The following is a 113,358-nucleotide window of genomic DNA, read 5'->3' as shown; positions in this document are numbered from 1 at the left end:
GCAGCCCAAGAGGGCGGATTCCCGCGTTGCAGCAATAACTTAGCGCGCCAGCCGGTTGCCTGCGAAGCCGCTTCGTGGGTAGCATCGTCAAAACGCCCGGACGACAGGGGCGGATCATGACAGAATGGGGAAGGACCATGGCCGCGCCAACGACGCTGAAGGGCACATCCCGCGCAAGCGCGACGCCGAAAGGCGCCTGGAAGATCACCTTCCTGCTGTTCCTGTTCATGCTGGTGAACTTCGCCGACAAGATCGTGGTCGGGCTCGCCGGCGTGCCGATCATGACCGAGCTCAATCTGAACGCCGAGCAGTTCGGCCTGCTTGGATCATCCTTCTTCTTCCTGTTCTCGATCTCGGCGATCGTCGTCGGCTTCGTCGTCAACAAGGTGCCGACGCGCTGGGTGCTGCTGGTGCTGGCGCTGATCTGGGCGCTCGCGCAATTCCCGATGGTGGGCACCGTCGGCTTCACCACGCTGCTGATCTGCCGCATCATTCTCGGCGCCGGCGAAGGTCCCGCGGCGTCCGTCGCCGTTCACGCGGTCTACAAATGGTTCCCCGATGAGAAGCGGGCGATGCCGACCGCGATCCTGTCACAGGGATCCGCCTTCGGCGTCATCCTCGCCGTGCCCGCGCTGAACTGGATCATCGTGAATCACGGCTGGCACTATGCCTTCGGCGCACTCGGCGTGGTCGGGCTGATGTGGAGCGTGGCGTGGCTGTGGCTGGGCAAGGAAGGGCCGCTGGCGGAGGTCGAGCTCGCCGGCTTGCGCGAGCGGCGCGTTCCCTATCTGCAACTGCTGACGTCGCGGACCTTCGTCGGCTGCGTCGCCGCGACCTTCGGCGCCTATTGGGCGCTGTCGCTCGGGCTGACCTGGTTCACGCCGTTCCTGGTGAAAGGCCTCGGCTTCTCGCAGCAGCAGGCCGGCTTCATCTCGATCCTGCCCTGGATCTTCGGCGCGTGCGTGGTGCTGACCACGGGCTTTGTGTCGCAGACGCTGATGGCGCGTGGCGTCTCCACGCGCATGGCCCGTGGCGTGGTCGGCGCGACGCCGCTCGTGATCGGCGGCGGGCTGATGGCGATGATGCCGCATGTCGACGCCGCTTCGGCAAAGATCGCACTGCTCGTGGTCGGATCGGGATTGTGCGGCTCGATCTACGTCGTCTGCCCGCCGATGATCGGCGAGTTCACCCCGGTCACGCAGCGCGGCGCCGCCATGGCGATCTACGGCGCGCTCTATACGCTCGCCGGCATCGTTGCGCCCCTCGTGATGGGCAAGATGATCCAGGCCTCTGGCAGCCTGCTCGAAGGCTACATGTCCGGCTTCACCATCAATGCTGTCATCATGGTGATCTCCGGCCTGCTGGGTCTGGCGCTGCTCTGGCCCAACAGCGAGCGTGCCCGCCTGCAGGCGCAGCAGGGTGTGGCGCCGGAATTTGCGTGATACAACCCCCGCCCGGGGTCATCAGGAGGCGGCCTCGCATTCACCCGCGTGAGGTCCCGCATGATGCGCCTGTTCTCTCATATGCTGCAGTACTGGCGCGGCGTGCGATGCCTGACGATCGAGGACTTCTCGGGCGCCATCTTCCACTTCAGCAAGGTGGTCCAGCTCAACCCGCGCAACCATTACGCTTACCACAATTGCGGCGTGGCGCTCCAGGGCATGGGCAGCTACGCCAGCTCGATCGAGGATTTTGGTCTCGCGCTCAAGCTCAAGCCCAACGCGCAGACCTACGGCGCCCGCGGCGTGTCACGCAAATTCCTCGGCGACTTCGACGGCGCCATTGACGATCAGACGCGTGCTCTCGCGCTCGAGCCCAGGCTCGCGGCGGCTCATGGCGAGCTCGCGTACCTTCATCATGTGAAGGGCGATCTGGATCGCGCGATCGCCCAGAGCACGACAGCAGTCGGCCTCGCGCCCAAAGACCCGGTCATGCATCGGGGACGTGGCTATATTCAGTTCTGCCGCGGCAGGTTCGAAGCCGCGGCAGCTGACATGGAACGATCGCTCGCGCTCGAGTTCGAGCCCTATGCGGCCCTGTTTCGTTACCTGTCGCTGGCTCGGTTGCCGGGGCGCGCCAGGCCAGATCTCGCTTCTTTCGCGGCGTACTGGGCGGCGGGGCAGTGGCCCTGGCCTGTGTTCGATCTTCTCATGGAGCGTTCGACGGCGCAGCAGCTGTTGAACGCGGCGGCAACGGCTCCAGAACAGGCTGAAGCCTATTTCTACATCGGTGAGTGGCATCTCCTGCACGGCCGCAAAGACGAGGCCGGCAGGGCACTCGAGATCGCGCTGCGCTCGTTGCCACCCTGGTTCAACGAGCATCCCGCCGCGCAAGCCGAGCTTGCAAGGCTTGCCGAGACGGTCGCCGCGGCCAGTTGACGTCTCAGCTCAGCTGGCGCGCCCCCCTGACCAGCCGTCCCGGGCGTGCGCCGGTGGCCTCGCCGTGGCGGCGCGTCACCACGCCCGACACGATCGTCGCATCATAGCCGTCGACCTCCTGCATCAGCCTGCGCCCTCCGACCGGCAGGTCGTAATGTACCTTGGGCGGATGCAGGTGCAGCCGTCCGTAGTCGATCACGTTGACGTCCGCCTTGTAGCCCGGTGCGAGCAGGCCGCGATCGTCGAGGCCGACCGAGAGCGCGGTCTTGCGCGACTGCGCGGCGACGACGAAGGGAATCGACAGTCTGTCGCCACGCTTGCGGTCGCGGGTCCAGTGCGTCAGCAGATAGGTCGGGAAGCTGGCATCGCAGATGATGCCGCAATGCGCGCCGCCGTCGCTGAGGCCGGGCACGCTGCGCGGGTCGCGCAGCATCTCGTAGGTGGCATCGAGATTGCCGTCGGAATAGTTGAGGAACGGCACGTAGAGCATGCCGCGGCCGCTGTCCGTGAGCATCGCGTCATAGGCCAGTTCCTCGGGACGACAGCCGCGCGCGCGGGCCTGGGCGCCGAGTGACCGCTCCGGCGGCTGCTCATAGTCCGGCGGATCGCCGAGCAGATACATCTTGTCGTAGTTCGGCTTGAAGAACAGCGGGTCGTCGGTCGCGCTGGCCTGCTCGCCCAGGATGGCCGCGCGCAGCTCCGGATCGCGCATCCGCGCGACGCGCTCATCCAGCGGCAGATGCGCGATCGCCTGGTAGCTCGGATGCGTCTGCAGCGGGTTGCGCGACAACTCCAGCCCAAGCAGCAGCCCAACCGGGCGCGCCGCGATCTGCGCCGTCACCGACAGGCCGCGCGCGGCGGCGGCGTTGATTTCGGCCAGCGTCTGCCGCCAGCGTTGCGGCGCGCGGTCGTTCTGCGTCACCGAGAACGAGATCGGGCATTTCGTCGTGTCGGCGATGCGCAGCATCATCGGCAGGTCTTCGTGGATGGTGGAGATGTCGAGCACGAATTGCAGCACGCTGCGGCCGGCGCCGTGCATGGCCTGCGCGATCGTCGTCAACTCGTCCTCGCCCGCCTTGAGCGTCGGCGTGTAGTCACCGGTCGATGTCCGATGGTTGAGCGTGCGCGAGGTCGAGAAGCCGAGCGCGCCGGCCTTGACCGCATCGCGTGCCAGCGCCGCCATGGCGCGGTTGTCGTCGGCGGTGGCCGGATCGCGGCGCGCGCCGCGCTCGCCCATGACATAGACGCGCAGCGCTGCATGCGGCAGCTGCGCGCCGATGTCGAGATCGAATTCACGCTTGCCGAGCCACTCCATGTAATCCGGAAAGCTCTCCCATTCCCAGGGAATGCCGGCTTCGAGCACCGGTTCGGGGATGTCCTCGACGCCCTCCATCAACTGGATCAGGCGCTGATGATCGGCCGGCCGGCACGGCGCGAAGCCGACGCCGCAATTGCCCATGATCGCGGTGGTGACGCCGTTCTGCGACGACGGCGAGATGTCATGGCTCCAGGTCACCTGGCCGTCGTAATGGGTGTGGACGTCGACGAAGCCTGGTGTCACGAGTTTGCCGCGTGCGTCGATCTCCTCGCGGCCGGATGCGTTGACCTTGCCGACCTCGACGATGCGGCCGTCCGCAATCGCCACATCAGCTTCGTAGAGTTCGCCGCCCGAGCCATCGGCAACGGTTCCGCCGCGGATCAGGAGATCTGGCTGCGTCATGGCGTGTCTTCCCCGGGTGTTGTTGTTGGCCGCATCATCGGCCAGGGAACGGTGATGTCAACACGCCGGAAGTGGGGGCAGCGTTGCGAGAGAAGCCGCCGCCGCAGTCATGGGGACTGCGCTCATCTCCTGTGTCCGGGCGCTTTGACGATAAGCTTGATAGTTGCGACTAACAGCTACGCCTTGGCCTTCTTCGGCTCGGTGAAGAACGCGAGCACGATCGTCAGCAGCATGAACACGACGGAGGCGCCGAACACCCAGCGCGGCGCGTTCATGTCCATGATCCAGCCGAACAGCAGCGGGCTGACCACGCCGGCGAAGTTGAAGCCGGTCGACACGATGCCGAAGGCGCGGCCGGCGGCACCCGGAGGGGCGGCGTTGCGCACCAGCATGTCGCGCGACGGCGCGATCACGCCGCTCATGAAGCCCGCGACCAGCATGATCGCCGTGAGCAGCACGGTCGGCAGGTAGATGAAAGTGATCATCAGCACCAGCACGGCGTTGATCGCATAGGCGACGGCCGCGACCAGGTTGTGATGGCGGATGCGGTCGGCGAGCTGGCCGCCGGCGAGCACGCCGACGGCGCTGGCGCCGAGGAATGCGGTCAGCGCGATATTGGCGGTCGAGAACGAGATGCCGTAGCCGTTCATGAGCGCGACAACGCCGAAGCTGGCGATGCCGGCGTTGGACAGGCTGAGCAGCATGAAGAACACGGTCAGCAGCATCAGCATCGGCGTCAGCAGGCTGGGCTGTTTCACCTTGCTGCCGTCGGCGCTGGCGTGATGCGGATGCACCTCGGGCACGTTGCCGACGAGCAGCAGCAGCGCGGCGAGCGGTCCGACCAGGCCGGCCGCGATCAGCGCGCCGGAGCCGCCGACGGTGGTGACCAGCGCCGCCATCACGGCGGGCGCGACGGCGCCGCCGAGATAGCCGGCGAAGGTATGCACACCGAACGCGCGGCCCATGCGCTTCTCGTCCATGTGTGCGGCCAGCAGCGCGTAGTCGGAAGGATGGTAGACCGCGTTGGCGAGGCCGAGCAGCACCGCCGAGACGACAAGGCTGGCATAGCTCAGGTAGACGCCGAGCATCGCCAGCGACAGGCCACCGAGCGTCAGGCCGATCAGCAGGATGCGGCGGGCACCGGCGCGGTCGACCAGATAGCCCACGGGCGCCTGGGTCAGGGCCGAGACGACCGCGAACACGGTGAGCGGAAAGCCGAGCTCGATGTAGCCGACGCCGAGCTTCTCCTTCAGGTAGGGAAACAGCATCGGCAGCACCAGCATGTGCAGATGGCTGACCCAGTGCGCCAGCGAGATCAGCGCCAATGTGCACAGCGGCGAGGCGGTCCGGACCGGAGCATGTTGCGGTGCGGCGAGAACGTCAGCCATGGTCGATCCGTTGGCCCCCGGCGTCAGCGATGGAAAGGAGGGCGCGTTGCCGGCAAACCGCCGATGCTCCCGAAATCAGGGGCCGCGCGCGACACAACACCACACTATCGGAATGCGGTTCATTGTCCATGAACGCCCGCGCATGGCACCTGCGCGCCGCGACCGGCGTTTGCGGGCTGGGGTAGAGGAAACACGGCAAGGGTGTCGGCTTTGCATGCATCCGCGCTGAGGGAGCCGCTCCGCATCGTCAACCTCGGTGTCATCCCCGCACACGCGGATCCATAACCAGCGGCGGATGTTTGTTGCAATGCAGGTTCAACGTGAAGCCTGCCTCAAGACAGATCACGCGGTATCGGTCCCGGGTCGGCGTCCGCCGACGCTTCGCGTCCGCGGGCTTGCCCCGGACGACAGCGGAGTGTGAGGGCGCCGTCAAGGGCTGCCGAAAGGTGGGAGAGCGTTATCTCCTACGGCACCACCGGCCCGCCGGCCTTTTTCCACGCGTCCAACCCGCCTTCAATATGCGCCGTATTCGCCAGCCCCGCCGCCTGTGCCGTCTGCACGGCCATCGCCGAGCGCTCGCCATAGGCGCAGAAGAACACAATGCGGCGGCCGGTGGCGGCGGCGACCTCGCGCAGCATGCCGCCCGGCTTGAGATTGTCCTCGATCGCAGGATAGGGCGCGTGCAGTGCGCCGGACAGCGTGCCATGCTTGGCGCGCTCCGCGGCCTCGCGCAAATCGACCAGCAGCACGTCGGGGCGTCCCAGGCACTCGATCGCCTCGCGTGCCGACAGCGACAGGCCCCGCTTCGCCAACTCCTCCTGATGCAGCCCGACGCGCATGTTGGCGGGCACCGCGACATCCATCATCTTCGGGTTCGGCAACTTCAGATTCGCCATCAGCGCGACGTAGTCGTCGACCGACTTGACCTGCAGGCGCGGATTGTAGCGGCGCTCCTCGCCGATCGTGGAGACGGTGTCGCCCTTGTAGTCGTGTGCGGGATAGACCAGCGTGTCGTCGGGCAGCCGCAGCAGCTTGTTGAAGATGGAGTCGTACTGCTGCCGCGCATCACCGTTCTGGAAATCGGTGCGGCCGGTCCCTCGGATCAGCAGCGTGTCGCCGGTGAAGACGCGGTCGCCCAGCGAGAAACTATAGGAATCGTCGGTGTGCCCGGGCGTGTACATCACGTCCAGGCTGATGCCCTCGATGGCGATCCGGTCGCCCTCGCTGACGCGCATCGCCACCACGTCGGCCTTGGTCTGCTCGCCCATGATGGTGACGCAATGGGTTCGGTCGCGCAAAGCGCCGAGGCCGGTGACGTGATCCGCATGCAGGTGGGTGTCGACGGCCTTCACCAGGCGCAAATCGAGCTCGCGCAAAAGCTGGCAGTAGCGCTCGACCTTCTCCAGCACCGGATCGATGATGACGGCCTCGCCGCCGCTGCGGCTGGCGAGGATGTAGCTGTAGGTGCCGGAGACGCTGTCGAACAATTGGCGGAAGATCATCAGCGCCTCCTTCCGATCTGGATCATCGTGGCATTAGCACGACCGGCCCGATGTCACCAATGCGGCGAACGCTCGGTAGGTCGGATTGCATCGCGCAATCCGCTGTCACGACTGCGATGCAAATCCGGGATTGCCGTCGACACCCGAGAGCGTGACCTTGTTCGTTCCGACCAGCACCAGTTGGCCGTTGCGCAGGTGGTTGGCCACCACGTCCCACACCGGCTTGCCGTCCTGCGCGTTCATCGAGGCCCAGCCGGCGACCTTGTAGCTCTTGCGGGCGTCCAGCGGCCGGCCATCGTCGAGCGTGAGATCGGAGATGCGGCGGCCGATCGGCTCGGCGGGCGCGCAGCGGTAGGATAGCCCTCCGGTTCGCACCATGTCGCCGCCCTGCTGCAGATAGGGGTCGGCGTTGAACAGGTTGTCGCAGACGTCCTCGAGCACGTCCTTGATCTCTGCGCCGGACATCCGCTGCACATAGGTCTCGGGATAGGTGATGGCGGTCTGCGCCAGCACGTCCTCGAGCAGGATGGATTGGTTCGCGAGCAAGGTCGGGCCCCAGCGGAATCCCGGCGACAGCGCGATCTCGGCATCGAGCTCGCGGCGCAGCGCCGCGCAGATCAGGTCGTCGGTCGCGCCTTCGAAATTGCCGCGCCGGTAAAGCAGCCGGTCGGACGTCGCGAGCTTCTCGCTCCAGGCCGCGACCTGCGGCTGCTGCGTCTGATCGATCAGCGCCTGCATCGCCGGGTCCGGCTTCAGCAGCTCCGAGTAGACGGGCAGCAGCCGGTAGCGCGCATCGGCGACGCGGCCCTTGCCGACGTCGAGATCGAGCACGGCGAGGAATTTGCCGTTGGAGCCGGCATTGGTGACGAGCGTTGCGCCCTTGGAATTGCTGACCGCGACCGGCTGCGGAACCGCGTCATGGGTATGGCCGCCCAGGATGACGTCGATGCCGGTGACGCGGCTCGCCAGCTTGAGGTCGACATCCATGCCGTTATGCGACAGCAGGATCACGGCATCGACCTTGTCGGCGCCGCGGAGGCCATCGACCAGCTTCTGCAGTTCCTCCTCGCGGATGCCGAACGTCCAGTCCGACGTGAAGCGGCGCGGATGCGCGATCGGCACGTAGGGAAAGGCCTGGCCGATCACGGCAATGCGGGCGCCGCCGATCTCCTTGATGGTGGCCGGCTTGAACACGCGGCCGGAGCCGGGATCGAATGCCTTGGCGTCGTTGAACGCCGCCTCCTCCGTCAGGAACACGTTCTGCGCCAGGAATTCGCCCTTGAAGCGGGCGAGGTTGGTGCGCAGCGCCTCCTCGCCATAGGTGAACTCCCAATGCCCGGTCATGGCGTCGATGCCGAGCAGGTTGGCGGCGCTCACCATGTCGGCGCCGCGCATCGCATTGGCGAGCCCGGTGCCCTGCCAGAGGTCGCCGCCATCGAGCAGCACCGAGCGATGGTCGCCGGCATCGGCGCGCAGCTTGTCGACCAGGGTCTTCAGATGCGCGAATCCACCCATCCGGCCGAAGCGGACGGCGTACTTCTCGAACTCGAACGAGGTGAACGCATAGGCTTCGGCGCTGTCGGGCCGGATGCCGTAGCGGTCGAGGAAGGCGCGCTCGACCAGATGCGGCGGCCGTCCCCACATCTCGCCGATGCCGAGATTGACGCTGGGCTCGCGGAACAACAGCGGCCGCAACTGCGCGTGCGTGTCCGTGATGTGCAGGATGCGCGCGTTGCCGAATTTTTCGATGTCGTAGAGGCTGACGGTGTCGGCGGCGCAGGCGCTGCGCAGCAACGCCGGCGCGGCGAGCGTGGCGACAACTGATGCCTTCAGAAAGTCCCGGCGCCGAATCATGGCTCGCGTCCTAGATCATGATGCGATTCCACGGAATCGCATCATGATCCATCCCTTTGTTTGAGCATGATCTCCGCACAAACGCCTTCGGCGTTCATCGCGAGGGAAAACCGGTTGCCACTTCTCCGGATCATGCTCTAGCGGATCTCCATGTCCTTCCAGCGCTGCTTCTCGCTGGTGGCCTGGACGATCGAGGCCTTGGCGAGCGCCTCGGCCTCCTGCGCCGACTTCAGCGCAGAATCGAAATTGCCGGAATCCGCTGCCTTCTTCGCAGCGGTGAGTGCGGCCTGGGTCACGGTCCATTGGTTGCGCAGACGTCCGGCTTCCTTGTTGGCGCTCTCGGCCGCCGCGACCGCCGAGAGATAGTCGGCCTCCGACGCGGCCCGCGCGGAGCCGGCGCCGACCGCCGACACCATCATGGCGAACAGGATCTTTTTCATGACGCTTGCTGCCGTGACATTTTTCATGGTCGCGCTCCCGGACCTGAAACCGGCAGGCCGTTCGACACGTAGGACAGGTAATATTCGAGGTTGCGGTATTCGTCCGATTGCGGCTCCAGCGGCACGGCGCGCGTCTGGCTGTTGCAGGTGACGAAGCGCCGGCTGATCGTGCCCATGCCGCTCCATTCCGAGCGGTAGATCGGCATCGCGTTGAGGATGCCGAGCGCCGGCGCCAGGATCTCGGCGCGGATCCGCTCCCCCGGGCTCTGCACGTGGCAGCTCGCGCAGGAGAAGTTCAACTGGCCGCGGCGGGTGTAGAAATACTCCTTGCCCTTTTCGAAGGCCTCGAGCGCACGCGGGTCGTCGGGGATCTTGATGTCGAAGCGCTTGCCGCGCGACGTGTACGCCATGTAGGCGGTCAGCGATGCCATCTCGTCCTTGACGTAGGAGTAGGGCTGCTCGCCATTGGCCTCGCGGCAGCGGTTCAGCGCCAGCTCGAGGGTGATGACCTTGCCTTCCTTGTCGTCGAAATAGGGATAGTTCTGGCGGATGCCGATGCCGCCGTTCGGGAAGCAGTCGGCATAGGTCTTGCCGTTCTTGAACGGCTTGGCGAACATCTCCTTGCCGGCATCGAGCGCGAACTCGTAGGGCGGAAACTGCTCCTTCTCCTCCCATTGCTTGCGCATGTCGGCGTTCATCGAATACGGCCCGTTGACGAAATCGTCGAACGCCACCTTCGGAAACTTCTTGACGAAATAATCCTGGAACGCCTTGGCGTCGGCGGCCGGGTTCGGCTTGTCCGCGGCCGCGACGCCGGAGGCGCCGAGAGCGAGCGCGGCCGCCACGGTCAGCGCGAGGCGCGGCGCCCTCATTGGATCGTCGCCGTCAGGCTGTCGGTCGCGCCCTTGCTGTCGACCCAGCTCACCTTGAGCTCGTCGCCCTTGGCCGCGCCCTTGAAGGCGAACTTGACATAGGGGTCCTTCGACACCGCGGTGCCCCAATCGGCCAGGAACACCGTCTTGTCCTTGTGCACGAAGGTGACCTGCTGGATGTAGTGCGCCGGGATCACTTCGCCCTTGGCGTCCTTGACCAGGCCCGTATCCATCGGGTGCTGAATCAGTGTCTGGACCTCGGCGACGTCGCCATTCAGGACGGCGCGGACGCGGATGCTCGATGCCATGATGATCTCCTGATCTTAGCCGCCGCAGCCGCCGACGGTGACCTTGACCTCCTTGGTCGCGCTGTAGAGCTTGCCGCCGGATTCGACGAGCGCGATCACGTTGGAGGTCTTGGCCATCTTGAGCCGGTTCGCCACCGCGGGCACGGTGCCCTCGGGGATGTGGTACGACGCCGCCAGCGCGAACGGATTCTCGCTGACGATGAAGGCGATCGAGGTGACGTTCGGCAGCGACGTCGTCACCGCGATCGGCACCACGCCGCCGTTCTCGGCGATCTCCGGCGCGTCGAGCTTGATCTTGTCGGACGCTTCGTGGTCACGGCCGTACAGCGCCTTGACCGCGTCGCCCGCATTCTTCTGCTTGAAGGCGTCTTCCGGATATTTGTTGTCATTGGTCGCGGCAAACACGGGGGTCGCGTGCAGCACGGCGTTGCCGAGGCCGATCAGCGCGACGAGGCCGGCGCCCTTCAGGAACAGGCGGCGGTGGGCCAACGGGCCGAACGAGGCAGTCATGGCGGTCTCCAAACGGAATCAGAGGGTCTGCAGGAAGTCGACGATGGCGCTGATTTCCTGCTCGGTCAGGATGCGGTTGCGGCCGAACGGCGGCATCACCGTCAGCGGATTGCGCCTGGTCTCGTCGTTGAGAATCGCGATCAGCTCGGCGCGGTCGTATCTCGCCTTGAGGTTCTCCAGCTTCGGGCCGATCGAGCCCGGCAGGTCGCCGCCCTTGATCTCGTGGCAGGTCAGGCAGTTGCCCTTGCCGCGGTCGAAGGCGAGCTTCTGGCCGTCGACGGCACCGGACTGGGCGTGAGCGGCCATGGACATGGCGAGCGAGAGCCCCATCGCCAGGGCGGTACGCAGGACAGGTGTGATCAAGGTGGAGTTCCGACGTCTCGGTGATCTCGGCAATATAGGCGCTGCAAAGCATAAAGACCATCGGCTGACAATGCAGCTATGGTGGCCGCCGCAACGCGGTTAACGAGGGCCGTCCATGGGGCGGCCGGGAGAATGGTCATGGCGGAATATGTCGTGGAGTTCGGCCGGGACGGTCGGCCGGTGGAACCGGACGGACGGCTGGACGCGGCCGCGTTCCACCGCAACCACCAGCCGATCTGGGCGGTGCTGGAACGGCTGCTGGCGGGCAAGACCGGCGACGTGCTGGAGGCCGGCAGCGGCACCGGCCAGCACGTCGTGCATTTCGCCTCGCAGCGCCCGGACCTGACGTGGTGGCCGAGCGATCTCAACGCCAACCACCTCGCCAGCATTGCGGCTTGGCGCAGCCATGCCGGGTTGTCCAACATCCGTGATGCCCAGCGCATCGACCTGTCAGATCCCGGCTGGCCGGCGGCGTTCCGCGCCGCGGGCGGGCCGTCGCAGCTCGCCGCGATCTTCTGCGCCAACGTGATTCACATCGCGCCGTGGTCGGTGGCGGAGGGATTGTTCGCCGGCGCCGGGCAGGCGCTGTCGGCGGACGGCGCACTGGTGCTCTACGGCCCGTTCAAGCGCGACGGCAAGCACACGGCGGTCAGCAATGCCGTGTTCGATACGTCGCTGCGCGAGCGCAATCCGGACTGGGGCGTGCGCGACATCACCGACCTCGAGGCGCTCGCCGCGCGCCACGGGCTCGCCTTGCGCGAGACGATGGAAATGCCCGCCAACAACATGATCCTGGTGTTCGCGCGGCTCGCCTGACGAGCCTCTCCGTCATTGCGAGCGAAGCGAAGCAATCCAGACTTCCGTCTTGGCCCTGGATTGCTTCGTCGCCTTCGGCTCCTCGCAATGACGGTAGAGAGTACTGCTCAATCCATCGCCAACCCCACATGCCGCGCCAGAAACCGCGTGCCCAGCGTGATGAAGCTGGCGCGCTCGCGGTTGTCGGTGCCATAGCCATGGCCGCCGGCGGCGGGTTCGTAGAACCAGGCGTCGTAGCCCATGGCCTGCAGCTTGGCGGTCATCTTGCGGGCGTGGCCGGGATGGACGCGGTCGTCGCGCCGCGTGGTCGCGATCAGGATCGGCGGATAGGGCTGGCCGGGCGTTGCGGTGTGATAGGCCGAGTAGGTCGACAACCAGCTCCAATCCTGGTCGCTGTCGGGATCGCCATATTCGGCGATCCAGCTCGCGCCGGCGAGCAGCTTGGTGTAGCGGCGCATGTCGATCAGCGGGATGGTGCAGAACAAGGCGCCGAAGCGCTCGGGGTAGCGCACCAGCATGTTGGTGATCAGGATGCCGCCATTGGAGCCGCCTTGCGCCGCGATGCGCTTCGGCACCGTCACGCCGCGGCGGACGAGGTCGGCGGCGACCGCGGCGAAATCATCATGCGCGAGCCGCTTGCCCGCATAGCGGCCGGCGTCGTGCCAGGCGGTGCCGAACTCGCCGCCGCCGCGGATGTTGGCCTCCACGAGCGTGCCGCCACGCTCGAGCCACAGCTTGCCCAGCGCCGCATTGTAGGCCGGACGGAGCGTGTGACCGAAGCCGCCATAGGCGCTCATGTGCACCGGCGCGTCGCCTGTGAGCTCGGCCGGCCCGGTCTGGGTGTAGGGAATACGCTCGCCATCCACCGAGATCGCCTCGTGTCGCGTGACGACGTGCCCCTCGGCGCTGAAGGTGCGAGGCGCCTGCTTCAGCACGATCGGCGCGGCCAAGCCCTCGATCAGTAGCAGCGACGGCGGCGTCAGCGGATCCTGGATGTTGGCGAGCAGGTCGCCGTTGCTTTCGGCCTCGTCGGTGTCGAGACGCCAGACGTCCACCGTCGCGATCTCCGGCAGGCCGGGAAGCCGCTCGCAGCGCCACTCCCCCGGTGACGGCGTCCACACCTCGAACCTTGCCCTGAGCTCGTCGAGGATCGACAGCACCAGCCGGTCGCCGGCCCAGGACAGGCCCTGCAGCGCGCGTCGCGGCGCGGGCTCGAACACGCGGGTGAAATCGCGGCGCCCGGCAAGGAATGCCGAGAGCCGGAGACCGAGTACCACATCTGCGGGATGGGTGACCTCGCCGACGGTCCAGGGCTGGCGCAGCTTGATAGCCATCCAGTCGCCATGCGCTGACATCCAGCAGTCGGTCGGCAGGTCGAGCCTGGTCCGCGCCCCGCCGCCGTCACCGAGCCATAGATATTGGTTGAAGAAGTCGATGCCCTCGGCAAACCACACCCGCGCCGGCGCGACGCTGCGATCGACACCGACATGCACCCATGTCGACTGGCTGCCTTCGGCGGCGAAGATCACCTCCGCCTGCTCGACCGGCTGGCCGCGCCGCCAGCGCCGCACCGTCCGCGCGTAGCCCGACGGCGTCGCCATGCCCGCGCCGAACGCGCTCGCCAGCAGCAGGGTGTCGGCATCGAGCCAGGCGGCGCCGCCCTTGGCCTCCGAGAGCGTGAAGCCGCCCGTCACGAAGCGCTTCGTCGCGAGGTCGAACTCGCGCAGCACCACGGCGTCGCTGCCGCCCCGCGACAGGCTCAGGATGGCGCGCTCATGCGCCGGCGGCAGGCTCGAGACCCCGTTCAGCGCCCAGTCCTCGCCTTCGTCGGCCGCGAGTCGGTCGATGTCGAGCAGGTCCTCCCATTGCGGTTGCGCCTTGCGGAACTCCGCGATCGTCGTGCGCCGCCACAAGCCGCGCGGATGCGCCGCGTCCTTCCATTGATTGTACAGCAGCCCGCCGCGGCGGCTGACGAACGGGATGTTGTCCGGCCGATCCAGGATGGCGGCCAGCGTGTCGCGGTCGCGTTCGAAGGCCGCATCGCCGAACGCGGCGAGCGTGCGCTGGTTCTGCGCCGCGACGAAGGCGAGTGCGCGCTCGCCGTCGATCTCCTCGAGCCACAGATACGGATCGTCATCGGGCGCCGCGATGGTCGGACGATCGTCGATTGACATGGCTCAAGCTCCGCGGGCGCCGTTGACGCGAGAATACCGCCAGCTTGATTAGCCGGGCCCATCGGGAGTGTCGAATCACGCTCGGTGGCGCGTTCGCTGCCGCATGGCTTGTCTCCGTTCGCGCCCGTTGCCTCGGGCGCGCGCTTCCCGCAATAGTGCGGCTGAACCAGCAAGGCGGGAGCGTGCGCGCCACGCCTCCGGATACCTGAGATGATCGATCTGACCGTGAGCGAAGACACCTCCGATGATGCCCGCGCTCGCCGTAACGTGGCGCGGCTCGCGGCCGCCCAGGCGCTGACCGGCGCCAACTCGGCCGTGATCTTCGCCACCGGCGCGATCGTCGGTGTCACCATTGCCCCGAACATCGGGCTCGCGACGGTGCCGATCTCGATGTACGTCGTTGGCCTCGCCGCCGGCACCTTGCCGACCGGCGCGATCTCGCGCCGCTATGGCCGCCGGGCGGCCTTCCTGATCGGTACCGGCTGCGGCGCCGTCACCGGCGTGCTCGGCTGCCTCGCCATCTTGCGCGGCTCGTTCGCACTGTTCTGCCTGGCGACGTTCCTCGGCGGCGTCTATGGCGCCGTCGCGCAATCCTATCGCTTCGCGGCGGCCGATGGCGCCAGCGCGACGTTCCGGCCCAAGGCGGTGTCGTGGGTGATGGCGGGCGGCATCTTCGCCGGTCTGCTCGGTCCACAGCTCGTGCAATGGACCATGGACGTCTGGCAACCCTATCTGTTCGCGTTCAGCTATCTGGTCCAGGCGGCGGTCGCGCTGGTCGCGATGGGGATCGTCGCCGGCGTCGATCTGCCGAAGCCTGAAGCTGCCGATCTCCATGGCGGCCGGCCGCTGTCCGAGATCGTGCGCCAGCCGCGCTTCATCGCAGCTGCCCTGTGCGGCACCATCGCCTATCCGGTGATGAACCTGGTGATGACCTCGGCACCTTTGGCGATGCAGATGTGCGGGCTCACGGTGTCGGATTCCAATTTCGGCCTGCAATGGCACATCGTCGCGATGTACGGCCCGAGCTTCTTCACGGGATGGCTGATCGCGCGCTTTGGTGCGCCTGCCATCGTCGCGGTGGGTCTGGGGCTTGAAGCGGTCGCGGCCGTCATCGGCCTGTCCGGCCTGACCGCGATGCACTTCTGGGCCACCCTGGTCATGCTCGGCGTCGGCTGGAATTTCGGCTTCGTCGGCGCCTCCGCGCTGGTGCTGGAGACACATACATCCGCCGAGCGCAACAAGGTGCAGGCGTTCAACGATTTCCTGATCTTCGGCCTGATGGCGCTGGGCTCGTTCTCCTCGGGCCAACTGCTCGCCAATTTCGGCTGGTCGGCGGTGAACCTCGTGGTGTTCCCGCCGGTGCTGCTGGGATTGTGCGTGCTTGCACTGGTGTGGTCGTCGAAGCGGCGCGAGGCAGCGGCGGGCTGACTAAAACGGGCGTAGTAGTAACGAGGTCGCGCCGCACCCACGGTGCGCTCCCCTCCCCCTTGCGGGGAGGGGGCGGGGGTGGGGGTCCACGAACCGTGCTCTCTCAGATTACAAGGATCAAAGTCTCTCGCTCGGCCGAGCGGTGGATGCCCAGCCTTGAGAGCCGATAGCAGTGCAGATTGATAAGGTCGCACCTCACTTCGCGCAGCGCCCGGAGACCCCCACCCCCGACCCCTCCCCGCAAGGGGGAGGGGAGTGCACCGGCATCGTGGCGACAGCGGCGCATCGCAGCTCACGCGCTTCTCACTTCAACTCCGACACCTCGCCCTCCGGCAGGTCGAACTCGAACGCGTTCAGCGTCATCGACACCATCGTGTAGTAGCCGCACAGGCCGATGATCTCGACCAAGCCGCGTTCGCCGAGCAGCGCGATCGCCTCCTTGTAGAGCGCATCCGTCAGTCCATGGCCCTCATGCAGCGACTTGGCGACGTCGTAGATCATCTGTGCCTTGGGATCGGAGAATTCCGGCGTGCGACGGTCGCGGATGTCCTCGATGATCTTGATGTCGAGCCCGCCGGCCAGCGCCAGACGCTTATGCGCGTACCATTCGTAATGCGCGGTCCAATGCCGCGCCGTCACCAGGATCGCGATCTCCGAGAGTGCTGCCGGAAACACCGTGTCGTAGCGCAGGAAGGCGCCGAGCCGCGTCGCGTGCCGCGCCATCTCCGGGCTGTTGAGCCAGGCCATCATCGGCGGCGGCGGCGAGCCGCGCTTGCTGGCGATCGACTCGTCATAGGTCTGGCGCTGGTCGGCGCTCATTTCGCCAGGCGAAAGAAGTTTCAGACGCATGTTCGTTTCCTCGTATTTCACGCGGCGGCATCATGACCATAGAACGCCTGGCAAGGCGAGGGCGCCCGCGGCGACATCGATGTTGAATTCCCTGACGCGCTGAGGTTAGGTCGTTCCAAAGACAGCAATCATGGAAACGCGTGAGGACTTGGCATGGCCGATCTCGACACATTCCGCCGCGAAACCAGGGCCTGGCTGGAGGCCAATTGCCCGCCGGAGATGCGCCGGCCGATGACCTCCGAGGAGGACACGTTCTGGGGCGGCCGCAATGCAAAATTCTCCTCTGAGCCGCAGCGCGTCTGGTTCGAGCGCATGCGCGACAAGGGCTGGACCGTGCCGCACTGGCCCAGGGAATATGGCGGCGGCGGTCTCGACGGCGAGGAGGCCAAGATCGTGCGCCAGGAGATGGCGGCGATCGGCGCGCGCGCGCCGATCACCTCGTTCGGCATCTCGATGCTCGGGCCGGCGCTGCTGAAATACGGCACGGACGACCAGAAGCGCGAGCACCTGCCGAAGATCACCGCCGGTCTCATCCGCTGGTGCCAGGGCTATTCCGAGCCGAACGCCGGCTCCGATCTCGCCTCCTTGCAGACGCGGGCGGAAAGCGACGGCGACGACTACATCATCAACGGCCAGAAGATCTGGACCTCCTACGCCAACTACGCCGACTGGATCTTCTGCCTGGTGCGCACCGATCCGGCGGCGAAGAAGCATGACGGCATCAGCTTCATCCTGTTCGACATGACGTCGAAGGGCGTGTCGACCAAGCCGATTCTCCTGATCTCGGGCCGCTCGCCATTCTGCGAGACCTTCTTCGACAATGTCCGCGTGCCCAAGGCGAACGTGCTGGGCACCGTCAACCGTGGTTGGGACGTTGCGAAGTACCTGCTGCAGCACGAGCGCGCGATGATTTCCGGCATGGGCGAGCGCGGCGGCAGCCGGCCGCTCGGCCAGGTCGCGGCGGATTCCGTCGGCAGCGATGCGCAGGGGCGGCTCGACGACGCGCTCTTACGTGCCGACATCGCCACGTTCGACGTCGACGAGGCCGCGCTTGCCGCCGCCGCCGAGCGCATGGTCGATCTCGCCAAGGCGGGGCAGGGCCATCCGGCGTTCTCGTCGGCGATGAAGTACTACGGCACCGAGCTCAACAAGCGCCGCCACGAGTTGCTGATGGCGGCCGGCGGCATCGACGCGCTCGAATGGGAGAGCGAGCGCTCCCACGAAGGCGCGCGTCCCCGCGCCTGGTTGCGCACCAAGGCCAACTCGATCGAAGGCGGCACCTCCGAGGTCATGCTCGGCATCGTCGCCAAGCGCATCCTCGATCTGCCGGGGGCGTAGTTCGCACCCACGCCGTCATTCCGGGGCGCCGCGACGCGGCGAGCCCGGAATCCATAACCACGATCGTGAGTATGGATTCCGGGCCTGGCCCTTCGGGCCATCCCGGAATGACAAGACCAAAATTGATTGCCATCGTTGCAACGGGATCTCCCATGCCTCTCCTCCTCACCGAAGAACAATCCATGCTGCGCGACAGCGCGCGCGGCCTCATCAGCGATCACGCACCGATCGCGCACCTGCGCAAGCTGCGCGATGATCGCGACGCGACCGGCTTCTCGCGCCAGCTCTGGGCCACCTTCGCCGAGATGGGCTTTGCCGGATTGCTCGTGCCGGAAGAGCACGGCGGCTCCGGCCTCGGCGCGGTCGAGGCCGGCGTCGTGATGGAGGAGATCGGCCGTACCTTGATGCCGTCGCCGTTTCTGGCGACGTCGGTGCTGTCAGCCTCGGCGCTGGCCCGCGCCGGCTCGGCGGCGCAGAAGTCCGAGTATCTGCCGAAGATCGCCAGCGGCGCGCTGCTCGCCGCGCTGGCGCTCGACGAAGGCGCCAAGCATCGTCCTTTGCACACCGCCCTGCAGGCCGTGCGCTCCGGCAACGGCTTCAAACTGAACGGCGCCAAGGCGATGGTGGTCGACGGCCACGTCGCCGATCTCTTGCTTGTCGTCGCCCGCAGCGCCGGCGCGCCCGGCGATCGCGATGGCCTCACGCTGTTCCTGGTCGATCCCAAGGCCAAGGGCGTGGCGATCGAACGCACCATCATGGTCGACGCGCACAACGCCGCGCGGGTCACGCTCGACAACGTCGAGGTCACCGCGGATCACGTGCTCGGCGAGGTCGATGGTGGCGCTGCCACGCTGAGCGCCGTACTCGATCTCGGCCGGGGCGCGGTCGCCTCCGAGATGGTGGGATTGAGCGAGGAGGTGTTCGGCCGCACCGTTGCCTATCTCAAGGAACGCAAGCAGTTCGGCAAGGCCATCGGCGAATTCCAGGCGCTGCAGCACCGTGCCGCGCAGCTCTATATCGAGATCGAGATCACCCGCGCCGCGGTGCTGAAGGCGCTGCAGACGCTCGACGCCGATTCCGCCGGCGCGACGGCCGCCGTGGCCGTCGCCAAGGCCCGCGCGGGCGCGACCGCGACCCGCGCGGTGCAGGAGGGCGTGCAGATGCATGGCGGCATGGGCATGACCGATCAGTTCGACATCGGCTTCTTCATGAAGCGCGCCCGGGTCTGCGAGGAGCTGCTCGGCGATGCGAACTATCACGCAGCGCAGCTGGCTCAGCTCAGGGGGTACTAAGCAAGGCCGCTTGTCGGCACCCGCCGACTCCACGCGCTCAGCTGTCATCGTCCGCGAAGGTGGACGATCCAGTACGCCGAGCGAGTTGTGATTGACCGACAAGCCCGCAGCGTACTGCGTACCCCGCCTTCGCGGCGTACGACAGTAACTATCGACGACAACAGCAGATTTCGCAAAAAAAGAGCGCGCCATCACCGATGGCGCGCTCTCGTTCGATCAATGATGCATCGCGGTCTTGGCCGGTGGCAGCAGCACCTTGTCGATGACGTGGATGACGCCGTTCGAGGCCATGACGTCGGCCTGCACCACATGCGCGTCGTTGACCTGCACGCCGAAGAAGGTGCCGTCGACGGCCACCGGCTGGCCTTGCGCCGTCTTCACGCTCAGCTTCTTGCCGGCGACGTCGCCGGCCTTCACCGCGCCGGGGATCACGTGATACTTCAGGATCGCGGCGAGCTTGCCCTTGTTCTTCGGCTTGAGCAGATCCTCGACGGTGCCCGGCGGCAGCGCGGCGAACGCCGCGTCGGTCGGTGCGAATACGGTGAAGGGACCCTTGCTCTTCAGCACCGGCACGACACCTGCGGCCTTGGCGGCGGCGACGAGCGTCTTGAACTGACCGGCGCCGACGGCGGTGTCGACGATATCGGCGGCACGTGCCGCGACTGCTGACATGGAGAGCGCGCCCAGCATCAACGCGCCGGCCACGAACGAACGGAATCCCAGCGTCATTCGAGTTTTTCCCTGTGAACTGAACTGATGAGTTGGCTGATGCGCAAAGGGATTTCGGTCCCCCTTGTTCTCCCTGTTGTGCAGGGGCGCATCACCCGACCGGATTGGTCAGGCTCGTTACGATCGCTGCGATTGGCTGGATTTGAGAATGAATTCACGAACTCGTGAGCGGCTCCCCGAGCCTCCCGGGCAGATCGCGCGAGAGCCATGAAACCGCGGGACTAATTGCTTTGCGGGAGCATCCGCAGTGCCCGTCGGGCCATTTTGTCGCAACCCGACGGGCGTTGTCTCGTCGGGCAAATCAGCCGCACATTCCCCGCCGTCACGGCCCGCAAGAGGGACGCTTCGCGATCGTTACGAAACGTGGGCCAGTGACGCGATGGACGCATCGGATCGCAGCGCGAGTGATCGCGCCGACGAACGATGGCGATGCGGACGTGAAAGCGCGTGGTCCTGGCGCCCCGATGCTGGCGTCAAGTCGACGGGTGATGATCCCGGGCGGCGACGGTGGCTAACAAGCCGGACACCGAGGAGAGCGCGCCATAAGCGTTAACACCGTCGCGCAGGGAAGGCCGGGTTGTCCCGGCTGAGCCTGTGGTTCTGCCGCCTGCATTTTTTTACGCAGGCGGGCCGCAGGTGCCAGTCGGCACCTGGCCTTCCCTGCGCCCTCGATTTTCGGAGGGTGGAGAATTTGGCAAAGCTCGGGCGCGGAAGACGTCGCGGGGATGATGATGTTTGTTCTGCTCTAAGCACCGGAAAATCAGCCCTCGCGGCGCATATGAATGCGCCCTCTCCCCTTGTGGGGGAGGGCTACACAGAAGCCAACTCCAAGCTTGCTTGGGTGAGGGGTTGGTGCGGAAAATGCAGGTCTGAGTTCGTGGCAACCCCTCACCCGGTTTCGATGCTGCGCATCGAAACGACCCTTTCCCACAAGGGGAGAGGGTGCACCGTTCGTGTCGCGAGAGGCGTGAGACCAGTCGAAGCGAAGCCGACAATTCCGACCGGCGTTCTACCTGATCGGCGGCGCGTACTGGACACCACCCGCGTTCCACAGCTGGTTCATGCCGCGCGGGATCTTCAGCTTCGACTCGCTGCCGACATTGCGCTCATAGACCTCGCCGTAATTGCCGACGTGACGGATCACGCGCGCGGCCCAGTCCTTGGTCAGGCCGAGGTCCTGGCCGTAGCTGCCCTCGTTGCCGACCAGCCGCATCACGTCCGGCTTCTTCGACTTCAGCGCCTCGTCGATGTTCTTGGAGGTGACGCCGAGTTCCTCGGCATTGATCATCGCGTACAGCGTCCACTTCACGATCATCATCCAGTCGTCGTCGCGCTGGCGCACCACGGGCGCGAGCGGCTCCTTGGAGATCAGGTCGGGCAGGATGTCGTGATCGCCGGGCTTCGACAGCGTCAGACGCAGCGCGTAGAGCTGCGAGACGTCGGCGGTGAAGGTGTCGCACTTGCCACTGTCATACGCCTTGATGACGTCGTCGAGCTTGGGAAACTTCACCTCCTCGTACTTCATGTTGTTGGTGCGGAAATAGTCGCCGAGGTTGAGCGCGTTGGTGGTGGAATCCTGCACGCAGACCTTGCTGCCGTTGAGGTCGAGCGCCGTCTCCAGCTTGCGCGACCGCGGCACCATGAAGCCCTGGCCGTCGTAATAGGCGACCGCCGGGAAATACAGGTCGTAGTTCTGCTCGCGCGCCATCGACCAGGTGGTGTTGCGCGACAGGATGTCGACCTTGCGGCTCTGCAGCTCCTTGAAGCGCTCGTTGGCGTCGAGCGGCACGAACTTCGCCTTCTTCGGATCATCGAAGATCGCGGCCGCCACGGCGCGGCAGAAGTCGACGTCGAAGCCGCTCCAATTGCCCTTGTCGTCGGGAATCGAGAAGCCGGGCAGGCCGGCATTGACGCCGCACAACACCTCGCCGCGGCGGATGGTCCGCTTCAAGGTGCGGGTGTCGTACATCTCATAGGTGACGGCGAGCGCCGCGACGAGGACGGCGACGGCGAGCCCGATCAGCAGGCCGCCTCGGAAAGTGCGCATGGTGAATCTCTTTCAGAAAATGTCAGGACAAAGCGATGGCTGAATGTCCGGCGGCGGGCGCCGGCGTCACAGTTCCGGCTTCTGCCGCACCACGACCTTGGTGCCGACCGGGACGCGGTCGAACAGGTCGGCGACATCGGCATTCACCAGCCGGAAGCAGCCGGAGGAAATCTTGCTGCCGATCGTCCAGGGCTGGTTGGTGCCGTGGATGCGGTACACGGTGGTGCCCAGATACATCGCGCGCGCGCCCAAGGGATTGCCGGGGCCGCCGGCCATGAAGCGCGGCAGATAGGGCTGGCGCTGGATCATCTCCGGCGGCGGCGTCCAATCCGGCCACTCGGCCTTCTTGGTGATCGACAGCAGCCCCTGCCACTGGAAGCCGTCACGGCCGACGCCGATGCCGTAGCGGATGGCACGTCCGCCCGGCTGCACCAGATAGAGGTGGCGTTCGGCGGTGGACACGATGATGGTGCCCGGCGGCTCGGTGGTGCGGAAATAGACCACCTGCTTGCGCCATTCGGGATCGAGCTCGTAGCCGTCATCGGCGACGAGACCGGGCTGATCGCCGGGGTCCTCGGACTGGGCAAAACTATGCGATGTGGACAGCGCCAGCGCGATGATGGCGCTGGCCGCACAAAGCAGGCGACGGAAACTCGGCATTCAAAGCTCTCCTCAACGGACCCCTGCGAAGCTTGCCCGATCAAATCCACCCGTCAAATTTCAGGAGCATATTCGCAGCAAAGTCAAGGTGAGCGCAGGGCGCACCCGTTGTCATCCGAGCTTCATCCAGAGCCGCAGCAGGAAGGCCACCGCGCCGACGGTCGCCACGCCGGCGAGCCAGAGCGCAACGAACCAGGCGAGGCGCTTCGCGAGGGACGCGGGCTCGGGAGCGCGCATCAGTGATAGCCGCTGTCGTGCCCGACCTTGCCGCGAAACACCCAATAGGCCCAGCCGGTGTAGCCGAGGATCAGCGGCACCAGCACCAGCACGCCGGGCAGCATGATCAGTTGGCTGCGTTCGGGTGCTGCCGCCTGCCAGATCGTGATGCTCTGCGGCACGACGTAGGGATACATGCTGATGCCGAGGCCCGCGTAGGAGAGGAAGAACAGCGCGAGTGCGAGAAAGAACGGCCAGCTATCGTGCCTCTGGGCGAGGTTCTTCATCATCAGCACGGTGACGCCGACGACGGCGAGCGGCACCGGCGCGGTGAGAATGATCGCCGGCCACCTGAACCAGCGGTCCGAATATTGGATCGTGAGCAGCGGCGTCCACAGACTGACGGCGGCGATGGCGAGCAGCATCGCGAACAGCAGGACCCAGCTGATGCGATAGGCCTTGTCGCGCAGGTCGCCCTCTGTCTTCAGGATCAGCCAGGTTGCGCCGAGCAGCGCGTAGCCGACCACGAGCGAGACGCCGGTGAGGAGGCTGAACGGCGTCAGCCAGTCCCACCAGCCGCCGGCATAGTGCCGGCCCTCGACATGCACGCCCTGCAGGATGGCGCCGAGCGCGATGCCCTGCGCGAGCGCCGCGACCCATGACCCGCCGGCAAAGGCGATGTCCCACAGATTGCGTGTGGCGCGGGTGCGCCAGCGGAATTCGAAGGCGACGCCGCGGAAGATCAGGCCGACCAGCATCGCGATCAGCGGCGCATACAGCGCCGGCATCAGGATCGCATAAGCCAGCGGGAACGCGGCCATCAGGCCACCGCCGCCGAGCACCAGCCAGGTCTCGTTGCCGTCCCACACCGGCGCCACGGTGTTGGTGATGACGTCGCGGTCCTGCTTGCCTGGAAACAGCGGGAAGAGGATGCCGAGGCCGAGATCGAAGCCGTCCATCACGACGTAGATGAACACGGCGAGCGCGATGATGAAGGCCCAGAGGGTGGCGAGATCGATGGCGACGCTCATGATCCGACCACTCCCTGCACGACGCCGGCGGCCGGCGTGATGCCGGCGGTGCGGACCGGCTGCTCGCTGCTCGGGCCCGGCTCGCCGGGATGCGGCGGCTCGGCCATCAGGCGCAGGATGTACAGCACGCCGGCAGCGAAGATGATGAAATACACGATGATGAAGGCGAGCAGCGAGGCACCCACGGCCGGGGCCGCGAGCGGCGAAACGGAATCGGTGGTGCGCAGCAGCCCGTATACGGTGAACGGCTGCCGGCCGGTCTCGGTGGTGATCCAGCCGGCCATGACGGCCATGAATCCCGCAGGTCCCATCGCAATCGCGAAGCGGTGCAGGCCGCGATTGATGTACAGCCGCCCGCGCCAGCGCTCCCACAGGCTGAACAGGCCGAGCGCCAGCATCAGCAGGCCCAGGCCGACCATGATGCGGAACGACCAGAAGGTGATCGGCACTGGCGGCCAGTCCTGCCGCGGGACGGTGTCGAGGCCGGCCATCGGTGCGTCGATCTGGTGTTTCAGGATCAGCGAGCCAAACTTAGGAATGCCGAGCGCCCATTTCAGTTCGCCCTTGGCCTGGTCCGGCCAGCCGAACAGGTACAGCGGCGCGCCGTCCTTGTGGCTCTCGAAATGGCCTTCCATGGCCATGATCTTCACCGGCTGGTGTTCGAGCGTGTTGAGGCCGTGCTGATCGCCGACCAGGATCTGCAGCGGCGCCACCAGCGCCGCCATCCACATCGCCATCGAGAACATCACGCGCGGGCCCGGCAGATGCGGATTGCGCAGCAGATGCCAGGCGCCGACCGCGCCGACCACGAGCGAGGTGGTGAGATAGGCCGCCAGCACCATGTGCACGAGGCGGTAGGGGAACGACGGATTGAAGATGACTGCGAGCCAGTCGACCGAGACGAACTGGCCGTCGGCGTTGACCGCATAGCCCGCCGGCGTCTGCATCCAGGAATTGGCCGAGAGAATCCAGAATGCCGAGATCAGGGTGCCGATCGCGACCATCAAGGTGGCCAGGAAATGCAGCTTCGGGCCGACGCGCTTCAGGCCGAACAGCATGACGCCGAGAAAGCCGGCCTCGAGGAAGAACGCCGTCAGCACTTCATAGGCCATCAGCGGGCCGATCACCGGTCCGACCTTGTCGGAATAGACCGACCAGTTGGTGCCGAACTGGTAGGACATCACGATGCCGGAGACGACGCCCATGGCAAACGCGATGGCGAAGATCTTGAGCCAGTAATTGAAGACGTTGAGATAGACGTCGCGGCCGGTCCACAGCCACAGCGCCTCGAGCACGGCGAGGTAGGACGCGAGCCCGATCGAGAAGGCGGGGAAGATGATGTGGAAGGTGACCGTGAAGGCGAACTGCGCGCGCGCCAGCTCAACCGCATCCAAACCGAACATCAGCACCGTCCGTCATTGCCGTGGGGCTTGTAGCACCGCCCCATGACGGAAGATTGCACCGGCAACGCGCGATATCAAATGGTCAAATCGCCCTATTGGCGGCGTGAGCGGTCCCAAACGACGAAGACCCGGCGGGGGCATCCGCCGGGTCTTCGGAGCAACCTTGGAAGGTGGAGGTATCCTTGAATTTGCTCGCTCCAAACCGAGATCAGCTGGGGGACTGAGGCTCGGCTGATGGATAACGTTCTAGCGGCCGAAATTTTCCAGGTGATTTCGCCGATTGTTTCAATTGTTTCGTTCGGCGATTTTCGTGCGTCGTCTTTGGAACCCGCCGGGGCGGCAGCCCCGACGAGAATGAAGCTTGGTCAGGCGGCGAGGCTGTGGACGCCGGCACAGCGCAGGAGCTCGGCCAGGTGCTTGCGGGCATAGAACATGCGCGTCTTCACCGTGCTCTGCGGAATGCCGATGATCTGCCCGACCTCCTCCACCGACTTCTCATGGTAGTAGATCAGGGTGATGATCTCGCGATGCGCCGGCGACAGCTTGGCGACGCAGGCGCGCAGGATGGCGCTGGTGGTGGAGCGCTCGAGCGAGGTCTCCGGCGTGTCGGAGTCGTCGGCGATCTCGCGCACCTCGTCCTGGTCGATGTCCTCGAAGCGGCGCTGGCGCAGCGCGGTCAGCGCTTTGAAGCGGGCGATCGACAGCAGCCAGGTCGAGACCTGCGAGCGGCCCTCGAACTGCTTGGCGGTGCGCCAGACGTCCAGGAACACCTGGCTGACGAGGTCCTCGGCGATCGTGGTGTCGCGGACGATGCGCAGGATGAAGCGATAGACCCGCACATTGTGACGCGCATAAAGCGTGTGCATCGCGGTGCGATCGCCATCGGCAATGCTCTCCAGGAGCATGTCGTCCGTGGTCGCCTGGGCGGCGATGATGCCCTGGCTGGCTGCGGAATTGATGGCAACGACGTTCTGCATGGCACTCTCCCGTTCCGCCGCCCCCTTGCGGCGTTTCGACGGGATGGATTGTTAAGGAGTGCCCGTTTCGGGACGTCTGCACGAAAACAGGAAAATGGTTTCGTGCGCCTGCGGAAATGTTTCGTCGCGCCGCACATCGCGAAACAGTCGTGGCGGAATTGTGCCCAATTCCAAGAAGCGGAACGGAATGGGGGTACAGAGGCTGCTTTCGCCGCCGCCGGCCGGCTGTCCTCAGGCCTTCTCGCCGGCCGGGGAGAACAGGTAGCCGCCGCCGCGAATGGTCCGGATCACGGCCGGTTTGGTCGGATCGGGCTCGATTTTGCGACGGATGCGCATGATTCTAAGATCCACGGCGCGATCGAACGCCTCCGCATCGCGGGCATTGGCGAGCTCCAGCAGCCGCTCGCGCGACAGCACCCGCTTCGGGTTGGCGGCGAACACTTTGAGCAGGCCGAACTCGGACGCCGTCAGCGGGTGCTCGTTGCCTTCGTCATCGCGCAGCGCCTGGGCATCGAGATCCAGCCATTTGGTGCCGAACCGCACCAATTGCGGGTCCTTGGCCTGGGCCGGAGCGGTCTCCGTGACGGCCGCCGCAGCCTTGGCCGGTCCGCTGCGGCGCAGCACGGAGCGGATCCGGGCCATCAATTCGCGCAATTCGCACGGCTTGGCGACGTAATCGTCGGCGCCAAGCTCAAGCCCGACCACGCGGTCGATCGGGCTGGCGGTGGCCGTCAGCATGATCACCGGGATGTTGGTGCGGCCCTTGAGATCGCGAATGATCGACAGGCCGTCTTCTTCGGGCATGTTGAGGTCGAGCACGACGAGATCTGCGGGGCCGGTCTCGATGGCGCTGCGCAGGCTCTTGCCGCCGTCGCACAGCGTCACGCTGAAGCCGTGCATCTTGAGGTAATCACCCACCATTTCGCGGGCAGGGGCCTCGTCGTCGACGATGATGATGTGCTGGCTCTGACTCATGACAATTCGGCCGCCGGCAGTGTGATGGTGAAGGTCGATCCGGATCCCGGCCCTTCGCTCCTGGCCGTCACCTCGCCACCATGCATGTCGACGATGCGTTTGACAATCGACAGGCCGAGCCCGGTCGAGCTCTCGCCCGCGGTCGGTTTGGCCGACAGCCGCTGGAACCGCCCGAACAGGCGGCCGAGATCCTCCGGCGACAGCCCGGCGCCCTGGTCGGTGACGGCGATGATGGTGTTGTCGCCGTCATCGGCGGCGTTCACGGTGATCCTGCCGCCGATCGGGCTGTACTTGATCGCGTTGCTCAAGAGATTGTCGATCGCCTCGCGGATCCGGTCGATGTCGCACATGGTCGACAGCAGCGTCGGCGCCGAGACCTCGATGACCTGCTGCTTGTTGAGGGCGAGCGGCTGGTTGGCCTCGACCACCTCATGGATCAGGGCCGTGATGTCGACCGGCTCGCGGCGGATGGTGATGTCGAAGGCGTCGGCCATCGCATCCGAGATCAGATGGTCGACCATCGAGGTCAGCCGCTTGGCGGCATCGCGGATATGTCCGACCTGGCTGGTGATCCCCTCTGCGGAGGCGCCGGTCGCGATCAACTCGGTCAGCATTTCCGTGCGGCCGAGGATGACGCCCAGCGGATTCTTCAGGTCATGGGCAACGGTGCCGAGAATCTCGTTCTTGAAGCCGTTGGCGCGCTGCAGCCGCAGCCATTGCGCCGACAGCCGCCGGTTGGCCTGCATCAGCGCGCGGGTGCGCTGGGCGACGCGGTCCTCGAGCTGGGTGTTGGCCTCATGCAGCTGCTGATACAGGATCACGTTGTCGAAGGCGATCGACAGCCGGCTGGAGAAGATCTCGACCAGCGAACGGTCGGTCTCGGACAGCGGCCGCTCCGCCTGCAGCAGCACCACGACTTCGCGCCCCGAGCCGGTGCGGACATAGAGCACGGTGCGGTGGTCTGCGAATTCGTTGCTGCGCTGCCTGAAGGCGGCCTCAACCATGTCGCGCAGATCCGGATCGAGCGAGCGCGAGGTGACGGCGCCGGAGAAGCGGCTGTAGCAGCCGGAGCCGGCCAGCACCGAAAAATCGTCGGTCTGGCTGCCGTCGTCGCGCAGCACCAGGATCCCCGCGCAATCCACGTTCAGCAGCGACGCGATCTGGGTCAGCACGCCCTCGGCCAGCCGCTGCATCGACTTGAAATCATACAGCGTCGAGGCGGCGTCGATGATGATCTCGAGGCCGCGCCGGGTCTGCACCATGCGCTCGAGCTGCTGGTAGCTGCGCAGCGCCGCCGTCAGCGAGGTGAACAGCTTGTCGGCGGTGAGCTCGGTCTTGGCCTTGTAATCGTTGATGTCGTACTGGACGATGACGCGCCGCTCCGGCGCCTGGCCCGGCTGCCCGGTCCGCAGGATGATGCGGACGGTCTCGTTCTTGATCTCGTTGCGGATGTATTCGACGAGCTCGAGCCCGGCGACGTCGGTCTCCATGATGACGTCGAGCAGCACGGCCGCGATGTCGGTGTGCTCCCGCATCAGCGCGCGGCCTTCGGCCGCCGAATAGGCGGACAGGATTTCGAGCCCCTGGCCGTTCAGGCTGTAATCCGACAGCGCAAAGCGGGTGCCCTCGTGCACGGCATGGTCGTCGTCGATGACGGCGATCTTCCATTTCCGGGCCGAACCGTCGTCCTCGTCGAAACCGGTATCCTCGATCAGTTGGAGGACATCGTCCTGTTCGGCCATTGCGTCGTTCCGTCACCCATTGCTGTCTCGGCGCCGCCCTTGGCGACCCGCGGCATGATAATCCGAAAGGTGGTGCCTTGTCCCTCGCGGGATTCCAGCATCATGCGGCCACCGAGCTGCTGCGTCACCAGATTGTAGACGATATGCAGCCCGAGCCCCGTTCCCCCTTCGTTGCGGCGTGTCGTGAAGAACGGATCGAAGGCCTGGCGCTGCACGTCGGGGGGCATGCCGGCCCCGTTATCGGCGAAAATGATCTCGATGTCATCCGTGCCGCGCGGCCGCGCCGTGATCGAGATGGTGCCCGCGCGGCCGTCGGCAAAGGCGTGGTTGACGGCGTTGAGGAACAGGTTGGTGAGAATCTGACCGTAGAACCCGGGATAGCCGTCGATGAAAAGCCCCTCGGGGACATCGACCGCCAGCGTGATCGGCGCGCGCTTGAGCACCGGCTTGAGGCTGGTGATGATCTGATCGGTCGCCTCGCTCAGGACAAAGGCCCGTCGCTCCGCATGGGAGCGGTCGACCGCGACCTGCTTGAACGACTGGATCAACTCGCCGGCGCGCTGCAGGTTGGCGACCAGTTGCTCGGACGCATCGCGCGACGAACGCACGAACTCCTCCAGTTGCGACCGGCGCAGGCCGCCTTCGGGCGACCGCAGCGCCGCCTCGAACATCTCGACGCGGCGTGCGAAGCTGGAGGCCACCGTCAGGCTGATGCCGATCGGGTTGTTCACCTCGTGGGCGACGCCGGCGACCAGCCCGCCCAGCGCCGCCAGCCGCTCGGCATCGATGAGATTCCGTTGCGCGGCATTGAGCTCGAGCAGCGCGCTCTCGGCCTTTTCCTTCGCGGTGCGCAACTCGTCCTCGGTCTTGCGCTTGGCGATCGCGTTCTCGCGGAAGGTCTCGACGGCGCGGGCCATCGCGCCGACCTCGTCGCGCGCCTCGGTGCCCTGGACCTCGCGGTCGTAGTCGCCCAGCATGATTGCGCGCATCGAGGCCATGATCTGCTGCAGCGGCAGCCGGATCGACAAGGCGATCAGCACGCCCGCGGACAGGATGACTCCCAGGAAGATCACCGCGATCGAGAGGACGCGGCGGGAGATGTCCTTCAACGTCCGATCGAACGTCGCCTGCGCCTTCTGCTCGTGCTGGCGCATCTTCACCGACAGGCCGTCGATGGCGCCGATGGTTTCGGCCTGGCTCGCATCGATGGTGTTGCGCAGCAGTTCGGTGCGGTTGGTGAGCTGATCGGTGAGCTTGGAGAATCCCGCGCGCAGCGCCGCGGTCCGGGCCGACAGCCGCTGCAGCGCCAGCCGCTGCAGATCATTGTCCGCAAGGCTCGACATCACCGGAATGGTCTTCTCGATCGTCTCCGTGTTGCGGCGCGCGTCCTCGGCGGAGGCGGGCGCGAGCGACAGGTAGTAGGAGTTGGCCGCGACCAGCATGGCGGTGAAGGCCTCGCGCGACTTGCCGAGCGAGGGCCATATCTGCGCGTCGCGATGGCCGGTCGCGCCTTCGATCACCGAATAGAGCCCGGCGATGTCGCGGGCGGGGCCGAGAACCTCTTCCTCATAGGTCTTGGAGATCGTCCCCTGCAGACTGCGCAGCTCGCCGAAGCCGTCCAGGAAACGCACGGTGACGCGCTCCAGCTCCTCGACCGACCCCGACAGCATCGGGTCGGTCGAGGCGCGCGTCGTGAGCGTCCCGAGCACGGCCTCGCGCAGCAGCAGGATCTCGGCGAACAGCTCCGGGCTCGGCTGATTGATGTAGCGATGAATGAGGTTCTGCAGCCGGCTCGTCTCGCTTTCGAGCAGGGCCAGCACCTTGTCGGATTCCCGGACCTGGCGAACGTCGTCCCAGGCCGTGCCCAGCACCGTCGCGCCGTTCCAGATCAGCGCCGCCAGCACGATCACGACAGCCGAGTTGAGCGCGGCGATCGAGAGGATGCGCCAGCGAATCGGAACCGCCCGCAGCGCGCGAACGATCCGTGCCCGCCCCAGAACCGCCAGACCGAGCGGCCGCGCGACGGATTTCCGCTGCTCGGATCGCGCCACGATCGCTACCTCGGGCCGGTCGTGCGGAGCCTGCCTGCGTCCGCTCTGCCGCGCGCAGCCGGGCCTGTATGCTGCGGCGCAGCCAGTCGCGCCGCCGAGCATGATGGGCGTGAAAGGGACGAGCGGTACCGCGCGCCCGCCTCAGCGCGCATCAGCACCGGCGTGACGTCCACTCTCGAGATCGACGAAAGATGGGCGCGGTACACAGGCAACACTTTTCCCCCTGATGATGAGGTCGGCCCGGACATGAAAAGGTTCAATGCACTCCCGAACAGGTGCTATAAGGCCATTCTGACGCCAAAGCGATACGCGTCAATGGTTTGCTGATAGTTTGTTGCAGCCTTGGGTTGCTGGACCTGATTTTTCGGTCCGATTGCGATCTCAGCCCGGGCCTATTCATTCATCGGATTGGAGTTGCCTCCTGGTGACGGTCCTTCTGCGTTCTGTTTCGTTTGCAATCCTGCTCTGGACGGTTGTTGGCGCAAGCACGGCCAAGGCCGCGACCGAGATCGTGTGGTGGCATGCGATGTCGGGCGAGCTCGGCAGGCAGGTCGACAGGCTGGCGGCCGACTTCAACGCGTCGCAGTCCGACTACCGCATCGTGCCGAGCTACAAGGGCAGCTATACGGAGACCGTGACGGCGGCCATCTTCGCGTTCCGCTCGCGCAGCCAGCCGGCGATCGTGCAGGTCAATGAGATCGCGACCGCGACGATGACGGCGGCCAAGGGCGCGATCTATCCCGTTTACGAGTTGATGCGCGACGAGCAGGAGAGCTTTTCGCCGTCGGCCTATCTGCCCGCGATCGCCGGCACCTATGCCGACGCCGACGGCAACATGCTGTCGTTTCCGTTCAACGCCTCCACGCCCATCCTCTACTACAACAAGGATCAGTTTCGCGCGGCCGGGCTCGATCCGGGCGTGGCGCCGAAGACCTGGTCCGAGCTCGGCAAGGCTGCCCGGCGGCTGCGCGACAACGGCGTCGACTGCGGCTTCACGACGTCGTGGCCGGCCTGGATCAACGTGGAGAATTTCTCGGCCTTCCACAATCTGCCGATCGCCACGCGGGCCAACGGCTTTGCTGGACTGGACGCCGTGCTGACGTTCAACAATCCGCAGGTCACGCGGCACATCGCCCAGCTCGCGGAATGGCAGAAGAGCAAGGTGTTCGACTATGGCGGCCGCGGTCAGGCTGCCGAGCCGCGTTTCCAGAAGGGCGAGTGCGGCATCTTCATCGGCTCCTCGGCAACGCGCGCCGACATCAAGGCGAATTCGAAATTCGAGGTCGGCTACGGCATGATGCCGTACTGGCCTGACGTTGCGGCCGCGCCGCAGAATTCGATCATCGGCGGCGCGACGTTGTGGGTGCTCCGCGACCGTCCCGCGGCCGAGTACAAGGGCGTGGCCAAGTTATTCGCCTATCTGTCGCGGCCCGATGTTCAGGCCGCTTGGCACCAGAATACGGGCTATTTGCCGATCACCCAGGCGGCCTTCGATCTGACGCGCGCGCAGGGCTTCTACGACCGCAATCCAGGAGCCGCGATCTCGATCGAGCAGGTGACGCTCAACCCACCCACGGAGAATTCGCGCGGACTGCGGCTCGGCTCGTTCGTGCTGATCCGTGATGCCATCGAGGACGAGATGGAGCAGGCCTTCAGCGGCCGCAAACCGGCGCAGGCGGCGCTCGATGCCGCCGTCGACCGCGGCAATCGTCTGCTGCGCCAGTTCGAGCGCGCGAGCCCGGATCGCTGAAAATGACGTTGCCACCGGTCGCCGATGGCGCGCAGCTCCGGCGCCTCCGTGCCGACGTGACGCGCTGGCTGCCGGCTGCACGCGATATTGCGCGCGGCCATGGCTACGACGACGCGCGGCTGGTTCCGTTCGCGGCGGGCACCAATCTGGTCCTCGCGCTGAACGACGGACTGATCCTGAAGGTCTTCCCGCCGTTTCATCGCGGCAAGTTTCAGTCCGAGCGGGCGGCCTTGCGCGTGCTCGCCGGTGGCGTCGGCGACGTCCGTACCCCCGACCTGCGACACGAAGGGGAGCGCGACGGCTGGTGCTATCTGATCATGACCAGGCTCGGCGGCATGCCTGCTTCGGATGTGTGGCGGCAACTCCCGGAGCGGGACAAGCAGCTCTTGCTCAGGCAGGTCGGTCGTCTGATCGCCGCCGTGCAGCGGGTCCCGCCTGGCGAGCTGCTGGCGCTCGGTCCGCGCTGGTCGGATTTTTTGCGGATGCAGATGGCCGGATGTCATGCACGCCATCAGCGGCTCGGCTTGCCGCCGACGCTTCTCGCCGGGCTGGACGATCTCCTGCGCGAGGCCGCAGCACTGCTGCCGCAGGGTCCGCCGCCGGTCATCCTGACCGGTGAATACATTCCGGAGAACTTACTCGTCACGCGCAGCGGTGATGGCTGGCAGCTGAGCGGGCTGTTCGACTTCGGCGACGTCATGACCGGTTTTGGCGAGTATGATCTGCTCGGGCCGAGCGCCTTCATGGCAGCGGGTCATCCCGGGCGCGTGCGTGCCTTGTTCGACGGCTACGGATTTGCGCTGGAGGACATCGACCGGCAGCTGAAGCGACGGCTGCTGGTCCTGCTGTTGCTGCACCAGTACAGCGATCCGCTCCGACACATCTGCATTCCGGATTGGCCGGCCAAGGTCCGCGACTTCGACGAGCTGCAGGCGCTGATCTGGCCGGAGTGATCCCAACCGGGGCGGCGGTCCAACAGGCGTTGCGTAAATCTGTCGCAGGCTAGCTGAGGTGATTATAAACTCAGCAAATATGCAGCTTTGTATGCAATTGGGGGCGCTGAGCTGTGCCGCTCGGTGAAGGCCCCTCGATATTTCAATAGCTTAGCTTTCAGCCGGGCTTGGCACAAAGCTTGCGACCACTGTTCCCGACAGTCGTTATCCTCGGGAGCATTTGATGAAGCGTCGCGATTTTCTGAAATCCGTGTCCGGTCTGGCTGCGGGGGCCGCGCTGCCAATGGCGCCGGCCATCATGTCTTCCGCCAAGGCCGACGCGCGGTCCGAGACGCTGCTGATCGTGTCCGAAGGCGGTCCCAACAACCTCGACATCCACGGCGTCGGCACCAACGTGCCGGGCTACGAGGTGTCCTGGAACTGCTATGACCGCCTGATCAGCCACGAGATGAAGAGCGGCCCGGGCGGGGTGCCGTACTACGACCGCGACAAGTTCAAGCCCGAACTCGCCGAGGACATGACCATCGGCGACATGTCCGCCACCTTCAAGCTGCGCAAGAACGCCAAATTCCACGACGGCACGCCGGTCACGGCCAAGGACGTGAAGTGGTCGCTCGATCGCGCCGTCAGCGTCGGGGGCTTCCCGACCTTCCAGATGAGCGCCGGCTCGCTGACCAAGACCGAGCAGTTCGTCATCGTCGATGACCACACCGTGCGCGTCGACTTTCTGAAGAAGGACCGGCTGACGATCCCCGATCTCGCCGTCATCGTCCCCTGCGTGGTCAACTCGGAGCTCGTGAAGAAGAACGCGACCGACAAAGACCCATGGGGGCTCGAATATACCAAGCAGCAGACCGCTGGTTCCGGCGCCTACAAGGTGACGAAGTGGACCGCCGGTACCGAAGTGATCATGGAGCGCAACGACGACTGGGCGTGCGGTCCGCTGCCGAAGATCAAGCGTGTGATCTGGCGCATGGTGCCGCAGGCCGGCAACCGGCGCGCGCTGCTCGAGCGCGGGGATGCCGACATCTCCTATGAGCTGCCGAACAAGGACTTCCAGGAGATGAAGTCGAACGGCAAGCATACCGTGATCTCGCTGCCGATCTCGAACGGCATCCAGTATATCGGCATGAACGTCACCAAGCCGCCGTTCGACAATCCCAAGGTCCGGCAGGCGCTCGCCTATGCAATGCCCTATCAGAAGATCATCGATGCCGTGATGTTCGGCCTTGCCAATCCGATGTTCGGCGCGCCGGCGGATAAGGCGACCGAGGTGGCGTGGCCGCAGCCGACCAAGTACTTCACCGACATGGAGAAGGCAAAAGCGCTGCTGGCGGAAGCCGGCTACCCCAACGGCTTCGAAACCACGATCTCCTTCGACCTCAATTTCGCACAGGTCAACGAGCCCTTGTGCGTGTTGGTGCAGGAGAGCCTCGCCCAGCTCGGCATCAAGACCACCATCAACAAGGTGCCCGGCGCGAACTGGCGCACCGAGCTGAACAAGAAGGAGATGCCGCTCTTCACCAACATCTTCTCGGGCTGGCTCGATTACCCCGAATACTTCTTCTACTGGTGCTATCACGGCAACAATTCCGTGTTCAACACGATGAGCTACAAGTCGCCGGTGATGGACAAGTTCATCGACGGCGCGCGTGACGCCGCCGCGGCCGGGGACAAGGCGACGTACGATGCCGACGTGAAGGGCTTCGTCGATCTCGCCTTCGCCGAGGTGCCACGCATTCCGCTGTATCAGCCGTTCGTCAACGTCGCGATGCAGAAGAACATCTCCGGCTATCAGTACTGGTTCCACCGTAGGCTCGACTATCGGGCTCTGGTGAAGGGGTGAGACAGTGATGGGGGGATGTAATATGGGCCGAGCTCTCTCATTCCCTCCCCCCTTGTGGGGGAGGGGCAGGGAGGGGGGTAGCCACACCCACTGCCGTCTGGGTCCACCCCCCTCCCCAGCCCTCCCCCACAAGGGGGGAGGGAGCCGAGTGCGCCGCGCGGACAGGTCTGGGCCAATTCGGGCAGGGGGCTGCTCATGCTGAGCCTCATCGCCAAGCGCCTCGCGTTCGCGATCCCGTCGCTGATCGGCGTCGTGATCGTCACCTTCCTGCTCACGCGCGCCTTGCCCGGCGATCCCGCGGCGTATTTTGCCGGCCCCGCCGCCACCAAGGAGGCGGTGGAGCAGATCCGCAAGAAGCTCGGCTTCGACAAGCCGCTGGTCGAGCAGTTCTTCCGCTACACCGTCGATCTCGCCCATGGCGATCTCGGCAGTTCGCTGACCACAGGCCAGCCGGTCGCCAGCGAGATTCGCAACCGACTGCCGGCCTCGGCCGAGCTGACCTTGCTCGGTCTGTTGGTATCCGTCGCGATCGCGCTGCCGCTCGGTGTGCTCGCGGCGACGCGGCCGGGGTCGTGGATCGACCATACCTGCCGTATCGTCACGACCGCGGGCGTCTCGCTGCCGGTGTTCTTCACCGGGCTGGTGCTGGTGTATGTGTTCTACTTCCGGCTCGGCTGGTCACCGGCGCCGCTCGGCCGGCTCGACGTGTTTTATAGCGCGCCGGACCCCGTGACCGGCTTCTACCTCATCGATACGCTGATCGCGCGTGACGGCGAGGCGTTCCGCTCGGCGCTGAGCCAGTTGATCCTGCCCGCCGCGACGTTGGCGATCTTCTCGCTGGCTCCGATCGCGCGCATGACGCGGGCCTCGATGCTGTCGGTGCTGTCGTCGGAATTCGTCCGCACGGCGCGCGCCTCGGGCCTGTCGCCCGCGACGGTCACCGTGACCTATGCGTTCCGCAACGCCATGCTGCCGGTCATCACCACGCTATCGATGGTGTTCTCCTTCCTGCTCGGCGCCAACGTGCTGGTGGAGAAGGTGTTCGCCTGGCCCGGCATCGGCTCCTATGCGGTCGAGGCGCTGATCGCCTCCGACTTCGCGCCGGTGCAGGGCTTCGTGCTGACGATGGCGATCATGTACGTCGTCCTCAACCTCGTCATCGACATTCTCTATGGCGTCATCGATCCCCGCGTGAGGCTGGAAGGATGAGCACTGTCGCGCCGACCGTCGAGCCTGCCGCCGTTCCCTCGCGGACGTCGGGACTGACAGCCCTGATCGGCCACACGCGCTATGTCCTGGCCGAGAACAAGGTGACGGGCTTCGCCTTCGGCCTCCTGGTCGTGATCCTGTTTGCAGCCATCTTCGGCCCGTGGATCGTGCCCTATGATCCGCTGGCCAGCGACACCGCGTCCGCGCTAAAGCCGCCGTCGGCGGCGCATTGGTTCGGCACCGATCAGCTCGGCCGCGACATCTTCAGCCGCGTTGTGGTCGCGACCCGGCTCGACACCTTCATCGCGATCGCCTCGGTCGCGCTGGTGTTCTTCCTGGGCGGTCTCGCCGGCGTCGCCGCCGGCTTCTTCGGCGGCTGGACCGATCGCATCGTCGGCCGCATCGCCGACACGATCATGGCGTTCCCGCTGTTCGTACTGGCGATGGGCATCGTCGCCGCGCTCGGCAACACCGTGCAGAACATCATCATCGCCACCGCGATCGTGAATTTCCCGCTCTATGCGCGCGTGGCACGCGCCGAGGCCAATGTCCGCCGCAACGCCGGCTTCGTGCAGGCGGCACGGCTGTCGGGCAACAGCGAGCTGCGCATCCTGCTCGGCCACATCCTGCCGAACATCATGCCGATCATGATCGTGCAGATGTCGCTGACCATGGGCTACGCCATCCTCAATGCCGCAGGCCTGTCGTTCATCGGCCTCGGCGTGCGGCCGCCGACGGCGGAATGGGGCATCATGGTTGCCGAGGGCGCCTCGTTCATGGTGTCGGGCGAATGGTGGATCGCGCTGTTCCCGGGTCTCGCGCTGATGATCGCGGTGTTCTGCTTCAACCTGCTCGGCGACGGCCTGCGCGACATCGTCGACCCGCAGCGCAGGACGTAAGGCGATGAGCGCACCACAAAACGACTCCGTCATTGCCGGGCTTGACCCGGCAATCCATCCCTTCAAGAACACCTTCGTCAGTGTGATGGACGCGCGGGCCTTCGCCGCGCCGAAGGGGCTTCGGCCCCGCAGGCGGGTCAAGCCCGCGTATGACGGTCGTAACAAGCGGAGCCACGGATGACCGCCCAGCCGCTGCTCGACGTTCGCGATCTCACGGTCGAATTCTCCACCCGCCGCGGTATCGTCAAGGCGGTGCAGCATGTCGACATCTCCGTCGCCAAGGGCGAGACGCTCGCGATCGTCGGCGAATCCGGCTCGGGCAAGTCGGTGACGTCCTATGCGGTGATGCGCATCCTCGACCGCGCCGGGCGCATCGCCGAGGGATCGGTGATGTTCTCCGGCGTGGACGTCAGGGCGGCCGAGGAAAGCGCGATGCGCGATCTGCGCGGCCGCGAGATCTCGATGATCTTCCAGAACCCGCGCGCGGCCCTCAATCCGATCCGGAAAGTGGGCCAGCAGATCGAGGATGTGCTGAAGCAGCACGTCCAGGCGGCCGCGACCGATCGCGCCGAGAAGGCGATCGCCGCGCTCGAGCAGGTCAAGATCGCCCGCCCGCGCGAGCGCTACCACGCCTATCCGTTCGAATTGTCCGGCGGCATGTGCCAGCGCGTCGTCATCGCGCTGGCGCTGGCCTGCAACCCGCAGCTCCTGATCGCCGACGAGCCGACCACCGGTCTCGACGTCACCACGCAGAAGGCGGTGATGGACCTCGTCGTCGAGCTGACCAAGAGCCGGGGCATGTCGACGATCCTGATCACGCATGATCTGGGTCTCGCCGCTGCCTATTGCGATCGCGTCGTGGTGATGGAGAAGGGCCGGGTGGTCGAGACCGCCAGGGCCGCCGACGTCTTCGCCAACCCGCAGCATCCCTATACACGCAAGCTGATGCGCGCGACGCCGCGCCTCGGCGTGTCCTTGCGCGATCTGCTGCCGGAGGAGGATGTGGCAGCCCCACCACACACAGCCTCCGTCATGGCCGGGCTTGACCCGGCCATCCATCCATCTTCGCAAGAGTCGCTCCAGGTGATGGACCCCCGGGTCAAGCCCGGGGGTGACGAGCGGAGTGCGGAGGGCGAGCGGAGTGCGAGCAGCGCCAAGCCGCTTCTCCTCGTCGACAAGCTGGTCAAGGAATATCCGCGCCAGGGCGCTTCGGCCACGTTGTCGAAACTGTTCGGACGGAGGCCGGCGGTCGAGCCGGAGATGTTCCGCGCCGTCGACGGCATCAGCTTCACGGTCGGTCATGGCGAGAGCGTTGGCCTAGTCGGCGAATCCGGCTGCGGCAAGTCGACGACGTCGATGATGGTGATGCGGCTGCTCGACCAGACCTCGGGGCGCATCAGCTTCGATGGCGAGGAGATCGGCAACATCCTGCCGCAGGCCTTTGCCCGGCTTCCGCTGCGCAGCCGCATCCAGATGGTGTTCCAGGATCCGACCGACAGCCTCAATCCGCGCTTCACCGCGGCGCGTGCCATCGCCGACCCGATCCTGCAGCTCGGCGACATCAAGGGCCGCGACGCGCTTCGTGCCCGCTGCGAGGAGCTCGCCACCATGGTCGGCCTGCCGCTCAATCTGCTCGATCGCTTTCCGCACCAATTGTCGGGCGGCCAGAAGGCGCGCGTCGGTATCGCGCGCGCCATCGCACTGCACCCGAAGCTCGTCATCCTCGACGAGCCCACCGCGGCGCTCGACGTCTCCGTGCAGGCGGTCGTGCTCAATCTGCTGCAGGACCTCAAGCGGCAGTTAGGTATGAGCTATCTGTTCGTCTCCCATGATTTGAATGTCGTGCGGCTGTTGTGCGATCGTGTGATCGTGATGCGGTCGGGTCGAATCGTCGAGGAAGGCACCTCCGAACGTGTGCTAGGTCATCCGCAGGATGACTATACGCGGGAGTTGCTGACGGCGATTCCGCACCCGCCATTGCCGGCGCATTGAGCGTGAAAGCTTGAGGAGAAAAGCTGATGGCGGAGCCATTGGACGATTACATCGACGCCGTCGGGCGTGCATTGGCTCTGCCGATCGAGGACGCTTGGCGCCCGGCCATCCGCGCCAATCTCGAGGTCTCGCTGAAGATGGCGAAGCTGGTCGACGAATTCTCCCTGCCTGATGAAGCCGAGCCTGCCAGTGTCTTCACCGCTTAGTTCTCCCGAGATGACCGCGAGCGCCATCGCCGCCGCGGTCGCCGCCGGCAAGCTCTCGGCCGTCGACGCCACTGACGCCGCGCTGGCGCGGATTGCGGTCCGCGATGGTGTGCTCAACTCGTTCACGGACGTGACCGCCGAGCGGGCGCGTGCGAAGGCGCGTGCGGTGGATGCCGACATCGCGGCGGGCAAGCCCATCGGCCCGCTCGCCGGCGTGCCGTTCGCGGTGAAGAACCTGTTCGACGTCGCGGGGCTGCCGACCCGCGCCGGCTCCAAGATCAACCGTGATCGAGCGCCCGCGACGCGCGACGCGACGCTGATCGAGCGCATGGAGGCGGCCGGCGCCGTCCTCGTCGGTGCGCTCAACATGGGCGAATACGCCTACGACTTCACCGGCGAAAACGTGCACGACGGCCCGTCGCGCAATCCGCATGATCCGACGCGGATGAGCGGCGGCTCGTCGGGCGGCTCGGGCAGCGCCGTCGGCGGCGGCCTGGTGCCGATCGCGCTGGGCTCCGACACCAACGGCTCGATCCGTGTGCCGTCGTCGTTCTGCGGCATCTTCGGCCTCAAGCCGACCTATGGCCGGCTGTCGCGGGCGCGCTCGTTTCCGTTCGTCATGAGCCTGGATCATCTCGGTCCGTTCGCACGCTCGGTCGAGGATCTCGCGCTTGCCTACGACGTGATGCAGGGGCCCGATGCCGACGATGCCGCGTGCACCACGCGTGCGCCGGAGCCGGTCTCAGCTTCGCTGTCGCAAGGGCTCGATGGCCTGCGCATCGCCATTGCCGGCGGCCACTTTCAGAAGAACCTGTTTCCGGAGGCCGCCGAGGCGGTCAGCCGCGTGGCGACCGCGCTCAAGGCGACCGACGTCGTCGAGGTGCCCGAAGCCGCGCGTGCTCGCGCCGCGGCCTATGTCATCAGCACGACCGAAGGCGCCTCGCTGCATCTCGACCGCTTGCGCAAGCAGCCGCAGGATTTCGATCCGGCGGTGCGCGATCGGCTGATTGCGGGGGCGATGATTCCGGCACCGATGGTCGACCGCGCGCAGAAGTTTCGCCGCTGGTACCGCGCCCGGGTGCTGGAGCTGTTCAAGTCCGTCGACGTGCTGATCGCCCCCGCCACGCCCTGCGTTGCACCCAAGCTTGGGCAGGCGACCTTCGTGCTCGACGGCGTCGAGCTGCCGGTGCGTGCCAATATCGGCATTCATACCCAGCCGATCTCGTTCGTCGGGCTTCCCGTCGTCGCCGTCCCGATTCCGCTCGCGCCGATGCCCATCGGCGTGCAGATCATCGCGGCGCCCTGGTGCGAACATGTCGCATTGCGTGTGGCCCACGCCTTGCAACAGCTTGGCGTCGCCGCTGCGCCGGCCCCGCGAGGAGTTCTGGAGAATGGAAGTCGATCTGCCTGACGTCGTCGCGGAAGTCACCGCGCAGTTCCAGCGCTACGAACAGGCGCTGGTCGGCAACGACGTTGCCGTGCTCGACGAGCTGTTCAAGCAGGACTCCCGTACGCTGCGCTACGGCATCGGCGAGAACCTCTATGGCTACGGCGAGATCGCTGCATTTCGCGCCGCGCGCTCGCCGGCTGGACTGATGCGGCGGACCGCGCGCACCGTGATCACCACTTACGGCCGTGACGCCGCGGTCGCCTCGACGCTGTTCTATCGCGACACCGCGCCCGGCAAGGTCGGACGCCAGATGCAGACCTGGGTCCGGTTTCCTGAAGGCTGGAGAATCGTTGCTGCCCATGTCAGCATCATCGATGAAGCAAAGGGCGGCTGAGGATGAGCCTGGACGATCTACCGCCGCGAACGCGCCAGCGGTCCGCCCGCGACTTGGAGATCAAGCGCATCGACCGCGCGCCGCCTGCCGTCGCGAAAATCACGCGCGCCGAGGAGCTGCGCCTGCAGCTGGCCGATGAGATCGTGCGCGGCGCGCTGGCGCCGGGCGCGCCGCTGGACGAGACCGAGATCGCCAAGCGCTTCAACGTCTCGCGCACGCCGGTGCGCGAAGCGCTGCGTCAATTGGCGACTTCCGGGCTGATCGAGGCGCGTGCACATCGCGGCGCCGTGGTGGCGCGACCGTCGGCCGACCGTCTCACCGGCATGTTCGAGGCGATGGCCGAGCTCGAGGGCCTGTGCGCCGGTCTCGCGGCGCAGCGCATGACGCCGGTCGAGCGGCAGCGGCTGGAAGCCATCCACGAGGAGCTGCGCAATCTCAGCCACGCCGGCAACCCCGAGCGCTTCCACGAGGTGAACGAGCGCTTCCACAACGCGATCTATGCCGGCGCGCACAATGCCTACATCGCCGAGATCACCTTGGCGACGCGGGTGCGCGTGCAGCCGTTCCGCCGCGCCCAGTTCCGCAATCTCGGCCGCCTCGCCAAGTCGCATGCCGAGCACGACCGCGTCGTCGTCGCCATCCTGCGCGGCGACAAGGCCGGCGCGGCGAGTGCCATGAAAGCCCACATCGAGCTGGTGCGCGGCGAATACGAGATCTACGCGGTGTCGGTATAGCTAAGCTCGGCGTCTGCCGGGTTGCCATCATTGCCCGCGCAGCAATCCAGAGGCCCGACCGCAGCTCTGGGATTGCTTCGCAGCGCTCGCAGTGACGAAGTCGCGAGGCGATCAGCTTTTCTGCGCCATATACGCGCGCCAGCCGCCGAACTCCGAGATGTCGCGCGCGCCATCGAGGGCGGCAGGCTCGACAAGGAAGCCCTTGGCGCTGCGGCCGTTGGCGAGCCGGATGGTGCCGATCGACAATGGCGGCGGGATGAGGTTGACGAATTTGCCGAAGCTCGCGGCCGACAGCGCCCAGAGCTCGACGGCCATTGCCGTGCCCTGGCCGTCGTCGATCCGCAGCATGCCGGGCTTGGGCGGCGTGGTCGACAGCGCGTAGAGCTTGTAGTCAGGCGCGGTGGTCGTCGCCTCGAGCATACGTCCGCCGAGGCTCGTCAGCTCGTGGTTCAATGCCATCCCTGAGAGATGCGCGCCGACGACGACGACGGCGATCTCGTCGCCATGCAGTGCCGGAGACACGGGAGCGAGCGGCGGCAGCGGGACCGGCTTGGCGCCGATCGGCAGCGCCGTGTCGGCATGGAAGGCGCGCCCGAGACTGGCGAGCGCCGCATCGCGGCCGGCTGGCGCCAGTAGGGTGATGCCGAACGGGACGCCGTCGCTGCGCATCGCAGCCGGCACCGCAAGCCCGCAGAGATCGAGCAGGTTGACGAAGTTGGTGTAGGTGCCGAGCCGGCTGTTGAGCTCGATCGGATTGGCGAGCACATCCGCGGTGGTGTAGGCGGTCGGCGCCGTCGGCAGCACCAGCGCGTCGATATCGGCGAAGGTACGCTCGGCCACCTTGCGCAGCGCCTGCAGACGATAAAGCGCGGCAAAGGTGTCGGCCGCGCTGCCGCGCGCGCCGCCGATGGTGATCTCGCGCGTCACGGGGTGGATCGCATCGGGATCGGAGGCGAGCAGATCGCGGATCACGAGATAGCGCTCGGCGACCCAGGGGCCTTCATAGAGCAGCCGCGCGGTCTCGTAGAACGGCTCGAGGTCGAACTCGACCAGCTCGGCGCCAAGCTTGACGAAGCGCGCGGCGGCAGCGCCATAGGCGGCGTCCGCCGCCTTGTCGCCGAAGAAGATCAACTGCCCGGGGCGGGGAATGCCGAGCTTCACGCCCTCGGGAAATGCCGTCACGGCCCCAAGCGGCCGGTCGCGCGAGAACGGATCGAGCGGATCCGGCGCCGCCAGCACCGAGAGCGCCGCGACGGCGTCGTCGACCGTCAGCGAGAACACCGAAATGCAGTCGAGCGTGCGGCAGGCCGGCACCAGGCCGGACGTCGAGATCATGCCGAGGCTCGGCTTCAGGCCGACGATGTTGTTGAGCATTGCCGGCACGCGGCCGGAGCCCGCAGTATCCGTCCCGAGTGCGAGCGGCACGAGACCCGCGGAGACGGCGACCGCCGAGCCCGAGCTCGATCCGCCCGGAACGAGATCGGCGCGCACCGGATTTTTCGGAATGCCATAGGGCGAGCGCACGCCGACGAGGCCGGTGGCGAACTGGTCGAGATTGGTCTTGCCGATGATGATCGCGCCGGCCGCGCGCAGCCGCGCCACCGCGGTGGAATCGCGAGATGGCGTGTAGGCGAAGGCGGGGCAGGCGGCGGTGGTCGGCAGGCCCGCCACGTCGATATTGTCCTTCACCGCGACGGGCACGCCGTAGAGCGGCAGCGATCTGTCCCGGTCGGCGAGGGTTTCGGCCTCCGCGAGCGCGTCCTTCTCGCCGCGCAGGCTGATGAAGATGGCGGGGTCGTTGTGCGCGCGGATCCCGGCGTAGCAGCGCGCGATCGTGTCGCTTGGCGTTGTCAGGCCGGCGCGATGGGCGGCGACGATCTCGGCAATGGTCTCGGTCACGCGGCGCTCCGCGTCTCGTCCGAGCCCAAACTCTGGCCTGCCATTTCCTTGCGCTCCGCTTCGCCCAATCCGGCTGCGAACGTAGCAAGCCATGTGCCATTGTGTACACGGCGAGGATGCGGGCCTGATAAGGAAAAATCTTGAGAGTCAGTGGGTTGCTGTGCCGTCCGACAGGCCGTCGGGCGGTCGGATGTGGTTGCCGAAGGCGATTTGCCTAATTGGTGAGCAGGCCGGGCGCCGCAGCCGCCTAGTACCCGCGCCGATCGGCATCCCCGCCCGTGATGCGCGCAAGTCGTGCCTCGGTGGCCGAGCTGGCGCCACGGGCTGTCCGGAACGATGCAGACGTCGGGCGGGTCACCGTGGCTCCCGACGATGGCGCGTCGTCAGCCCCGCTGGGGAAGAACAGCAGCGCAACGCTGAGGCCGAGATTGACCAGGGCGCCCACCCACGTGCCGTGGTGCGATGATGTCGCCGCGTATTCGGGAAATCGGCCGGCGATCACGTAGTCCAGCACCATGACGGCGATCCAGGCCGGGATCACACAGACCGGGTCCCAGCCGATGTCGCGAAAGCGCATCGCCTGCAGCATCAGGTTCGCCACCAGGCACAGACCGATCAGCACCACGATCGGCAGGCTCACCGTCAGCTCCGACGTCTGCGGGGCGAGGGCGGCAAGACCGACGGCCACAACCACGATCAGGACCACCGAAACCAGCGCAAGACCGAGCGAGGCGAGAAAATATTGCAGACGGCCGAGACGCGCATTGAAACCGAAAATGAACCCCAACATCCGCCTCTCCCCGCAGGCCGCGCCGCAATCGGGAGCGCAGCCGACACGGCATATCAGGGCGAAATTGCCGCGCGCCTTCGCCGGTAGTTAGAATTTGAAGGACCGAGTGCGGCGGCGCTTTCGCGCTGCGGGATCTCATGCATTCGAAAATATATCGTTGCTAAAGCAACTAATCTGTGGAACGATCGACCCGATCAGCAACGGAGGCGCGGGATGATCCGCGTCTCGAAGAAGGGACGGGAACGTCATGCGCAGCCTGCTCGCCGCAGGCGCGGCCGCTTGCGCGCGCGCCAACAGATTGCCGCAGCGGACGGGTCAGCCGTTCGGCGGCTCGTGCCTGAGTGGCTCAGCTCGCGCCCGTGACGGCGTCGAGATTGTCGTGGATTCGGCGCAGCAGGGTGATCAGGACTTCCCGCTCATCCTTGTCGAGACAGGCGAGCAGACGCCGCTCGCGTTCCAGCGCGGCGACGATGACCTTGTCGTGGGTCGCGCGGCCCTTGGCCGTCAACGAAATCGAATGGCTGCGGCCGTCCTCCGGGTCGTTGCGGATCGCGATCAGGCCGCGGCTCTTCATCAGCGCCAGGGTGCGGCTGACCGGCCCCTTGTCGAAGCCGATCACGCTGCAGATGCGCGAGGCCGGGATGCCCGGCTCGATCGCCAGCAGCGACATGATCCGCCATTCGGTGACGTTGACGCCGAAATTGCGCTGATAGAACGCGGTGGCGCTGTTCGACAGCTTGTTGGCGATGAAGGTGATGAAGGCCGGCACATAGCGGTCGAGATCGAGCGTGAGGCCGTGCCCCTCAGCTTCGCGCGGCTGCGCCTTGCGCGGCGTCCCGGATTTCTCGCTCATGATCCCCAGCGTCCATGCATCGCCACTCATACGGATACGAAAAGCCGCATGACAAGGCCAAACTTCGGGAGCTCCGCATGAACCCAACAGGTCTTTCCCCCGCTGCCGGCGTGGCGCCGGTCATCCCGCACCTCGCCATCGACCCGTTCTCATATGAATTCTTCGACGATCCCTATCCAGCGCATCAGGAGATGCGCGAGGCCGGCCCCGTCATCCATCTGGACGCATGGAACGTCTACGGCGTCGCCCGCTACGCCGAGGTCTATGCCGTCCTCAACGATCCCCAGACGTTCTGCTCCAGCCGCGGCGTGGGCTTGAGCGACTTCGCCAAGGAGAAGCCGTGGCGGCCGCCGAGCCTGATCCTCGAGGCGGATCCGCCGGCGCATACGCGCACCCGCGCCGTGCTGAGCAAGGTGCTGTCGCCCGCCGTCATGAAGCGGCTGCGCGACGGCTTCATGGTGGCGGCCGAGGCCAAGATCGACGAGCTTGTAGGCCGGGGCTCGTTCGATGCCATCCCCGATCTCGCCGAGGCCTATCCGCTGTCGGTGTTTCCCGATGCGCTCGGGCTGAAGCCGGAGGGGCGCGAGCATCTCATTCCCTATGCGAGCCTGGTGTTCAACGCGTTCGGTCCGCCGAATGAGCTGCGCCAGCAGGCGATCGAGCGCTCGGCGCCACACCAGGCCTATGTCACGGAGCAGTGCCAGCGCGACAATCTCACGCCCGGCGGCTTCGGTTCCTGCATCCACGCCTTCAGCGACAGCGGCGAGATCACGCCGGCCGAGGCGCCGTTGCTGGTGCGCTCGCTGCTGTCGGCCGGCCTCGACACCACCGTCTACGGCATCGGCGCCGCGGTGTATTGCCTGGCGCGCTTCCCCGATCAATGGGCGCGGCTGCGCGCCGATCCGTCGCTGGCGCGCAACGCGTTCGAGGAGGCCGTGCGGTTCGAAAGCCCGGTGCAGACCTTCTTCCGAACCACCACGCGTGACGTCGAACTCGGCGGCGTCACGATTCCCGAGGGCGAGAAGGTGCTGATGTTCTTAGGTAGCGCCAATCGCGACCCGCGCCGCTGGGAGCAGCCGGACAGCTACGACATCACCCGAAAAGTATCCGGCCATGTCGGCTTCGGCTCGGGCATCCACATGTGCGTCGGCCAGCTCGTCGCGCGGCTCGAAGGCGAGGCGGTGCTGACGGCGCTCGCCCGCAAGGTCGGGAGCGTCACGATGAGCGGCGAGCCGAAGCGCCGCTACAACAACACGCTGCGCGGGCTGGAGAGCCTGCCGGTCACCTTTACTCCAGCCTGAGCTATACCATGACCACGATCACCTTCATCCATCCCGACAACCGCAGCGAAAGCGTGGAGGCCGAGGACGGCGCCAGCGTCATGCTGGCGGCGCTGACCCACGGCATCGACGGCATCGTCGCCGAATGCGGCGGAAACGCCGTCTGCGCCACCTGCCACGTCTATGTCGACGACGCCTGGACCGGGAAGCTCGATCCCGTGTCCGACGATGAGGATGCGCTGCTGGACGGCACCGCAGCCGAACGGCGGCCGAACAGCCGGCTGTCCTGTCAGATCAAGGTGCAGCCGGCGCTGGCCGGACTGGTGGTGCGCATTCCGGATCGGCAGAGCTGATTTCGCAACTGGAGACGACCTCCAGCCGCAACGACAACAATCAAACAAGCAACACACGGGGAAGGACATCATGAAGCAGCTGAATTCGTGCGCGCTGGCGCTGGTCGCAATAGTCTGCCTTGCAGGCGCGGCGCGGGCCGGCGAGATCTCGGACAATGTCGTACGCGTCGGCGTGCTCAACGACATCTCCGGCATCTTCCAGGACACCAACGGCATGGGCTCGGTCGAGGCCGCGCGCATGGCGGCGGAGGATTTCAACGGCGGCGGTAAAGGCATCAAGGTCGAGATCGTCTATGCCGATCACCAGAACAAGGCCGATGTCGGCTCGGCGATCACGCGCAAATGGCTCGATGTCGACAAGGTCGATGCCGTCGTCGACGTGCCCAACTCGGCCGTGGGCCTCACCGTCAACGAGCTCTTGCGCAACAGCCGGATGACGTTCCTGGCGTCGTCGACCGCGAGCTCCGATCTCACCGGCAAGGCCTGCTCGCCGAACACCATCCAGTGGGTCAACGACGCCTGGGCGACCGGCAACACCACGGCGGCTGCGATGATGGGCCGCGGCGGCAAGGACTGGTACTTCATCACGGTCAACTATGCGCTCGGCCAGGGCATCGAGGCGGAGGCCACCAACTACATCGAGAAGCACGGCGGCAAGGTGCTGGGCTCGGCGAAGCATCCGCTCGGCACGACGGACTTCGCCTCGTTCCTGCTTCAGGCGCAGGGCTCGAAGGCCAAGGTGATCGGCCTGGCGAATGCCGGCGGCGACACCATCAATGCGGTCAAGCAGGCGTCCGAGTTCGGCATCCAGCAGGGCGGCCAGTCGCTGGTCGCGTTCCTGCTGTTCATCAACGATATCCACGGCATGGGCTTGAAGGCGGCGCAGGGCTTGCAACTGCTCGAAGCGTTCTACTGGGACATGGACGACGATACCCGCGCCTTCGCCAAGCGCTTCGCAGCGCGCCCCGGCATGAACGGCAAGATGCCGAGCGGCAACCAGGCCGGCGTCTATGCCTCGACGCTTGCCTATCTCAACGCGGTCGCCGCCACCGGCAGCGATGATGCCAAGGACGTCGTGCCGCAGATGAAGACGGTGAAGGGCAAGGACAAACTATTCGGCGATGTGACGATCCGGGCCGACGGCCGCGTGGTGCACCCGATGTATCTGTTCGAGGTGAAGAAGCCGGAGGAGTCGAAATATCCGTACGACTACTATCGTCTGGTCTCGACGATTCCGGCCGAGCAGGCGTTCCGCCCGATCGCCGATGGCGGGTGTGCGCTGGTGAAGTGATGCGTTCGTGGGGTAGCGAGCAAGTGATATCCACGAGTGACATCTAGAAGTAGATGCCGCGAGAGCCGCTGCTCTTCAGTTGCTCCGTCATGCCCGGGCTTGTCCCGGGCATCCACGTCGAGCGGCGACTATCGAGCCGCGTGGATGGCCGGGACAGGCCGGCCATGACGGCGCGGGGAAGGCGACTTCCTCTCATGACCTTCTTCCCGACCCTGCCGTCTGCTGTGCTGCAGTATCCTTAACACGCACTATAGTTCTTGCCTTTGCCCGTTTCCGGGAATTATGGTGCATGGATCGATGGCGCGTAGGATCAGCACCGCGCGACGAATGCTGCGGCGAAACGCCGCCGCTGGTCGTGCTGCTGCGTGGCGGCGACAAAACAACGATAAGAACGATTTGTTTGAGGGGAGGGAAGACCATGAAGAGCTTCTGGCTGGCGAGCGCCGCAGCGCTGCTGTTTTCGAGCACCGCCTTTGCCGGCGACACCATCAAGATCGGCTTCGTCTCGACGTTCAGCGGTCCGACCGCCGTGATCGGCAACGACATGCGCAACTCGTTCGAGCTCGCGCTCGACCATCTCGGCCGCAAGATCGACGGCAAGCCGGTCGAGGTGATCTACGAGGACGACCAGCAGAAGCCTGACGTCGGCAAGCAGAAGACCGAGAAGCTGGTGCAGTCCGACAAGGTCGATTTCATCGTCGGCTACATCTGGTCGAACGTGCTGCTGGCCTCGCTCAAGACCGCGGTGGATTCCCAGACCTTCCTGATCTCGGCCAATGCCGGCCCGTCGCAGCTCGCCGGCGAATTGTGCTCGCCCTACGTGTTCTCGACCTCCTGGCAGAACGACCAGACGCCCGCCGCGATGGGCCTCTACATGAACCAGAAGGGCGTCAAGTCGGTGTTCCTGATCGGGCCGAACTATGCGGCCGGCAAGGACATGCTGGCCGGCGTGAAGAGCACCTTCAAGGGCCAGGTCGTCGGCGAGGAATATACGGTATGGCCGAGCCAGCTCGACTTCTCCGCCGAGCTCTCCAAGGCGCGCGCCTCGGGCGCCGAATCGATCTTCGTGTTCTATCCCGGCGCGGCCGGCGTGCAATTCCTCAATCAATATTCGCAGGCCGGCCTCAAGGAGAAGATGCCGCTCTACACCGCCTTCACCGTCGACGAATTGTCGCTGCCGCTGCAGAAGGACAATGCGATCGGCGTGCCCGGCGCCCAGGAATGGGTCAACGACCTGCCCAACGAGCAGAACAAGAAGTTCGTGGCCGACTACCGCAAGAAATACACCGGCCTGCGTCCGACCTATTACGGCGCCCAGGCCTACGACGCGGCCCAGCTGATCAACAGCGCCGTGGTTGCGGTCAAGGGCGACACGTCCAAGAAGGACGCGATGAAGGCCGAGATGGAGAAGGCCAACTTCAAGTCGCTGCGCGGCTCCTTCAAGTTCGGCAACAATCACATCCCGATCCAGAACTTCTACCTGCAGGACGTGGTCAAGGACACCGAGGGCCAGCTCTCGCTGAAGACGGTCGCCACCATCGTCGAGAACGACCAGGACCGCTTCCACGACAAGTGCCCGATGAAGTGAGCGAAAAGAATTCCGAGCCAGAGGACGAAACAGGCCTGGAATTTGCTTGAAGCTTAAAACATCTCCGGCCTAAGATCGGGACGGACATGGCGGCAGCGCCTGGAACGGGTTCTGCCGCCGTCTTTTTGAGCGTGAAGTGAGGGGCATGCTTCTCGTCGTCGAACAATTCCTGAACGGGCTGCAGTTTGGACTGCTGCTGTTCCTGCTGGCCGCCGGCCTGACGCTGGTGTTCGGCATCATGGACTTCGTGAACCTGGCCCACGGCTCGCTCTACATGATGGGCGCCTATTTCGCGGCGACCTTCGTAGCCTGGACCGGCAGCTTCGTGCTCGGCGCCGTCATGGCACTGGGAGCCACGCTTCTGCTCGGCATCGTGCTCGAATTCACGGCACTGCGCCATCTCTATGGGCGCGACCATCTCGACCACGTGCTCGCGACGTTCGGTCTGATCCTGTTCTTCAACGAGGCGGTCCGGCTGATCTGGGGCCCGGCGGGACTGGCGCTGCCGCTGCCGTCCTGGCTCGCCTTCCCGGTCACGATCCTGCCCGGCATCCAATATCCCGCCTATCGGCTCGCGATCATCGTCGTGGCGCTGCTGGTGGCGCTGCTGCTCTATCTCGGCGTGATGCGGACGCGGATCGGCATGCTGATCCGGGCCGGCGCCTCCAACCGCGAGATGATCGGTGCGCTCGGCATCAACATCAAGCTGCTCTATACGCTGGTGTTCGGCCTCGGCGCCGCGCTCGCCGGCCTGGCCGGGCTGATGCAGGCGCCGATCCTCACGGTGCAGATCGGCATGGGCGAGAACATCCTGATCCTCGCCTTCGTCGTCATCGTGATCGGCGGCATCGGTTCGATCCGCGGCGCCTTTATCGCGGCGATCATGATCGGCCTGATCGATACCATGGGCCGCGCCTTCCTGCCCAATCTGCTGCGCCAGGTGCTGAACTCGGCAGCAGCTTCCACTGCGGCGCCGGCGATGTCGTCGATGCTGATCTACCTCCTGATGGCGATCGTGCTGGTGGCGCGGCCTGAAGGTCTGTTTCCGGCCAACCGCAGATGAAATCCTCGCTCAACGTTTCGACCATCGTGGCCATCATCGTCGTGGCCGGCCTGGTGCTGCTGCCGGTCTATTCGAACCTCTCCGGCAACGTCTTCATCCTCACGCTGTTCACCCGCATCGTGATCCTGGCGCTGGCGGCCGTCAGCCTCAACCTGATCATGGGCTACGGCGGCATGATGAGCTTCGGCCATGCCGCCTATCTCGGCATCGGCGGCTACGCCGTCGGCATCCTGGCGCAGGAGGGCATCGGCTCCGGCTATGCCCAGTTCGCGGTCGCCATCGCGGTTTCGGCGCTCTATGCGCTGGTCATAGGCGCGCTCTCCTTGCGTACCCGCGGCGTCTATTTCATCATGATCACGCTGGCCTTTGCGCAAATGGCCTACTACGTCGCGTCCGGCCTCGCCCGTTACGGCGGGGATGACGGGCTCACCGTCTACAAGCGCAGCGATTTCGGCGGCCTGATCAATCTCGGCAACCGCGTGCAGTTCTATTATCTCTGCCTGTTCTGCCTGCTTGCCGTCGTGGTCCTGATCTGGCGGATCGTCAATTCGCGCTTCGGCCTCGTGCTGCAGGGCCTGCGCTCCAACGAGCAGCGCATGCAGGCGATCGGCTTCCCGTCGAAGCGCTACAAGCTGGCGTGCTTCGTCATCGCCGGCATGCTCTGTGGCCTGTCCGGCGCGCTGCTTGCCAACAACACCGATTTCGTCAGCCCTGCCGTGATGTACTGGACCCGCTCCGGCGACCTCATGGTGATGGTCATCCTCGGCGGCATGGGCACCCTGATGGGGCCGGTCGTCGGCTCGGTCGTGTTCCTGGTGCTGGAAGAGGTGCTGTCGCAGATCACCGAATATTGGGCGCTGATCATGGGGCCGCTGCTGCTCCTGATCGTGCTGTTCGGCCGCGGCGGCATCATGGGCATGCTCGGGAGGTTGAACCGTGGCTGAACCTCTGCTTCGCGTCGACAATCTCGTGCGCCGGTTCGGCGGCATCGTCGCGACTGATCACGTCTGTCTCGACGTTGCCAAGGGCGAGATCCACGCCATCATCGGGCCGAACGGCGCCGGCAAGACCACGCTGATCAGCCAGCTCACCGGCCACCTGGCGCCGCATGCGGGGCGCATTTTCCTAGGGGGCCGCGACATCTCGCATTTCCCCGCCTATAAGCGCAGCGCGCTTGGGCTGGCGCGTTCGTTCCAGATCACCTCGCTGCTGACCGACTTCACCGCGGCCGACAATGTCGCGCTTGCGGCGCAAGCCCATGACGGCAGGCACTCGTTCCGTTTCTTCGCCGCCGCGCGCAAGGACAAGCCGCTGCGTGCCGCCGCGCAGGCCGCGCTGGAGCGCGTCGGTCTCGGCCATCGCGCCGACGTGCTGGTGTCGAAGCTCAGCCATGGCGAGCAGCGCGAGCTGGAGCTCGCCGTCGCGCTCGCGACCAAGCCGCAGCTCCTGCTGCTCGACGAGCCGATGGCCGGCCTGGGGGTGACCGAGTCGCAGCGCATGGTGAAGCTGCTGAACGAGCTGCGCAAGGAAGTGTCGATCGTGCTGGTCGAGCATGACATGGAGGCGGTGTTCGCGCTCGCCGACCGCATCTCGGTCCTCGTCTATGGCCGCATCATCGCCTCGGGCAGACCGGACGAGATCCGGCAGAACGAGGAGGTCAAGCGCGCCTATCTCGGCGATCAGCATGTGGTGGTCGGCCATGGTTGATCTGGGGACAAGCGCCATGCTGCTCGAGGTCGACGGCATCGAGACCTGTTACGGCCTGAGCCAGGTCTTGTTCGGCCTGTCGTTGGCGATCCGTCCCGGCGAGATGGTCTCGCTGATGGGCCGCAACGGCATGGGCAAGACCACCACGATCCGCTCGATCATGGGTCTGACCCAGGCGCGCGCCGGCCTGATCCGCTTCAGCGGTCAGGAGACACGAAAGCTGCCGTCCTACAGGATTGCTCAGCTCGGCATCGGCCTGGTGCCGGAGGGACGGCAGATCTTTCCGAATCTGACCGTCACCGAGAATCTCGTGGCGGCCTCGGCCAACCGGCTCGGCGCGTCCGATCCCTGGACGCTCGACAAGATCCACGCCTTGTTTCCGCGGCTCGCCGAACGCGGCAGCAACATGGGCAACCAGCTCTCCGGCGGCGAGCAGCAGATGCTGGCGATCGGCCGGGCGCTGATGACCAACCCGAAACTCCTCATTCTCGACGAGGCGACCGAGGGTCTGGCGCCGTTGATCCGCGAGGAGATCTGGAACTGCCTGTCGCTGCTGAAATCGCGCGGGCAGTCGATCCTGGTGATCGACAAGAACGTCGAGCATCTGACCCGCATCTGCGACCGCCACTACATCATCGAGCGTGGCCGCACCGTGTGGCATGGCACGTCGGAGCAACTGATGGCCGAGCCGGAGCTGCAGCACCGCTATCTGGGGATCTAGGGCGGCGCGCTGCCGCCATCACGACCTGCAAGCGGATTGACTCAAATCAAGATCGCGTCGGGCGTTGGGGCGTAAATTTTGATTGCTGCCCCGACATGCGCTGATTTTTCGCATTGAGGCGCGGCTTGGACGGGATTAATTTTCCAGGGTAGTAGTTTGTTTTTCCTTTTATCAGAGGTTGAACAAATGCGTGCACCTCGTATCCGAATCGAATCACCACAGAAAGCCGTGGCCGGCCTGCGCGGCTTCTGGTCTGTTCATTCCGACCTTGAGACGGGGCTGTGTCTCGCCTTCATGCTGATCGTCGGAGTCATCGTGAAAATGACACCGCCACTCTAGACCTCAGCGATGGAACGGGATGTACTTCTGGTACTCCTTCGGCACCCGGCTGCGATAGCGCGACGGCACCGTGCCGCTGCGCAGGGAGTCCTCGACTTCCTTGCGCGTGCTGGTGGTCCTCGTCCGCTTCTTCTTCGGCGCGGCCGCCTCGCTGGCCGGCTTGGCGTCGCCAGGTTTCTCGGCCGAGGCGGCTGGTGCCGGAGTGGCTGTCGGGGTGGGGCTCGCGGCGGGAGCAGGTTGCGCCGGCGTATCGAGAGCGGGCACGCTCTGCGCGAAGGCTGCCTCGGCGGCGAGGCTGAGAGCCAGAATGGTTGCCAATGCGATCCCGGAAGACCTGATCATATCAACGAGACTCCAAGCCACTGCGACTGACGGGCCTGCCTGATGATGTCGCCCCCGTGCACCGGACGGTTCATGCTGTCGTTGCATGGCCGGCGTCGGCTGATGCGCCACCTCGCCCAAGAAGAATTCTGAGTGCCGAATTTTTGAGCACAGCGTGCCGCTGGTTCCGTTGAATCGCAAGCATTTTTCCCTGGCACGCGGATTGCTCCCCTCGTTGCTTAGAGTTGGCAGCTAGGGTTCCGGTTCTCCATCGAGAATGCTGGTCCGAGAGCAGCCGCCAGGGGAGAGCCCTGGTGCACGGCGGGATAAAAACCCGGGAGACCTCAGTGGCCGCGCTTGGCAGGCACGAGGTTCTTCATGCCAGTCCGCGGTCATAAAACCGATGAGGGACTGGACATGGGAAAAGCGCGAAATCTGTTTGTTGCACTGCTCGCTGCATCGACGCTGGCGACCGCATCGCTGTCATCCGCGTCAGCTGAGAAGAAGAAGGAATTCAACATCGCCTGGACGATCTATGTCGGCTGGATGCCGTGGCCCTATGCGGCCGAGTCCGGCATCGTCAAGAAGTGGGCGGACAAATACGGCATCTCGATCAAGATCACGCAGATCAACGACTACGTCGAGTCGATCAACCAGTACACCGCCGGCAAGTTCGACGGCGTCACCGTCACCAACATGGATGCGCTGACCATCCCCGCTGCCGGCGGCGTCGACACGTCGGCCATCATCATGGGCGACTACTCCAACGGCAATGACGGTGTCGTGCTGAAGAAGGGCAAGACCATGGCCGACATCAAGGGCCAGAAGGTCAACCTCGTCGAGCTCTCGGTGTCGCACTATCTGCTGGCGCGCGGCCTCGAGACCGCGAAACTGTCCGAGAAGAACATCAAGACCGTCAACACCTCCGACGCCGACATCGTCGGCGCCGCGAAGTCGCCGGACACGACGGCCGTGGTCACCTGGAATCCGCAACTGCTGGAGGTGAAGGCCGAGCCGGGGGCAACGCTGGTGTTCGATTCCAGCAAGATCCCCGGCGAGATTGAGGATCTCCTGGTCGTCAACAGCGCGACGCTCAAGGACAATCCGGAGCTCGGCAAGGCGCTGGTCGGCATCTGGTACGAGACCATCGCGCTGATGAAGGATCAGAGCGAGAAGGGCAAGGCCGCGCGCGAGGCGATGGCCAAGCTGTCGGGCACCGATCTCGCCGGCTTCGAGACCCAGCTCAAGACGACGTTCATGTACTACGAGCCGAAGGACGCGCTCGCCTTCGTGACCGGACCGGAATTGCCGAAGATCATGGATCTCGTGCGCACCTTCTGCTTCGATCACAACCTGCTCGGCGAGAACGTGAAGTCGAAGGACGCGGTCGGCATCTCCACGCCGACGAAGGCGCTGGGCGCGGCCAGCAATGTCAAGCTGCGCTTCGATCCGACCTTCATGAAGATGGCGGCCGAAGGGAAGCTCTGATCCGCTTCCTGGACCGCCGCCGGTGCCACCCCTCATCCTGAAGAGCTTGCGCGAGCGCAAGCATCTCGAAGGATGAGGCCCACATCGGGGCCTCATGGTTCGAGACGGCGCTGACGCGCCCCTCACCATGAGGATTGAGGGAGCCTGTTGATGCCGCGTGCCATGAACGTCGTTCCGAACCGGGGCAGCCGGCTGTTGCTGGCCCTGTTGCCGTTTCTGCTGATCGCGCTGATCTACGTGGTCGGATCGGCGCAGCGGCGCGCGGACAATCCCGACGACAAGCTGCTGCCGCCGGTCTCCGAGATGATCGCGACCTCCAAGCGGCTCGCGACCGAGCCGGATCGCCGCTCCGGCGACTACGTGCTGTGGTCCGACACGTCGGCGAGCCTGCAGCGCCTCGCGCTCGGCCTCGGCATTTCCGCCGCCATCGGTCTCGTGCTCGGACTCGCCATCGGATTGCTGCCGGTGGCCGGCGCCGGCTTCGGCACGCTGATTGCGGTTCTGTCGATGATCCCGCCGATGGCGGTGCTGCCGGTTCTGTTCATCGTGTTCGGCCTCGGTGAGCTGTCCAAGGTGGTGCTGATCATCATCGGCGTCACGCCGACCCTGGTGCGCGACCTCTCGCTCGAGGTGCAGAACATGCCGCGCGAGCAGCTGATCAAGGCGCAGACCCTGGGCGCCTCGACCTGGCAGGTCGCGATCCGGGTGGTGCTGCCGCAAATCATGCCACGCCTGATCCAGGGGCTGCGGCTCATGATCGGGCCCGCCTTCCTGTTCCTGATCTCGGCCGAGGCGATCGCCTCCGATGTCGGGCTCGGCTACCGCATCTTCCTGGTCCGGCGCTATCTCTCGATGGATGTGATCCTGCCCTACGTCGTCTGGATCACGTTGCTTGCCTACATCCTCGACTATGCGCTGGCCTGGTTCGGACGGCACGCCTTTCCGTGGGCATATGCGCGAGGGAGCCGCTGATGAGCACGCTCTCCTTCCGCAACGTCTGGGTCGAATACGGCAACCAGGTCGTGCTCGAGCGCATCAATCTCGAGATCACCTCCGGCACGTTCCTGTCGATCGTCGGCCCGTCCGGCGCAGGCAAGAGCACCTTCCTGCGCCTGGTCCTCGGCCAGGAGAGGCCGAGCCAGGGCGCGGTGCTGCTCGACGGCCGGCCGTTTCCGGCCGAGCCCGGACCGGACCGCGGCATCGTGTTCCAGCGCTACTCGGTGTTCCCGCATCTGACCGTGCTCGGCAACGTGCTGCTCGGCTACGAGCTTGCCGGCAGCCCGTTCACGGCGCGGCTGTTCGGATCGGCGCGCAAGGCGGCGATGGAGAAGAGCCTCGCGCTGATCGAGGCCGTCGGCCTGGCCGAGCATCGCGACAAATACCCAAGCGCGTTGTCCGGCGGCATGCAGCAGCGCCTGGCTATCGCGCAGGCCCTGGCGAAGCAGCCGCGCGTGCTGCTGCTCGATGAGCCCTTCGGCGCGCTCGATCCCGGCACCCGCGCCCAGATGCATGCGCTGATCAAGCCGCTGTGGCGCCAGCACAACATGACCATCGTGATGGTCACCCACGACATCAAGGAGGCGTTCGGGCTCGCAACGCGGCTGATCGCGCTCGACCGTCCGCGCAAGGATCCGCAGGCGCCGGAGCGGTTCGGCGCGCGCATCACCTACGATCTCGATCTCACCCGCGACAGCGCCGTGCCCGTGCTCGGATTCATCCGCGCCAGCCTGCAGGCGACGCAATAGTCAGTTCAAGAAACGTCGAAAGAAACGAAGGAGAGTCTCCCATGTCATTCCCATTCATGCGCCGGTCGCGCCGCGCCGGATTGCACTCGCAGCGCCGGTGCATGCGCCGTCACCATCCGGACTTCGACAAGATGGCCACGCAAGGCTGGCAGGCGCTGGAGGCCGAGGGCAAGCTGCCGACCAACGGCTGGCGCAAGGAGCGACAATGGGCGCTCGACATGGGCCTGCCCGGCGCCGACACGCTGACGGACCGCGACATCCCGACCTTCGCCCGCGGCGAGCTGCCGCATTTCGCCGGCATCAACACCTTCATGAAGGCGCCGTATGTCGAGAACGTCCGCGACGTCGGCAAATACGACGCTGCGGTGATCGGCATCCCCTTCGATTCCGGCACCACCTATCGGCCCGGCACCCGCTTCGGGCCGCAGGGCATCCGCCGCATCTCCGCGCTCTACACGCCCTACAACTACGAGCTGGGCGTCGACCTGCGCGAGCAGATGACCTTGTGCGATGCCGGCGACGTCTTCACGATTCCCGCCAATCTGGAAAAGAGCTTTGACCAGATCAGCCGCGGCGTCGCGCATGTGTTCTCGTCCGGCGCGCTGCCGATCATGCTCGGCGGCGATCACTCGATCGGCTTTCCCTGCGTGCGCGGCATCGCGCAGTGCACCGACAAGAGGATCGGCATCATCCATTTCGACCGCCACATCGACATCCAGGAGAAGGATCTCGACGAGCGCATGCACACCACGCCATGGTATTGGGCGACCAACCTGCCGAACGTGTCGCCGACCAATCTGGTGCAGCTCGGCATCGGCGGCTGGCAGGTGCCGCGCGAGGGCGTCGAGGTCGCGCGCAAGCGCAACACCAACGTGCTGACCATCGCCGACATCGAGAAGATCGGCCTTGAGAAGACCGCCGAGATCGCGCTCGAGCTGGCCTGGAAGGATGCCGACGCGGTCTACATCTCGTTCGACGTCGACTCCATCGATTGCGGCTTCGTGCCCGGCACCGGCTGGCCGGAGCCCGGCGGCTTCCTGCCGCGCGAGGCGCTCAAGCTGTTGGGTCTCGTCGCCGCCGAGGGCCTGTGCGGGCTCGAAGTGGTCGAGGTCTCGCCGCCCTACGACACCTCCGACATTACCGCGCTGATCGGCGTCCGCGTCGTCGTCGAGGCGCTCGGCTCGATGGTCGCCCACGGCAAGCTTGGCAGCCACAAGCATATCATCAACAAGCCGGTCAGCTACTGAGGTCCGCGATGCGTCATCATCACCACCATCACGGCCATCATCATGATCATCACCACGATCATGGACACGACCATCATCACGACCACGACCATCCGACGCATGGCCCCGGCCACAACCATCCGCACGGCCACCGTTCGCCGGTGCAATGGCAGACGCCGCATCAGCCTGAGGGCGCCAAGCCTGCCGCGGTGGTCGAGCCGGATCTCGACAAGGTCGAAGCCGCCTTCGTCGACGGCTTCATCGCCGCGCCGGATCCGACCAGCTTCCTGCGGCTGGCGCGGGTCCCGTTCGAGATCCTGCGCGACGGCACGAGCCTCAAGCTGCTGCGCGTCGAGATCGACGCGCTGACGGACGTCGGCAGCCTGACGCCGCATCTCGGTGGCGTCACCTTCCGCTACGATCCGCTGCCGTCGAACTTCATCTCCCGCCGCCGCCGCCTGCGCTTCGTCTATTTCGATGGCGCCAGCCTCAAGCCGCTGACCTATGCGGAGCTGCGGGAGATCGAGTGACCAGCTCAGAACTCAAGGCAGCGGCGTTCGCTTGAGCGCCGCTGCAAGCGCCTCGAAGCGACCGGTGACTTCCGGCAGCACGAATGCGCGCACGGTCGAGGCCGCCGCGACGCCGATCACCAGCACGATGACATATTGGGCGGCGAGCAGCAGCGTGACGCGCCGGAGCCAGTGCAATCGCGGGCGCTCGGCGGCGCGCGCCGCGACCGGCGGCGGCGCATCGGAGGCGATCAGCCAGTCATCGTGCTCTTGCGAGGATTCGGACATTGCTCAGTGCCCCGAGAGCAATTGCTCAAGGCGCGATTTGAGCTGCCTGTTGGCGCGCTCCTGCAGGCGCAAGGCGCGCGCCGTTTCGAGATCGATCACCTCGCCATCGTCGTGAAGGAAGGCGAGGCCGGCGCCCGCGCCGTCGCGCCACACCATCTGCGCCGGTCGTGACCATCCGCGCCGTTCGATGCTGATCTCGACGCGGTCCGGCAGCAGCACGCTGCCCTCGAGCTCGACCTTGACGCCGCGGTGGTTGAAATTGCGCACGACGCAGGCCAGCGTCGAGCAGCCTGAATTGAAGGTCAGCACGCCGCCATAGTAGACGCGCTGGCGAGCCTCGCGACGACGATTTTGCATCCCACGTCCTCCAGTGACTTAACGATTGATTAATCAATCGGAGGGTGTGTGGCGAGTCTCGCCGGTATTGAAATGTGGGTGGTGGTTAATGCGTACCGGACGCTTGCGGCGCGATCGAAGTCGCACGACGTCTCACGCCCGCGCGAACATCCGGGCGTCGCCAGTCAGCACCGGCTTCACGGCTTCGCCCAGCCGTGCGGCCGCCGCTTCGACCGACAGTCCCGCCGTATCGACCACCGCATTGGCCCTCGCGTACAGCGGCTCGCGGCTCGCCAGGATGTTGCGCAGCTCGGCCATCGCCGAGCGGTCGTCGGCCATCGGACGGAGGTCGCCCTGCTTACGCACGCGCCCCATGTGCTCCTCCGGCTCCGCCTTGAGCCAGATCGTGTAGAACGAGGTCAGGATCAGGTCGAAGGTGACCGGCTCGGAGACGATGCCGCCGCCGGTCGCCAGCACCATCGGCTCCTTGCGCGCGAGCAGTTGCACCAGGGCGGCCTGCTCCATGCGGCGAAAGCCTTCCTGGCCGTAGAGCGCGATGATCTCGGCAACCGAAAGCCCGTTCTGCCGCTCGATCTCCTTGTTCAGCTCGACGAAGCTCCAGCCGATCCGCTCCGCCAGCATCTTGCCGAGCGTCGACTTGCCGGCACCGCGCAGGCCGATCAGCGCAATGCCTGAGAACGAACGCCGCAGCGGCGCCGATGCGCCCCCGGCAAGCAGCTCCTTGACCTCGGCGATCTGGCTCGGGCTCGCCTTCTTCAGGAGATCGCGAATGACCGGCCAGTCCGGCGATGGCTCGCCGCCGGGGATGATGTCGTCGAGCGGCGCGTTGATCGCGTTGGCGATGCGGCGCAGCAGCACGATCGAGACATTGCCCTTGCCGCTCTCGAGCTGGGCGATGTAGCGCTCGGAAATCCCGGAGACCTCGGCCAGCACCTTGCGCGACATGCCGGCGAGGCCGCGCATCCGCCGCACCCGCTGGCCCAGCTGGTCGAGGAAATCGGTCTCGGCCGCGGACTGGCCGTCGTCGCGCGGGGCATCGCTGTGTGGCGTCATATCCCTGAGGTACTCTTTTGAGTAGGAAACATAATGCCGGGGAGGATTGACAGCAAGCGATGTTGGTGGCCTTGTATGAATTATAATTCAAAAATCCGGGGAGAATGCCGTGAAGTCGTACAATGCGGTATCGTGGCTGCTTGACCGCAATGTCGAGGCGGGGCGCGGCGACAAACTCGCCTACACGGACACGGTCTCGGAGCTGACCTATCGCGGTCTGCAACAGCAGACCTGCCGCGTCGCCAACATGCTGCGCCGCCTTGGCGTCCGCCGCGAGGAGCGCGTGGCGATGATCATGCTCGATACGGTGGATTTCCCCGCGGTGTTTCTTGGCGCCATGCGCGCGGGCGTCGTCCCGGTGCCGCTCAACACGCTGCTGACCTCTGAACAATACGCGTATGTGCTCGCCGACTGCCGCGCCCGCGTGCTGTTCGTGTCCGAGGCGCTGTATCCGGTGGTGAAGGACATTGTCGGCCGGATGCCGGATCTCGATTGCGTCGTCGTGTCCGGCGCCAATGCCTTCGGCCACAAGCTGCTCACCGAGGAGCTCGCGCGCGAGAGCGATCAGTTCGACACGGTCGCGACCCACGAGGATGAACCTGCGTTCTGGCTGTATTCATCCGGTTCGACCGGCATGCCCAAAGGCGTGCGCCATCTGCACGGCAATCTCGCCGCAACGGCCGAGACCTATGCCAGCCAAGTGCTCGGCATCCGCGAGAGCGATGTCTGTCTGTCAGCCGCAAAGCTGTTCTTCGCCTATGGCCTCGGCAATGCGCTGACCTTCCCGCTGTCGGTCGGCGCAACTACGATCCTCAACTCCGAGCGCCCGACGCCGGCGCTGATGTTCAAGCTCCTCAACCGCTACAATCCGACCATCTTCTACGGCGTGCCGACCTTGTTCGCCGCGATGCTGCACGATGAGTCGCTGCGCCATGAGAAGGCCGGCAGCGCTCTGCGCATCTGCACCTCGGCCGGCGAGGCGCTGCCGGAATCGGTCGGCAATGCCTGGAAGGCGCGGTTCGGCGTCGACATTCTCGATGGTGTCGGCTCGACCGAGCTGCTGCACATCTTCCTGTCCAACGTGCCCGGGGACATCAAATACGGCTCATCGGGGCGCCCCGTGCCGGGCTATCAGGTTCGTCTTGTCAACGAGGCAGGCCAGGACGTGCCGGACGGCGAGGTCGGCGAGATGCTGGTGCATGCACCGTCCGCCGGCGAGGGCTACTGGAATCAGCGCCACAAGACCCGCTCGACGTTCGAGGGCTATTGGACGCGCACCGGCGACAAATATGTCCGCGACGCCGACGGGCGCTACACCTTCTGCGGCCGCTCCGACGACATGTTCAAGGTCTCTGGCATCTGGGTGTCGCCGTTCGAGGTCGAGAGCGCGCTGATCACGCATCCCGCGGTGCTCGAGGCTGCCGTGGTGCCGGAAGCCGATCCGGAGGGGCTGTTGAAGCCGAAGGCCTATGTCGTGCTGCGCCCGAGCGTCGATCGCTCGACCCTGCACGAGGCACTGAAGGAACACGTCAAGCAGAAGATCGGCCCGTGGAAATATCCGCGCTGGATCGAGGTGGTGGACAGCCTGCCGAAAACCGCGACCGGCAAGATCCAGCGCTTCAAGCTGCGTGAGGGAGCGGGTCAGTAGTTGGCCCCCACTCTCGGAGTGGTCCTACTCTTGGTTGTCGTCATGGCCGGGCTTGACCTGGCCATCCATTCCGCCTCGACAAGAAAGACGTGGATGCCCGGGTCAAGCCCGGGCATGACGAAGGAGAGAGTGACCCGTGCAGCTTTCATCGAACGGCTTCCTCACCATCGATTCCGCCGATCTCGAATATCGCCTGATCGGTGCACAGCCCTCTGACGCTCCGTGCATCGTGCTGCTGCATGAAGGGCTCGGCTCGGTCGGGCTGTGGGGCGACTTTCCCGACAAGCTCCAGCAAGCCACCGGTGTTTCCGTGTTCGTCTATTCGCGCGCCGGCTACGGCGCCTCCAGCCCGGTGTCTCTGCCGCGGCCGCTCGACTACATGCAGCGCGAGGCGCGCGATGTGCTGCCGAAGCTGCTCGATCAAATCGGCTTTCAGCGCGGTCTTCTCGTCGGCCATTCCGATGGTGCGTCGATCGCGGCGATCTACGGGGGCAGCCACGCCGACCATCGCCTCGACGGCATCGTGCTGATCGCGCCGCATGTGGTCGTTGAGGACATCTCTGTGTCGTCGATCGCCGCGATCAAGACCACTTACGAAACCACGGAACTGCGCACCAAGCTCGGCCGCTGGCACAAGGACGTCGACAACGCGTTTTACGGCTGGAACGGCGCCTGGCTCGATCCGGCATTCCGGGCCTGGGATATCACCGGCGACCTCGCCTACATCCGCGTTCCCGTGGTCGTGATCCAGGGCGTCGACGACCAGTACGGCACCATCCGCCAGGTCGAGATCATCCAGGAGGAGTGCTACTGCCCGGTCGAGGTGACGATGCTGCCCAACATTGGCCATTCCCCGCATCGCGAGGCGCCGGACGCCACCTTGCGGGTCATTGCCGAGTTCGCGGCCGCGACCTTGCCGGCCCCGGCATCACGAACATGAAACAAAGTGCATGTTTCGGCTTTTTGTCGTAGACGCCAGCCATAACATGAATTATTGTGCATCTCAACGATAAGCACTCCAACGAAGGGTGACACATGGCCGGGGAAGACCGCGTGCTCGCGGGAGGCAAGACGTTCATCGATTTTCAGACCGATCCCTCCCGCTACAAACATTGGAAGCTCTCGATCGACGGCGAGGTGGCGACGCTCGCCATGGACGTCGACGAGAATGGCGGCCTGTTCGAGGGCTACCAGCTCAAGCTCAATTCCTATGATCTCGGCGTCGACATCGAGCTCGCCGATGCCGTGCAGCGGCTGCGTTTCGAGCACCCGCAAGTGAAGGTCGTGGTGCTGCGCTCGGCCAAGCCGCGCGTGTTCTGCGCCGGCGCCAACATCCGCATGCTTGCAGGCGCGACCCACGCCCACAAGGTGAACTTCTGCAAGTTCACCAACGAGACCCGCAATGGCTTCGAGGATTCATCCGAGAATTCCGGCCAGCGCTTCATCACCGTGGTGAACGGCACCGCGGCCGGCGGTGGCTATGAGCTCGCGCTCGCCACCGATCACATCATCCTCGCCGACGACGGCTCGTCGTCGGTGTCGCTGCCGGAAGTGCCGCTGCTCGCGGTGCTGCCGGGTACCGGCGGTCTCACCCGCGTCGTCGACAAGCGCAAGGTCCGCCGCGATCGCGCGGACGCGTTCTGCACCACGGAGGAGGGGGTCAAGGGCAAGCGCGCCGTGCAATGGCGCCTCGTCGACGAGATCGCGCCGAACTCCAAGGTCGATGCCAAGGTGGCCGAGCGCGCCAAGGAATTCGCAGCCGCCTCCAAGCGCAACGGCAGCGGCAAGGGCGTCGCGCTGACGCCGCTGAAGCGCGTCATCGATGCGTCGAGCGTGCGCTACGGCTTCGTCAATGTCGACATCGACCGCACGGCCCGCATCGCCACGATCACCATCTCGGCTCCCGAGGCCGCGCCACCTGCGGACATCGACGGCATGATCGGGCAGGGCGCTTCCTTCTGGCCGCTGCAGGTCGCGCGCGAACTCGATGACGCCATCCTGCATCTGCGCATCAACGAGCTCGGCATCGCTATGCTGGTGTTCAAGTCGCATGGCGATCGCGCCCAGGTGCTCGCGCATGACGCGTTCCTTGAGGCCAACAAGGCGCACTGGCTGGTCAACGAGGTCAGGCATTACTGGAAGCGGGTGCTGAAGCGCATCGACGTCACCTCGCGCACGCTGGTCACGCTGGTCGAGCCCGGTTCCTGCTTCGCCGGCACGCTCGCCGAGCTGGTGTTCGCTTCCGACCGCTCCTACATGCTGATCGGCACCATCCAGGGCGACAACCGCCCGGCGCCGGCGATCGAACTGTCGGCGATGAATTTCGGTCCCTATCCGATGAGTCACGGCCTGACCCGGCTGGAGTCGCGCTTCCTCGCCGATCCCACCGATCTCGCGCGTGTGCGTGAGCAGGTCGGCAAGCCGCTCGAAGCCGATGAGGCCGAGGAACTCGGCCTCGTGACCTTCGCGCTGGATGACATCGATTGGGAGGACGAGATCCGCGTCTTCCTCGAGGAGCGCGCCAGCTTCTCGCCGGACAGCCTCACCGGTCTCGAAGCCAATCTGCGCTTCGCCGGCCCCGAGACGATGGAATCGAAGATCTTCGCCCGCCTCACCGCCTGGCAGAACTGGATCTTCCAGCGGCCCAACGCGGTCGGCGAGGAGGGCGCACTCCGGCGCTACGGCACCGGCGAGCGGCCGCAATATGACATGACGCGCGTGTAGTTATCATCCGTCATGGCCGGGCTTGACCCGGCCATCCGCGAGCTAATCGAGACGAACGACGTGGATGCACGGCACGAGGCCGGGCATGACCACCGGGAAGATTTCAGGGAGGCACGCCATGAACATGAACATCATGAACGTCGACTACTCGACCAAGATTCCGAACAACGTGAATCTCGCCGAGGACCGCCAGGTCCTCAAGGCGCTGGAAGGCTGGCATCCCGGCTACGTCGATTGGTGGAACGACATGGGCCCCGAGGGCTTCCAGCAGTCGCTGGTGTACTTGCGCACGGCCTATTCGGTCGATCCGCGCGGCTGGGCGAAGTTCGATTACGTCAAGATGCCCGACTATCGCTGGGGCATCCTGCTGGCTCCGCAGGAAGAGGATCGCAAGATCCCGTTCGGCGAGCACTATGGCGAACCGGCCTGGCAGGAGGTTCCCGGCGAATATCGCGCGCTGATGCGCCGCCTGATCGTGATCCAGGGCGACACCGAGCCGGCCTCGGTCGAGCAGCAACGCCATCTCGGCAAGACGGCGCCGTCGCTCTACGACATGCGCAACCTGTTCCAGGTCAACGTCGAGGAGGGCCGTCACCTCTGGGCGATGGTCTACCTGCTGCAGAAATATTTCGGCCGCGACGGCCGCGAGGAGGCCGACGAGCTGCTGCGCCGCCGCTCGGGCGATGCGGACAGCCCGCGCATGCTCGGCGCCTTCAACGAGAAGACGCCGGACTGGCTGTCGTTCTTCATGTTCACCTACTTCACCGACCGCGACGGCAAGATGCAGCTGCACTCGCTCGCGCAGTCCGGCTTCGATCCGCTGTCGCGCACCTGCCGCTTCATGCTGACGGAGGAGGCGCATCACATGTTCGTCGGCGAGACCGGCGTCGGCCGCGTCATCCAGCGCACGGTCGAGGCGATGCGCGAGGCCGGGATCGACGATCCCACCGACATCGCCAAGGTCCGCGCGCTGGGCGTGATCGACCTGCCGACCATCCAGAAGAAGTTGAACCTGCACTACACGCTGTCGCTCGACCTGTTCGGCTCGGAGGTCTCGACCAACGCGGCCAATGCCTTCAATGCTGGCATCAAGGGCCGCTATCACGAGACCCAGATCCAGGACGATCACCAGCTCAAGAACTCGACCTATCCGGTGCTCAAGCTGGTCGACGGCGAGATCAAGCGGGTCGACGAGCCGGCGCTGACCGCGCTCAACATGCGCCTGCGCGACGACTACTCGCAGGACTGCGTCAAGGGCCTGCTGCGCTGGAACAAGATCATCACGACCGCAGGCTACGACTTCCAGCTCAAGCTGCCGCATACCGCCTTCCACCGCGCCATCGGCGAGTTCAAGGACGTCCATGCGACGCCCGACGGCATCCTGATCGACGAGGGCACGTGGGCGAAGCGCAAGGGCGACTGGCTGCCGTCGGCCGACGACGGCGCCTACATCTCTTCGCTGATGAAGCCGGTCACCGAGATCGGCGAATACGCCTCGTGGATCGCGCCCCCGAAGGTCGGGATCGACAACAAGCCGGGTGACTTCGAGTACGTGAAGATCGAGACTTGATGAGAGGCGAATAGCGAGTTGCGAGTAGCGAATAGGAGAAGTAGCCTATTCGCTATTCGCTATTCGCTATTCGCTATTCGCTATTCGCTATTCGCTATTCGCTATTCGCTATTCGCTATTCGCCCTTCTCAGCTGTCCCAGCCCGCGCCCGGAATGCCGGGGTTCGCGTAGACGATGCCGCCGTCGACGGCGATCGTATTGCCGACCACGTAGTCGCCCGCGCGTGAGGCGAGGAAGATCGCTGTGCCAGCCATGTCCTCGTCGGTGCCGATGCGCCCAGCGGGCACGCGCGAGGCGACCTCGTCGGCGTTGTCGCGCGCGGCCTTGTTCATGTCGGACTTGAACGGTCCGGGCGCGATCGCGGTCACCACGATGTGGTCCTTGATCAGCTTGGCCGCCATGCGCCGCGTCAGATGGATCAGGCCGGATTTGCTCGCCGCATAGGAGTAGGTCTCGAGCGGGTTGACGAAGATGCCGTCGATCGAGGCGATGTTGATGACCTTTGCCGGCCGTTCGGCGCTGGCCGCCGCACGCAAGGGAGCTGCGAGCGCCTTGGTCAGGAAGAACGGCGTCTTGAGGTTGAGGTTCATCACCTTGTCCCAGCCGCTCTCCGGGAATTCGTCGAAGTCGGCGCCCCACGCCGCGCCCGCATTGTTGACGAGGATGTCGAGCTTGAGCTCGCGCTTCTTGATCTCGCCCGCGAGCGTCTCGATGCCGGCCATCGTCGAAATGTCGATCGGCAGCGCGACGCATTCGCCGCCATATTCGGTCGTCAGTGCCTTGGCGGTCGCCTCGCAGGGCCCGGCCTTGCGCGCGGTGATGTAGACCCTCGCCGCGCCATGCGCGAGCAGGCCGGATGCGATCATCTTGCCGATGCCGCGCGAGCCGCCGGTGACGAGCGCGACGCGTCCTTCGAGTGAGAACAAGTTCCTGAGCATGAAGCCTCCCTTTCCTTATGTCATGCGCGCTTGTGAGCGGGACGCGCCAGCACGTCAAGTGAGACGCAGTCGCACGAATTCGCCGCAATTCAATCGGAGGGCAACGTTATGGCGGGGCTATGCCGCGTCGATGCGGCGGAAGCCGTTCCACATCGCGGTGGCCGCGCCCGAGGTCAGCACCGGCAGCACGCGGGCGTCCTGGTAATGGCCGTTCAGCGAGACGCGCGACAGGGCCGTGAGATGATCGGCGCTTTCCGCGAAGATCATGCCGGGCCGGGTGGTGACGGCGGTCTTGTAGCCGCTCGCGGCCGCAAGCACGAATTCGCGCTGGGAAGCGGCGGCGCGGTCGCCGTAGGGGTAGGCCATGTGCAGCACCGGCCGCTGCAACTCGTTCTCGATTCGAGCACGGCTGTCGGCGATCTCGATGCGCGCCGTCTCCTCGGTCTGCTTGGCGAGATTGCAGTGACTGATCGAATGCGCGCCGATCGAGATCAATGGCTCAGTCGACAGCGCCCGGAGCTCGTCCCAGGACAGGCAGAGCTCACGGCAGATCGAGGCCTCGTCGACGTCGTAGCGCGCGCACAGCGCGCTGATCTCACGCCGGACGTCGTGCTCGCCCGGCAGTGCGCGCAGCCAGTCGTGCAGGCGCTGGAACGTCACGCATTTGGCTGCCGGCGTCGATGCATCGAGCTGCAGCGACAGCCCGCCGATCTCGATGTCGATCGCGTCAGTCTTCGCGACCAGCCGCTCCAGCGTCACCCACCAGAGCCGGCCCAGTCCCGATGCGAAATCGCTCGTCACATAGATGGTGAACGGCGCATCGAACTCGCGCATGACAGGCAGCGCGAAATCGCGATTGTCGCGATAGCCGTCGTCGAATGTGAAGCAGGCGAAGCGGCGCGAAAAGTCCTTCGCCACCAGCCGGCTGTGCAACTCGTCGAGGGTGATGATCTCGATGTCGTGGTCGCGCAGGTGCGACAACATCTCGCGTAGGAAATCCGGCGTGACCTCGAGGTGACAATTGGGCTGGAAATCGGCGTCGCGGTGCGGCCGCACATGATGCAGCGTATAGATCGCACCCACGCCCGAGAAGATCGGGCGCAGCCAGACATGCGCGCCGCTCAGATACAGCGCTTCCAGGCCGGCACGGATAAAGGTTTTGCGAAATCGCCTCATCTGAAATATGCGGCCCGGTGAGTGTCGGGACAAGGTTACCGACGAATGATTGAAGAAAACCTTAGCCTGCGGTCACAACGTACCGTGCGGCGCTCCTCATTTCCGGTTTGACAGGCATGCAAGGGTTTGTTTTCTCTCTGCTTCCTCGATGCGACGGATGACGAATGCGCGGACTTTTCAGGTGGAGCGGGAAATGGTGGCCTGGCGTCATTCCGCTGATCGTGCTTTGGGGCCTCGCGGCCTGGACCAGCACCGTTCCCCTGGAGAATGATCTCGCCGGACGCAGTTCGGCCGTCCTGACGGGGGCGGTGCTCGACAGGACAAGCATCACGGTGGACGGCCGCGATGTCTCGCTGCGCGCCAATGCGTTTTCCGAGGCCGGACGCCGCGATGCGGTTGCTGCGGTCGACGGCGTGGCCGGCGTGCGGCTCGTCAACGACGAGACGCGGCTGGTCCCCGAGGCCAAGCCCTTCGTCTGGTCGGCCGAGCGCGACGTCGTCCGGGTGACGCTGGGCGGCAGCGCGCCGCTGCCCGCCTTGAAGGGCAAGCTGATGGACGCGACCCGGGCGGCGTTGCCGGGCGTGGAGGTCGCGGATCAGATGGGCCTGGCGCGCGGCGCGCCGGCGCGCTTCGAGGATGTGGCGCTGCTGCTGATCGGCCAGATCGCCAAGCTGAAGGACGGCAAGTTCACGATCTCCGACGGCGACGTCACATTGTCCGGCATGGCGCGCGAGCTCGGCGGCCGCGAGGCGATCGCGGCCGCGCTCGGAAAGCTGCCGGACGGCTTCAAGGTCGCCAGCAACGAGGTCAAGGCGCCGCCCTATGTCTTCCAGGCCTACAAGGACCCGGTCGCGGTCACCGTGACGCTTGCAGGCAACGTTCCCGACGAGAACATCCACGCCGTCGTCGTCGGCTCTTCATCGCGCAAATTCTTCAGCGAGAAGGTCGTCGACAATCTCAAGAACAGCCTCGGCGCGCCAACCAATTTCGTGAATGCGGTGGTGCCGGCGCTGGGCGCCTTGTCACGGCTGTCGACCGGCACGCTGGTGGTGTCCGACCGTGACATCAAGATTTCCGGTGATGCGCTTTACGACGCCGCAGCGGCCCAGATCCGGACCGGGCTCGCCAAAGATGTCCCACAGGGCTGGCAGGTGAAGGCCGACATCACGGTGAAGCCGGCAGCCGCCCCGGTCGATCCCACGGTGTGCCAGCAGCTGTTCTCCGACCTGCTCGGCAAGGCCAAGATCCGGTTCGAGACCGGCCGCAGCGACCTCGACAGGGATTCCACCGGTCTGCTCGACCGCCTCGTCGAGATCGCGTTCCGCTGTCCCTCCGCCAATGTCGAGATCATCGGGCACACCGATGCCGACGGCGACTCTGCCGCCAATCAGGTGCTGTCGCAGAAGCGCGCCCAGGCGGTGGTCGATTATCTGGTCAAGGCCGGACTGCCGGCCGACCGTTTCAGCGCGATCGGCTATGGCAGCACCCAGCCGGTCGCCGCCAACGACACCGCCGACGGCCGGGCGCAGAACCGGCGCATCGAATTCGTGGTGAGGTAACGTCATGGCCTATCTCGTTGCCTTTCACTGGGGCTGGCTGGCCGGCGCATTCGCCATCGGGCTGGCGATGGGCTGGGTCGCCGTGGTGCATCGCGCCCCGCGCGTGTCGGGCTGGCTGACCTGGCTGCTGGCGGCGCTGGCCGCCGGCCTGGTCGCGACGGCCGTGGTCTGCCTGATTCCCGGCCGGGCCGGCTACTGGCTCGAGCTGCTGCTGATCATGTTCGTGCCCTACCTCGTCGGCTGCGCCATCGGCACCTGGCTTCGGGCGCTGGTGGTGATCCGCAGCATGCGGACGAAATCGGCGGCCTGAAACCGCCGCCCCGGACTGCACCCGACGCCATCTGCCGAGACTGCGGCGGCGCGCCCGCCGTCCGCGTGCCCGGGTCATCGCAACTGCGAGACACGAAGGTTTGACGAGGCGCGAACCTGTCAAACGCGCGGCTCGCGCTTATCGTTGAGCCATGCTGACCCGCCGAACCGCTGGGCGCCCCGGAAGCCCTGGAGATTCGCGTTCCTCACCAAAGTTTAACCTGGGGTTTGCAGGCTGGCGGGGGCGTGCGCCGCCCCGCCGTCCTGCATGATGCCTTGTCCGATGCCTTTGCCTGATGTCTTGCCTCATGTGCGGCAAAACGGTGCATCGCATTTCGGTAAAGCCTGCTAAGTATATCCATGTGTACGCTTTTGTTCGCACGCTCCGTGTTCCCCAATGCGTCGAAACGCGCTACGAGGGCGTTGTATGCGCACATGATGCTGCGGCCTCCGGGGCGCGGTGTCCCCGGCCGTCGTGATCGGATCACGGTGAGAGGTGTAGATGCTTGAAGCCATACGCAGAGCGGCCACGTTCCTGCGCGAGAAGCAAGTCCTGCACAAGCTCGGCGTGCTGATCAGCATCGCTGTGATCGCGGTCGCCTGCTACGTCCTCTACCACATGCTGCGCGGCATCGACACCTACGAGGTGCTCGAGGCCATCAAGAGCACGGAGCCGCATCAGATCGCGCTCGCCGCGCTGTTCGTCGCCGCCGGCTATTTCACGCTGACCTTCTACGATCTGTTCGCGGTGCGCGCGATTGGCCACGACCACGTGCCCTACCGCGTCAACGCGCTGGCCGCCTTCACCAGCTATTCGATCGGCCACAATGTCGGCGCCAGCGTCTTCACCGGCGGTGCCGTGCGCTACCGCGTCTATTCGGCCCATGGGCTGAACGCCATCGACGTCGCCAAGATCTGCTTCCTTGCCGGCCTGACGTTCTGGCTCGGCAATGCGGCCGTGCTCGGGCTCGGCATCAGCTATCATCCGGAGGCAGCCGCCTCGATCGACCAGCTGCCGCCCTGGGTCAACCGCATGGCGGCGATCGCGATCCTGGTCGGTCTGTTGGGGTATGTCGCCTGGGTATGGACCAAGCCGCGCGTGGTCGGCCGCGGGCCGTGGACCGTGGTGCTGCCGAGCGGCCCGCTGACCCTGTTGCAGATCGCGATCGGCATCATCGACCTCGGTTTCTGCGCGCTGGCGATGTATGTGCTGGTGCCGGACGAGCCCAATCTCGGCTTCGTCGTGGTGGCCGTGATCTTCGTCTCGGCGACCCTGCTCGGCTTCGCCAGCCATTCCCCCGGCGGGCTCGGCGTGTTCGACGCCGCGATGCTGGTCGGGCTGTGGCAGATGGACCGCGAGGAGCTGCTGGCCGGAATGCTCCTGTTCCGGATGCTGTATTATTTGGCGCCGTTTCTCATTTCTGTAATCTTGCTGACGTTTCGCGAGGTTATCATCAGCACGCGGTCGAAACGGCTGCGGCAGGCCGCGCTCAGCCTCGATCCGGCCCCCCCGCCGGAAGCCGCTTTTGTGAGGAAACGCAGCGATTCCGGTGTCTGACGCCAGCTCAAGGGAACAGTAGGACGAGATGGCCCTCGACGCTCCCTCCGACACGCCGCTCTCGATCTTCACCCCCTGGCCGGACCGGCTGCGCCATTCCGCGATCATCCTGCTCGCTGCGGCGCTCGCGCTTGCCGGGCTCGTGCTGCTGGACGAGCTGCTGCCGCTGCGGGCCCTGGCGGTATTCCTGTGTATTTCCGCCGCCGCCCTTGTGCCGTGGCGGCTGCATGGCGCGGTCGCCAAGCGTGAGGAGGAGCGCCACGCCAATCCGGTCGAGGCGCCGGCCGTGAGCGCGGTGGTCGAGGGCATCCCCGATCCCGCCGTGCTGCTCGACCGCGCCGGCCGCGTCATCCACCTCAATGCCGCTGCCGCGCAGCTCGCGCCGGCCCTGCGCAAGGGCGAGCTCGCCCAGTTCGCGCTGCGCACGCCGGAGATCATCACTGCGCTGCGCGAGGCGATCGCCACCACCGAGATCCGCCGCGCCACCTATCACGATCACGTTCCGGTCGATCGCTGGATGGAGCTGATCATCACGCCGGTGCCGGTGCCGACGGCGTTCGGCGGCACGGACAAATGCATGCTGATGACGTTCCACGATCTGACCCCGCTGCGCCGGGTCGAGGAAATGCGCGCCGACTTCGTCGCCAATGCGAGCCACGAGCTGCGTACGCCGCTGGCGGCGCTCTCGGGCTTCATCGATACGCTGCAGGGGCCGGCCAAGGACGATCCGAAGGCGCGCGAGCGCTTCCTCGGCATCATGCACATCCAGGCAACGCGCATGGCGCGGCTGATCGACGATCTGCTGTCGCTGTCGCGGGTGGAGCTGTCGGCGCATGTCCAGCCCCACGCCATGGTCGACGTCGTCCCCATCATCCGCCAGGTCACCGACGGGCTGGAGTCGCTGGCGCGCGAGCGCCAGGTGGTGATCGAGACTAGCCTGCCGGACGCGCCGGTGACGATCGCCGGCGACCGCGAGGAGCTGCTGCGCGTGTTCGAGAACCTGATCGAGAACGCGCTGAAATACGGCGCCTCGGGCGGGCGCGTGATCGTCTCGCTGGAGCAGGCCGTCTCCGCCGAGAACGCGCCGGAGATCCGGGTCAAGGTGCGCGATTTCGGCCCCGGCATCGCGCCCGAGCATCTGCCGCGCCTGACCGAGCGCTTCTATCGCGTCGATGTCGGCGACAGCCGCGCGCAAGGCGGCACCGGGCTCGGCCTCTCCCTGGTGAAGCACATCCTCAACCGCCATCGCGGCCGGCTGCTGATCGAAAGCGTGCCGCGCAACGGTGCCGCCTTCACGGCGTGCTTTCCGCAGTCGAAGCCGGCGCGGGGCGCCTGATCGCCCGTCGCATCTGCGGCCCGGCGCGGGCCGGGCTCACGTCCATGGTCGTTGTGAGTTGAGGCCGCCGGAGATCCCAGGGCGATGCGGAGCATCCTCATCGCCCGTCGCGGCCAACTTCCTCAGCGCGTGGTCGACTTCGCCGGCTGGCGGCGGCGGTCGGCCGCGGGCTGATAGGCGACGCGCGAATGCTGCGCGCAATAGGGCAGACCGGAAAGCGCCTTGCCGCCGCAGAAGAAGAAATCCGCGCTTGAGGGATCGCCGACCGGCCAGTGGCAGGTCGCCTCGTTGAGCTCCAGCAGCGACAGCCGCTGGTTCATCGGCACGACGTTGTCGAATGCAACCGGATCGGGCTCCGCCTCAACCTCGAAAACCTGTGCGAGCGCCGTGTTGCCGCGCGCCACCGGGCGCGCCACCCGCATCATCGGCTGTGCCGGGCGGGCCGCCTTGCGCTGGCGCGGTGCCGCGGTGGCCGGGCTCTTGGCGCGGCCGGACAGGCCCAGCCGGTGCACCTTGCCAATCACGGCGTTGCGCGTCACGTTTCCGAGTTCCGCGGCGATCTGGCTGGCCGACAGTCCGGCTTCCCAGAGTTTTTTCAGTTGCTCGACGCGATCGTCGGACCAGGTCAATACGGTCATCGAACCTTTCCCTTCGCGTTGCGCCGGCCAATTCCGGGACGGCGCTGCGATGCTGTCTCAAGAAAATCCCTGGCGGCAGAATCCCTTGTCCCTCGCCGGGCACGCGCAAGGCACCCGGACGTTACGCAAACTCAGAGAACTTCGAGAGGGATCAGAACTGCCGCACGAGATGTCGTACTCGACGTTGAAAACGCTACAATACGGCGTGACTCCCGCGCAAGAGTCGGCGGCCGCAGTCCACACATTCCGTGGTTCCCTGTGGCGTGTCTCGAGGCGTGTCAGGCGTCCGGAATCTCACGGGCCGGCCCCCCATGCATCAGCTGACGCGTAGTTGACTCCTACCGCTGCCCGCATACAATAGATGCACGTGCCGCCTTGAAAAGGCGGCACATTTTGTTTTCCAGGGTGGGGTCCCTGATGCGCGATGGCGCCGCGTGGCGCGTGTCTCGGCCGGCCCGTCAGCTCATGTGATCCGCCATGACCAGTGTTGCCGCTACGCATCTCCTCCCCGTATTCGCCCGGGTCGATCTTTCGTTCGAGCGCGGCGAAGGCGCGTGGCTGATCGCGACCAATGGCGACCGTTATCTCGATTTCACCTCGGGCGTCGCAGTCAATTCGCTCGGCCATGCGCATCCGCATCTGGTCAAGGCGCTACAGGAGCAGGCGGCCAAGCTCTGGCACATGTCGAACCTGTTCAAGAGCCCGGATGGCGAGCGCCTTGCCGCGCGGCTGTGCGAGCAGAGCTTTGCCGACTACGTATTCTTCGCCAATTCGGGCGCGGAGGCGATGGAAGGCGCGATCAAGGTCACGCGCAAATATCACGCCGCCAAGGGACATCCCGAACGCTATCGTATCATTACGTTCGAAGGCGCGTTCCACGGCCGCACGCTCGCCACGCTCGCCGCGACAGGTTCGGCCAAATATCTCGACGGCTTCGGTCCGCCGATGGACGGCTTCGATCAGGTTCCGTTCGGCGACATCGAAGCAGTGAAGAAGGCGATCGGTCCGCACACCGCCGGCATCCTGGTCGAGCCGGTGCAGGGCGAGGGCGGCGTGCGCACCGCGCCGCTGCCGTTCTACAAGGCGCTGCGCCAGCTCTGCGACGACAACGGTTTGTTGCTGGTCATCGACGAGGTCCAGACCGGCATGGGCCGCACCGGCGATCTGTTCGCGCATCGCTGGCTCGGCGTCACGCCGGACGTGATGTCGCTGGCCAAGGCGCTCGGCGGCGGCTTTCCCATCGGCGCCGTGCTTGCGACGGCCGAGGCCGCGTCGGGCATGACGCCGGGCTCGCATGGCTCGACCTTCGGTGGCAATCCGCTGGCGGTCGCCGCGGCCAACGCCGTGCTCGACGTGATGCTGGCGCCCGGCTTCTTCGATCACGTCCGCAAGATGTCGTTGCTGTTGAAGCAGAAGCTCGCCGCCGTTCTCGATCGTCATCCCGACATCATCTCCGAGATCCGCGGCGAGGGCCTTCTCATCGGCGTCAAGGCGGTGGTGCCGTCGGGCGATCTGGTCACGGCGCTGCGCGATCAGAAGCTGCTCACCGTCGGCGCGGGCGACAACGTCGTGCGCTTCCTGCCGCCGCTGATCGTCAACGAATCCGAAATCGAACAATCGGTCGAGATGCTCGATCGCGCCTGTGCGGCGCTGTCGGGCGCGCCTGCCAAGCAGGCGGCCGCATCATGAGCAAGACCATGGGCAATACGCCGCGTCATTTCCTCGATCTCACCGAGATGCCGGTGGAGGAGCTGCGCAACGTGCTGGCGCTGTCCAGCGCGATGAAGAAGACCTTGAAGGCGCGCGAGCCGGCGAAGAAGCCGCTCGAGGGCAAGGTGCTGGCGATGATCTTCGACAAGCCGTCGACGCGCACGCGCGTGTCGTTCGACGTCGGCATGCGCCAGCTCGGCGGCGAGGCGATCATGCTGACCGGCACCGAGATGCAGCTCGGCCGCGGCGAGACCATCGCCGACACCGCGCGCGTGCTGTCGCGCTATGTCGACGCCATCATGATCCGCATCCTCAGCCATGAGGCGCTGCTCGAGCTTGCCGCGCATGCCACCGTGCCCGTGATCAACGGCCTGACCCGGCGCTCGCATCCCTGCCAGGTGATGGCCGACGTGATGACCTTCGAGGAGCATCGCGGCTCCATCGAGGGCCGCACCGTGGCCTGGACCGGCGACGACAACAACGTGCTGGCCTCCTGGGCCCATGCCGCCGAGCGCTTCAAGTTCCGGCTCAACGTCGCCACCCCGCCGCAGCTGTCGCCCGGCAAGCCGATGAAGGATTTCATCCGCGCCACCCGGGCCGACATCCATCTCGGCCACGATCCGGAAGTCGCTGTCGCCGGCGCCGACTGCGTCGTCACCGACACCTGGGTGTCGATGGGCGACAAGGATGGCGAGCATCGGCACAATTTGCTCAAGCCCTATCAGGTCAATTCCAAGTTGATGTCGCTGGCGAAGCCCGAGGCGCTGTTCATGCACTGCCTGCCGGCCCACCGCGGCGAGGAGGTCACCGACGAGGTGATCGACGGCCCGCAGTCGGTGGTGTTCGACGAAGCCGAGAACCGCCTGCATGCGCAGAAGGGCATCTTGGCCTGGTGCTTCGGCGAGCGGGCTTAGGGTTCGACGGCGCAATTTCACCGGTGTCGTCCCGGCCTTGAGCCGGGACCCATACCGCGTGATCGAACTGATTTGCAGCTGTGGCCGTTGCTCGGCGTAGTTGGAGCGATCGTGGTTCGTCGGTTACGGCTTAGCGTCGGCGACTACCACCGGCGTTCCTCGATAGCATCCGCGGTATGAGTCCCGGCTCAACGCCGGGACGACAGCCTGGGATGCCCTTCCATTCGTTTCAATCATCCCCAAATACGCCCCATGACAACCAATCCCCCCGACACCGACATCAACCTCGATACCAGCCGCGCCCCCTCGGCGGTGCCGGTCGACGACGCCGTGCTGCCGTTCGAGGTCGCGGCGCTCGATCTGCGTGGGCGACTGACCCGCATGGGCCCGGCGCTCGACGACATTCTCACCAAGCACGCTTATCCCGCGCCCGTGGGCAAGCTGCTCGGCGAGGCCATCGTGCTGACGACCTTGCTCGGCTCCGCGCTGAAATTCGACGGCCGCTTCATCCTGCAGACCCAGACCGACGGCCCGGTGTCGTTCCTGGTGGTCGACTTCCAGGCACCCGATCGCCTGCGTGCCTATGCCCGCTTCGACGAAGCCCGGCTGGCGGAGGCCAAGGATTCCGGCGGCCTGCTCGGCAAGGGGCATCTGGCGATGACCATCGACCAGGGCGCCGACATGAGCCGCTACCAGGGGCTGGTCGCGCTCACCGGCGGCAGCCTGGAGGAGGCCGCTCATGAATACTTCCTGCGCTCCGAGCAGATCCCGACCCGCGTGCGCCTCGCCGTCGGCGAGGAGTGGAGCGGCGGCAAGCACCGCTGGCGTGCCGGCGGCCTCCTGACGCAATTTTTGCCGCAGGCGCCGGAGCGCTTGCGCCAAGCCGACCTGCATCCCGGCGATGCGCCCGAAGGCACCGAGCTGCATGCGATCGAGGAGGACGAGGCCTGGGTCGAGGGCCAGTCGCTGGTCGCGACCGTCGAGGATATCGAGCTGATCGATCCCGCGCTGTCGGGCGAGCGGCTGCTGTATCGCCTGTTCCATGAGCGCGGCGTGCGCGTGTTCGACCTCGTGCCGCTGCAGGCGCGCTGTTCCTGCTCGCGCGATGCGGTTGCCAACATGCTGAAGAGCTTCTCGCCCCAGGACCGCGCCGACATGGTCAAGGACGACAAGGTCGTCGTCACCTGCGAGTTCTGCTCCTCGGTCTATCACTTCACCCCGCACGAAGCCGGCGTGACGGAGAACTGACTCTGTTGCGCTCGCTCCGCGCGTCGTACCGATCGTGGTCGAGCGACAACCCTCCGTACGTCATCGCGAGCGCAGCGACGCGATCCGCAGTCGCTTCGACAGTTCTGGATCGCGTCGTCGCTTCGCTCCTCGCGACGACGCTTGATAGGCTGCGTCGCACGGCATCGGAGAAAACGTCGGGAGTTCGTGTGCGCCGGCGATCTCGATTAGTTCGTTGTTGAAAATCGGCTTTCTCGCTGATCGACGCCACATCCATGCCCGTCGCGTTGATTGGTCGCAGCAACAAACAACTTGTGCCGTCGGGCAAATCACTGGCACATTTCCGCGCATCCTGTTGCCGCATGAGGGGCGTTTCGCGACCGTCACGGACCGTTGGCAGTGGGAGGCGACGGGCGTGTGTTGCCGCAGCGTAGTTCAGTCTGCTCGGACGAACGGCGATGCACGTACGGTCAAGTCGCGCGGTCCTGATATCCCGATGCTGATATCAACTCACGCTGAAGCTCCGCTTCGCGTTGAGGATGGTGGCCAACAAGCCCGGCGCACCAGGGAGAACGCGAAGCAGCCGTTAAAACCGTCGCGCAGGGAGGGCCGGGTCGTTCCGGCTGGACCTGTGGTACCTGCCGCCTGCATTTTTTCTGCAGGCGGGCCGCAGGCCTCAGCCGAGGCCCGGCCTTCCCTGCGCCCTCTATTTGCAGAGGGCGGGTGAATGGACAAGGCTCGGGCGCGGGATGCGTCGCGAGAACGATTTCGTGCGGCGCGGGTGCAGGATCTGTCGTATTGCAGCACAAGAGACAGCGAGCAGACGAGACTTGGGGCAGTCGGACTGCATGCCTTCTCAGCTAGTTCAACACCCGCTTGCCCTCGGGGCTGTCGAGCGAGAAGGCCGGCACGGCGATGTCGAAGTGCTCGCCGCTCTCGCTCTCCATTTGATACGAGCCGGCCATGAAGCCGGACGCGGTGGTGAGCGGGACACCGGAGGTGTATTCGAAGCGCTCGCCCGGCGCGAGCACCGGCTGCTCGCCGACCACGCCCTCGCCGCGGACCTCCTGCTGCCGGCCGATCCCATCGGTGATGATCCAGTGCCGGCTGCGCAGCCGCACCGTCTCCTCCCCGCTGTTGGTGATGACGACGGTATAGGACCAGAACCAGCGGCCATCGGCCACCGACGACTTCTCAGGCAGGAAGTTCGGTTCGACGGTCACTTCGATGTGGCGAGTCACGGCGCGATACATGGTGGCATTGTAGCGGAAACCCGCGCCGGAACCAATCGCGACGCCATCGTGCTTTCAACACAGTTCCGCATTATGGCACAAGAATCGCGGACTTTGTCGGCCGTACGCGCGATCCGTTCCTTGGACTCGGATCGGGCGCGGCAGGCAGCACCCTGGGGGCGATCGACCTGTCCTGCGTCGTGCGATCGCCCACCAACCGTCCGCCAAGGTCGAAAAACTGGGCGCGGCCCAGCTGATAAGTCCTTCATCGCTTGCGTAAAATCTGCGCAGCCCTACATTTCCCCTGCCGGGCCTCGAAGGCTGGCAGCCTTGACGCGGTGCCTGATGACGTCGATTGTCGATCGCCCTGCCGGACCGTCCGCCCCCGCCGCCAGCGCCGCACCCGCGCCGGCTGCGGAGACTGCCGCCGCGGCGAGCGCGGCTGCATCTGCATCTGCATCTGCCGTCGCGGCGGCGCCGGCCGTCACCGCTGCACCCGCCACCACCGCTGCTCCTGCGATCACCTTCCCGGCGGTCGGCGAGCGCGAGCTGCGGCTCGACCTGTTTCGCGGGCTGGCGCTCTGGCTGATCTTCATCGACCACCTGCCGCCGAACCTGCTGACCTGGTTCACGATCCGCAACTACGGCTTCTCCGACGCCACCGAGATCTTCATCTTCATCTCCGGCTACACGGCGGCATTCGTCTATGGCCGGGCGATGCAGGATGCCGGCTTCATCGTCGCCACCGCGCGCATCCTGCGCCGCGTCTGGCAGATCTACGTCGCCCACGTCTTCCTGTTCACGATCTTCCTTGCCGAGATCTCCTACGTCGCGACCAGCTTCGAGAACCCGCTCTACACCGAAGAGATGGGGATCATGGACTTTCTCAAGCAGCCGGACGTGACGATCGTGCAGGCGCTGATCCTGCGCTTCCGCCCCGTCAACATGGACGTGCTGCCGCTCTACATCGTGCTGATGCTGTTCCTGCCGCTGATCCTGTGGCTGATGCGCTGGCGTCCTGACGTCACGCTCGGGCTCTCGGTCGTTCTCTACGCACTCACCTGGGAGCTCGATCTCTATCTGACGGCCTATCCGAACGGCTTCTGGGCGTTCAACCCGTTCGCCTGGCAGCTCCTGTTCGTGTTCGGGGCCTGGTGCGCGCTCGGGGGCGCCCAGCGCATGTCGCGCATCATCAACTCACCGATCACGCTCGGGCTCTGCGTCGCCTATCTGGTCGCGGCCTTCTGCGTGACCCTGACCTGGTACATTCCGCAGCTCGGCCATCTGATGCCGCGCCGAATCGAGCAGTGGATGTATCCGATCGACAAGACCGACCTTGACGTGTTGCGTTTCGCGCATTTTCTCGCGCTCGCAGCACTCACCGTGCACTATTTGCGCAAGGATTGGCCGCTCTTGAAGTCGCCGTGGCTGCGTCCGCTGATTGTTTGTGGGCAACACTCGCTCGAGATCTTCTGTCTTGGCGTGTTTCTGGCGTTTGCGGGCCACTTCGTCCTTGCCGAAGTGTCCGGCGGCGCCATGATGCACGCGGTGATCAGCCTTTGCGGCATCCTCATCATGTGGGGGGTGGCGTCGTTGATTTCGTGGTACAAGCGTGAGGCCGATAAGGGGGCCGCGCGAAAAGGTGCGCGCAGCAACGCCGATCTGGCGGGAGGGGGCTGATGAAGTCCGTCTCGTGGTTAAGGTTGGGTATCGCAGCGCTGGCTGTTTCGCTGGCGGCCTCCGCGCGCGCGGAAGATGCGCCGCAGAACTGCGAGGTGCCGGCCTACCTGCTGACAACCGAGAGCCCGCTCCCGAAGGTTGCAGACGCCGTCAAGAATGGCCGCACGCTGGATATTCTCGTCGTCGGAAGCCGCTCATCCTCCATTGTCAGCACCTCCGACGCAAATGCCTACCCCGCCCGTCTGCAGGCGGCGCTGAAGGACAAGCTGCCGGCCGTCACCGTCAATCTCAGCGTCGAGCTGCAGCCCAAGAAGACGGCCGAGGAGGTCGCGGGCAATCTCGTTAAACTGGTGGAAGGAAAACGGCCTAATTTGGTCATCTGGCAGACCGGCACGGTCGACGCCATGCGGTCTATCGATCCTGATGAGTTCCGGCAGGCGGTCGACGACGGTGTGGCGACGCTGCAGAAGGCGGGAGCTGACGTCGTCTTGATGAACCTGCAATACAGTCCGCGGACGGAAACATTGATCTCCGTGCCGCCCTATGTCGACAACATGCGTGTGGTGGCGCAGCAGCGCGACATCCCGCTGTTCGATCGGTTTGCCATCATGCGGCAGTGGAACGAGCAGGGCGATTTCGACCTGTTCAATCCGACGCACGGGGTCGAGCTGGCCAGGCAGGTTCATGACTGCATCGGCCGGGCGCTGTCGAAGTTCATCATCGACGCGGCGCATATCGGGCCGGCGCAGCAGAACTAGGATTATGTCGTTCATGACGTCGAATGAGTGTCACCGCGTATCCGGGACATGGGAGAAGCTTTCGGCCGTTGCGGTCATTGCCATCGCCCTCGCGCTGAGCCCGCAGAAGGTACGGGCGCAGAGCGCAGCGCCGGCTGCACCCGCCGCGCTTTCCGATGTGAAGAGCTCCGGTCCGAAGCCTCCGTTGATCAGCGAGCTGCGACCGAGCATCGGTCACATCACATTGGCGCAGGCGAACGATCAGATGCGCGGGCCGATCGCCGCGGTGCGCCCGGCGGCCACGACCTCGCCGCCCGCGGCGACGACCGCGCCGGCCATGACCGATGCACAGCCGCCGGCTGCAGCCGGGCAGGCCGTCGCGGCCACGCCGCCGCAATCGCGCAGCATCACCGAGCGGGCGATCGACAAGGTCAAGCAGGTCGCCAAATCGGCCACCGACATCTTCAACCGCGTGCCGTGCCTGCCGCCGAAGGGTGTCGCCAAGAAGAACTTCATTTCGCTGCCGCACGTCGCCAACAAGCTCGCCTCCGGCCTGCCGGTCGTGATCGTCGCCTTCGGCTCATCGTCGACGCAGGGCTTTGGCGCGAGCGCGCCGGACTACACCTATCCGAACCGGCTCGCCGCGCAGTTGCGCCGGCAATATCCCATGGTCGACATCAGCGTCATCAATGCCGGCGTCGGCGGCGAGGATGCGCCGGAGATGATGAAGCGACTGGAGACGTCGGTGATCGACCGGCGTCCGGATCTCGTGATCTGGCAGGTCGGCACCAATGCCGTGCTGCGCGATCTCGATCCGGCCGAGACCGCCAGGCTGGTCGAGGACGGCGTCGCCAAGATCCAGGCGGCGGCCTCCGATGTCGTGCTGGTCGACCTGCAATATTCGCCGCGCGTCAACGAGCGCTCGGAGAACGCCAGCCGCATGAACAAGCTGCTCGGGCGTATTGCCGAGCTGCATCACGCCGGCATCTTCCCGCGCTTCGAGGTGATGCGCGACTGGCACGAGCGCCAGGCGATCCCGATCAACGAGTTCGTGATCTCGGACGGCCTGCACATGAGCGATTGGGGCTATGCCTGCTTCGCTCAGTTGCTCGGCGACGACATCATCCGCTCGGTCGGCCAGGTCAAGCTCGGCATCAACGCACCGGCCGAGGTGCCGACCTATCGGCCGATGTGATCGAGCGCGAGTGGGAAACAGCGAGTAGCGAATAGGGAAAGAGATCTTACTACTCGCTACTCTCTATTCGCCATTCGCTACGCCGCGCTGAGGGCGGCGTCGAGATCCTCGATCAGATCGTCGGCATGCTCGAGTCCGGCGGAGAAGCGGATGAAGCCCTCGCTGATGCCGAGCTCGGCGCGCGCCTCCGGCGTCAGCCGCTGATGCGTCGTCGTCGCCGGGTGCGTGACCAGCGTCTTGGCGTCGCCGAGATTGTTGGAGATGCGCGCGAGCTTCAGGCCGTTGAGCGTACGGAACGCAGCCGCCTTGCCGCCCTTGACCTCGAAGCCGACCAGGGTCGAGCCGGCGCGCATCTGCTTGCGGACGGTTGCCGCCTGCGGATGGTCCGCGCGGCCCGGATAGATCAGCCGCGAGATCTTCCGATGCGCGGCGAGGAAGTCGGCCACCTTCGCCGCCGTCTCGGTCTGCGCGCGCACGCGCACCGCCAGGGTCTCCAGACCCTTGAGCAGAACCCAGGCGTTGAACGGCGAGATCGACGGGCCGGTCTGGCGCATGAAATTGTGGATGTGCTCGGCGATGAACGCCTCCGACGACAGGATCACACCGCCGAGGCAGCGGCCTTGGCCGTCGATGTGCTTGGTCGCGGAATACACCACGACGTCAGCGCCGAGCGCGAGCGGGCTCTGCCAGATCGGGGTGGCGAACACGTTGTCGACGATCAGCCGCGCGCCATGGGCGTGCGCGATCTCGGCGATGGCGGGGATGTCCATCACGTCGAGCGTCGGATTGGTCGGGCTCTCCAGGAAGAACGACTTGGTGTTGGGTCTGACCGCCTTCTGCCACTGGGCGAGGTCGAGCCCATCGACCAGGGTCGACTCGATGCCGTAGCGCGGCAAGAGATCCTCGACCACGTAGCGGCACGAGCCGAACAGCGCCTTGGCCGCGACGACGTGGTCGCCGGCACGGAGGGGAGCCAGGATTGCCGTGGTGACCGCGGCCATTCCGGTTGCGGCCGAGCGGCAGGCCTCGGCGCCCTCGAGCTCGATCATGCGGCGCTCGAACATCGCCGTGGTGGGATTGGAGAAGCGCGAATAGATGAAGCCGGGATCCTCGCCCTTGAAGCGCGCCTCGCATTCCTCGGCGGTGGCGTAGACGAACCCTTGGGTGAGATAGAGCGCCTCGGCGGTCTCGCCGAATTCGGAGCGCAAGGTGCCGGAATGCACCAGCCTCGTTTCGGGACGATAGTGGGCGAACGACGCCGGCGCCTTCGCGGGGGACTTCGACATGTGACCTCCATCGTGGCCACCGCCTTGAGCGATGGGCACAAAAAAACCGGCCTGGGACAAAACCTCAAGGCCGGGATCACATTCGTCCCCGGCCTGTTTAGCGACTTATTTTACGTGGCTGCAAGCCGGCCGGCTCAAATCACCACGGGATAAGTCGTGCTCATAGTCGCAACCGGCCTTTCCGTCAAGCCAGCCATCGGATAACCGGTCAAAAGACCCTATATTGGCTCAATAAGCCGCCGTTCCGGCGCCTGCAAAGGATCAGGTCTTGCCGTTTTCGCTCAGCCCCGACGCCCACGGCATCCTCCCCGATCGCATGATCGTGGCGATGACGGAGGCTGGCCTGATCATCCCCGAATATGATTTCGTCGAGAGCCAGATCCAGCCGGCGAGCCTCGATCTGCGGCTCGGCGACATCGCCTATCGCGTGCGTGCGAGCTTCCTGCCCGGGCCGGGCGCGACGGTCGCCGAGCGCATCGACGAGCTCAAGCTGCACGAATTCGCACTTGCCGACGGCGCGGTGCTGGAGACCAACTGCGTCTACATCGTGCCGCTGTTGGAGAGCCTGGCGCTGCCCAAGGACATCGTCGCGGCCGCCAATCCGAAAAGCTCGACCGGGCGGCTCGACGTGTTCACCCGCGTGATCGCCGACGGCACGCGACGCTTCGACATGATCGGCGCGGGCTATCACGGCCCGCTCTATGCCGAGATCAGCCCGAAGACGTTCCCGGTCCTGCTGCGCGAGGGCTCGCGCCTGTCCCAGGTTCGCTTCCGCTATCGCGACGCGGTCCTGTCGGAGGACGAACTGATCGCGCTGCACCAGGCCGAGCGACTGGTGGATCGCGACGATGCCGATCTCACCGGCGGCGTCGCGCTTTCCGTCGACCTGTCCGGCAGCAATGCGAACGGATATGTGGGCTATCGCGCCAAGCGCCACACCGGCGTCGTCGACGTCGACCGCCGCGCCGGCTATCCGGTCGAGGAGTTCTGGGAGCCGATCAAGGCACGTACCGACGGCAGCCTCATTCTCGATCCCGGCGAGTTCTACATCCTGGCCTCCAAGGAGGCCGTGCAGGTGCCGCCGGACTACGCCGCGGAGATGGTGCCGTTCGATCCGCTGGTCGGCGAATTCCGCGTCCACTATGCCGGCTTCTTCGATCCCGGCTTCGGCTATGCCGGCGCCGGCGGGCAGGGCTCGCGCGCGGTGCTCGAGGTGCGCTCGCGCGAGGTGCCGTTCATCCTCGAGCACGGCCAGATCGTCGGCCGTCTCGTCTACGAGAAGATGCTGGCGCGGCCGAATGCGATGTATGGCAGCCGCATCGGCTCCAACTACCAGGCCCAGGGCCTGAAGCTCTCCAAGCATTTCCGTCTCTGAGCGCGGCTGCGTCTGCCGCGCACCCCCAATGCGCCTGCCGCACAGGGCGCGCGCCAGCGCCGTGCTAGGAAAGCGAGAGCAATCGAACGATAACACGGCCGCGGCCTGCGCGGCCGAGCGGGGAGCTGAGATGTCCGAGATCGGCCTGGCCGACAATCCGGTCGGCGAGGGGCGTGCGTTGCCGCCCCCCGAGAAGCCGGTCCGGAATAAGCTCGTCGACGGACCCATCCTGCGCACCCTGCTGTCGCTGGCCTGGCCCAACATCATCGCGAACACGGCCGGCACCTGCGTCGTCATCGCCGAGACCTCCTATATCGGCCGGCTCGGTATCGAGGCGCTGGCGGCGATGGCGCTGGTGTTTCCGCTGGTGATCCTGACCATGACGATGTCCGGCGGCGCGATGGGCGGCGGCGTGGCCTCGGCGATCGCGCGCGCGCTCGGCGCCGGCGACGCCGAGCGGGCCTCGACGCTCGCCACGCACGCGCTGCTGATCGCGCTATTGTTCGGCGCGACCTTCATGATCGGCATGCTGGCGTTCGGCCCTGCCTTGCTGGAGGTGCTCGGCGGCCGCGGCGCGGTGCTGAGCCATGCCACGGCCTATCTGCAGATCTTCTTCGGCGGCGCGATCCTGCCCTGGCTGATGAACTCGATGGCTGGCATCCTGCGCGGCACCGGCAACATGAAGCTGCCGTCGTTCATGATCCTCAGCTCGGCGCTGCTGCAGATCGTGTTGGGCGGCACGCTCAGCCTGGGCCTCGGGCTCGGCATGCGCGGCGTCGCCGCCGGCGCGCTGCTGGCGTTCTGCGTCAGCATCTCGGTGATGGGCTGGTACCTGTTCTCCGGCCGCGCGCGCGTGCGGCCGAAGCTGCGGGGCCTGAAGATCAGCGGCGCGATGTTCGCCGACATTCTCAAGGTCGGCGCCGTCGCCTGCTTCTCGCCGCTGCAATCCGTGCTGTCGATCGCGATCTTCACGCATATGCTGGCGTCGTTCGGCACCGCCGTGCTCGCCGGCTACGGCATCGGCGCGCGGCTCGAGTTCATGATGACCACGGTCGCATTCTCCGTCGGCATGGCCTCGGTGCCGATGGTCGGCATGGCGATCGGTGCGGAGAGAATCGCGCGCGCCCGCCGCATCGCCTGGACGGCGGGACTGGTGTCGTTCGCGTCGGTGGGCGCGCTGTCGACGCTGATCGCGATCGTCCCGCAATTGTGGGTCGACATCTTCACCCAGGACGAGAGCGCGCGCAGCGCGGGCCGGCACTATCTCCAGGTCGCGGCGCCGATGTATGCCTTCATCGGCCTGGCGATCTCGATGTATTTCTCCTCGCAGGGTGCCGCCAGGGTGCTCGGTCCGGTGCTGGCGCAGACGGTGCGGCTCGTCTTCATCGCTGCGGGTGGCAGCTATCTGTTGAGCCGTGCCGCGACCGAGGGCGACTTCTTCATGCTGGCGGCGTCCTCGATGGTCCTGCTCGGGGTGCTGACGCTCGCCAGCGTCATGCTCACCCGCTGGGGCCCGAAGCCGGCCGCAGCGCTGGAGCTGCGCCCGGCCGTGCTGACGGCCGGACGCGGCCTTGACTCGCGCGGGCCGCCGCCGGCGCGTATCGGCTGAGCCGCTATCCGCGCAGCCTGCCCAACGTGTCCTGCATCGCGCGCGCGCCGAGCTCCATCTGCTGATCGATATAGGGTGCGATCTCGTGTGGCAGCACGTCGGTGGTCCAGATCACCCGGCAGCGCTCCTCGCCTTCCGGGATGATCTGAAACGACGCACTGTGCTGGCTGATGCGTTCGTTCTTGATGGCATAGACGAGGCGCCGGCGTTGATCGTCGCAGTCGACCAGCTGCTCGCGCACCACGCTGCCGTTGGCGAAGCTGACAATGCGGACGTCGCCGTCGAGCGTGGTGCCGGTGACGAAGCCGGGCGCCACCCTGGTATGAACAGCGCCGAAATCCCGCACGGCGTCCCACACTGCACCCGCCGGGGCTGCGATCGGAATGTCCTTCTGGATGGATGCCATGGGCTTGACCTCACGGACACACGGCTTCGATGTTGTTGCCGTCGGGATCGATCAGGAAGGCGGCGTAGTAGGTCGGACTGTAGTCCGCGCGCGGCCCGGCGCCGCCATTGTCGCTGCCGCCGGCCTTCAGCCCCTCGCTGTGGAATCTGGCGACGGCCGCGTGGTCCTGGGCGCGGAACGCGATATGGGCGGCGCCCTTGCTGGCGCCCTTGTCGACATACAGCCACAGCGCCGGCTCCCCCTTCGGGCCGATGCCCGCCGACGCCTCGTCCTTGGAGCAGAGGATGTGGCCGAGCGGCGCCAGCGCCGATGTGTAGAAGCGGACGCTGGCGTCGAGATTGCCGACCTTGAGGCCGATATGATCGTACATCGATGATCTCCATGCTTCGCATGCGGCTGCCGCACGCGCTGGGATCATCCAATCAATGGCGGCTCAGATGGTCTTGGAGAATCTTGCGCTCGCCGCGCGAGGCCTTGCGAAACTTCGCCGGCGACACGCCGGCAGCGCGCGCGAAGGTGCGGGTGAAATTCGACAGATCGGCAAAGCCCGAATCATAGGCGATGGTGGTGACCGGCGTGTCCTCCTCGCTGAGACGCCGCGCGGCGCGCCGCAAGCGGGAGCGGATCAGATATTGATGCGGCGTCACGCCGATCGTCGCCGCGAACAGCCGCAGGAAATGGAACGGGCTGACGCCGGCTTCGTGCGCCGCAGCCGCCAGGTCGATGTCGCGCTCCGCATTGTCGTCGATCCACAATGCGCTCTCCACCGCGCGCCGGCGATCGCGCAGGCTCGGCGTCGCCGCCCGTTCCTGCCGGCCCGTGGCGGTCGCGACGAAGCGGCTGGCGATGATCTGTCCAACCTCGTCCAGACCGAGGTCCTGCTCGCGCGCGGCGACGGCCTGCGCGAGCTCACCGAGGACCATGAGCTCCGGCAGCGGCGGCATCGCGCCAGCCCGCCAGGCCTGGCTGTCGCAGCCGATCTCGTCGATGAGCGCATCATCGAAGAAGAATGACAGGCATTCGTCGCCGCAGACGTGATCGTGCGTGCACATGAACTCATCGCCGGGATGGCCCACCAGCAGCGAGCCGGTGACCAGCTCGAAGAAGCGGCCGCGGTGCCGGCAGCCGAAGCTGCCCTTGCGCACATAGGACAGCGAGTAGCCGGCATACTGCTCGACATAGGGACGCTCGCCAGGGACCGCTGCACAGCGGAACTCGGACACGGTGACGTCGCGGCTTTCGAACAGGATGGTGGTGGTCATCCTGTAAATCTAGCGCATTGCGGCGGAAAGAGGAGGGCGTCGTGCGAGATAATATCGCGCGACGCGCGAAGGCGGGCTTACAATGCGCGCGGCCTGTCGATGGCGAGAAACGCGTCGAACAACGTCAGGCCCGCATGAGGCTTTGCGCCTTCGAGCGACAGCAGCCGACGCTTGGAGACGATGCCGCTGTTGGGCGACGGCTTGTCGAGTCCGTTGCCGATGTCACGCACGCGGTGACAGGGAACGATCAGCACGAGCGCATTCCTACTCAGCGCCTGCGCGATCGAATTCAGCGCCTTGGGAACGTGCAGTTCGTCTGCGATCGCGTCGGCGGTGCGCGTCTCGCCGCGCGGAATGGCGCGAATGCAATCATAGACGCGCTGGTTGAACGGCGTGACGCCGTCGAGGTCGAGCGCAACGTCGGAGAAGTCGACGTCCTGCCCGCGCAGCATGGCCGCGATGCCTTCGATGGCGAGTTCAGTATTCGAACACGGGCGCTGCTCCCGTGCGTCGGGAAACTGACGAAACAGGCGCCGCCGCGTCTCGATTTCCCGTGCTTCCGGCAATTGTACGCCGGTGATTCCGACATCGCTCCACGCAATGCCGCAACGGCCGAGGGCCGTATCAAAGATCGTATACCCACGCCCCATGACGCCACCCCAACCCACACCACATCATATCATCGTCACGATCGCCCGCATCAACTTTGTTTACAAAGTGTTAACAGCGTGACCTGACCGGGGCGGGTTTGCCCTGATTTGGGTGATGGTTGTCAAGCGTGCCGTTGCGATCGCTGTCTGCGATCTCTGTCATCGGCATTGCGATCGCGGAATGCGGCGCCGCACGCAGGCGAGGCGCGATCGACCAGAGCCGCTACGGCCGGCTCACCGATACAGGCCTATCGCCGGCGAAATCGGGATCATGCGCAAGCCACAGTTCGAGCAGGCTCAGGAAGGTCACGGTGATCCCGATGGCGATGCTGACATGCATCGCCGACGTATGCACGAATCCGAGCAGCCATGGGGCTGCAACCAGCCACACTCCAAGCGCGACCTTCAGCCACTCCTCCCAATCGGCAAACGCAAGAAGGCCGCCGAGCGAGAGCACGATGACGGCAGCCCCCGCCAACTCAGCGTTGATGCGGCCGACGCTGCCGACGAAGCCGAACAGCCAGGGCGCGACGGCTAGGAACAGACCGCAGCCGAGGGTGTAAAGGTCGAGCGCCGACGGACCCGACATCACGGCGAGGGCTTTCGAGGGGGCGGTCTGAGACGCGGGGCTGTGGCTTTGCATGATGTGAGCTCCCATGACCTTCACGGCGTGGCGAAACAGGGAGAGGCGCCGCTTCCAACGGGCAAAAGCGCGATCGGCCCGATCCGTTCCGGAGCCTGCGGTTGCGGCCGATCACGATCGGGAGATCAGGCCGGTGGTAGAACTCTTGCGTCCGCCCCCCGCGGCCTTGGCGGTCTCGCGGCAACAAGCCGCTTGGCGAAACGCATGGTCTCGGCTAAGCATTGGCTAGCGCGGGCGTAGTTCAATGGTAGAACGGCAGCTTCCCAAGCTGCATACGAGGGTTCGATTCCCTTCGCCCGCTCCAATGCCGCAATGTCCTGCTGCGGTGCCCTGCAAGATCAGCTTCGTACGATAGCCGACGGCCGCGAAGCTGACGGGCGTTTTGCATAGATCGCCTCGATTTCCTTCGCAAAGCTCCGCTCGATCGCCGGACGCTTGTTCTTCAACGTCGGCGTGATCAGGCCTTCCTGCACGGTCCACGGCTCCAAGGTCCAATGCACCGCCTTCGGCGTCGCGTAGGACGGATAGGCCTTCGCGGCTCGCGCAATGTGGCGCAGCAGGGAGGCCGCTTCGGCCTCGTTGCCGCGCTGGCCGTGCGCCGCGAGCCTCGCCTGCTGCTCAGCCCAGCCCTTGGCGTTGAGCACGACGATCGCGGTCAGGAACGGCCGGTTCTCGCCGATCACGATGGCCTGCTCGAACAGCGGATCGGTCAGGATCGCGGTTTCCAGATCGGCGGGCGCAATCTTCTCGCCGGTCGAGGTGACGAGGATGTCCTTGATCCGACCGGTGATGGTGATGCGTCCGCTGTCGATGCGGGCCTGGTCGCCGGTGTGCAGCCAGCCGTCGGCTTCCCTGGTGCGCGCGGTCTCCTCCGGCCGGTGCCAATAGCCGAGCATCACGTTTGGGCCGCGCACCATCAACTCGTCATTGTCGCCGATGCGCACCTCGATGCCCGGCAGGGCGCGGCCGACGGTGCGCGGGTCGTTGTCGTCAGGCGTGTTGACGCTGACGACGGGCGATGTCTCGGTCATGCCGTAGCCCTGCAGCACCTCGAGCCCGAGCGCCAGGAACAGCCGCACCACCGGCTCGGCGATCGGGGCGCCGCCGCTGACGGCGACGTGCAGCCGTCCGCCGAATCGAGCCAGTACCTTGGCGGCGACCAGGCGTTGCAGCAGCGGCCACGCGATACGGTCGAACGCCGAGAGTCTCGTCCCGCGCCCATGCTGCGCATCGAAGCGACGGCCGCCGATCGCGATGGTCAGGTCGAGCAGCACCCGTTCCAGCGGGTTTGCGATCGCGCGGTGATGCATGATGACCGAATAGATGCGCTCATAGATGCGCGGCACGGAGATCAGGATGGTCGGACGGACCTCCACCAGATCTTCGGACAGCTGCTTCACCGAGCGCGCATAGGCGACGCAGGCGCCGATGGCGATCGGGTAGTAGTAGCCCGCGGTGCGCTCGAACGTGTGTGACAGCGGCAGGAACGACAGGAATACGTCGTCGGTATCGGCCGCCAGCCGCTGATGAATGGCCTTGAGGTTGGAAACGACGTTGTCGTGCGACAGCATCACACCCTTGGGCCGGCCCGTCGTGCCCGAGGTGTAGACGATGGCGGCGAGGTCGTGCGGCGCGATGGCGATCCGGGTGCCGGGAGGCGTGGCATCGCCGGGCGCCTTCAACCACGCCTCCAGATCGACGAGGCGCGGATCGCCGGTCGGCGGGGTCGTTTGCCGGTCGGCGCAGACGATCCGTCCCAGGTCGGGCAGGGCCTCGCCGACCGCTGCGATCTCATCCCAGCGTGTGTCCGAATCGACCAGCAGCAGCCGGGCACCGGAATCGGCGAGGATGTAGGCGATGCTGTCGGCATTATCGACGGCATGCATCGGCACCGGCACCAGGCCGAGCGAGAGCGCGGCCTGGTCAATGGCGAGATGCGCGATCCCGTTCGGCATCAGGATGGCGACACGCTCCCCCTGGGCGAAGCCCTCGGCCGCGAGCGCCCGCCGCCATCGCTCGACGACGAGATCGATCTCGCGCCAGCAGAAGCTCGCCCATCGGCCGCTTCCTGCGTCGAAATGTCGGTAGGCCTGCTTGTCCGGGCTCCGTTCGACGCGCCAGCGCCAGAGTTCGGGCAAGGTGGTGATACCGGCCAGCGTGTCGGCCGCCATGGCGTGATCATCGATGGGATTTGAGTGCTGCACGCCCGTCTCCGGCGATCCTGAACTCCGTCGCGAAGCAGAAGCTCTGCAGCGGCGGACCGGGTCCGACGTTGACGTAGCGCAATCACCACGAGACAGATCGTGCGTCTGCGCATGGGAGCCCGGCAATCGCGGCAGGCCGACCCCGCTGTGGGAGGTCGGGCGGATCGGGGCGTCCGTCAGGCGCCCTGCGGGACCTTGTCGAGAAACCCGGTGACGCGCCGGATGCGGCCGTCGGCCAGCTCGACGAAATCCGTGCCCAGGATCGGGGCTTCCGCATTCTCGGGGCCGAGCTCCCAGGAAAAGCGGAGATGATGACCGTGGCCGTCCGCGGAGCCGATCAGGCGAAAGCGGAAGTCGGGAAAGCGCTGCTGCACGCCCGCGACCAGGCCGTCCACGGCATCGCGTCCTTCGTCGCGCATCAGCGGGTCGACATAGAGCGCATCCGCGGTCCAGTGACGTGCGAGCAACGCGCCGCGCTGCGCGGCATCGCGTTCGTTCCACAGCGCGATGTAGCTCTCGGCGATCTCGGTCGGGTTGGTCATCGGTGCTCTCCATGTTGTGAACGATGAGGAGCCCATCATCGCGCCCGGCGCGCAGCGAATCGATTACGTCGAACGTCATCTCATCCGGAATGACAGAACTGTAAGTTGCCGCCCGTTTGCGCGAGGGCTACGCCACGCGCAGAGGCGGTGCGGGGAATGCGTCTCATGATGTCCGACACTTGGAAGTGGATTGCCGTCGCAATTTGTCTTGTGCTGTTCACGGCGGATACCGTGCTCAAGCCGCAGGACAAGCCCAATCGCATGGTGTTCTTCGAGCTGCATCGCGGCGGGAGCCCGACGATGATCGGCATGATGCGCGACGACCTCGTCAAGCTGCCGGGACGCGGCGCCAGCCGCATCCGCGATGCGCTCGCGCGCGGCGAGACGTTAACGGTCTGGCAATATGAATTAAGAAAGATTGAAGACGGCAGCTATCAGGAGGTGCCGGAGCGGCAGATCCAGCTCGGCGCCGCCGATGCGCCGCTCGTCACCTTTGGTGCACGGATTCGGCTGCCCGATAATTAGTTCGGTCCAGACGGCGAAAGCATCGGGAGGCAGATCGTCTCCCCGGCTGCCAGAGCGATATCGGCCCGACCTCGCTCCATCTCCCGATCCAGACGGCGCGGTGCGAGGAGAGACCCTGCCGCGCCCGCTTGCGGCGCGGGGGCTCGGCCGAACGGTCCAACCTTGTGATTGCATCCGTCGCATCTCCGGATTTCGGCCATGCCGTCGGGGCTGGCGGAAGCCCGCACCCGCGATCGTGATCGCACGAGCACCCCTGGGCCGGCGATGAGCGGGCGAGCGTCCCGCCGTCACTGGGCAGCGGGGCGCGTGTCGCGCGGAAGCTCGGCCCCGGGTTTCTCCGGAGTGTCGTTTGTGCCGCCGTGACGCCGCTGCCGCGCCGATGGGCGAATCATGCCGGGCCTCTGCCTTGCTCGTGGCGCCACCGCCATGTCCGGAACCAGCGTTGGTCCATTTTCGGTGGTAGCGACTCATTGGTGCAGCGGGCTTGCAACACTCGCGGTGAATTTGGCTTTCGCAGCTGCGCTCTCCTGGACAAAAACACGATCTCGAAACACGCTGCATTTGCGATTTGGATTTGGCTTTCGCGTTCCGGTTCTGCGGATGGGGTCGTGATTGCAAGGTCCACCGCAGTCCAAGCATCACAAGAAGCGCATCACACGAAGCGTGCCAAAGTCGGTCAGATCGGTTTTCGCCGGGTTGCACTGGGGCTCGACATGAAATTCTGGACGGGATTGCTTGCGGTCGTTCTGTTGCTGTCGGGGGTCGGCGCCAGCCAGGCCGTGGTCCGGATCGCCGATGACCGCGGTGGCCGGATCGGAACCTATGTCGACAAGTACCAGGGCCTGCGATCCTCCGGTGAGTATGTGATCATCGACGGGCTCTGCGCATCGGCCTGCACCATCGTGCTTGGGGCGATCCCGCACGAGAAGATCTGTGTCACCTCGCATGCCAATCTCGGCTTCCACGCCGCCTGGGATTTCGGCGCCAACGGCCGCGCCGTCACCAATCCCGAGGCGACCCAGATGCTGTACTCGATGTACCCTTCGCCGATCCGCCGCTGGATCACCCAGCGCGGCGGCCTGACGCCCCGGATGATCTTCCTGAAGGGCAGGGAGCTGCAGGCAATGTACAAGCCCTGCTATATGGATGCCCAGGCGTCCTCTCCGGCCTCCTCGCACGTCGTGCCCAATGCACCGGCCATCTCGCCGGCTGCCGCCAAGGCCTCTGCCTCCCATTGATCACACTGAGGCACTAGTCGCTTCGGGTGATCGCGGCCCGACTGCGGCGCTTGCCTGGACCGGCTGCGGGGCTTATCTGGAGCGAGAGGGGTGGGCCGCTTGGCCGGCTCCGGCCGATGAGAACGCCATCATGCAGCCTCTTTCAGCGCCCCAAGAGATACCGTCCGCATCGCGAGCCCGGCGTCCGGCCTCTGCTCCGGCCCTCGCGGCGGGGATCGCGGCGATCGGGCTCGTCGTCGGCGCCGTGACGATGTGGGTGCAGTACGGGACCGCGGTGTTCTTCGAGACCATCGCGGCCGGCTGGCAGGCCTGCTTCTGAGAGACAGTGAAGGAGCGCGCAATGCCGTCCAATGTCACCCGTCCGCTGGTGATCGTCGGAGCCTTCGCCGCCAGCCTGGTGGTCGGGTTGTCGCTGATGTTCCTTGTCATGGGCGGCGGCCGCAACATCGCGGCGCCGGCCGCGATCGGCGGCCCGTTTCAGTTGACCGACCAGAGCGGTGCCGTCGTCACCGAGAAGAGCCTGGAAGGGCGGCCGACCCTGATTTTCTTCGGCTTCACCCATTGCCCTGACGTCTGCCCGACCTCGCTGTTCGAGATCTCCGAGGTGTTGCGGGCGATGGGCAAGGATGCCGACAGCGTCAACGCCTATTTCGTCTCGGTCGACCCCGAGCGCGACAATCCGGCCGCGATGAAGGACTACCTCTCCAGCTTCGACCCGCATCTCAAGGGCCTGACCGGCGATCCCGAGGTGCTGGCGAAGGTTCTCACCGAGTACCGGGTCTATGCCAAGAAGGTCCCGCTGAAGGACGGCGATTACACCATGGACCACACCGCTTTGGTGTATCTGATGGACCGCAACGGCCGGTTCGTCGCGCCGTTCAACCTGAAGCGGACGCCCGAGGAAGCGGCGGCGGATCTCAAGAAATACCTCTGAGCGCGTTAACGCTCCAGCCGGGCGGCCGCCTCCGGGCCGAATCCAGCCTCGAATTTGCGCATGGATGGTCTATAAGGCGCTGACCATCGGGACCGCTGATGCCGACCGTCTTGTCAAAGCCCGTGAAATCCGCGCCTGCGGCCCGCGCCGCCATTGCCGGCGCGCTGCTGTGCTTCGGCCTCGCGGCAGCCGGCTCGGAGGCGCGCGCCCAGGCGCCCGTGAGGCCCGCCGTCGAGGCGGCGCCGCAGGCCGTCCCTGGGTTCTGGGACCCGCGACGCCGGCCGGAGCGGCCCGATCTGTCGCGCCTCACGGTGATTCGGTTCCTGACCGAGACCGACTATCCTCCGTTCAACTTCACCGGTCCGGACGGCAATCCGGCCGGCTTCAACGTCGATCTTGCCAGGGCGATCTGCGACGAGATCAAGGTGACCTGCACCGTCCAGATGCGCCGGTTCGAAACCCTGCTCGACGCGCTGTCCTCCAACCGCGGCGATGCGATCATCGCCTCGATCGCGGTGACGCCGCAGATGCGGGCGCGGGCCGATTTCTCCGATCCGTATTACCGGGCGCCCGCGCGTTTCGTGTCCCGCCGCGACGCCGTCATGACCGAGATCCGCCCCGAATTTCTCGAGGGCAAGAAGATCGGCGCCGTCGCCGGCACCGCGCACGAGGCTTACCTCAAGGCGATGTTTACCGACGCCGAGATCAAGAGCTATCCGAACGACGAGGCGCTGCGGCAGGCGCTGCGCCGGGCCGAGGTCGACCTGATCTTCGGCGACGGCATTTCGCTGGCGTTCTGGGTCAATGGCACCGATTCCGGCGATTGCTGCGCCTTTTCCGGTGGACCTTTCGTCGAAAGCCGCTATTTCGGCGAGGGCGTCGGCATCGCCGTGCGCAAGGGCAACGACCTCTTGCGCCAGGCGCTGAACTGGGCGCTGTTCCGGGTCTGGGAAAAAGGCCGCTACACCGACCTGTGGCTGCGCTACTTCTCGATCAGCCCGTTCTAGCGCTTGCCGTCGTTCCGGGGCGCGTCGAAGACGCGAACCCGGAACCTCGAGGTTCCGGGTTCGATGCTTCGCATCGCCCCGGAATGACGGGTATCATGACCGCTGTTTTGCACTGACGTCTTCGGAGAAGTCTTTTTCACGATGTCCACGATCGATCTCGTCCCAACCAGCCCGAGCGACCTGCGCGCGCTTGCCGAACAATCCAACGCCTGGCCGTTCGAGCAGGCGAAGGCGATCGTCAACCGGCTGAAGAAGAATCCGAAGGACGAGGTGCTGTTCGAGACCGGCTACGGTCCGTCCGGCCTGCCGCATATCGGCACCTTCGGCGAGGTGGCGCGCACCACGATGGTGCGCCACGCCTTCCGCGTGCTGACCGAGGACAAGATCAAGACCCGCCTGATCGCCTTCTCCGACGACATGGACGGCCTGCGCAAGGTGCCGGACAACGTGCCGAACAAGGAAATGCTGGCCACCCACCTCGGCAAGCCGCTGTCGCGCATCCCCGACCCGTTCTCCAACGAATATCCCTCGTTCGCCGCGCACAACAATGCGCGGCTGCGCGCCTTCCTCGACCGGTTCGGCTTCGACTACGAGTTTGCCTCGTCGACCGAGTACTACACCTCCGGCAAGTTCGACGCGGCGCTGCTGCGGATGCTGGAGCGGCTGGAGAAGGTGATGGCGATCATGCTGCCGTCCTTGCGCGAGGAGCGCGCGGCGAGCTACTCGCCGTTCCTGCCGATCTGCCCGCGCACCGGCCTCGTGCTGTACGTGCCGATCGTCGAGCACGACGCCAAGGCCGGCACCATCTCCTATGACGATCCCGAAACCAGGGAGCGCATGACCGTTCCGGTCACCGGCGGCCATTGCAAGCTGCAATGGAAGCCGGACTGGGCGATGCGCTGGCATGCGCTGGGCGTCGACTATGAAATGGCCGGCAAGGACCTGATCGACTCGGTGAAGCTGTCGGGCAAGATCTGCGCGGCGCTCGGTGGCACGCCGCCGGAGGGCTTCAACTACGAGCTGTTCCTGGACGAGAAGGGCCAGAAGATCTCGAAGTCGAAGGGCAACGGCCTGACCATCGACGAATGGCTGCGCTACGCCTCGCCGGAATCGCTGTCGCTGTTCATGTATCGCGAGCCCAAGGCGGCGAAGCGGCTGTATTTCGACGTCATCCCGCGGATGGTCGACGACTACCAGCAGTTCCTCGAAGGTTTTCCCAAGCAGGACGCCAAGCAGCAGCTCGGCAACCCGGTCTGGCACATCCATTCCGGAAAGCCGCCGAAGGCCGACATGCCCGTCACCTTCCAGCTGCTGCTGACCCTGGTGTCGTCGTCGAACGCGGAGAATGCCGAGACGCTGTGGGGGTTCATCGGCCGCTACCGGCCGGGCGTGACGCCGCAGACCCATCCCAAGCTCGACGCGATGGTCGGCTACGCCATCAACTACTATCGCGACTTCGTGGCGCCGACCAAGACCTTCCGCGAGCCGACCGAGGGTGAGCGCGTGGCGCTGCAGGACCTGCGCGATGCGCTGTCGAACCTGCCGGCTGACGCGACGACCGAGGACATCCAGAACGTGGTCTACGAGATCGGCCGCCGCGAGCCCTTCCTCGATCACGCCAAGAAGGGCAAGGACGGCCGGCCCGGCGTGTCGCTCGACTGGTTCAACATGCTCTACCAGGTGCTGCTCGGCCAGGAGAAGGGCCCGCGCTTTGGGTCCTTCGTCGCGGTCTACGGCGTGAACAATGCGGTGGCGATGATCGACGGGGCCTTGGCGCGGAGCGCGTGAGAGCCGCGCTGGTCGCGTCATAAAAGGTGTCGTCCCGGCCTTGCGCCGGGACCCATAGCCACCGGACACAATTTGGCGGAGGGTCTCCGCCACCTTCCAAAACAATCCAGCTTCCGCGGTATGGGTCCCCGCCTTCGCGGGGACGACAGCGGAGTTTGTGGCGGCCGCTTCAGCTCGAAGCCGCCGGAGCCGAATGAACTACACCCCCTGCAGCACGAAGCGGCGGTCGAGCTTCTGCACCGGGCGGGCGTTCATCGGATACAGCTTGGCGAATTTCGCCACGTCCGCTTCCGCGACCGAGACCGGCTCGCTCAACAGCAGCCATTCGACCACCTCTGAGCAGGGCGGCGTCGTCAGCGAGCCGGCATAGCGATAATAGGAGCGGCGTGCCGGCAGCATCATGTTGGGGTTGATGCGCGGATCGGCCTTGACCGCGGGACCCTCCTTATCCGGCATCGTCGCGACGATCTGCGCGAAGGCGGGGTTGGGACGCCCGGTGGTCATGAGAACGCCGACGACGGCGAGGCCGCCGGAGGCGGCGCGGTGCACGAAATGCGCCTCCATCGGATAGTTCTTGCCGCCGATCTGGTGCTCGCTCGGACGATGAAAATGCACCTGCAGCAGCTTGTAGGTGGTGCCCTCGAGCTTCATGGTGCTGCTGCCATCGGCGAAGTTGAGCTGGATGGTGTGGCCGTTGTTGACGATGGTGTCGGCGGTCCTGGCCCAGCTCAGTCGGAAATCGGGAAGCTGGGCCCGGGTCGAGTGCTCGATGTCGATCGGCGATTGCTGGGTGCCGACGCCGCAGACCTTGTTGGCCGCGTCGAGATCGCCCCATTTAGCCGGCCCGGTCGCGCCCTCATAGCTCCAATGCGGGGCGCCTTCGGCGGCAAAGCCCGGGGTAGCGCAGACGGGGCAGAGGGCGAGCCCCGCAAGGGCCTTCAAGACGTGGCGGCGGTCCATGACAATCTCCAAAGGTTCAAGCGTGGGCATGATCGGTTGCGAATCGCGCGCAACAGGAAAGCCGAATCGGGTTAACTCTTGCTGAGGAACCGGTTGCATCCCCGCGAGCTCGCATCACTCGGATACAACCTGAGCGGGTCGGCCGCCGGACTGTCCTGGGCAAACGATGCTTGAGTTCGCTGCCCCCTGCCGATACGGTCGGCCGCTCCCGAAAACATCAGCAAACTCAAGCTCAAGCCAGGACCGCGCAAAGGTGCCCAAAATCTACAAAATCTGCTCAGCTTCGGCCTGGCGCGAGGCGGAGCGGCTGGGCGTCTACCGTGGCAGCGCGGACGATCTGCGCGACGGGTTCATCCATTTTTCGACCGCCTCCCAGGTGCCGGAGACGGCGCGGAAGCACTTTTCGGGACAGAGCGCGCTGTTCCTGGTCGAGGTCGAGGCGGACGCGCTCGGCGATGCGCTGCGTTGGGAGCGTTCGCGCAATGACGAGCTGTTCCCGCATCTGTATGGCGAGCTCGATCTCGGTGCCGTGACCGGCGTTCACCAGATGCACAGCCGTGCCGATGGCGGCCACGACATTCCGGACCTGAAGCCGTGATTCGCGCCTTCGACCAGCTTTCGCTGCCGCTGCTCCGCTGGCTCGACGCTGAGGATGCGCACCGGCTCGCCATCCAGGGCCTGAAGCTGCTGCCGGCGATCAAGCCGCGACCGGATGATGCCAAGCTCGCGGTGCGCGCCTTCGGCCTGAACTTCCCGAATCCGGTCGGCATGGCCGCCGGCTTCGACAAGAACGCCGAGGTGCCGGACGCGCTGCTGCGGCTCGGCTTTGGCTTCGTCGAGATCGGTTCGGTGACCCCGCGGCCGCAGAGCGGCAATCCGCGCCCGCGGCTGTTCCGGCTGGAGCGCGACGAGGCGGTCATCAACCGCATGGGTTTCAACAATGACGGCGCCGAGATCGTGCTGCGGCGCCTGGCCGGGCGCGCCCACCAGGGCGGCATCGTCGGCGTCAATGTCGGGGCCAACAAGGATTCGGTCGACCGTGTCGCCGACTACGTCCGGCTGATCGAGACCTTCGCGCCGGTGGCGAGCTATTTCACCGTCAACATCTCCTCGCCCAACACGCCGGGCCTGCGCAACCTGCAGCAGGCGTCTCAGCTCGACGAGCTGCTGTCCAAGGTGCTCGAGGCGCGCGACCGCGTGCGGCGGAAAGCCGGCGATACGCCGGTCCTGCTCAAGATCGCACCCGATCTCAGCCTCGCCGAGCTCGACGACGTCGTCCATGTCGCCCGCTCGCGCGGAGTCGACGGCATGATCGTGTCGAACACGACACTCGCCCGGCCCAGCTCGCTGCGCGAGCAGTTGCGCGCCAAGGAGCAGGGCGGCCTGTCCGGGCGGCCGCTGTTCCGGCTATCGACCCGCATGGTGGCCGAGACCTTCGTGCGCGTCGAAGGTGCGTTCCCGCTGATCGGCGTCGGCGGCATCGACACCGGCGGCGCCGCGCTCACCAAGATCCGCGCCGGCGCCAGCCTGATCCAGCTGTATTCCTCGCTGGTCTACAAGGGCCTCGGCCTGGTCGAGAGCATCAAGGCCGACCTGACCTCGACCCTGCTGCGCACGGGACGCGATTCGCTGTCGGAGATCGTTGGTGCGGACGCCGCGACGATCACCGCCGAGGACTGGCCGGTTTAGATGCGCTTGATCTTCGGCGAAGAGTGTAGGGCGAGCGGGGTCGCAAAGCGCGCTGCGCGATACAGCGCCCCCTACAAACTCTCTTTGTTGCCGAACGACGCCCGCAGCAGCGCCGGATAGCGTGCGGCCTGGAAGCCGCCGCGCGCCGCGTAGAAGCTGAGCATCGCGATCCACAGGCCCGTATTGCCGAAGCCGCGCAGCGCCAGCCAGGTGCCGAGGAAGACGACCAGCGCCGCGACCATGAGGTTGCGCATGTCGCGCGCCCAGGTGGCGCCGATATAGACGCCGTCGAATGCGAAGGCGAATACCGACAGCAGCGGCGACGCCACCACGAACGGCAGATAGTCGCGCGCCGCGCGGCGCACCGCATCGCTTGCCGTCATCACGTCGATCAGCACCGGCCCGAACAGCGCGAAGATCGCGGCCACCGCGAGCGCGAAGCCGAAGCCCCAGGCGAGCACCAGCCTTGTGGCGCCGGAAAAGGCGCCGCGGTTGCGCGCGCCGAACGCATAGCCGCAGAGCTGCTCGGCGGCGTTGGCGAGGCCGTCGAGGAAGAACGCGGCCACCAGCAGGAAATTGTTCAGCACCGCGTTGGCGGCCAGCGTCGTGTCGCCGGCGCGCGCGCCCTGTGAGGTGAAGAACAGGAAGGCGATGATCATCGCCGCGGTGCGGATCATGATGTCGCGGTTGACGGCCATCATGTGCATCAGCTTGGCGCGGTCGAGCAGCGCCGCGCGCGACATCCGGGCGTCGGCCTTGACCAATCGGCGCGCCAGCACGAGGCCGATCGCGACACCGACCGTCTCCGCGATGACGGCGGCAATCGCCGCGCCGGCGATGCCGGCCTGCAGCACCTGGACGAACAGGATGGTCGCGGCCATGTTGATCAGGTTGATCGCGACCTGAATGGCCAGCGCCAGCCGTGCGCGCGCCAATCCGACGAGCCAGCCGAGCAGCACGTAGTTGGCAAGCGCCAGCGGCGCCGACCAGATCCGGACCATGAAGTAGGTGCGGGCCGCGCCGAGCACGGCGTCGCTGCCGCCCATGAGGTCGAAGATGATTGCCCCCAGCGGCAGTTGCAGCGCGATCAGGCTGACGCCGATCAGCGCGGCCAGCGCCAGGCCGCGGATCAGGACCATCAGGATCTCGTCGGTCTCGCCGGCGCCGAGCGATTGCGCGGTGAAGGCGAGCGTGCTGGCGCGCAGGAACGCGAACAGCCAGAACAGGCAGTCGAAGATCACCGAGGCCATGGCGACGCCGCCGAGCATGGCGGCTTCGCCGAGCCGGCCGATCGCCGTGGTCGAGACGATGCCGATCAGCGGCGTCGTCAGGTTGGCGATCATCGCGGGACCCGCGATGTCGAACACCTGCGCGGTCGTGACTTTGGCTGAAGCGGTCAAGAATGGCCCGTTGATTGGCAGAGCGCGCGGCACGCGCGTTCCTGCCGTTCTTAGCGGCCTTTCGCGCCTCCCGGCTAGAGGTCGATGCTCATGCCGTCATGCGCGGCCACATGGCCGATGCGGTCCAGCCGGCCCAGCATGTCGTCGCTCATATGGGTGAGCACCAGCCGCTTCGGCCGGATCGCGTCGAGATGCGCCTCCAGCACCGCGAGGCTGAGGTGGTTCTTCACCGCCTTGTCGTAGGTGTAGGCCTCGGCGATCAACAGGTCGGCGTTGCGGCCGAGCGGGATCAGGCTCTCCGTCCATTCGGTGTCCGCGGTGTAGGCGACGACCTTGCCCTCCGCCTCGATCCGGTAGCCGAGAAACGGCCCGCCCGAACTGCCGTGGACGACTGGAAACGGCGTCACGCAGACCTCGCCGAAGCGCGTCGTCTGCTCCGGTTCAAGCTCGATCGCGGACAGCTCGAATTTCCGCGGCGTGCGCGACGAATGCTCGAACAGCGCTTCCATCACCTGCGTCAGCCGCGCCGTGATGCCGGCGGGGCCGGCGATCACCAGCGGCAGCGTCCGCTTCGAAAACTGCGCATCGAGCAGCAGGAAGGGAAGCCCGGCGAAATGATCGCCATGGAAATGCGTGATCAGGATCAGTTCGATGGCGTTGCTGGCGATGCCGAGCCGCTTCAGCGCCGGCAGCGACGAGGCGCCGCAGTCGATCAGAAGGTTCGTCTGCGCGCCGGTCAGATGGAAGCAGGTGTTGGAGTTGCCGCCCGAGCCGAACGCGTCACCGCAGCCGACGAAGCGGAGCTGCATCGGCTGTGGCTCTCTATCGGCCGCGCGGGGCGAACAGCCGCGACAGGAGCCAGACCGGGATCACGATCACCGCGCCGAGCAGGAAGTAGCGCCACAGCCAGTTGAAGGCGTCGAAGCCGAGCTCGTAGAGCCGGATGAACAGCAGCCGGATGCTGTGCAGGATGTTCAGCGGATCGAAGCCGATCGCCGACAGCACGACGCCGACCAGGATCGACAGCAGCACCAGCCGGAACGCCACCGACAGCGGCGAGCCGCCGAGAAAACGGTACAGGCCATCCGAGCTGCGGGCGCGGGCCGGATAGTCCCTGACGTCGTTCGACATGGCATCGTCTCCAGGCGGGTTCGTCGGATTCGCGATCCCGATTATAAGGCACGGCAGGGCAGGTGGGGAACCCGGCTCAGCGCCGCAAGCCGGTTACCGGCAATTAATGTTCCCGGCGCTGTCACGCCGGCGCCTCGCTCTTCAACATCCGCTCCAGGGTCTCCAGCCGGTCGGCCTCGCGCGGCGGCTTGTCCCAGCGCAGCCGGCTGATGCGCGGAAAGCGCATCGCGATGCCGGATTTGTGCCGCGGCGAGCGCTGCAGGCCCTCGAACGCCACTTCGAGCACAAGGCCCTGCTCGGCCTCGTGCACGACATGCCGCACGGGACCGAACTTCTCGGTGGTGTTGCGGCGGACGAAGCGGTCGATCTGCAAGAGCTCCTCGTCGGTGAAGCCGAAATAGGCCTTGCCGACGGGCACGAGCTGATCTCCGCCGTCTCCCGCCGTCCAGACACCGAACGTGTAGTCGGAGTAATAGGAGGAACGCTTGCCGTGGCCGCGCTGAGCATACATCAGCACGGCATCGATGATGTGCGGATCGTGCTTCCACTTCCACCATTGTCCCTTGGGCCGGCCGGGCAGATACAGCGCGTCGCGCCGCTTCAGCATCACGCCTTCCACCGCTTCGGCATCGTCTCCTGCGCCGGCAGATGCGGGATTGGCGCGCGCGGCCTTCAGCTCGTCCCAGGTGGAAAACGCGATGGTCGGCGACAAGTCGACACGCGGTTCGTCGAGTCGCTTGATGAAAGCCTCGAGCCGTTCACGCCGCTCGGCGAACGGCAGCTCACGCAGATCGTTCTCCTCGTCGCCGAGCAGGTCGTAGGCGCGCAGGTGGATCGGGTACTCCTTCATCAGCTTCGGCGACACCGTCTTGCGGTTCAGCCGCTGCTGCAGCACGTTGAAGCTCTGCACGCGCTGATCGCGCACCACCAGCAGCTCGCCGTCGAGCGCGCCGGGCAGATGCAGCGACGGCAACAGGTCCGGGAAACTCGCCGTGATGTCCTCGCCGCTGCGCGAATACAGCCGTGTGACGACGCGGCCGTCGGCCTCGCGGCCGCTCACCGCCTGCACGCGGATGCCGTCCCATTTCCATTCCGCGATGTAGTCGGCCGCGTTCATGCCGGCGAAGTCGTCGTCCTCGACGGCATGCGCCAGCATCACCGGCCGGAACGGCGCGGGATCGCGATTGACCGGCTTGTCGCCGCGGCCTTCCAGCCAGGCGAACAGGTCGAGATAGGGCGGCGACAGCCCCGGCCAGATCAGCTCGACCTCGTGCGGGTCCTTGTCGCCGAGCGCGGCCGCTGCGGTCTTGGCCAGGCGCGCGGAGATGCCGATGCGCAAAGCGCCGGTGACCAGCTTCAGCAGTGCCCAGCGCCCGGTCTCGTCGAGCTCATCCAGCCATTGCGCGAGTTGCCGCGGCATCTCGGTCTTGCCGAGGGTGCGCAAGGTGGTGACAACCTCGGTCAGCGTCGGCGGTGGCGGGTCGTTGTGGCCGGGTGTGGGGTCCCTCGTGAGACCGCCCGTGGGGTGCCCCCCTCTCTGCCCCTCCCCCACAAGGGGGGAGGGAACGGAGAGAGCGGCTGTGGGGGACGAGAGACGTGAAGGGGGAGCGATGCTCGATGCAGACCGAGACAGCAACTCCGAACGCGTCAGCGCTCCCTCCCCCCTTGTGGGGGAGGGGTGGGGAGGGGGGTACCCAGGAACGAGCTGCTGATGATGCGCCCTGTCCTTCGGCCACATCAGCGCGACGGTCTCCGAGAGATCCCCCACATAATCATACGACAGCGCGAACAGCACCGGATCGGTGCGCGCGGCGATCAGGTCGCGGATCAGCGCCGGCTTGGCGTGCTTGAACGACAGCGCGCCGGTGAGCGCACCAAGCGCGTAGCCGCGATCGGGATCCTCGACCTCGCGGAAGTACGACGTCAGCAGCCGCAGCTTGTTGTTGCGGCCGGGCTCATAGGCGAGGCGGTCGAGCAACTCGGCGAAGCGGTTCATGCCTCGGCGTCCTCCGTGGCCACCACCTCGCTTTCCTCCTCGTCGCCGTAGCCGACCAGATCAAGCGGCCGGGCCGCGAGCCCCTTGGCTTGGCACCAATGCACCAGCGCGTCCTCCTGCCCATGGGTGACCCACACCTCGCTTGCGCCGGTCGCGGCGATGGTAGCGGTCAGCCCGTCCCAGTCGGCATGATCCGAGATCACCAGCGGCAGCTCGACGCCGCGCTGCCGGGCGCGGGCGCGCACCCGCATCCAGCCCGAGGCGAAGGCCGTGACGGGATCGGGAAAGCGGCGGGTCCACAGGTCGGAGGTCGCGGTCGGCGGCGCCAGCGTGATCGTGCCGGCGAGCTCGGCCTTCTTGACGCCCTTCACAGGCCTCAGCTCGCCCAGCGCAATTCCCTTGTCCCGATAGTAGCGCGTGATCCTCTCCATCGCGCCATGCAGGTAGATCGGCTGCTCATAGCCGGCCTCGCGGATCAGCGCGATCACGCGCTGCGCCTTGCCGAGGGAATACGCGCCGACCAGATGCGCGCGGTCGGGAAACAGCGCCACCGAGGCCAGCAGCTTGTTCACTTCCAGCGCCGCGTCGCCGTGACGGAACACGGGTAGGCCAAAGGTCGCCTCGGTGATGAAGACGTCGCATTGCACCAGCTCGAACGGCGCGCAGGTCGGATCGCGCGCATCCTTGTAGTCGCCGGATGCGACGATGCAGGTGCCGCCGCAGGACACCTTGATTTGCGCCGAGCCCAGTACATGGCCCGCAGGGTGGAAACTGACGGTGACGTCACCCAGCCTGATCCGCTCGCCATAGCCGATCGCCTGCGTGGAGCCTGCAAAGTTGTCGCCATAGCGCAGCCGCATGATGTCGAGCGTTTCCTGGGTCGCCAGCACCGCGCCGTGGCCGGGGCGGGCGTGGTCGGAATGGCCATGGGTGATCAGCGCCCGCTCGACCGGGCGCACGGGATCGATGTGAAAGCCGCCGGCCTTGCAGCAGAGGCCGGACGGAACGGGCAGCAGAATGTCTTGCGGACGCATGTGGGTCATATAGGTCATGCAAGACGCGTTTTCAGGCCGTGCCAGTTTCCATCTCGTCATGCGCGGGCTTGACCCGCGCATCCATCTCCTCGATGAGAAGTTCGCATTGACGACGATGGTTCCCATGCCCCACCGCCTGTTCCTGTCCTCCGGCGATCTGATCGCCGACCGCCGCTACGAGTTCGCCCGCGACCTGCAATTGAAGGGCGACCTGGTCGCGGCCGCAGAGGTGATGGAGCAGGCCATCGAGGTCGCCCCCAACTTCGCCTCGGCCTGGTTCGAGCTCGGCAAGATCCGTCTCGGTCTGGGCGAAATCGACAAGGCGATCTCGGCCTTCCAGAACGCCTGTGCCGCCGATCCGGATGATCGTCACGGCGCCGCCGTGCATCTGATGCAGCTCGGCGCCGCGCCGCTGTCGGACATGCCCAAGGCCTATGTGCAGTCGCTGTTCGATCAGTATGCGCCGCGCTTCGAGGCCGAGCTGACCGAGCGGCTCAACTACCGCGCGCCGGCGATCCTGTTCAAGGCGGTGCTCGCGGTGCGCGCGGCCGAGCGCAAGCCGGCCTACTTCAAGCGCGCGATCGATCTCGGCTGCGGCACCGGGCTGGGCGCGGCGGCGTTCGCCAAGAACGTCGACAGCATCATCGGCATCGACCTGTCGGCCGGCATGATCGCGGAGGCGCGCGCCACCGGGCTCTATGCCGGGCTCGAGGTCGACGACATGACCGCAGGGCTGCAGCGCCAGGACGATGCGTCTGCGGATCTCATTCTTGCTGCCGATGCGATGGTCTATGTCGGCGACCTCGGCCCGGTGTTGCGGGAGGCGCAACGTGTGCTGATGCCTGGCGGACTGCTGGCCTTGACCGTCGAGACCCATGACGGCGACGGTGTCATCATGGGCAAGGGGCTGCGCTATGCCCATGGCGCGGAATATGTCCGTGGCGTGATCGCAGCCGCGGGATTGAAGTTGGCCCATCTCGCGCCGGCATCGCCGCGGACCGAGGAGCAGTTGCCGGTGCGCGGGCTGGCCGTGGTCGCGGCCAGGACTTGAGTCTAGACGCTATTGAATGCGCTGCACGCGGCGTCCAATGCGGCAACTTCGCTCTTGCCGCAGCTCTCCCGATGCCAAAAAATGTCGGCAGTCTAGGGAGAGACAAAAATGAAAAAACATCTGACGCGGCGCGATTTCTGCGCCACCGCGCTTGCGACCATCGGCGCCTCGACGATCGCTTCGCCCCATGTCTGGGCCGCCGAGAAGAAATATGATGCCGGCGCCAGCGATACCGAGATCAAGATCGGCCAGACCATTCCGCATTCCGGCCCCGGTTCGCTGTATGGCGTGCTCGGCCGTGTCGGCGAGGCCTATTTCCAGATGCTCAACGAGCAGGGCGGCATCAACGGGCGCAAGGTCAAGTTCCTGACGATGGACGATGCCTATAGCGCGCCGAAATGCGTCGAGGCGACGCGGCGGCTGGTCGAGCAGGACGAGGTGCTGGCGCTGTACGGCTCGCTCGGCACCGCGCCGCAGACCGCCGTGCACAAATACCTCAACTCCAAGGGCGTGCCGCAGCTCCTGCTCAACACCGGCGCCTCGAAGTGGAACGACCCCAAGAACTACAAATGGACCATGGCCGGTCTGCCGCTGTATCCGACGGAGGCGCGCATTCTCGCCAAGCATGTGCTGAGCGTGAAGCCGGAAGCCAAGATCGGCATCCTCTATCAGAACGACGATTTCGGCCGTGACTTCCTGGGGCCGTTCAAGAAGGTGCTGGCCGACGCCGGCGGCAAGGCGCAGGTGATCATGGAGCAGACCTACGATCTCACCGAGCCGACGGTGGACTCGCAGCTGATCAACCTGTCGAAGTCGGGCGCCGACGTGTTCTACAACATCAGCACGGGCAAGGCCTCGTCGCAGTCGATCCGCAAGGTGGCCGAGCTCGGCTGGAAGCCGCTGCAGCTGCTGTCGGCGGGCTCGACCGGCCGTTCGATCCTGTCTGCCGCCGGCCTCGAGAATGCCAAGGACATCGTCGCGATCCGCTATTCCAAGGACGCCGGCGTGCCGCAATGGAAGGACGATCCCGACGTCAAGGGCTTCGAGGCGCTGCGCGCCAAGTACCTGCCCAACATCGATCCCGACAACACCATCGCCTATGCCGGCTACGGCCAGGCGGTGTCGATGGGTGAGATCCTGCGCCGCTGCGGCGACACGCTGACCCGCGAGAACGTGCTCAAGCACGCCACGACACTCGCCGGCTTCCACTCGCCCTTCTTCCTCGATGGCGTCAATTACGCCTACACGCCGGACGACTATACGCCGATGAAGACGCTCTACATCTCGATCTTCGACGGCAAGGACTGGAGCATCTCCGAGAAGCCGATGACGGAGTAGGGATTTTCCCTCCATCGGATGATGACACCGGAGCTGTGGCCGCACTCTCCGGTGTCGTCCCTGCGAACGCAGGGAACCATACCGCGGAATCTATCGGTGAGGCGTCACTGCAAGTCATCGTCCCACAAAAGCCGGTGGCTACGGGTCCCTGCGTTCGCAGGGACGACAACGGAGTTTGCTGAGGCGCCGGTGCGCTCCAACATGGGCTGGGCCGACGGCGGAGGTGGTCGAGGCAGTCGAGTGTTATCGCCCGACCCTCGACGAACCGCGCGTGACTGCCTACCTTCCCCCGGTGCCGCCCCGCGTCTCACCAGTCCCACCCGACGACAGCGCCGCGCTGCCCGACCATTTCACCGAATGGTTCGCGGCGCGCGGCTGGGCGCCGCGCGCGCATCAGCTGGCGCTGCTGGAGAAGGCTCGCGCGCAACGCTCGGCGCTGCTGATCGCCCCGACCGGCGCCGGCAAGACGCTCGCCGGGTTCCTGCCGACCCTGGTGGAGCTCGGCTCCGCCGTCGCGCCGAAGCATCGTTCTGTTCTTGCCAAGCCATCCGCTCTCTCCGCTCCCTCCCCCCTTGTGGGGGAGCGGCGGGGAGGGGGGCCTCCGGCGGCGGTGTCGATGGTGACACCCGGCACCAAGCCGAATGCACTGGCCGAGCTCGCGAACACGGAAAAGAGCAAGCAGACGGCGAACCGCATCCCGCGACCCGCCGGCCTGCACACGCTCTACATCTCCCCGCTCAAGGCGCTCGCGGTCGACATCGCGCGCAATCTCGAGGCGCCGATCTCCGAGATGGGCCTGCCGATCAAGGTCGAGACCCGCACCGGCGACACGCCGGTGTCCCGCCGGCAGCGGCAGCGCCGCTATCCGCCGGATATCCTGCTGACCACGCCGGAGCAGATGGCGCTGCTGCTGTCGTCCGACGATGCGCCGTTCCTGTTTTCCTCGCTGAAGCGCGTCGTGCTCGACGAGCTGCATGCGCTGGTCACCTCCAAGCGCGGCGATCTCTTGTCGCTCGCGCTGGCGCGGCTGTGGCGGCTTGCGCCGGACATGCGCATGATCGGCCTGTCGGCGACCGTCGCCGAGCCGGAGCAACTCGCGCGCTTCCTGGTGCCGCAGCCGTGCGACGGCATAGCCGCGGCCGACGTCGTGGTCGCCGGCGGCGCCGCGCCGCCGGTGGTCGAGATGCTCGATACGCAGGAGCGGCTGCCGTGGGCCGGCCACAGCGCGCGCCATGCGCTGGCCGAGATGTACGAGCTGATCAAGCGAAACAAGACCACGCTCGTGTTCGTCAACACCCGCAGCCAGGCCGAGATGCTGTTCCAGGAGTTCTGGCGCATCAACGACGACAATCTCGCCATCGCCCTGCATCACGGCTCGCTCGACGTCGCGCAGCGCCGCAAGGTCGAGGATGCGATGTCGGCCGGCAGGCTGCGCGGCGTCGTCTGCACCTCCTCGCTCGATCTCGGCGTCGATTGGGGCGACGTCGATCTCGTGATCAATGTCGGCGCGCCCAAGGGCTGCTCGCGGCTGATGCAGCGCATCGGCCGTGCCAATCACCGGCTCGACGAGGCTTCGCGGGCGGTGCTGGTGCCGGCCAACCGCTTCGAGGTGCTGGAATGCTCGGTCGCGATCGATGCCATCGCCGACAATGCGCAGGACACGCCGCCTTTGCGTACTGGCGCGCTCGACGTGCTGGCGCAGCACGTGCTCGGCTGCGCTTGCGCCGAGCCGTTTCTCAGCGACGAGCTCTATGTGGAGGTCATCACGGCGGCCCCCTATGCGTCGCTGTCGCGCGCTGATTTCGACGATGTCGTCGACTTCGTCGCCACCGGCGGCTATGCGCTGAAGACTTATGAGCGGTTTGCCCGCATCAAGCAGGATGCGAGGGGACGCTGGCGCGTCGCCAATCCCAAGGTGCGGCAGAGCTATCGCCTGAACGTCGGCACCATCGTCGAGGAGGCGATGCTGAAGGTGCGGCTGGTGCGCTCGCGCGGCGGGGCCAAGGGCACGACCGGCGCGATCGCGCGCGGCGGACGGCTGCTCGGCGAGATCGAGGAGGCGTTCATCGAAGGCCTCACCCTCGGCGATACGTTCGTGTTCAGCGGCGAGATCGTGCGCTATGAGGCGCTGGCCGAGGACCAGGTCTATGTGTCGCGCGCCAATGATTCCGATCCGAAGGTGCCGTCCTACATGGGCGGCAAGTTTCCGCTGTCGACCTATCTCGCCGAGCGCGTGCGCGGCCTGCTCGACGACCGCACCGCCTGGAGCGCGTTGCCGGAGCAGGTGCGCGACTGGCTGTCCTTGCAGAAGGACGTGTCGCGCATCCCGGCCCGGCGCGAGCTTTTGGTCGAGACCTTCCCGCGCTCCAACAAGCACTACATCGTCTGCTATCCGTTCGAGGGCCGGCTCGCGCATCAGACGCTCGGCATGCTGCTGACGCGCCGGCTCGAGCGGGCGCGCGCCCGGCCGCTCGGCTTCGTCGCCAACGAATATGCGCTTGCGGTGTGGGGGCTCGGCGACATCTCGCTCATGGTCAAACAGGGGCGGCTCGATCTCGCCGCGTTGTTCGACCCGGATATGCTTGGCGACGATCTCGAGGCGTGGCTCGCCGAATCCGCGCTGATGAAGCGCACGTTCCGCTCGTGCGCCATCATCTCCGGCCTGATCGCGCGGCGGTCGACGACCGAGGAGAAGACGCGCCGCCAGGTGCTGTTCTCGACCGATCTGGTCTATGACGTCCTGCGCCGGCATCAGCCCGATCACATGCTGTTGCGCGCGGCGCGCGCCGATGCCGCCACCGGCCTGCTCGATCTGAAGCGGCTCGGTGATATGCTCCAGCGCATCGAGGGACGAATCACCCATCGGGAACTCGATCGCGTCTCGCCGCTGGCGGTGCCGGTGATGCTGGAAATCGGCCGCGAATCCGTCTATGGCGAGGCCGCCGACGAGCTCCTGGCCGAGGCTGCCGAGGAACTCGTGAAGGAAGCGATGGGGTAGATCGACAAGCGAGGCGGACTTGCGGGGGACTTTCTGCGCATCGGGCATGATGGACGTCGCCGGCACCGCGCTGCGCGTCGATCTCTCCGGCGCGCTGGTGTGGGACGAGCAGCGTCTGCTCGTCGTCTCCGATCTGCATCTGGAAAAGGGCTCGAGCTACGCGTCGCGCGGCACCCTGCTGCCGCCGTTCGATACCGTGGCGACTCTCAATCGCCTCACAGCCGTGATCGCCCACTACAATCCGCGCATCGTGATCGCGCTTGGCGACAGCTTTCACGATCGCGATGCGCATACGCGTCTCACCGGCGACGACCGCGCCTGCATCGCCAACCTGCAGGTCGGCCGCGACTGGGTCTGGATCACGGGCAACCACGATCCGGCCCCGCGCGGCATCGGCGGCGAGCTGGCCGACGCGGTCACGCTCGGCGCGGTGACGTTCCGTCACGAGCCCTCCGGCGCGCGCGGCGAGATCGCCGGCCATCTGCATCCGAAGGCGCGCGTCGCGACACGAGCGCGCACGCTGGAGCGGCGCTGCTTCGTCTGCGATGGCGAGCGCGCCGTGATGCCGGCGTTCGGCGCCTATGCCGGGGGCCTGAGCGTGCGCGACGCGGCCTTCGCCAAGCTGTTTCCGAAGCGCGCCTTCATCGCGCATGTGCTGGGAGATAGACGCCTGCACAGCATCGCCGCGGCGCGGTGCTATTAGTTGGATGATGGAAATTCATTAGTTGGATGAGTGATCAGAGGTCGAACGGATCATTCGAAGTTGGACTGATCATGCCCGCCGCGCGCATCGCTGTGCTCTCTCCCTCGCTTGCGGGGGAGAGTTGGAGAGGG

104 protein-coding genes, 1 tRNA gene and 2 riboswitches are annotated in these 113,358 nt (G+C 66.0%); of the genes, 59 read left to right on the top strand and 46 right to left on the bottom strand.

Annotated features, from left to right (window positions below; translation table 11 throughout):
• The first annotated feature begins 137 nt into the window (after positions 1-137).
• Both QX041_RS13765 and QX041_RS13760 read left to right on the top strand, forming a co-directional pair.
• Complete coding sequence (locus QX041_RS13765) at positions 138-1,442, top strand: MFS transporter (protein ID WP_315717076.1); 1,305 nt, start codon at positions 138-140, stop codon at positions 1,440-1,442.
• A 60-nt stretch (positions 1,443-1,502) separates the two neighbouring features.
• Positions 1,503-2,378 (top strand): tetratricopeptide repeat protein, encoded by an 876-nt coding sequence (locus QX041_RS13760; protein WP_316165639.1) that lies wholly within the window; start codon positions 1,503-1,505, stop codon positions 2,376-2,378.
• 4 nt (positions 2,379-2,382) lie between these two features.
• Here QX041_RS13760 and QX041_RS13755 read toward each other — a convergent pair whose 3' ends face one another.
• The 9 genes from QX041_RS13755 to soxX all read right to left on the bottom strand — a co-directional run bounded on the left by QX041_RS13755 (position 2,383) and on the right by soxX (position 11,284).
• A complete protein-coding gene (locus tag QX041_RS13755) occupies positions 2,383-4,098 on the bottom strand; it encodes an N-acyl-D-amino-acid deacylase family protein (RefSeq protein ID WP_316165637.1) in 1,716 nt (571 codons plus the stop codon).
• Positions 4,099-4,274: 176 nt separating this feature from the next.
• Complete coding sequence (locus tag QX041_RS13750; protein ID WP_316165636.1) at positions 4,275-5,486, bottom strand: MFS transporter; 1,212 nt, start codon at positions 5,484-5,486, stop codon at positions 4,275-4,277.
• 464 nt (positions 5,487-5,950) lie between these two features.
• Positions 5,951-6,988, bottom strand: coding sequence for an MBL fold metallo-hydrolase (locus QX041_RS13745; RefSeq protein ID WP_315827930.1), 1,038 nt, complete (start codon positions 6,986-6,988; stop codon positions 5,951-5,953).
• 105 nt (positions 6,989-7,093) lie between these two features.
• On the bottom strand, positions 7,094-8,842 hold the full coding sequence (gene soxB / locus QX041_RS13740; protein ID WP_316165634.1) for a thiosulfohydrolase SoxB: 1,749 nt from the start codon (positions 8,840-8,842) through the stop codon (positions 7,094-7,096).
• A gap of 137 nt (positions 8,843-8,979) precedes the next feature.
• On the bottom strand, positions 8,980-9,282 hold the full coding sequence (locus QX041_RS13735; protein ID WP_316165817.1) for a hypothetical protein: 303 nt from the start codon (positions 9,280-9,282) through the stop codon (positions 8,980-8,982).
• A gap of 23 nt (positions 9,283-9,305) precedes the next feature.
• The gene (soxA, locus tag QX041_RS13730) at positions 9,306-10,154 is read right to left on the bottom strand and encodes a sulfur oxidation c-type cytochrome SoxA (protein WP_316165632.1); all 849 of its coding nucleotides are present in this window, start codon (positions 10,152-10,154) and stop codon (positions 9,306-9,308) included.
• Positions 10,151-10,462 carry a thiosulfate oxidation carrier complex protein SoxZ gene (gene soxZ / locus QX041_RS13725; RefSeq protein WP_315827933.1) on the bottom strand — a complete coding sequence of 104 codons (312 nt, stop codon included), beginning with the start codon at positions 10,460-10,462 and terminating at the stop codon, positions 10,151-10,153. The genes soxA and soxZ overlap by 4 nt, the downstream gene beginning before the upstream one ends.
• 15 nt (positions 10,463-10,477) lie before the next feature.
• On the bottom strand, positions 10,478-10,972 hold the full coding sequence (gene soxY / locus QX041_RS13720; RefSeq protein WP_315717085.1) for a thiosulfate oxidation carrier protein SoxY: 495 nt from the start codon (positions 10,970-10,972) through the stop codon (positions 10,478-10,480).
• A gap of 18 nt (positions 10,973-10,990) precedes the next feature.
• Positions 10,991-11,284: a sulfur oxidation c-type cytochrome SoxX gene (soxX, locus tag QX041_RS13715; RefSeq protein ID WP_315717170.1), complete on the bottom strand. Its 294-nt coding sequence runs from the start codon at positions 11,282-11,284 to the stop codon at positions 10,991-10,993.
• Between the two features lie 189 nt (positions 11,285-11,473).
• On the opposite strand from soxX, the gene QX041_RS13710 reads away from it, so the two are divergent.
• A complete protein-coding gene (locus QX041_RS13710; protein WP_316165630.1) occupies positions 11,474-12,151 on the top strand; it encodes a DUF938 domain-containing protein in 678 nt (225 codons plus the stop codon).
• Positions 12,152-12,258: 107 nt separating this feature from the next.
• Here the strand turns inward: QX041_RS13710 and QX041_RS13705 are convergent, their stop codons facing one another.
• Entirely contained in the window at positions 12,259-14,325 is a 2,067-nt protein-coding gene (locus QX041_RS13705; protein ID WP_316165629.1) for a prolyl oligopeptidase family serine peptidase, read from the bottom strand.
• Positions 14,326-14,535: 210 nt separating this feature from the next.
• Here QX041_RS13705 and QX041_RS13700 point away from each other — a divergent pair, with 210 nt between their 5' ends.
• Positions 14,536-15,753, top strand: coding sequence for an MFS transporter (locus QX041_RS13700; protein WP_316165628.1), 1,218 nt, complete (start codon positions 14,536-14,538; stop codon positions 15,751-15,753).
• 303 nt (positions 15,754-16,056) lie between these two features.
• Here QX041_RS13700 and QX041_RS13695 read toward each other — a convergent pair whose 3' ends face one another.
• Complete coding sequence (locus tag QX041_RS13695) at positions 16,057-16,602, bottom strand: carboxymuconolactone decarboxylase family protein (protein ID WP_316165627.1); 546 nt, start codon at positions 16,600-16,602, stop codon at positions 16,057-16,059.
• A 153-nt stretch (positions 16,603-16,755) separates the two neighbouring features.
• Here QX041_RS13695 and QX041_RS13690 point away from each other — a divergent pair, with 153 nt between their 5' ends.
• Both QX041_RS13690 and QX041_RS13685 read left to right on the top strand, forming a co-directional pair.
• Positions 16,756-17,940 (top strand): acyl-CoA dehydrogenase family protein, encoded by a 1,185-nt coding sequence (locus QX041_RS13690; RefSeq protein ID WP_315717091.1) that lies wholly within the window; start codon positions 16,756-16,758, stop codon positions 17,938-17,940.
• A gap of 152 nt (positions 17,941-18,092) precedes the next feature.
• Positions 18,093-19,232, top strand: a complete 1,140-nt coding sequence (locus QX041_RS13685) for an acyl-CoA dehydrogenase family protein (RefSeq protein WP_316165625.1) — start codon at positions 18,093-18,095, stop codon at positions 19,230-19,232.
• A 216-nt stretch (positions 19,233-19,448) separates the two neighbouring features.
• Here QX041_RS13685 and QX041_RS13680 read toward each other — a convergent pair whose 3' ends face one another.
• The 10 genes from QX041_RS13680 to QX041_RS13635 form a co-directional block, all read right to left on the bottom strand.
• A complete protein-coding gene (locus QX041_RS13680) occupies positions 19,449-19,904 on the bottom strand; it encodes a fasciclin domain-containing protein (protein ID WP_316165816.1) in 456 nt (151 codons plus the stop codon).
• A 1,066-nt stretch (positions 19,905-20,970) separates the two neighbouring features.
• The gene (locus tag QX041_RS13675) at positions 20,971-22,008 is read right to left on the bottom strand and encodes an amino acid ABC transporter substrate-binding protein (RefSeq protein ID WP_315767758.1); all 1,038 of its coding nucleotides are present in this window, start codon (positions 22,006-22,008) and stop codon (positions 20,971-20,973) included.
• A 66-nt stretch (positions 22,009-22,074) separates the two neighbouring features.
• Positions 22,075-22,668: a L,D-transpeptidase gene (locus QX041_RS13670; RefSeq protein WP_315717095.1), complete on the bottom strand. Its 594-nt coding sequence runs from the start codon at positions 22,666-22,668 to the stop codon at positions 22,075-22,077.
• 111 nt (positions 22,669-22,779) lie between these two features.
• On the bottom strand, positions 22,780-22,905 hold the full coding sequence (locus tag QX041_RS13665; protein ID WP_315717096.1) for a DUF2474 family protein: 126 nt from the start codon (positions 22,903-22,905) through the stop codon (positions 22,780-22,782).
• Complete coding sequence (gene cydB / locus QX041_RS13660) at positions 22,905-23,915, bottom strand: cytochrome d ubiquinol oxidase subunit II (protein ID WP_315717097.1); 1,011 nt, start codon at positions 23,913-23,915, stop codon at positions 22,905-22,907. Before cydB ends, QX041_RS13665 begins: the two co-directional genes overlap by 1 nt.
• Positions 23,912-25,318 carry a cytochrome ubiquinol oxidase subunit I gene (locus QX041_RS13655; RefSeq protein WP_316165622.1) on the bottom strand — a complete coding sequence of 469 codons (1,407 nt, stop codon included), beginning with the start codon at positions 25,316-25,318 and terminating at the stop codon, positions 23,912-23,914. Before QX041_RS13655 ends, cydB begins: the two co-directional genes overlap by 4 nt.
• A 365-nt stretch (positions 25,319-25,683) precedes the next feature.
• The gene (locus QX041_RS13650; protein WP_315751179.1) at positions 25,684-26,295 is read right to left on the bottom strand and encodes a sigma-70 family RNA polymerase sigma factor; all 612 of its coding nucleotides are present in this window, start codon (positions 26,293-26,295) and stop codon (positions 25,684-25,686) included.
• Between the two features lie 231 nt (positions 26,296-26,526).
• Positions 26,527-27,270 (bottom strand): response regulator, encoded by a 744-nt coding sequence (locus QX041_RS13645; protein WP_315717100.1) that lies wholly within the window; start codon positions 27,268-27,270, stop codon positions 26,527-26,529.
• Positions 27,267-29,012, bottom strand: coding sequence for a DUF3369 domain-containing protein (locus tag QX041_RS13640; RefSeq protein ID WP_315751180.1), 1,746 nt, complete (start codon positions 29,010-29,012; stop codon positions 27,267-27,269). Before QX041_RS13640 ends, QX041_RS13645 begins: the two co-directional genes overlap by 4 nt.
• Positions 28,982-30,967, bottom strand: a complete 1,986-nt coding sequence (locus QX041_RS13635; protein ID WP_410051870.1) for an ATP-binding protein — start codon at positions 30,965-30,967, stop codon at positions 28,982-28,984. Before QX041_RS13635 ends, QX041_RS13640 begins: the two co-directional genes overlap by 31 nt.
• A 520-nt stretch (positions 30,968-31,487) precedes the next feature.
• Between QX041_RS13635 and ugpB the strand changes: the two genes are divergently transcribed.
• The 11 genes from ugpB (at position 31,488) to QX041_RS13580 (ending at position 42,436) form a co-directional block, all read left to right on the top strand.
• On the top strand, positions 31,488-32,813 hold the full coding sequence (gene ugpB / locus QX041_RS13630; RefSeq protein WP_316165621.1) for a sn-glycerol-3-phosphate ABC transporter substrate-binding protein UgpB: 1,326 nt from the start codon (positions 31,488-31,490) through the stop codon (positions 32,811-32,813).
• Between the two features lie 2 nt (positions 32,814-32,815).
• Positions 32,816-33,766, top strand: a complete 951-nt coding sequence (locus QX041_RS13625; protein WP_315717103.1) for an aminoglycoside 3'-phosphotransferase/choline kinase family protein — start codon at positions 32,816-32,818, stop codon at positions 33,764-33,766.
• A gap of 223 nt (positions 33,767-33,989) precedes the next feature.
• Complete coding sequence (locus QX041_RS13620; protein WP_316165620.1) at positions 33,990-35,612, top strand: ABC transporter substrate-binding protein; 1,623 nt, start codon at positions 33,990-33,992, stop codon at positions 35,610-35,612.
• 195 nt (positions 35,613-35,807) lie between these two features.
• Complete coding sequence (locus QX041_RS13615) at positions 35,808-36,821, top strand: ABC transporter permease (RefSeq protein WP_316165619.1); 1,014 nt, start codon at positions 35,808-35,810, stop codon at positions 36,819-36,821.
• Positions 36,818-37,720 carry an ABC transporter permease gene (locus tag QX041_RS13610; RefSeq protein WP_315717106.1) on the top strand — a complete coding sequence of 301 codons (903 nt, stop codon included), beginning with the start codon at positions 36,818-36,820 and terminating at the stop codon, positions 37,718-37,720. The genes QX041_RS13615 and QX041_RS13610 overlap by 4 nt, the downstream gene beginning before the upstream one ends.
• Before the next feature lie 4 nt (positions 37,721-37,724).
• Positions 37,725-37,901 (top strand): hypothetical protein, encoded by a 177-nt coding sequence (locus QX041_RS13605; protein ID WP_316165618.1) that lies wholly within the window; start codon positions 37,725-37,727, stop codon positions 37,899-37,901.
• Positions 37,898-39,712 carry an ABC transporter ATP-binding protein gene (locus QX041_RS13600; protein WP_316165617.1) on the top strand — a complete coding sequence of 605 codons (1,815 nt, stop codon included), beginning with the start codon at positions 37,898-37,900 and terminating at the stop codon, positions 39,710-39,712. Before QX041_RS13605 ends, QX041_RS13600 begins: the two co-directional genes overlap by 4 nt.
• Positions 39,713-39,738: 26 nt before the next feature.
• Positions 39,739-39,918, top strand: coding sequence for a DUF4089 domain-containing protein (locus QX041_RS13595; protein ID WP_315717108.1), 180 nt, complete (start codon positions 39,739-39,741; stop codon positions 39,916-39,918).
• 10 nt (positions 39,919-39,928) lie between these two features.
• Positions 39,929-41,329: an AtzE family amidohydrolase gene (locus tag QX041_RS13590; RefSeq protein WP_316165616.1), complete on the top strand. Its 1,401-nt coding sequence runs from the start codon at positions 39,929-39,931 to the stop codon at positions 41,327-41,329.
• A complete protein-coding gene (gene hpxZ / locus QX041_RS13585; RefSeq protein WP_315717110.1) occupies positions 41,310-41,702 on the top strand; it encodes an oxalurate catabolism protein HpxZ in 393 nt (130 codons plus the stop codon). Before QX041_RS13590 ends, hpxZ begins: the two co-directional genes overlap by 20 nt.
• Positions 41,703-41,704: 2 nt before the next feature.
• Positions 41,705-42,436: a GntR family transcriptional regulator gene (locus tag QX041_RS13580; protein WP_315751192.1), complete on the top strand. Its 732-nt coding sequence runs from the start codon at positions 41,705-41,707 to the stop codon at positions 42,434-42,436.
• A gap of 111 nt (positions 42,437-42,547) precedes the next feature.
• Here QX041_RS13580 and atzF read toward each other — a convergent pair whose 3' ends face one another.
• The 3 genes from atzF to QX041_RS13565 all read right to left on the bottom strand — a co-directional run bounded on the left by atzF (position 42,548) and on the right by QX041_RS13565 (position 45,978).
• Positions 42,548-44,335: an allophanate hydrolase gene (gene atzF, locus QX041_RS13575; protein ID WP_316165615.1), complete on the bottom strand. Its 1,788-nt coding sequence runs from the start codon at positions 44,333-44,335 to the stop codon at positions 42,548-42,550.
• Positions 44,336-44,582: 247 nt separating this feature from the next.
• Positions 44,583-45,122 carry a DUF805 domain-containing protein gene (locus QX041_RS13570; protein ID WP_409977918.1) on the bottom strand — a complete coding sequence of 180 codons (540 nt, stop codon included), beginning with the start codon at positions 45,120-45,122 and terminating at the stop codon, positions 44,583-44,585.
• Positions 45,123-45,471: 349 nt separating this feature from the next.
• Entirely contained in the window at positions 45,472-45,978 is a 507-nt protein-coding gene (locus QX041_RS13565) for a MarR family winged helix-turn-helix transcriptional regulator (protein ID WP_315717116.1), read from the bottom strand.
• A gap of 77 nt (positions 45,979-46,055) precedes the next feature.
• Here QX041_RS13565 and QX041_RS13560 point away from each other — a divergent pair, with 77 nt between their 5' ends.
• The 8 genes from QX041_RS13560 (at position 46,056) to QX041_RS13525 (ending at position 53,981) form a co-directional block, all read left to right on the top strand.
• Positions 46,056-47,279 carry a cytochrome P450 gene (locus QX041_RS13560; protein ID WP_315717117.1) on the top strand — a complete coding sequence of 408 codons (1,224 nt, stop codon included), beginning with the start codon at positions 46,056-46,058 and terminating at the stop codon, positions 47,277-47,279.
• An 8-nt stretch (positions 47,280-47,287) separates the two neighbouring features.
• On the top strand, positions 47,288-47,611 hold the full coding sequence (locus QX041_RS13555) for a 2Fe-2S iron-sulfur cluster-binding protein (RefSeq protein ID WP_315717118.1): 324 nt from the start codon (positions 47,288-47,290) through the stop codon (positions 47,609-47,611).
• 70 nt (positions 47,612-47,681) lie between these two features.
• Positions 47,682-48,902 carry an ABC transporter substrate-binding protein gene (locus QX041_RS13550; RefSeq protein ID WP_315717119.1) on the top strand — a complete coding sequence of 407 codons (1,221 nt, stop codon included), beginning with the start codon at positions 47,682-47,684 and terminating at the stop codon, positions 48,900-48,902.
• A 418-nt stretch (positions 48,903-49,320) separates the two neighbouring features.
• Positions 49,321-50,490 carry an ABC transporter substrate-binding protein gene (locus QX041_RS13545; protein ID WP_315717120.1) on the top strand — a complete coding sequence of 390 codons (1,170 nt, stop codon included), beginning with the start codon at positions 49,321-49,323 and terminating at the stop codon, positions 50,488-50,490.
• Between the two features lie 145 nt (positions 50,491-50,635).
• Entirely contained in the window at positions 50,636-51,553 is a 918-nt protein-coding gene (locus QX041_RS13540; RefSeq protein ID WP_315801618.1) for a branched-chain amino acid ABC transporter permease, read from the top strand.
• Positions 51,550-52,497 carry a branched-chain amino acid ABC transporter permease gene (locus QX041_RS13535; protein ID WP_316165614.1) on the top strand — a complete coding sequence of 316 codons (948 nt, stop codon included), beginning with the start codon at positions 51,550-51,552 and terminating at the stop codon, positions 52,495-52,497. The genes QX041_RS13540 and QX041_RS13535 overlap by 4 nt, the downstream gene beginning before the upstream one ends.
• Positions 52,490-53,260, top strand: coding sequence for an ABC transporter ATP-binding protein (locus QX041_RS13530; protein ID WP_315751200.1), 771 nt, complete (start codon positions 52,490-52,492; stop codon positions 53,258-53,260). The genes QX041_RS13535 and QX041_RS13530 overlap by 8 nt, the downstream gene beginning before the upstream one ends.
• A 16-nt stretch (positions 53,261-53,276) precedes the next feature.
• Positions 53,277-53,981 (top strand): ABC transporter ATP-binding protein, encoded by a 705-nt coding sequence (locus tag QX041_RS13525; protein ID WP_315751202.1) that lies wholly within the window; start codon positions 53,277-53,279, stop codon positions 53,979-53,981.
• Between the two features lie 342 nt (positions 53,982-54,323).
• Here the strand turns inward: QX041_RS13525 and QX041_RS13520 are convergent, their stop codons facing one another.
• Positions 54,324-54,662, bottom strand: a complete 339-nt coding sequence (locus QX041_RS13520) for a hypothetical protein (RefSeq protein WP_316165613.1) — start codon at positions 54,660-54,662, stop codon at positions 54,324-54,326.
• 220 nt (positions 54,663-54,882) lie between these two features.
• A riboswitch (guanidine-I (ykkC/yxkD leader) is annotated at positions 54,883-54,984 on the top strand.
• A 74-nt stretch (positions 54,985-55,058) separates the two neighbouring features.
• Between QX041_RS13520 and QX041_RS13515 the strand changes: the two genes are divergently transcribed.
• From QX041_RS13515 to QX041_RS13495, 5 genes are all read left to right on the top strand, one after another.
• The gene (locus tag QX041_RS13515; protein WP_316165612.1) at positions 55,059-56,129 is read left to right on the top strand and encodes a putative urea ABC transporter substrate-binding protein; all 1,071 of its coding nucleotides are present in this window, start codon (positions 55,059-55,061) and stop codon (positions 56,127-56,129) included.
• A gap of 150 nt (positions 56,130-56,279) precedes the next feature.
• Positions 56,280-57,101, top strand: coding sequence for an ABC transporter permease (locus QX041_RS13510; protein WP_316165611.1), 822 nt, complete (start codon positions 56,280-56,282; stop codon positions 57,099-57,101).
• Positions 57,101-57,874: an ABC transporter ATP-binding protein gene (locus QX041_RS13505; RefSeq protein ID WP_315827952.1), complete on the top strand. Its 774-nt coding sequence runs from the start codon at positions 57,101-57,103 to the stop codon at positions 57,872-57,874. The genes QX041_RS13510 and QX041_RS13505 overlap by 1 nt, the downstream gene beginning before the upstream one ends.
• 41 nt (positions 57,875-57,915) lie before the next feature.
• Positions 57,916-59,121 carry an agmatinase family protein gene (locus QX041_RS13500; protein WP_316165610.1) on the top strand — a complete coding sequence of 402 codons (1,206 nt, stop codon included), beginning with the start codon at positions 57,916-57,918 and terminating at the stop codon, positions 59,119-59,121.
• Positions 59,122-59,261: 140 nt separating this feature from the next.
• Positions 59,262-59,630, top strand: a complete 369-nt coding sequence (locus QX041_RS13495) for a hypothetical protein (RefSeq protein WP_315717174.1) — start codon at positions 59,262-59,264, stop codon at positions 59,628-59,630.
• A 12-nt stretch (positions 59,631-59,642) separates the two neighbouring features.
• On the opposite strand, the gene QX041_RS13490 is transcribed toward QX041_RS13495, so the two are convergent.
• The 3 genes from QX041_RS13490 to QX041_RS13480 all read right to left on the bottom strand — a co-directional run bounded on the left by QX041_RS13490 (position 59,643) and on the right by QX041_RS13480 (position 61,307).
• Positions 59,643-59,897: a hypothetical protein gene (locus QX041_RS13490; protein WP_316165609.1), complete on the bottom strand. Its 255-nt coding sequence runs from the start codon at positions 59,895-59,897 to the stop codon at positions 59,643-59,645.
• Positions 59,898-59,900: 3 nt separating this feature from the next.
• Positions 59,901-60,254: a PilZ domain-containing protein gene (locus QX041_RS13485; protein WP_315717130.1), complete on the bottom strand. Its 354-nt coding sequence runs from the start codon at positions 60,252-60,254 to the stop codon at positions 59,901-59,903.
• 132 nt (positions 60,255-60,386) lie between these two features.
• Positions 60,387-61,307 (bottom strand): helix-turn-helix transcriptional regulator, encoded by a 921-nt coding sequence (locus tag QX041_RS13480; protein ID WP_315717131.1) that lies wholly within the window; start codon positions 61,305-61,307, stop codon positions 60,387-60,389.
• Between the two features lie 109 nt (positions 61,308-61,416).
• Here QX041_RS13480 and QX041_RS13475 point away from each other — a divergent pair, with 109 nt between their 5' ends.
• From QX041_RS13475 to boxB, 4 genes are all read left to right on the top strand, one after another.
• Positions 61,417-62,955, top strand: a complete 1,539-nt coding sequence (locus QX041_RS13475) for a benzoate-CoA ligase family protein (protein WP_315751214.1) — start codon at positions 61,417-61,419, stop codon at positions 62,953-62,955.
• A gap of 136 nt (positions 62,956-63,091) precedes the next feature.
• On the top strand, positions 63,092-63,895 hold the full coding sequence (locus QX041_RS13470) for an alpha/beta hydrolase (RefSeq protein WP_316165608.1): 804 nt from the start codon (positions 63,092-63,094) through the stop codon (positions 63,893-63,895).
• 95 nt (positions 63,896-63,990) lie between these two features.
• Entirely contained in the window at positions 63,991-65,679 is a 1,689-nt protein-coding gene (gene boxC / locus QX041_RS13465; protein WP_315827955.1) for a 2,3-epoxybenzoyl-CoA dihydrolase, read from the top strand.
• 118 nt (positions 65,680-65,797) lie between these two features.
• Positions 65,798-67,249 (top strand): benzoyl-CoA 2,3-epoxidase subunit BoxB, encoded by a 1,452-nt coding sequence (boxB, locus tag QX041_RS13460; protein ID WP_315751230.1) that lies wholly within the window; start codon positions 65,798-65,800, stop codon positions 67,247-67,249.
• A 128-nt stretch (positions 67,250-67,377) separates the two neighbouring features.
• Here the strand turns inward: boxB and QX041_RS13455 are convergent, their stop codons facing one another.
• On the bottom strand, positions 67,378-68,187 hold the full coding sequence (locus QX041_RS13455; RefSeq protein WP_316165607.1) for an SDR family oxidoreductase: 810 nt from the start codon (positions 68,185-68,187) through the stop codon (positions 67,378-67,380).
• A gap of 117 nt (positions 68,188-68,304) precedes the next feature.
• On the bottom strand, positions 68,305-69,363 hold the full coding sequence (locus QX041_RS13450) for a polysaccharide deacetylase family protein (RefSeq protein ID WP_316165606.1): 1,059 nt from the start codon (positions 69,361-69,363) through the stop codon (positions 68,305-68,307).
• Positions 69,364-69,527: 164 nt separating this feature from the next.
• On the opposite strand from QX041_RS13450, the gene QX041_RS13445 reads away from it, so the two are divergent.
• The 4 genes from QX041_RS13445 (at position 69,528) to QX041_RS13430 (ending at position 74,125) form a co-directional block, all read left to right on the top strand.
• On the top strand, positions 69,528-70,922 hold the full coding sequence (locus QX041_RS13445; protein WP_316165605.1) for an OmpA family protein: 1,395 nt from the start codon (positions 69,528-69,530) through the stop codon (positions 70,920-70,922).
• Between the two features lie 4 nt (positions 70,923-70,926).
• On the top strand, positions 70,927-71,232 hold the full coding sequence (locus QX041_RS13440) for a hypothetical protein (RefSeq protein WP_316165604.1): 306 nt from the start codon (positions 70,927-70,929) through the stop codon (positions 71,230-71,232).
• Positions 71,233-71,733: 501 nt separating this feature from the next.
• On the top strand, positions 71,734-72,789 hold the full coding sequence (locus tag QX041_RS13435) for a lysylphosphatidylglycerol synthase domain-containing protein (protein WP_316165603.1): 1,056 nt from the start codon (positions 71,734-71,736) through the stop codon (positions 72,787-72,789).
• A gap of 28 nt (positions 72,790-72,817) precedes the next feature.
• Positions 72,818-74,125, top strand: coding sequence for an ATP-binding protein (locus tag QX041_RS13430; protein WP_316165602.1), 1,308 nt, complete (start codon positions 72,818-72,820; stop codon positions 74,123-74,125).
• 122 nt (positions 74,126-74,247) lie between these two features.
• On the opposite strand, the gene QX041_RS13425 is transcribed toward QX041_RS13430, so the two are convergent.
• Positions 74,248-74,763: a GcrA family cell cycle regulator gene (locus tag QX041_RS13425; protein WP_315717142.1), complete on the bottom strand. Its 516-nt coding sequence runs from the start codon at positions 74,761-74,763 to the stop codon at positions 74,248-74,250.
• A 477-nt stretch (positions 74,764-75,240) separates the two neighbouring features.
• Here QX041_RS13425 and QX041_RS13420 point away from each other — a divergent pair, with 477 nt between their 5' ends.
• From QX041_RS13420 to QX041_RS13410, 3 genes are all read left to right on the top strand, one after another.
• Complete coding sequence (locus tag QX041_RS13420; RefSeq protein ID WP_316165600.1) at positions 75,241-76,452, top strand: aspartate aminotransferase family protein; 1,212 nt, start codon at positions 75,241-75,243, stop codon at positions 76,450-76,452.
• Positions 76,453-76,460: 8 nt separating this feature from the next.
• Positions 76,461-77,387, top strand: a complete 927-nt coding sequence (argF, locus tag QX041_RS13415) for an ornithine carbamoyltransferase (RefSeq protein WP_315717175.1) — start codon at positions 76,461-76,463, stop codon at positions 77,385-77,387.
• Positions 77,388-77,639: 252 nt separating this feature from the next.
• Complete coding sequence (locus QX041_RS13410; RefSeq protein WP_315717144.1) at positions 77,640-78,635, top strand: Hsp33 family molecular chaperone; 996 nt, start codon at positions 77,640-77,642, stop codon at positions 78,633-78,635.
• A gap of 839 nt (positions 78,636-79,474) precedes the next feature.
• Here QX041_RS13410 and apaG read toward each other — a convergent pair.
• Positions 79,475-79,867, bottom strand: a complete 393-nt coding sequence (apaG, locus tag QX041_RS13405; RefSeq protein ID WP_315717145.1) for a Co2+/Mg2+ efflux protein ApaG — start codon at positions 79,865-79,867, stop codon at positions 79,475-79,477.
• Positions 79,868-80,191: 324 nt separating this feature from the next.
• Between apaG and QX041_RS13400 the strand changes: the two genes are divergently transcribed.
• Genes QX041_RS13400 through QX041_RS13390 form a run of 3 tightly spaced genes read left to right on the top strand, consistent with a single transcriptional unit; the run spans position 80,192 to position 83,458 of the window.
• Positions 80,192-81,526, top strand: a complete 1,335-nt coding sequence (locus QX041_RS13400) for an OpgC domain-containing protein (protein WP_315810687.1) — start codon at positions 80,192-80,194, stop codon at positions 81,524-81,526.
• On the top strand, positions 81,526-82,284 hold the full coding sequence (locus QX041_RS13395) for an SGNH/GDSL hydrolase family protein (RefSeq protein ID WP_315717147.1): 759 nt from the start codon (positions 81,526-81,528) through the stop codon (positions 82,282-82,284). Before QX041_RS13400 ends, QX041_RS13395 begins: the two co-directional genes overlap by 1 nt.
• 13 nt (positions 82,285-82,297) lie before the next feature.
• The gene (locus tag QX041_RS13390; RefSeq protein ID WP_315751241.1) at positions 82,298-83,458 is read left to right on the top strand and encodes a GDSL-type esterase/lipase family protein; all 1,161 of its coding nucleotides are present in this window, start codon (positions 82,298-82,300) and stop codon (positions 83,456-83,458) included.
• A 77-nt stretch (positions 83,459-83,535) separates the two neighbouring features.
• On the opposite strand, the gene QX041_RS13385 is transcribed toward QX041_RS13390, so the two are convergent.
• A complete protein-coding gene (locus QX041_RS13385) occupies positions 83,536-84,744 on the bottom strand; it encodes an O-succinylhomoserine sulfhydrylase (protein ID WP_316165599.1) in 1,209 nt (402 codons plus the stop codon).
• A 76-nt stretch (positions 84,745-84,820) separates the two neighbouring features.
• Positions 84,821-84,900: riboswitch (SAM riboswitch) on the bottom strand.
• A 112-nt stretch (positions 84,901-85,012) separates the two neighbouring features.
• On the opposite strand from QX041_RS13385, the gene QX041_RS13380 reads away from it, so the two are divergent.
• Complete coding sequence (locus tag QX041_RS13380) at positions 85,013-86,119, top strand: 2'-deoxycytidine 5'-triphosphate deaminase (protein ID WP_316165598.1); 1,107 nt, start codon at positions 85,013-85,015, stop codon at positions 86,117-86,119.
• A gap of 130 nt (positions 86,120-86,249) precedes the next feature.
• Positions 86,250-87,728, top strand: coding sequence for an MATE family efflux transporter (locus tag QX041_RS13375; protein ID WP_316165597.1), 1,479 nt, complete (start codon positions 86,250-86,252; stop codon positions 87,726-87,728).
• Positions 87,729-87,732: 4 nt separating this feature from the next.
• Here the strand turns inward: QX041_RS13375 and QX041_RS13370 are convergent, their stop codons facing one another.
• The 5 genes from QX041_RS13370 to QX041_RS13350 all read right to left on the bottom strand — a co-directional run bounded on the left by QX041_RS13370 (position 87,733) and on the right by QX041_RS13350 (position 90,689).
• Positions 87,733-88,134, bottom strand: a complete 402-nt coding sequence (locus QX041_RS13370) for an SRPBCC family protein (protein WP_315717152.1) — start codon at positions 88,132-88,134, stop codon at positions 87,733-87,735.
• Between the two features lie 10 nt (positions 88,135-88,144).
• The gene (locus QX041_RS13365; protein ID WP_315751247.1) at positions 88,145-88,504 is read right to left on the bottom strand and encodes a VOC family protein; all 360 of its coding nucleotides are present in this window, start codon (positions 88,502-88,504) and stop codon (positions 88,145-88,147) included.
• 52 nt (positions 88,505-88,556) lie between these two features.
• Positions 88,557-89,396, bottom strand: coding sequence for an AraC family transcriptional regulator (locus tag QX041_RS13360; protein WP_315827964.1), 840 nt, complete (start codon positions 89,394-89,396; stop codon positions 88,557-88,559).
• Between the two features lie 77 nt (positions 89,397-89,473).
• Positions 89,474-90,046, bottom strand: a complete 573-nt coding sequence (locus QX041_RS13355; RefSeq protein WP_315827965.1) for a methylated-DNA--[protein]-cysteine S-methyltransferase — start codon at positions 90,044-90,046, stop codon at positions 89,474-89,476.
• Between the two features lie 223 nt (positions 90,047-90,269).
• On the bottom strand, positions 90,270-90,689 hold the full coding sequence (locus QX041_RS13350; protein ID WP_316165596.1) for an SPW repeat protein: 420 nt from the start codon (positions 90,687-90,689) through the stop codon (positions 90,270-90,272).
• A 230-nt stretch (positions 90,690-90,919) separates the two neighbouring features.
• On the opposite strand from QX041_RS13350, the gene QX041_RS13345 reads away from it, so the two are divergent.
• Positions 90,920-90,993, top strand: a tRNA-Gly gene (locus QX041_RS13345).
• A 34-nt stretch (positions 90,994-91,027) separates the two neighbouring features.
• Here QX041_RS13345 and QX041_RS13340 read toward each other — a convergent pair.
• Both QX041_RS13340 and QX041_RS13335 read right to left on the bottom strand, forming a co-directional pair.
• Positions 91,028-92,893 (bottom strand): AMP-dependent synthetase/ligase, encoded by a 1,866-nt coding sequence (locus tag QX041_RS13340; protein WP_316165595.1) that lies wholly within the window; start codon positions 92,891-92,893, stop codon positions 91,028-91,030.
• Between the two features lie 176 nt (positions 92,894-93,069).
• A complete protein-coding gene (locus tag QX041_RS13335; RefSeq protein WP_316165594.1) occupies positions 93,070-93,435 on the bottom strand; it encodes a nuclear transport factor 2 family protein in 366 nt (121 codons plus the stop codon).
• 165 nt (positions 93,436-93,600) lie between these two features.
• On the opposite strand from QX041_RS13335, the gene QX041_RS13330 reads away from it, so the two are divergent.
• The 6 genes from QX041_RS13330 (at position 93,601) to QX041_RS13305 (ending at position 98,927) form a co-directional block, all read left to right on the top strand.
• The gene (locus QX041_RS13330) at positions 93,601-93,960 is read left to right on the top strand and encodes a hypothetical protein (protein ID WP_315751253.1); all 360 of its coding nucleotides are present in this window, start codon (positions 93,601-93,603) and stop codon (positions 93,958-93,960) included.
• Positions 93,961-94,673: 713 nt separating this feature from the next.
• Entirely contained in the window at positions 94,674-95,198 is a 525-nt protein-coding gene (locus tag QX041_RS13325) for a hypothetical protein (RefSeq protein WP_316165593.1), read from the top strand.
• Between the two features lie 130 nt (positions 95,199-95,328).
• The gene (locus tag QX041_RS13320) at positions 95,329-95,517 is read left to right on the top strand and encodes a hypothetical protein (protein WP_315751257.1); all 189 of its coding nucleotides are present in this window, start codon (positions 95,329-95,331) and stop codon (positions 95,515-95,517) included.
• Between the two features lie 21 nt (positions 95,518-95,538).
• A complete protein-coding gene (locus QX041_RS13315) occupies positions 95,539-96,132 on the top strand; it encodes an SCO family protein (RefSeq protein ID WP_315717162.1) in 594 nt (197 codons plus the stop codon).
• Between the two features lie 98 nt (positions 96,133-96,230).
• Positions 96,231-97,139 carry a transporter substrate-binding domain-containing protein gene (locus QX041_RS13310; protein WP_315751259.1) on the top strand — a complete coding sequence of 303 codons (909 nt, stop codon included), beginning with the start codon at positions 96,231-96,233 and terminating at the stop codon, positions 97,137-97,139.
• A gap of 141 nt (positions 97,140-97,280) precedes the next feature.
• Positions 97,281-98,927 (top strand): lysine--tRNA ligase, encoded by a 1,647-nt coding sequence (locus QX041_RS13305; RefSeq protein WP_316165592.1) that lies wholly within the window; start codon positions 97,281-97,283, stop codon positions 98,925-98,927.
• A 198-nt stretch (positions 98,928-99,125) separates the two neighbouring features.
• On the opposite strand, the gene QX041_RS13300 is transcribed toward QX041_RS13305, so the two are convergent.
• Entirely contained in the window at positions 99,126-99,887 is a 762-nt protein-coding gene (locus QX041_RS13300) for a carbonic anhydrase family protein (protein WP_316165591.1), read from the bottom strand.
• Between the two features lie 253 nt (positions 99,888-100,140).
• On the opposite strand from QX041_RS13300, the gene QX041_RS13295 reads away from it, so the two are divergent.
• Entirely contained in the window at positions 100,141-100,485 is a 345-nt protein-coding gene (locus QX041_RS13295) for a DUF952 domain-containing protein (RefSeq protein WP_315751262.1), read from the top strand.
• Positions 100,482-101,576 carry a quinone-dependent dihydroorotate dehydrogenase gene (locus QX041_RS13290; protein ID WP_315717952.1) on the top strand — a complete coding sequence of 365 codons (1,095 nt, stop codon included), beginning with the start codon at positions 100,482-100,484 and terminating at the stop codon, positions 101,574-101,576. The genes QX041_RS13295 and QX041_RS13290 overlap by 4 nt, the downstream gene beginning before the upstream one ends.
• 71 nt (positions 101,577-101,647) lie before the next feature.
• Here the strand turns inward: QX041_RS13290 and QX041_RS13285 are convergent, their stop codons facing one another.
• From QX041_RS13285 to QX041_RS13265, 5 genes are all read right to left on the bottom strand, one after another.
• Entirely contained in the window at positions 101,648-102,943 is a 1,296-nt protein-coding gene (locus QX041_RS13285; RefSeq protein WP_315828019.1) for an MATE family efflux transporter, read from the bottom strand.
• Positions 102,944-103,050: 107 nt separating this feature from the next.
• Positions 103,051-103,785 (bottom strand): MBL fold metallo-hydrolase, encoded by a 735-nt coding sequence (locus QX041_RS13280; protein WP_316165590.1) that lies wholly within the window; start codon positions 103,783-103,785, stop codon positions 103,051-103,053.
• Between the two features lie 13 nt (positions 103,786-103,798).
• Entirely contained in the window at positions 103,799-104,107 is a 309-nt protein-coding gene (locus tag QX041_RS13275) for a DUF6460 domain-containing protein (protein WP_315717950.1), read from the bottom strand.
• Positions 104,108-104,228: 121 nt separating this feature from the next.
• Positions 104,229-106,103, bottom strand: coding sequence for an ATP-dependent DNA ligase (locus QX041_RS13270; RefSeq protein ID WP_316165589.1), 1,875 nt, complete (start codon positions 106,101-106,103; stop codon positions 104,229-104,231).
• Positions 106,100-107,146: a ligase-associated DNA damage response exonuclease gene (locus QX041_RS13265; protein ID WP_316165813.1), complete on the bottom strand. Its 1,047-nt coding sequence runs from the start codon at positions 107,144-107,146 to the stop codon at positions 106,100-106,102. Before QX041_RS13265 ends, QX041_RS13270 begins: the two co-directional genes overlap by 4 nt.
• A gap of 115 nt (positions 107,147-107,261) precedes the next feature.
• Between QX041_RS13265 and QX041_RS13260 the strand changes: the two genes are divergently transcribed.
• From QX041_RS13260 to pdeM, 4 genes are all read left to right on the top strand, one after another.
• Entirely contained in the window at positions 107,262-108,188 is a 927-nt protein-coding gene (locus QX041_RS13260; protein ID WP_316165588.1) for a class I SAM-dependent DNA methyltransferase, read from the top strand.
• A 108-nt stretch (positions 108,189-108,296) separates the two neighbouring features.
• On the top strand, positions 108,297-109,526 hold the full coding sequence (locus QX041_RS13255; RefSeq protein ID WP_316165587.1) for an ABC transporter substrate-binding protein: 1,230 nt from the start codon (positions 108,297-108,299) through the stop codon (positions 109,524-109,526).
• Positions 109,527-109,818: 292 nt separating this feature from the next.
• Positions 109,819-112,524, top strand: a complete 2,706-nt coding sequence (locus QX041_RS13250) for a ligase-associated DNA damage response DEXH box helicase (RefSeq protein ID WP_316165811.1) — start codon at positions 109,819-109,821, stop codon at positions 112,522-112,524.
• 49 nt (positions 112,525-112,573) lie between these two features.
• Positions 112,574-113,227 carry a ligase-associated DNA damage response endonuclease PdeM gene (gene pdeM, locus QX041_RS13245; protein WP_315751515.1) on the top strand — a complete coding sequence of 218 codons (654 nt, stop codon included), beginning with the start codon at positions 112,574-112,576 and terminating at the stop codon, positions 113,225-113,227.
• The last annotated feature ends 131 nt before the right edge of the window (positions 113,228-113,358 follow it).

The organism is Bradyrhizobium sp. SZCCHNRI2009 (genome assembly GCF_032485115.1).
GTDB lineage: Bacteria > Pseudomonadota > Alphaproteobacteria > Rhizobiales > Xanthobacteraceae > Bradyrhizobium.
The sequence above is the reverse complement of the archived record's forward strand: the minus strand, read 5'-3'. Positions and strand labels throughout refer to the sequence as shown.

Excerpts from the sequence above, each read along its gene's own strand:
- QX041_RS13610 (WP_315717106.1), top strand. The coding sequence starts at position 36,818 with ATGAGCACTGTCGCGCCGACCGTCGAGCCTGCCGCCGTTCCCTCGCGG.
- QX041_RS13310 (WP_315751259.1), top strand. The coding sequence starts at position 96,231 with ATGCCGACCGTCTTGTCAAAGCCCGTGAAATCCGCGCCTGCGGCCCGC.
- QX041_RS13440 (WP_316165604.1), top strand. The coding sequence starts at position 70,927 with ATGGCCTATCTCGTTGCCTTTCACTGGGGCTGGCTGGCCGGCGCATTC.
- QX041_RS13335 (WP_316165594.1), bottom strand. The coding sequence starts at position 93,435 with ATGACCAACCCGACCGAGATCGCCGAGAGCTACATCGCGCTGTGGAAC.
- QX041_RS13525 (WP_315751202.1), top strand. The coding sequence starts at position 53,277 with ATGCTGCTCGAGGTCGACGGCATCGAGACCTGTTACGGCCTGAGCCAG.
- QX041_RS13520 (WP_316165613.1), bottom strand. The coding sequence starts at position 54,662 with ATGATCAGGTCTTCCGGGATCGCATTGGCAACCATTCTGGCTCTCAGC.
- cydB (WP_315717097.1), bottom strand. The coding sequence starts at position 23,915 with ATGAGCGTCGCCATCGATCTCGCCACCCTCTGGGCCTTCATCATCGCG.
- argF (WP_315717175.1), top strand. The coding sequence starts at position 76,461 with ATGGGCAATACGCCGCGTCATTTCCTCGATCTCACCGAGATGCCGGTG.
- QX041_RS13455 (WP_316165607.1), bottom strand. The coding sequence starts at position 68,187 with ATGCTCAGGAACTTGTTCTCACTCGAAGGACGCGTCGCGCTCGTCACC.
- QX041_RS13545 (WP_315717120.1), top strand. The coding sequence starts at position 49,321 with ATGAAGAGCTTCTGGCTGGCGAGCGCCGCAGCGCTGCTGTTTTCGAGC.
- soxZ (WP_315827933.1), bottom strand. The coding sequence starts at position 10,462 with ATGGCATCGAGCATCCGCGTCCGCGCCGTCCTGAATGGCGACGTCGCC.
- QX041_RS13445 (WP_316165605.1), top strand. The coding sequence starts at position 69,528 with ATGCGCGGACTTTTCAGGTGGAGCGGGAAATGGTGGCCTGGCGTCATT.
- QX041_RS13485 (WP_315717130.1), bottom strand. The coding sequence starts at position 60,254 with ATGCAAAATCGTCGTCGCGAGGCTCGCCAGCGCGTCTACTATGGCGGC.
- QX041_RS13695 (WP_316165627.1), bottom strand. The coding sequence starts at position 16,602 with ATGCGTCTGAAACTTCTTTCGCCTGGCGAAATGAGCGCCGACCAGCGC.
- QX041_RS13595 (WP_315717108.1), top strand. The coding sequence starts at position 39,739 with ATGGCGGAGCCATTGGACGATTACATCGACGCCGTCGGGCGTGCATTG.
- QX041_RS13665 (WP_315717096.1), bottom strand. The coding sequence starts at position 22,905 with ATGCGCGCTCCCGAGCCCGCGTCCCTCGCGAAGCGCCTCGCCTGGTTC.
- QX041_RS13265 (WP_316165813.1), bottom strand. The coding sequence starts at position 107,146 with ATGACCCACATGCGTCCGCAAGACATTCTGCTGCCCGTTCCGTCCGGC.
- QX041_RS13710 (WP_316165630.1), top strand. The coding sequence starts at position 11,474 with ATGGCGGAATATGTCGTGGAGTTCGGCCGGGACGGTCGGCCGGTGGAA.
- QX041_RS13270 (WP_316165589.1), bottom strand. The coding sequence starts at position 106,103 with ATGAACCGCTTCGCCGAGTTGCTCGACCGCCTCGCCTATGAGCCCGGC.
- QX041_RS13690 (WP_315717091.1), top strand. The coding sequence starts at position 16,756 with ATGGCCGATCTCGACACATTCCGCCGCGAAACCAGGGCCTGGCTGGAG.
- QX041_RS13255 (WP_316165587.1), top strand. The coding sequence starts at position 108,297 with ATGAAAAAACATCTGACGCGGCGCGATTTCTGCGCCACCGCGCTTGCG.
- QX041_RS13600 (WP_316165617.1), top strand. The coding sequence starts at position 37,898 with ATGACCGCCCAGCCGCTGCTCGACGTTCGCGATCTCACGGTCGAATTC.
- QX041_RS13555 (WP_315717118.1), top strand. The coding sequence starts at position 47,288 with ATGACCACGATCACCTTCATCCATCCCGACAACCGCAGCGAAAGCGTG.
- QX041_RS13700 (WP_316165628.1), top strand. The coding sequence starts at position 14,536 with ATGATCGATCTGACCGTGAGCGAAGACACCTCCGATGATGCCCGCGCT.
- QX041_RS13315 (WP_315717162.1), top strand. The coding sequence starts at position 95,539 with ATGCCGTCCAATGTCACCCGTCCGCTGGTGATCGTCGGAGCCTTCGCC.
- QX041_RS13755 (WP_316165637.1), bottom strand. The coding sequence starts at position 4,098 with ATGACGCAGCCAGATCTCCTGATCCGCGGCGGAACCGTTGCCGATGGC.
- QX041_RS13300 (WP_316165591.1), bottom strand. The coding sequence starts at position 99,887 with ATGGACCGCCGCCACGTCTTGAAGGCCCTTGCGGGGCTCGCCCTCTGC.
- QX041_RS13650 (WP_315751179.1), bottom strand. The coding sequence starts at position 26,295 with ATGCAGAACGTCGTTGCCATCAATTCCGCAGCCAGCCAGGGCATCATC.
- QX041_RS13685 (WP_316165625.1), top strand. The coding sequence starts at position 18,093 with ATGCCTCTCCTCCTCACCGAAGAACAATCCATGCTGCGCGACAGCGCG.
- QX041_RS13430 (WP_316165602.1), top strand. The coding sequence starts at position 72,818 with ATGGCCCTCGACGCTCCCTCCGACACGCCGCTCTCGATCTTCACCCCC.
- QX041_RS13675 (WP_315767758.1), bottom strand. The coding sequence starts at position 22,008 with ATGCGCACTTTCCGAGGCGGCCTGCTGATCGGGCTCGCCGTCGCCGTC.
- QX041_RS13515 (WP_316165612.1), top strand. The coding sequence starts at position 55,059 with ATGGGAAAAGCGCGAAATCTGTTTGTTGCACTGCTCGCTGCATCGACG.
- soxY (WP_315717085.1), bottom strand. The coding sequence starts at position 10,972 with ATGACTGCCTCGTTCGGCCCGTTGGCCCACCGCCGCCTGTTCCTGAAG.
- QX041_RS13645 (WP_315717100.1), bottom strand. The coding sequence starts at position 27,270 with ATGAGTCAGAGCCAGCACATCATCATCGTCGACGACGAGGCCCCTGCC.
- QX041_RS13360 (WP_315827964.1), bottom strand. The coding sequence starts at position 89,396 with ATGACCACCACCATCCTGTTCGAAAGCCGCGACGTCACCGTGTCCGAG.
- soxA (WP_316165632.1), bottom strand. The coding sequence starts at position 10,154 with ATGAGGGCGCCGCGCCTCGCGCTGACCGTGGCGGCCGCGCTCGCTCTC.
- QX041_RS13325 (WP_316165593.1), top strand. The coding sequence starts at position 94,674 with ATGAAATTCTGGACGGGATTGCTTGCGGTCGTTCTGTTGCTGTCGGGG.
- QX041_RS13480 (WP_315717131.1), bottom strand. The coding sequence starts at position 61,307 with ATGACGCCACACAGCGATGCCCCGCGCGACGACGGCCAGTCCGCGGCC.
- QX041_RS13410 (WP_315717144.1), top strand. The coding sequence starts at position 77,640 with ATGACAACCAATCCCCCCGACACCGACATCAACCTCGATACCAGCCGC.
- QX041_RS13680 (WP_316165816.1), bottom strand. The coding sequence starts at position 19,904 with ATGTCAGCAGTCGCGGCACGTGCCGCCGATATCGTCGACACCGCCGTC.
- QX041_RS13560 (WP_315717117.1), top strand. The coding sequence starts at position 46,056 with ATGAACCCAACAGGTCTTTCCCCCGCTGCCGGCGTGGCGCCGGTCATC.
- QX041_RS13425 (WP_315717142.1), bottom strand. The coding sequence starts at position 74,763 with ATGACCGTATTGACCTGGTCCGACGATCGCGTCGAGCAACTGAAAAAA.
- apaG (WP_315717145.1), bottom strand. The coding sequence starts at position 79,867 with ATGTATCGCGCCGTGACTCGCCACATCGAAGTGACCGTCGAACCGAAC.
- QX041_RS13365 (WP_315751247.1), bottom strand. The coding sequence starts at position 88,504 with ATGTACGATCATATCGGCCTCAAGGTCGGCAATCTCGACGCCAGCGTC.
- QX041_RS13615 (WP_316165619.1), top strand. The coding sequence starts at position 35,808 with ATGCTGAGCCTCATCGCCAAGCGCCTCGCGTTCGCGATCCCGTCGCTG.
- QX041_RS13760 (WP_316165639.1), top strand. The coding sequence starts at position 1,503 with ATGATGCGCCTGTTCTCTCATATGCTGCAGTACTGGCGCGGCGTGCGA.
- QX041_RS13385 (WP_316165599.1), bottom strand. The coding sequence starts at position 84,744 with ATGTCGAAGTCCCCCGCGAAGGCGCCGGCGTCGTTCGCCCACTATCGT.
- QX041_RS13625 (WP_315717103.1), top strand. The coding sequence starts at position 32,816 with ATGACGTTGCCACCGGTCGCCGATGGCGCGCAGCTCCGGCGCCTCCGT.
- QX041_RS13590 (WP_316165616.1), top strand. The coding sequence starts at position 39,929 with ATGACCGCGAGCGCCATCGCCGCCGCGGTCGCCGCCGGCAAGCTCTCG.
- QX041_RS13305 (WP_316165592.1), top strand. The coding sequence starts at position 97,281 with ATGTCCACGATCGATCTCGTCCCAACCAGCCCGAGCGACCTGCGCGCG.
- pdeM (WP_315751515.1), top strand. The coding sequence starts at position 112,574 with ATGGACGTCGCCGGCACCGCGCTGCGCGTCGATCTCTCCGGCGCGCTG.
- QX041_RS13420 (WP_316165600.1), top strand. The coding sequence starts at position 75,241 with ATGACCAGTGTTGCCGCTACGCATCTCCTCCCCGTATTCGCCCGGGTC.
- QX041_RS13260 (WP_316165588.1), top strand. The coding sequence starts at position 107,262 with ATGCCCCACCGCCTGTTCCTGTCCTCCGGCGATCTGATCGCCGACCGC.
- QX041_RS13535 (WP_316165614.1), top strand. The coding sequence starts at position 51,550 with ATGAAATCCTCGCTCAACGTTTCGACCATCGTGGCCATCATCGTCGTG.
- QX041_RS13705 (WP_316165629.1), bottom strand. The coding sequence starts at position 14,325 with ATGTCAATCGACGATCGTCCGACCATCGCGGCGCCCGATGACGATCCG.
- QX041_RS13370 (WP_315717152.1), bottom strand. The coding sequence starts at position 88,134 with ATGGCATCCATCCAGAAGGACATTCCGATCGCAGCCCCGGCGGGTGCA.
- hpxZ (WP_315717110.1), top strand. The coding sequence starts at position 41,310 with ATGGAAGTCGATCTGCCTGACGTCGTCGCGGAAGTCACCGCGCAGTTC.
- QX041_RS13640 (WP_315751180.1), bottom strand. The coding sequence starts at position 29,012 with ATGGCCGAACAGGACGATGTCCTCCAACTGATCGAGGATACCGGTTTC.
- QX041_RS13565 (WP_315717116.1), bottom strand. The coding sequence starts at position 45,978 with ATGAGCGAGAAATCCGGGACGCCGCGCAAGGCGCAGCCGCGCGAAGCT.
- soxB (WP_316165634.1), bottom strand. The coding sequence starts at position 8,842 with ATGATTCGGCGCCGGGACTTTCTGAAGGCATCAGTTGTCGCCACGCTC.
- QX041_RS13400 (WP_315810687.1), top strand. The coding sequence starts at position 80,192 with ATGACGTCGATTGTCGATCGCCCTGCCGGACCGTCCGCCCCCGCCGCC.
- QX041_RS13320 (WP_315751257.1), top strand. The coding sequence starts at position 95,329 with ATGCAGCCTCTTTCAGCGCCCCAAGAGATACCGTCCGCATCGCGAGCC.
- QX041_RS13735 (WP_316165817.1), bottom strand. The coding sequence starts at position 9,282 with ATGAAAAAGATCCTGTTCGCCATGATGGTGTCGGCGGTCGGCGCCGGC.
- QX041_RS13620 (WP_316165620.1), top strand. The coding sequence starts at position 33,990 with ATGAAGCGTCGCGATTTTCTGAAATCCGTGTCCGGTCTGGCTGCGGGG.
- QX041_RS13390 (WP_315751241.1), top strand. The coding sequence starts at position 82,298 with ATGACGTCGAATGAGTGTCACCGCGTATCCGGGACATGGGAGAAGCTT.
- QX041_RS13510 (WP_316165611.1), top strand. The coding sequence starts at position 56,280 with ATGCCGCGTGCCATGAACGTCGTTCCGAACCGGGGCAGCCGGCTGTTG.
- QX041_RS13330 (WP_315751253.1), top strand. The coding sequence starts at position 93,601 with ATGATGTCCGACACTTGGAAGTGGATTGCCGTCGCAATTTGTCTTGTG.
- QX041_RS13670 (WP_315717095.1), bottom strand. The coding sequence starts at position 22,668 with ATGCCGAGTTTCCGTCGCCTGCTTTGTGCGGCCAGCGCCATCATCGCG.
- QX041_RS13280 (WP_316165590.1), bottom strand. The coding sequence starts at position 103,785 with ATGCAGCTCCGCTTCGTCGGCTGCGGTGACGCGTTCGGCTCGGGCGGC.
- QX041_RS13605 (WP_316165618.1), top strand. The coding sequence starts at position 37,725 with ATGAGCGCACCACAAAACGACTCCGTCATTGCCGGGCTTGACCCGGCA.
- QX041_RS13450 (WP_316165606.1), bottom strand. The coding sequence starts at position 69,363 with ATGAGGCGATTTCGCAAAACCTTTATCCGTGCCGGCCTGGAAGCGCTG.
- QX041_RS13550 (WP_315717119.1), top strand. The coding sequence starts at position 47,682 with ATGAAGCAGCTGAATTCGTGCGCGCTGGCGCTGGTCGCAATAGTCTGC.
- QX041_RS13505 (WP_315827952.1), top strand. The coding sequence starts at position 57,101 with ATGAGCACGCTCTCCTTCCGCAACGTCTGGGTCGAATACGGCAACCAG.
- QX041_RS13580 (WP_315751192.1), top strand. The coding sequence starts at position 41,705 with ATGAGCCTGGACGATCTACCGCCGCGAACGCGCCAGCGGTCCGCCCGC.
- QX041_RS13540 (WP_315801618.1), top strand. The coding sequence starts at position 50,636 with ATGCTTCTCGTCGTCGAACAATTCCTGAACGGGCTGCAGTTTGGACTG.
- boxC (WP_315827955.1), top strand. The coding sequence starts at position 63,991 with ATGGCCGGGGAAGACCGCGTGCTCGCGGGAGGCAAGACGTTCATCGAT.
- QX041_RS13500 (WP_316165610.1), top strand. The coding sequence starts at position 57,916 with ATGTCATTCCCATTCATGCGCCGGTCGCGCCGCGCCGGATTGCACTCG.
- boxB (WP_315751230.1), top strand. The coding sequence starts at position 65,798 with ATGAACATGAACATCATGAACGTCGACTACTCGACCAAGATTCCGAAC.
- QX041_RS13750 (WP_316165636.1), bottom strand. The coding sequence starts at position 5,486 with ATGGCTGACGTTCTCGCCGCACCGCAACATGCTCCGGTCCGGACCGCC.
- QX041_RS13275 (WP_315717950.1), bottom strand. The coding sequence starts at position 104,107 with ATGTCGAACGACGTCAGGGACTATCCGGCCCGCGCCCGCAGCTCGGAT.
- QX041_RS13375 (WP_316165597.1), top strand. The coding sequence starts at position 86,250 with ATGTCCGAGATCGGCCTGGCCGACAATCCGGTCGGCGAGGGGCGTGCG.
- soxX (WP_315717170.1), bottom strand. The coding sequence starts at position 11,284 with ATGTCCATGGCCGCTCACGCCCAGTCCGGTGCCGTCGACGGCCAGAAG.
- QX041_RS13655 (WP_316165622.1), bottom strand. The coding sequence starts at position 25,318 with ATGTTCGGTTTGGATGCGGTTGAGCTGGCGCGCGCGCAGTTCGCCTTC.
- QX041_RS13435 (WP_316165603.1), top strand. The coding sequence starts at position 71,734 with ATGCTTGAAGCCATACGCAGAGCGGCCACGTTCCTGCGCGAGAAGCAA.
- QX041_RS13350 (WP_316165596.1), bottom strand. The coding sequence starts at position 90,689 with ATGCAAAGCCACAGCCCCGCGTCTCAGACCGCCCCCTCGAAAGCCCTC.
- QX041_RS13765 (WP_315717076.1), top strand. The coding sequence starts at position 138 with ATGGCCGCGCCAACGACGCTGAAGGGCACATCCCGCGCAAGCGCGACG.
- QX041_RS13355 (WP_315827965.1), bottom strand. The coding sequence starts at position 90,046 with ATGGGGCGTGGGTATACGATCTTTGATACGGCCCTCGGCCGTTGCGGC.
- QX041_RS13490 (WP_316165609.1), bottom strand. The coding sequence starts at position 59,897 with ATGTCCGAATCCTCGCAAGAGCACGATGACTGGCTGATCGCCTCCGAT.
- QX041_RS13745 (WP_315827930.1), bottom strand. The coding sequence starts at position 6,988 with ATGATCTTCCGCCAATTGTTCGACAGCGTCTCCGGCACCTACAGCTAC.
- QX041_RS13395 (WP_315717147.1), top strand. The coding sequence starts at position 81,526 with ATGAAGTCCGTCTCGTGGTTAAGGTTGGGTATCGCAGCGCTGGCTGTT.